Below are 82,458 nucleotides of genomic sequence, written 5' to 3'. Positions count from 1 at the left end.
AGCGCACGCGGCCTCCGGGTTTAACCCCTACACCCGTGAAACCCCCCCCCCTCGGGGGTTCCCCCCGCCCCCCTAACCCACGGGCGCGCCAACGGCCCGCACGCCGTGGCCGCTCCCGTCGACTGAACCCGACCCACCCTCCCTATCGTCAACTAAGGGTTGACGATCCACGCACCGTCAACCTAACGTTGACGCATGACGAAACCAGTCCAACCGACGAACCCAGTCCGCCTCGACGACCTCATCGAGGCCATCAAGAAGGTTCACTCCGACGCCCTCGACCAGCTCTCCGACGCAGTCATCGCCGCGGACCATCTCGGCGACGTGGCCGACCATCTGATCGGCCACTTCGTGGACCAGGCACGGCGCTCGGGCGCCTCCTGGACGGACATCGGCAGGAGCATGGGGGTCTCCAAACAGGCCGCCCAGAAGCGATTCGTCCCGAAGGACCCCGGGGCATCCGCGGACCTCGACCCCAGCCAGGGCTTCGGCCGGTTCACCGACCGGGCGCGGAACGTCGTGGTGACCTCGCAGAACGAGGCCCGGGCGGCGGGCAATGACGAGATCCGTCCCGAGCACGTGGTGCTGGGTCTCCTGTGTGAACCGGACGCACTCGCCGCGAAGGCGATCGTCGCGCAGGGCGTGACGCTGGAAGCCGTACGGGAGGCCGCCACGGCGACGCTGCCCGTGGCGGCGGAGCGGATGCCCGCCCTCGTCCCGTTCGACGCGAAGGTCCGCAAGGCCCTGGAGCTGACGTTCCGGGAAGCACTGCGCCTGGGCCACAACTACATCGGGACCGAGCACATCCTGCTCGCCCTGCTGGAACTTGAGGACGGCCAGGGCACACTCGCGGGGCTCGGGATCGACAAGGCGGCCACCGAAGCGCACATCGCCGCCGCGGTGACGGAAGCCTGACCCGACCTGCACAGCAAGGCCGCCCGGGTCGGCTGCGCTGCCGGGCTGGTCGCCTCGCCGGCGGCCAGCCCCTCCCTGCCACCTGAATTGGTATACAGGAATCCACTTCTGTACGGTGGCGATGTGCGCCTCACCAAGAGCACCGACATCGCCCTCCGTATCGCCATGCGCCTGGCCGTGCTGGACGACACGGGCGACGCCCCGACCACCCGAGAGGTGGCGAGCGCCGTCGACGTGCCGTACACCCACGCCGCCAAGGTGGTCAGCAAGCTGCAGCATCTCGGCGCCATCGAGGCACGGCGCGGGCGCGGCGGCGGACTGACGCTGACCACCGCGGGCCGTACGGGGTCGCTCGGCCGACTCGTGCGCGAACTGGAGGGCGTCGATGACGTCGTGGGGTGCGAGGACAGCCCACCGTGCCCACTGCGCGGCGGCTGCCGACTGCGCCATGCGTTGCGCTCCGCGCAGGAGGCGTTCTTCGCCTCGCTCGATCCGCTGTCCATCGAGGAACTCGTGGAAACCCCGACCGGACCGCTCCTGTTGAGCTTGACACCCCGCCCGACGGACTGATCCGCCCACCTCCGGGCCACCTCACCCCCACCCTTAAATACGCATCTCAAATGCCAGTTACACCGTTACATGCCGCCAATAGCCCTGGAGTCGCCGCCCATGCTGTCGCCGAAGTCCGCCGAGACCGTACGTGCCACCCTCCCCGCCATCGGGGCAGCCATCGGCGAGATCACACCGCAGGAGCGTCTGGCCCGGCGCCGCCGGGGCCGCCGGGGCCGCCCAGATCGTTAGCGCGATACGGCCACCCGGCCGCGTCACTCGGCGCAGTTCGCGGAGCGCCACCGCGGGCCGTCCCACATGATTGAGGACGAAGTTACCGATGACCGCGTCGAACTCCCCGTCGGGGAAGGGGAGATGGGGCAAGGCGGCGGTGTGGACGTCCGCGTCGGGGGCAGCCCGGGCGGCTCATCGGGTCATGCCGGGCTCGGCGTCAACGCCGGTCACCCGTGCGTCGCGGGCTCAGGCGGCCGCGGCGACCGAGCCGGTCCGTGTCCCGACGTCCAGCACTCGGGTACCCGCGCCGACCCGGGCGGCATCCAGCAGCCGTGGAATCGGGTACGCGCAGAGCCTGGCGAACCCGGCCGCGTACGCCCCCGCGCTCCCCGCCCACGTACGGCGCTCACTCTCTTGACGATCCTCCCCTCCCTTCGCTTCGTTCAGGAAGGGGATTCCCTTCGGCTACCCGTGGGTGGCCGGGAGGGCTTCACGCGTCCGCCTCCGACGTGCGGCCGGGACTCGCACCGTGGTGCTGCGCGTGCTGTTGGTGACCGAGCCACCCGTCCGGCGGGCTCGGGCCTCGATCTCGATCGAGGCGTTGTGGTCGGCGTCGTCCTCGTGCCCGCAGTGCACGCACAAGAACAGCCGTCCGCAGCCTTCACGACTGTCGGGGTCGACCTTGCCGCAGGCGGCGCAGGTCTGGGAAGTGTGGAACGCGGGCACCGCGACCAGCAGCGAGCCGTACATACGGCACTTGTAGGCGAGCTGGCGCCTGCGCTCCCCCGGAGCGTTGTCCAGGATGCCGCGGTTCAGGCCCGCTTTCTGTGCGACGTTCTTCCCGGGTGCGTCCATGGTGCCCTTGGCGGCCTTGGTCATGTTCTTCACGCGCAGATCCTCGATCCCGACGATGCCGTGGTTTTTGGCGAGGTCGGTGGTGAGCTTGTGCGTGAAGTCCTGGCGACGGTTGGCCTGCCGGGTCTTGAGCTTGGCGATCTGCGCGATGGTGTGGCGCAGACGGTTGCTGTACTTCCCGCCGGCGTGCTTCTTGGCGTAGGTGAGCTGGCGCGCCTTGCGCTGCTCCAGATGCCCCAGCCGCTTACGCTCGTTCGGCTTCAGCGTCTGAGGCATGCGGCGGGGCTCGGTCTCGGTGGAGACGAATGCGGACGCTGCGACCCCGAAATCCACCCCGCAGGCGAGCTTTCCGTTCGGCGCATCCGGCTTCCGGCCGGTGTGCACACCGAAGCTGATGTGCCAGCCGCTGCCGTCCCGGGAAACGACCGCGTTACGGATCGTGCCCCCAAGGGCGCGCGAGAGGCGGAACCGTACCCAGCCGAGCTTGGGCAGCTTGACCTTGGCCCAGTGCCGGTTGAGCTTGCGGACCACGAGTGTCTGCCCCTTGAACGGGATGCTCATGTGGCGCCCGCGCTTCTTCCTTGCGGGAAAGCCAGCCGGGTGGTCTGGGTTCCAGAAGTTGAGGAACGCCGCGTCCAGGTTCGCCACAACGCGCTGCCCGCACTCGGACGGCAGGTCGGCAATCCAGTCCAGATCAGCACGGGCCTGAGCGAGCTGCTTGCACTGCGCAGAGCCCATCAGGGTGATTCCGCGCTGCCGGTACAGGTACCGGCGCTGCTCCAGCGCCAGGTTCCACAGCGCCCGGCACGTGTGCCCCCACCCAGCCATCCGGTCGTGTTGTTCCGGCGTCGGGTACAGCCGGTACCTGCGGCCCATGTCAGCTTTGGACACGAGGGCACACCTCCCGTCTGAACTGCGGAAACGTGACGACCATTCTAACGCCCGAAGGTCGCCCAAGTGGTCTTTCCCCGACGGCAGTTGGGGGACTATCGAAGTGATCTCCGCCGCTTCGCGGCTCCGCCCCAAGGAGCCGATTCACCCCCGGCGTGAACGCCGGGGCACGCTCGGCAGATCAAAGGTCGAGCGGCGTATCCGCCACCGTTCCCCTCCCCTTCTCCCACCGAGTCACCTCACGCCTCGCCGCCCCACCCTCGCCCGCCCCTTACTCCATACCTCACGCCGCCCCGCACCCACATGAAGGGATGAATCAGCGGAGGAAGTGGTTCCGCCGCGCGCCGCCAATTCCCTTTGCAGCGACCGGACTCGGGCCCACGGGGAGGGAAACGCCTCGGCCACCCCCGTCGGCTTCATCTCGACCCCGCGACGTTACCCAGCCGTAACCTACCGACGGGTTACCACAGGTAAGTAGCGGACCTTACTCTCCAGTTAACTCGGGCCGCCGTACGCCCCTCCTGTCTTCGGACAGCGTCCGGCCGGCCCGCTTCGAGATCTGGAGCAGAAGATGACGCCCTCCCGCACGACCTTGCGCGCCGCGATCGGTACCGTCGCCGCGGCGGTGCTCGCCACCACGGTTCTCACCGGCGCACCGGCAAACGCCGAGGCCGCGACGGCAGCAGCCCCCTCATCAGCCCCCACATCGGCCGCCTCCGACGACTCCGTGTCCGTGAAGTTCGTCGATATCAAGGGGGATGGCGGAACCATCCTCAAGGCGAATGTCTTCACCCCGGCCGGCTCCGACGGGACCCGGCGGTACCCGGTCATCGTGCTGCCCACCAGCTGGGCCATGCCCCAGATCGAGTACATGGCGCAGGCCAAGAAGCTGGCCGACTCGGGCTATGTGGTCGTTGGATACAACTCGCGTGGTTTCTGGCAGTCCGGCGGCCAGATCGAGACGGCCGGCCCGAAGGACATCGCCGATGCGTCGAAGGTCATCGACTGGGCCCTGGCCAACACGCCGGCCGATCCGCAGAAGGTCGGCATGGGCGGGGTTTCCTACGGTGCCGGCATCAGCCTGCTGGCGTCGGCGTTCGACAAGCGGATCAAGGTGGTCGCGGCGCTCAGCGGCTGGGCCGACCTCATCGGCTCGATCTACAGCGGACGCACCCAGCACCTCCAGGCCGCCGCGATGCTCGGTGGCGCCGGGGCGCTGACCGGCCGCCCCAGCCCCGAACTCCAGAGCATTCTCAAGAACTTCCTCACTTCGAATCTGTCCAAGGAAGAGGAAATGCTCGCTTGGGGGAAGAAGCGCTCCCCCGCCACCTACCTCGACAAGATCAACGCCAACGGTACGGCGATCATGCTCGGCAACGCATGGGGCGATTCGCTGTTTCCGCCCAATCAATACGCCGACTTCTACGAGAAGCTGAAGGGCCCCAAGCGGCTGGAATTCCGCCCCGGTGACCATGCGACGGCCGAGGGGCTCGGACTCCTGGGGCTGCCCAATGACACCTGGACCAACACCAAGCGGTGGTTCGACCACTATCTCAAGGGCGCGGACAACGGCATCGACCGCGAATCGCCGGTGCTGCTCAAGTCCCGTTCCACCGGTGCGTACGAGGGCTACAAAAGCTGGCGGGACGTGCCGTCCGCGCACCGGAGGATCGAGCTCAACGGCACCCGGCAGATCCACACCAATCTCGACTCCGGCGCCAATGGCGGGCTGATTTTCCTCTCCAGCATGCTGGACCAGTTCCTGAGGCTTCCGCCGATGGCCTCGGTCCCGCTGCTGCCCCGTTCACTGGCCGCCGTCTGGCAGACCGAGCGCTACGAGAGCGGACAGCGCGTGCGTGGCACCACACGGCTGCACACCACCGTGACCAGCACCGCAGAGAGCGGAACCGGCATCGCCTACCTCTACGACGTCGGCCCGCTCGGCCTCGGCAGGCTGGTCTCGCACGCACCGTTCACTTTCCACGGCAAAACCCCGAACCAGCCGTTCGGGGTGGATCTGGAACTGTTCTCCACGGCGTACGACGTCCCGGCCGGGCACCGGCTCGCGGTGGTCGTGGACTCCGTCGATCCGCTGTATATCGAGCACAATCCGAATGGCGCCCGGCTGACGTTCTCGTCCCCGGCGAGCGACCCGTCGTACGTTTCGGTGCCGGTGCGCGAATAGGCGAATAGGCGAATAGGTTCTGCCGTGTAGGTGCTGTTGAGTAACTTCTGTCACGGCCTGGGCCATGAAGGTCCAGGCCGTGACGGCATGGGTTACCGACAAGGTGCCCGCCTCAGGAGAAGATCCGCCCGTTCGGCGGCCCGCCGCGCCGCGGAGACGCTCAAACGGTGGGCGGCTGATGACCGCCCGGCAGCAGCGGCCCCGGTTCCGGAGCGGCCACCTTGACCGCCTCGACCTTGGGGTTGCGCTTCTGGCGCTTGGAGACCCAGGTGGCGAACCAGGAGAGCAGCATGCACATCCCGATGTAGATCGGCGAGATCACCATGACGACGGGGATGAACGGCAGGCCGTAGTTGAGGTTGGAGGCGATCAGCTTGCCGGCGTGCAGGAATTCGTCATAGGTGATCAGAAAGCCCAGGGAGGTGTCCTTCAGCGCGACGACCAGCTGGCTGATGATCGCCGGGAGCATCGCGCGCACCCCCTGCGGCACCAGGACATACGTCATGACCTGCGTCTTGCGCATGCCCAGTGAGTATGCCGCCTCCCGCTGCCCACGTTCGACGGAGTTGACCCCGCTGCGGAAGACCTCGGCGAGCACCGAGCCGTTGTAGAGGGTCAGCCCGGCGACCAGCGCGGGCAGCGGCTCGACCTGCAGCGCCACATAGATGAAGAAGATCATGACGAGTACGGGCATCGCGCGGAAGAACTCCACCAGCAGGGTGCTCACCCAGCGGATGACCCGGTGCTCGGAGAGCCGACCGGTGGCGAGTACCGCGCCCAGTGCCAGCGACAGCACCGCCGCGTAGGCGAACGCCTTGAGCGTGTTGCCCAGGCCGCGCAGCAGCAGCTCCTGAATGCCCTTGTAGGTGAAGGGACTCCATTTCTCGGCGACGAACTGGCCGGTGTCGAAGAGGAGATAGATGATCCAGGCGATGAGGGCGAGGATCACGGCGGTGGCGCTGAGCCCGTAGAAGAGATGCCGCCGCTTGGTCCTCGGCCCCGGGACGTCGTAAAGGGCGGTGGTCATCGGGCGACTCCGAAGCGCTTCTCCAGCACGTTGAACACCGCACTGATGGTCAGGGTCACGATGAGATAGCCGACGGCGATCCAGATGAAGGTCCAGATGATGCTGTAGCCCATCTCGTTGAGCGGCTTGTACACGCCGAGCAGCTCGACGACGCTGAAGGAGCCGGCGATCGCGGAGTTCTTCGCGAGCGCGATCAGCGTGGAGCCGATGGGCGGGATGACGGACCGGAAGGCTTGCGGCAGGACCACATCGCCGAGGGTCTGCGGGAAGGTCATGCCCAGGCTGCGGGCCGCCTCGCCCTGTCCGACCGGCACCGTGTTGATGCCGGACCGCATCGCCTCGCAGATGAAGGCGGAGGTGTAGCAGCCCAGCGCGAGGATGGCGAACAGCTTGAAGGGCAGCACCACTCCGAAGCGCGGCAGGCCCAGCATCACCGCGAAGAACAGCAGCGTCAGCGGCGTATTGCGCAGCACCGTGACCCATGTCGTGCCGAAGGCCCGCAGGGACCGGACCGGCGCGACGCGGAACGCCGCCATGATGAAGCCGAGGGCCAGCGCCAGCAGCGAGGCGTAGACGGTGAGTTCGATGGTGCCGAGCAGGCCGTCCCCGTAGAGGGAGAGGTTGTCGAGGAGAACGTTCATCGGTCAGGTCCTAGATCCTCAGCTCGCCGGATAGCGGTCGATCGGCGGCGGCTTCGGTGCGGGCACTCCGGACAGGCCCAGCGTCGCGTCGTACGCCTTCTTCCAGTCGCCGTTCTTCTCGTCGGCGACGAGGGCGTCGTCCAGCGCGAACCGCAGCGCGTTGTCGTTGTGCGGGACCCCGATGCCGTACGGCTCCTCGGAGAACGGCTTGCCGACCACCTTCAGCTCGTCGGGCACCTTGGCGGCGTAGCCCAGCAGGATCGCGTCGTCGGTGGTGACCGCATCGACCTGGTAGGTCAGCAGGTTGTCGACGCACACCGAGTAGGTGTCGTAGGCGACCAGGTTCGCCTTGGGGTAGTCGGACTGGATGCGCTGGTACGGCGTCGAACCGGCCGCCGAGCAGACGCGTTTGCCGGCCAGGTCCTGGGGACCTTTGATGTCGTCCTCGTCGGCGCGGACCAGCAGCGACTGGCCGGCCATGTAGTACGGGCCGGCGAAGCCCACCAGCTTCTTGCGCTTGTCGTTGATGGTGTAGGTGCCGACGTAGAGATCGATCTGGCCGTTCTGCAGGGCGGTCTCGCGGTTGGCGGAGGCGATCGTCTTGAACTCGATCGCCTTCGGGGGGAAGCCGAGGGCCGCGGCCATCATCTTGGCGATCTCGATGTCGAAGCCCGTGTAGAGGCCGGACGCCGGGTCCTTCTCGCCGAGGTAGGGCTGGTCCTCCTTGGCGCCGATGATGAGGCGGCCGCGTTTCTTGGCCTTCGCCCACGTCGGCGAGTCGGGCAGCCGGAAATTCTTGGCGACCGTGTACTGGGGAAGTTCGCTGCCCTCGGGGCCCTTGACCGGCGGGCTGCCTTCCCTGCCGCAGCCGGCGGTGGCCAGCGCGAGTGCGGTGAGCGCGACCGCCACCAGGGCGCGGCGCAGCCGGGTGGAGTGAGGTGGGGAGTTACGTGGGGAGTGGAAATGCATCGCGGCGCCCCCGTTCAGTGCTTGAGGATCTTGGAGAGGAAGTCCTTCGCCCGGTCGCTCTCCGGAGCGGTGAAGAAGGCCTCGGGGGTGCGGTCCTCGACGATCCGGCCGTCGGCCATGAACACCACACGGTTGGCGGCGGAGCGGGCGAAACCCATCTCGTGGGTGACGACGACCATGGTCATCCCCTCCCGGGCGAGCTGCTGCATCACTTCCAGCACCTCGTTGATCATCTCCGGGTCGAGGGCCGAGGTCGGCTCGTCGAAGAGCAGCGCCTGCGGGTCCATGGCGAGTGCGCGGGCGATGGCGACGCGCTGCTGCTGGCCGCCGGATAGCTGCGCCGGATACTTGTCGGCCTGGGACGCGAGCCCGACCCGGTCCAGGAGTTCACGGGCCCGCCGGGCCGCTTCGTCCTTGTTCTTCTTACGGACCTTGATCGGCGCCAGCATCACATTGGCCAGCACGGTCTTGTGCGCGAAGAGGTTGAAGGACTGGAAGACCATGCCGACGTCGGCGCGCATCTGGGCCAGCGCGCGGCCTTCTTCGGGCAGTGGCTTGCCGGCGAGCGTGATGCTGCCCGACTCGATCGGTTCGAGGCGGTTGATGGCCCGGCACAAGGTGGACTTGCCGCCTCCGGAGGGCCCGATGATCACCACCACCTCCCCGCGGCCGACGGTGAGGTCGATGTCCTGGAGGACATGCAGTTGCCCGAAGTGCTTGTTGACCCCGCGCATTTCAATCAGCGCTTCACCGGCCATATGCAGACCTGCCCACTCTCATCCGTACAGCGGAGAGCCCGCAACTTACCGGCAGGAAAGGGACACTTCTCCACTGACACGCACATACGGATTATGTGAGGTGATAAGCCCAGGGCGGCCAGGGTGACGCATGCGGTCCCCGGGCAGCGGCGGGGCAGCGGTCCCTGCGGTCCGGCGCCCGTACCGCAGGGTCAGCTCTCCGAGGCCTCCGCGTAGAGCTGGGACAGCTCGGGCGCCCCGACATCGGCCCAGTCATGGCCCGCTTGCACCACATCGATCTCCCGTCCCGACTCCAGCCGGACCACCGGCTGCCCGTTCGGCCGCACCTGCCATACGGCGCCGCGCACCGTACGCACCAGGACGGTGCCGAGGTAGAGACCCGCGTCATTGCCGAGCCAGGGCACCACTTCGAGATCGTCCCGCCAGACCGGCTGCAGCTGGTCGAGCGCCTCCAACGACCGCACGGAATCGTCCAGTTCCACTCCCGCGGCGGCGGCCTGGGCCCGCAGCAGCTCACATTCGGACAGCAGCTCGATGACGCTGCCGGGGTCGGCGCGCACCGACTCCACGAGCGACACGGAATGGTCCGCGCGCGGACGCTTGCGCCACTTGTCCAGGAAAGACATGTTCATGGTGTGCAGGGTCCCACCCGCCCCGGGGGCGCGGCCACAGGCGCGCGGCGGGACGGTGACCCGATCGTCACCTTGACGTCCCCTTCCGGCCTCCCTACTTTCATGGCGCTCGGATCGGATCTGTGGGATCCGCAGGAGCTCCCCCAACCTCTCGCGGGAACGTCCGGATCGCAGCTCAACGCCTGCCTGTTGATGCCAGTTGATGCCATCGGGAGGAACGATTCATGCGCGTACGACGACGTATGTGGGGCGGCGCCCTGACGCTGCTGCTCGGCGCGGCGAGCTTGCCGGGCGGCACCGCTGTCGCGGCGACGGGGGCGACACCGCCGAGGGCTTCATCGATTCCGTCGGCTCCGTCGGCCCCGTCGGTCCCATCGGCCCCGTCGGCTCCGTCGGCTCAACACCCGCCCGGCTCGTTGCCCTTGGCGAGGCTCTTCGACAATACGGCGATCAGCGACGACTCCAGACCCGGCGCCGCCGACTTCGACGGTGCGGGCCACTCGCTGTCCGCACAGGACCTGACCGCGGCGGGCTGGTCGCGCGGGCGCGTCCTGGCGATCGACGGGGCGCGGCTCGGCTGGCCGCGCTCGGCGGCCGGGTCCCCGGACAATGTGGTGGCGGACGGGCAGGCGGTGACGGTGACCGGGCGGGGCGACGCGCTCACCTTCCTGGTCGCGGGCACGGGCGGGAGCGGCACGGACGGCGCGAGCAGCACGGACGGCGCGAGCGGCACGGACGGCGCGAGCGGCACGGCGGTCTCCGGTACGGGCACCGTGCGCTATCGCGACGGCTCCCGCAGCCACTACGAACTCAGCGCCCCCGACTGGCGGTCCGGGCCGCTGAGCACCAAGGCGGTGGCGCTGCCGCACATCAACGGCACGGGCGGGCAGACGGCGGAGACGGCGCGGCTGTACGCGGTGACCGTACCGCTGCGGGCCGGGCGCGAGGTGGCGTCGGTGGTGCTGCCCGCGGACCCGGGCACGGTGGGCGATCTGCATGTCTTCGCGGTGTCGGTACGCGACAGCGGGCAGGGCAGGACGGGGAGTTGGGCGGCGAGCACGGCCGGCTACCGGGCGGTCGGGCCGTGGCAGGACCGTACGCTGCGGCTCGTCGTACACGCCGGCGCGAGCGGGCCGAGGGCGCGGATACGGCTGGCGAACACCTTCGCGGCGGCGCCGGTGGACATAGGGGCGGCGAGCGTGGCGGTGCAGGGCTCTGGGGCGGCGGCGGAGGCCGCGCCGGTGCCGCTGACCTTCGGCCGGGGGCACGCCGGGACCCGCATCCCCGCGGGGGCCGAGGCGTTCAGCGATCCGGTGGACTTCACCGTCCCGGCCGATACCAACCTGCTGGTGAGCATCCATCTGCCGGGAACGGTGACGGCCGCGCCGGTGCATCAGGAGGCGACCCAGCTCTCGTACGTCAGCGCAGCGGGCAGCGGCGACCGCACCGGTGACAGCGGCGGCACGGCCTATCCGGAGACCATGACCATCTGGCCGTTCCTGACGGGTGTCGATGTCGAGGGAGGGCCCGGTTCGGTCGTGGCGTTGGGCGACTCGATCACCGATGGGGTGAAGTCGACGAGCGGCGCGAACCGGCGCTGGCCCGATGTGCTCGCCCGCCGCTTCCAGGCACAGAGCCTGGTCCCCCGGTACGGCGTGATCAACCATGGCATCTCGGCGAACCGCATTGTCACCGACCGCTATCAGGGCGACGGGGTCAGCACGGACGCCGGCGGGGTCAGTGCCCAGCACCGGCTGGAGCGGGACGTCCTGGCGCAGCCCGCAGCGCGGACCGTCGTCGTCTTCGAGGGCATCAACGATGTGCGCTGGGGTACGTCGGCGGACGAGGTCATCGGCGGCCTGCGGGCCATCGCCCGGCGCGCGCACGAACGCGGCCTGCGGGTCGTGGCGGCCACCGTCGCGCCTTGCGAGGGCTACCCCGACTGCACCCCAGCCGTCGAAGCCCGCCGCCAGGCCGTCAACGCGTTCATCCGCGACCACGGCGGTGTCTTCGACGCGGTGCTCGACTTCGACGCCGTGCTCCGCGATCCGCAGCGCCCTCAGCGGATGCTGGCCGCATACGACAGCGGCGACCATCTCCACCCCGGCGACACGGGCCTGAAGGCACTCGGCGACTCGGTGGACCTCCGGGCGCTGGTGCCCGGGCGCAGGGGCTGAGGGCAGCCAGGCGGGGCGACGAGGGGCGGAACGGTCACGCCCCTCGCCGGCCCCGCCCACAGGGGGCCCAGGGTCTGTCCTAGACCTCCAGATCCACCACCACCGGCGCATGGTCCGAGGCGCCCTTGCCCTTGCGCTCCTCGCGGTCGACATAGGCGTCCGAGACGGCCTTGGCGAACGGTTCGTTGCCGTAGACCAGGTCGATGCGCATGCCGTTGTTCTTGGGGAAGGCGAGCTGGCGGTAGTCCCAGTACGTGTACGGGCGGTCGTACTTGAGGGGGCGGGGTACGACATCCGTCAGGCCCGCCTCGCGGAGCGCGGACAGCGCGGCGCGCTCGGCGGGGGTGACATGGGTGGCGCCTTCGAAGACGGCGGGGTCCCAGACGTCGTCGTCGGTCGGCGCCACGTTGTAGTCGCCGAGGACCGCGAAGGGGCGGGCACCCGCGGCATCCTCGGCGACCGCTGCCTTCAGTGCCTCGAACCAGCCGAGCTTGTAGTCGTAGTGCGCGTGACCGACCTCGCGGCCGTTGGGGACGTACACCGACCAGACGCGGGCCGGGCCGCAGGTCGCCGCGATGGCACGCGGCTCCTCCACGCCTTCGTAGTCCGGACCGCCGGGCAGGCCGGCGACGACGTCCTCCAGGCCGACCTTGGACAGCAGGGCCACGCCGTTCCACCGGCCGTTGCAGTTGACGGCGGCTTCATAGCCCAGCTCGCGCAGCTCGTCGCGCGGGAACTGCTCGGCCGAGCACTTGGTCTCCTGGATGCACAGCACGTCCGTGCCGGTGCTCTCCAGCCAGGCCAGCAGCCTCGGGAGGCGGGCGGTGATCGAATTGACGTTCCAGGTCGCGATGCGCATGTCCGTAAACCTACAGGCAGGGTCTGACAGTCAGCCGAGTTCGATGGCGGTGCCGGGCGTGAGGCGGCCGTGATCCGTCCCGCCCAGTTTGTCGATCATGGAGTCGTAGACCGGCCGGGCGTGGTCCTGGAGCAGGCTGTCGTGGATATCGATGGCCCGGCGGGGCGCGACCTCGCGGACGTAGTCGATGATCTCGGCGACCTTGTTCCAGGGAGCGTGGACCGGCAGCAGCAGCGTGTCGACGCTGCGGCCCTCGGGGACGGTCAGCGCATCGCCCGGGTGGAAGACCGAGCCGTCGAGGAGAAAACCGACGTTGGTGACCCGGGGAATGTCGGGGTGAATGACGGCGTGCAGCTGTCCGTGCACCTCGACGTCGAAGCCGGCGGCGGTGAAGGTGTCGCCCTCGCCCACGGTGTGCACCCGCCCCGGGAAGGCGGCCGAGATCTGGTCGGCGACGCTGGCCAGGGTCCAGATCTCGGCGGCGGGGTTGGCCTCCATGGCGGCGCGCAGCCGTTCCTCGTTGAAGTGGTCCATGTGCTCATGGGTGACCAGGATCGCGTCCGCACCGACGGCCGCGTCCTCCTCGCTGAAGAGACCGGGGTCGATGACGAGCGTCTGCCCGTCCTTCCGGAGCCGGACACAGGCATGAGTCTTCTTCGTGAGTTCCATACGGCCATCTTGCCGCGCGCGATGTGCCGGCTCGCGCTGTGCCGCCACCGCCATCCGGCGCGGCTCCCTCACCCCTCGGGCTCACCCCTCGGGCGTCGTCTCCTCCCGTATCACCCGCTGGGCCACCGCGAACGCCGAGTTCACTGCCGGGACCCCGCAGTAGACCGCGGTGTGCAGCAGAACCTCCTTGATCTCCGTCGGAGTGAGGCCGTTGCGGAGTGCGGCGCGGGTGTGCAGCACCAGTTCCTCCTGGTGGCCGCCGGCGACCAGCGCGGTGAGGGTGATGATGCTTCGGGTGCGGCGGTCCAGGCCGGGTCTGGTCCAGACCTCGCCCCATGCGTACCGGGTGATGAAGTCGTGGAAGTCACCGGTGAAGTCGTCGGCCGCGGCCTCGACCCGGTCTACGTGCGCATCGCCGAGCACCTCGCGGCGGATCTTGATGCCCTGCTCGTACGTGCCGCCGCGGACCTGCTCCGGCTGGGTGCGGCCGGACTCTATGGCGGCGGGGGCCGTCTGCGGGGGCGGCGGGGGCGCGATCTGCGGCTTGGGGGCGGCGGCGCCGATCGCGGGCGGCGCGCCGGGGCCCGGCTTGTCGTGCCAGGCGGTGGTGAAGTGCCGGATGAGGAGCTCGGTGACGGCCGCGGGCTGCTCCACGGGCGCGAGGTGGGAGGTGCCGGGCACCAGCGCAAGGCTCGCGTCGGGAATGCCGGCGACCAGGGTGCGGGCGTCGGTGGTCGGGGTGACCTGGTCCTCGGAGCCGACGACGACGAGCGTGGGCACGCCGACCCGGCTGAGGGAGGACCGTACGTCATAGGAGGCGAGCGCCTCGCAGGCGGCGATGTAGCAGCCGGGGTCGGTGGTCCGCACCATCTGGACGGCCCACTCGACGATGGCGGGCTGGGCGCCCGCGAAGCCGGCTGTGAACCAGTGCTCGGGGGCGGTGCGGGCGATCGGGTCGAGCCCGTTCGTACGGATGACGACGCCGCGTTGACGCCAGGCGTCGGCGGTCCCGTAGCGCGGCGAGGAGGACACCAGCGCCAGGGAGGTGACCCGGTGCGGGCGGGTGAGGGCGAGCTGGGTGCCGATGGCGCCGCCGATGTTGCAGCCGGCGTAGCCGAAACGGTCCACGCCGAGGCCGTCGAGCGTGGTGACCAGGCGGTCCGCCAACTCGGCGATGGACGAAGCCGGGTGGGCGGGCGAACCGCCATGACCGGGCAGGTCGAAACGGATGACGCGCCAGTGGCGGGTCAGCTCGGGGATCTGCCGGTCCCACATGTGCCATGTGGTACCGAGCGACGCGCCCAGTACGAGTACGGGGGCGTCGTCGGGACCGTCAATCCGGTGCTGCAGGGTCTTCTCGCTCACCGGACCAAGCTACCGAACTCTCTGACGCGGTCCTGACACCCGGGTCAGGAAGGGCCGACACAAGGACGACCGAAAGCAGGGTAAGTGCAGGTCAGAGCCTTATGGTCGAGACGGTGCAGACGACCGGGTGACCCGGCTCGTCGTAGCTCACCATGATCCGCTGTACGGATGCGGTGCCTTGCTCGTGATCAGGACTGGGGCGTCTTCTGACCCATCAAGGCGGTGCTGGAGAGTGCGCGTCAGCATCTCACTCACACCCTGCACGCTCTCACGTCTCACCTGCACAGCCTGATCCAGGTCTGCCCGTGGCCCCGGCACGCCCCCGCGTACGCGCGGATGATCGGGGCGGAGCACGCCCGCCGTCTCCTGCGCGCCGCCAGCCAGCACCTCGCGCAGACTGCGCAGGACACCTCGCTCCCCCACCCCGTGCCCACCACGCTCACCGAAGCCGACTCCCTCGCCGCCGTCGTGGACGACATCGCCGCGAAGTTCCCGCCGCACTCCGGCTCCCTGCCCCGCACCCCCGCACCCCTGCCGGCCGCACCCCGCGATGGCGAGGAGGCGGTCGACGAGGAGCGGCTGCTGCTCGCGGCCGCGACCGCGCACCCTGGTGACGTCGAGCAGATGCGGTGGCTGGAGGTCGACGACTTCACGCGCCCCCTGCACGGCGGGCTGTGGCAGTGCCTGACCGCCCTGGCCCGGCGCCGTGCCCCCGTCGACCCCGTGACGGTCCTGTGGGAGGCACAGCAGCGCGGCCTCCTCGCATCCGGGACCGAGCCCACACAACTGCTCGACCTCCTTGACGCACCGGCCGACCCCCCGCAGTACTGGGGCGAGCGCATCCTCCAGCGCTCCCTCCTCGCGACCGCCCACCACGTCGGCCGTCGCATCGAGGCGGTCACCGACGACCCGGCCACCACGCCGTACCAGTTGGTCGTCGGCAGCCGCCGCGCGCTCGCTGACCTGTCCGCCGTGCGTACCCGCTGGCACCACGCCATCTCCCCCGTGCCGACGACCAGGCCCGCGCGCACCAGGGCCACGGCCCCGCCCCGGGCCGGCCCGCCACGGACCACGGCCCCGCCCGCCACGCGCGTCTCCCGCTGACCCCGAATCCGCCGGTGGCCGGACCTCCATGGTCCGGCCACCGGCAGAAAGAGAGCGCCCTTCGTGACGACACCCTCCATCAACGCGCATGTCCGCCTCGACACCCACCCCACGCACACCAGCGCCGTGACCGCCACCCTCACCGGCCCCCAAGCCCACGTCGCCTGCACTGCCCTGGAGGCTGACGGCTGGGAAGCCGTTACCCTCAACACCCTGGTCCTGGCCCGCATCGATCACGAGGAGCCCTACTGGGCGGAGAAAGCCGCACAGGCCCTGACCGCCGAGGGGATCACCACCGAGATCACTCCCCGGCTCCGCGAGGCGATCGATGAGGAATGGAAGTGGGCCAACTACACGATGCCCTGATGCACCCGCACCGAGGTCCGTGAGGTCTCCAACGAGGCCCAGAAGATTTACGACGACATCCGTCACGGCGCCTCCTCATCCACGCCCACGCCCACGCCCACGCCCAAGACAGCCACACCACCGTGGCAGTCGGCACCTACCTCGACAGCGGCAAGAGCGTCTATCTCCACGGCGAGAACCACCTGCGGCAGGTCGCCGAGACCTTCGACTCCCCCGCCCAGGCCCTGGTGTCCTTCGAACGGTTCCACGGCGACACCATGCGCCCCGGCCCCGCGCCGATGACCGACACCGAGCGCGCAGCCGCCAAAGCCCCCACCTCGCTCGGCACGCCGACCGCCGAGCCCGAACCGCCCGCCCCTGGACCGGAGATCGTGCCCGCCTACGCCGCCTACGCCGGCGACCACGACACCATCCTCGACGCACACGGCGACTGGGAGAAGTCAAGAACCTGGTCCCACGACACCACCCACGCCATCCACGAATCACAGACCCTGCGCATCGAGCAGGTCCACGAGGCCCACCCCCACGAGACCGCCTGGACCGTGGCCGCGTACGAGACACCCGTCTCCGACCGCATGTGGCACCTCACCGCGACAGGCGCCACCCCTGCCCCCGTGCTCCAAACCCTGCTGCACCACCTCGCCGAGGGCGACAGGTGGGACACCGCCGTCGGCGCTGCCGTGGACGAGAAGAGCGTCACCGCGGCCACGAAGCCCCTCACTGACGCCGGGTGGAAGCACACCGTGGACGGGCGCTGGATCCGCTCGACGAGCCCAGCCGAAGAGGCTGGCGTCCAGTTCGACGCCTTCACCGCCCAGAAACCGAATAGCACCCTCGCCACCTGGACCGTCTGGGCCGGCCCCAGCCTCAACCACCCCACCTGGACCCTCACGGCATCCCCTCACACCCCCAGCTCGTTGCTGGCCGACCTCGCCGAGAACGTCGCCCACGGAACCGGCACCGCCAGACCAACGCCGCTCCGCACGAGCACGGCTCGCGCCTCGGCACCACGCCACCAGCCACCCCTGCAGCAACGGCCAGGCATACGGTTGCCCGCGCCCGCTGACCGCCGGTAGAAGACTGGGGCCGAGACGCACGCGTATGCCCGCTCGCCGCTACGCAGTTTCGTTTGGATCATCGGGCAGACCACCCGATCTTTGGGCTTCCTCACCTCATGTCATGTGCGCCACCTACCCTTTGGGCTCAGCCATCTAGACACAATGGCCGCGGACCCGACCAGAAAGGCCCCACACCGTGGACCTGGACGAGATGTTCGGCGAAGGCTGGTGCGTAACCCTCGCCCCCCACCCACTCACCGAAACCCTCCACCTCATGGGCGTCGCCAACCCCGTCCCCTGCCCCGAGGGCGTGAGCCAAGCCGCAGACTTCCTTCAAGAGCACCAGGGCGAAGGCGGCTTCATCCTCGGCCGCGAAATGCCCGGCGGCTGGATCCTCACCATCGAAGGCGAAAGCTGGATCGGCTTCAATGACGAGGTCCTGCGCACCCTCGCCGCCGACGGCCGCACCGCGATCAGCGCCTACCGCGACCCCGACACGAGGACGGCCACCATCGCCCACGACGGCGCCATCCTCGGCCGCCTCGAACTGTCCGGCGGCTACTTCGACGGCCCCTCCGGCAGCGTGGACACCACCCACCCCGTCGTCGGCTCCCTCACCGCGGTCGGCTTCGACGCCTCCGACGACTGCGAACCCACCGGCGAAGCCGACACCGAAGAACCCGATGGCTGCCTCATCCTCGCCGTACGCGTCCTGACCGGCATCGCCCTCACCGCAGCCGACTTCGAGGGCCCTTGGACCGGCGGCGTCCTAACCCGGGCCTAAAACCATCTTGAAGGGCAAGCTAACGCGCGGGCAGGCTCGATGCGCTGTTAGCCGATCACCGGGGCCACGGGGGAAAAACCAGGCCCGACCGGAACCCCGGCAAACACGAGGGGGAAGAGCCAACGCATGCCGTTAATAGCTAAACCACGCACCAAAGTCCTGCTCGCGGCCATCGTCGCCGGAGCCTTCATCATCCCCACCACGGCCGCCGCATCTGAAAGCGAACCCGCGGCCAAGCCGGCACCGACCGAGCAGACCACCACCGGCATCAAGGACGCCCCCCACGGCATCCACATCAAGGTCGGCATCAACAAGAACAAGCTCGACGCCATCCGCACGGAAGCCAGGAAGGCCCGCGCCGAAGGACGCAAGCCCAACTTCGCCAATGAGCCGCTCAAGATGGGCAAGACCCTCAAGAACGGCAACAAGAAGAACGCCGCCCCGGACCTGTCCCTCCTCCAGGGAGCCAAGCTCTCCATGAAGGGAGCCGCCGCCAACGCAGCCGGTGATACCGCCCCGGCCGCGGCCGGGGCAACCACCAAGGGTGGACCATCCACCCAGGAATACGTGCCACCCCCAACCGGCGGACAAAACGACCAGGGCTGGGTTCCCATCGGCAGCCAGCCCGACACCGACCGCCTGGACGCCTGCTTCAACGGCCTCGGACTCAACCAGGCCCGCGTCTATAACCGTTACACAACCTGCTCCAAGTACCGCTTCACGGCCGAATACTGGTCGGTAGACAACAGCGGCGTTCCCGTCGAACACGAAGGCGACACCGTCGCCACCATCAAGGTCTTCGGACAGGGCGACGCAAAGGAACGCCGCACCCGGATCTTCTCCGAGATCGAGAAGGACTCCGTGGACTACCAGTGGGGCCCCATTGACGACTGGTGGACCGCCCCCGGCGTCCCCTTCTCGCTCATGGGCCAGTGCTCCCAGGACTACACCACCTGCGGTGCCGCACCCAGCTCCTACACCTACCCCTGGGCCACCTGGGACAACAACCCCACCTGGGCCCACTGGGACATCTCCAACAACCCCGACAAGGGCAAGGGCCGCGACAAGATCTCCTACAATCAGTGGTACGTGGAGATGTTCACCGACGGCGGCGGCTACAAGACCTTCGACAGCGGCGAGACCCCTGAACGCATCCAGCGCTGCGACTCCGCCGGCTACATGCGGGACTTGAACGGAACCTTCCCCAAAGCCTGCATCTTCTCCGAAGCCGTGCCGCACCTGACCTACAGCACGGGCACGAACAACCACCACGGCGTCAGCGACCACATCCGGGAAGCGTTCAACAACCCCAACAACACCTACCCCTCCCCCGTACCGCCGCAGACGAAGAAGATCCCCGGCCAATACACCGGAGACCCGAACTCGCCGGGCCTGCACCGCATCACCGAGAAGCTGCACAAGAAGACCTACGTCGACAACCGCGCCCACAAGAACGGCGCCTGCTACGGCAAGGGCAAGTACAAGAAGCTCTACGAGAAGACCGGCATCCCGGTCTCCGAGCGCCCCGACACCTCCTACCAGGACTGCGACGAGTACCCCTTCGCCTCCACCCTGGAGGGCGCGGCAAGCAAGAAGTGGGACTTCTCCGTCAAGGCCGTCAACAGGGAGCAGAACGAGGAAGGGGGGCGCATGCTGCGCCGCTACTACCTCAACGACCGCATCCTCGCCTGGGACGAGTCCCTGGGCGAGGGAGAGAACGACGAATACTACGTGCGCATCAGGTAACACTGCGCCCGAGCAAGATCGGGGCCCCCTTCACCGCCCGTGCAGTGAAGGGGGCCCCTTCGTCCGTACACGCCTAGAAGCAGCTGCACGCGCAGTTGGCTTTGTACGCGAGAACGGGTTCTGGCTCAACTTCTGTGGAGCGATCGCGGAGAGTTAGATGCTTGCGGCTTCACGCTGCCTTTGCCGATGGCGACAGCCCATGCTGTGCCTGCCGAATACGCAGGGCGAACATGCGGGTGACAGAGTTCAGGATCTTGGCATCGGCTGCGGCTGGACCATCCGTGTTGATGTTCACATAGGCGTAAACAGAGTCCACGCGGAGGTTGATCGAGGTGCTGCAGTATTTCTTGCCTAGGCAGTACGAGGCCGTGAACGCTGCGTCTACGTCCGGGATCTGCACAGGCCCAAATTGGGCGCCTGCCAACTGGGACTTCTTCTCCGTGTACCTACCGATGGCCTGAGCTCGGGTCTGGAAGGACTTGATACCGAATCCGACAACGCCTTCGAGGTCGGTCGCAGCGTAACCCTGGGAGGCCAAAATGCCGCCGTCTTTGGGGTTAGCCCCCAGGACACGGAGCGTGCCGGATTTTTCCCAGCCCGGAGGGACATCGTCCAAGTCCGGGAGCACGGCCCGTACTTGTTTCTCGCCCAGGACTCTGGCGGCTTCAGCCGAAGGCGTGTCGTTCGGGGTTGGGCTGTGCTCGTCAGCGTCCGTCCCGGATCCACACCCGAACAGGGGCATAACCGCCGCAATCAGGCAAAGATCCTGAACTGTCCTCTTGGTTCGCAACACCTGTTCCCCCTCCAGTGGCAAGCGATCAGCCCGACGATCTTATGGGTGCCTTCGAGTGTTACTCACTCACGGCAGTCGTAAGATCACCACTGTCCGTCACGACAACAGGACCCTTTTTCGAAGGAGTTGGAAGCCGGCCCTGCCGAACATCTGGCGCTTGAGCATCTTGATGCGGTTGACGTGTCCCTCGACGACTCCCGAGTTCCAGGGCAGGGTCAGTCCGGCGATGACGGCGTCGCGGTCGCGGTCAATCCCGGTGGCGAGAGTGTGGAGGCTGGGCAGGTCGTCCTGCCGGACGGCCTCGAGCCAGTCCGGCAGGTGCTGACCCTGGCGGACGGTGAGCATGGCCGCGAAGGACCGGATGTGGCGGGTGAGAGCGTCGAGTTCGGGGCAGTGCGTCCGAACGTCCTTGAGTTGGAGTTGCTCGGACTCGGTGAGGGTTTCCGGATGCCGGAGGATCCATCCGGCGACGACCCGGGGCGAGGGCGGCCGTGCAGTCACCGGCCGCGGTGACGTGCGTTTGTCGTGCAGGTAGGCGCGAACGCGCTGGTAGCTGCCCTCGTAGCCGAGCGGCACGATCTCCTCCCATAGCTTCCACGCGTTGGTGCAGCCCTCGCTCCAGCGGTTATCCAGGTAGGGCTTGTAGTCGTCGAGGACGGAGGGCCGGTTCTGCCACTGGCCGGTGAACAACTCCTCCGGCGTCGCGGCGTTGGCGAACTGCTTGACGGTGCGGTAGGTCATCCCGAGCTGCCGCTGAACCGAGCGCCGGCTGTGTCCTGCCTTCAGCAGGTCGTGGACGGCTGCGTGCCGGGCCCGGCTCCGGTCGGCGAATCGGTGTCCTCGCGGCCAAGGTGAAGCGGACGGGTCCGCGTCCGGGACAGCCTCGGGTTCGGGTTGAGGCGCCGCGGGCGCCAGGACGCGCAGGCAGCGGCGGTGCTGGGCGACGCTCCGCTCGGCGGCTTCGCTCAAGTTGTGCCAGAGATGCCACCGGTCCGCGACCTGGACCGCCTGCGGCGCTCCGGCCGCCGCGCCCTCGGCGAAGAACGGCGCGCGGTCCCGGCAGACGACCTCGACACCGGGCCGCTGTGCGAGCCAGGCCGCCAGGCTCGACGCCTCCCGGTCTGGGAGCAGATCGACCGGACGGCGGGTTTCGACGTCCACCAGGACAGTGCCGTAGTAGTGGCCCTTGCGAGTGGCGTACTCGTCGACGCCGACCACCCGCGGCGCCGGCACCTCCGGCTCGGGAAGCGCGTCGACCAGGCGCAAGACCGTGCTTCGGCTGACGGACACTCCGAGGACGGAGGCCAGGCGAGCACCTGCCCGGCCCGCCAGGGCGAGACCAACCGCGGCCAGGGTCGAGCGCAGCCGCTCGGTGCGCTGGCCGTACCTGCGGGTCAGGCCAGGTATCTGCTCCACGAAGGTCCGGCGCGGACACACGGTGTTCTGGCAAGTGAACCGGCGAACTCGTATCTGGAGTACGACGCTTCGTCCGGCACTTGGCACATCAGCGGGAAACCGCAGATAGGAGCCGTGAACATGGGGCGACCAGGCCCCGCATCCCGGGCAGGCCGCACCGGCCGCGGTGCCTTTCGCGTCAACACGTACTTTCTCGACATTCACGTCCACCGACAGCACCGCGACGTCCGCGATGGACGGGAACAACAGCTCTTTCAGCCGGAGCACGACTTCTTCCACGGCTCCGAACTGTCAGCCCATCCGCCTTGGCCACGCTCATTTTCAGGCGACTTCGGGTGCCACCCGTAGACGCTCAGCCGTCACTCAGAGTGGCCACACCACAGAAGTTGAGCCAGAACCCGAGAACGGTTCTGGCTCGCTTTCCGTGACGCAGTTGCTCTCCGTCACGTGAAGAGAACGCGCTTTCGGAGAAGTCGGAAGCCGGCACGACAGAAGACCATCGCCGAGGCCACCCGCCCCCTGGCCGACGCCGACTGGCCGCAAACAGTCGAAGGACGTTGGATCCAGTGGACTCCGGCGGACGACAACGACGCGGGCGTCCAGTTCGACGCCTTCGCCGCCCAGAAGCACAACAGCCCGCTGCCGACCTGGACCGTGTGGGGCGGCAACACCCTCCACCAGCCCACCTGGGCCCTGCGCTTCTGATGGCCTACACCCCCGGCGACGGCACGCTCAGGCCGCAGGCCACGCAGTTGGCCATGCGCAACATCGTGCGAGCATGGGGCATGCAGGAGGGTGGCTTCGCCGAGAACCCGAGGATCAAGGACGAACCTGTCATTGCATCGCTGAAAGGATCCACCGTTACCGTCACCGGCATTCCGGGCCTCACGCTGAGTCGGGCGACCAATGGCGAATGGGCGGACATCGCGCGGCGCCGTGGACAGATCTTCCTGTCGGTGGCCACACGAGTCTTAGCGGGCGGAATGGCTGCTCCGGAAGCCCGCATCATGGATTACGTCCAGGACTTGCGCACCATTCGCTCGGCCGCATCCATGCTCGTACCGGTGAGCTGACACTCCCGGCGCTCGCGCTGCCAGCTGAACCCGGCACCTGCCCCGCCGCAGTCAGGGCCGCCACCGCTTCCGGGGGCGGCCCTGATTCGGGCGCTGTTGGCGAATTCGTCCTGCTGGTCCATCCCGTGGGAAGGAGTACCGGCGGTGCCTCTGCGCTCAGTTCCCCAGGGCGCTCAGCACGGCGAAGCCGAGGAAGGCAGCCCCGACGAACAACAGGAACACCACCGGTCCCACCATGTGCCGAGGTGTGTACACCCGTGCCGACTGCGGGTCGCGCGGCAGATACACCACCGGCACGTTGCATCCGGTCGCCAGCCCCAGCCCGGACCCACGTATCCGAGGCGTGAACTTCACACGGTGGCCCTGCTGGTCTCGGAATGCGATGACCGGCACCCAAATCGACCCGTCGCTGTCGGACCGTACGTTGTCGACCACGACACCGCGCGTCCTGATCCCGTCCCGCCGGAGCCGCCGCACCACCAGCGCCTCGCGTAACCCGAGCCAAAGGGGCAGCAATCCGGCTGCCCCGCACGCCACAACAGATGTGAACCCGTTTGACATGCTGCCACTTCTTCCGTCTCGTCCTGCGTTTCGAGCCGTCGCATGCGGGAGGACGCGTCGCCCTCATCGGTGGTTACGGCCTTCGTCGGACCGGCTACGACATATCTGAATTACCAACGGGACGGATTCGCCAACAACGCCCGCTCGTGGAGGCCCGCGAGTTCCACAGTGCCAGTACTGCAACGGTGTTTGTGCTGATGGGAGGGCAGTTCTATGGGCTGTGTCCGATGGGCCCGGTGGCGGCCCGGTGCGTGGTTCGTTCATGGCGCCATGCGGCAGAGAAGCGGACTTGGCCCCGACGGCTGCCGGGGTCACGTCAGTTCCCATGCGGAGTGCGCGGCTTCACAACAGCGCACTCGGCGTACCTACCCTGGGCGAAGAGTTGACGCGCGATCTCCGCTGCCTGTTCTTCGTCTCGCCGGTGAACTTCCGCGACAATGAGTTGCTGAATCGTGTGGGGTCGGTGCTGCAGTTCGTGTAGCGCGTGTCCGTCCATGGTCGCGTGAGTTTCGTTGATCACAATATTCAACCGACATGCCCGTTCTTCGTTGCCGGCGGCCTGAGCCTGAGGTGCTACCGCTCCACCAACGGCAAGAGCCGCGATCATTCCGGCAACCACAGTGCCGATTTTCGCTCGCTTCTGCATGGCACTTCACGTTCCTGTCTTTGTGGTGCCGCGGCGCCCGGAGGGCTGTGCGGCTGACACGGGGATGCTTTCCGCCCCAACGCCCATCAGCTACCCGGAGTTTCATTGAGTGGACCGCTGCGAATGTTTCGGGACAGCGGCGTGACAGGCCCGTGACGCGCCTACGACAACCCGTGACGAGGTCACAACAATGGGCGTGACGGCGGTGCTCACGTCACGGTGGCGAGGCAGTTTCGTTGTCCGTGCAGATGCGACCACGTCTCGTCGTCCGAGGGACGAAGCGGGCGAAGGGACCATCGGACAGGCCCTCGGCTGGCCGGAACGACGCCAGCGCGGCTCGGTCACGCGATCTGTCGGACACGCCTTAGGGCAGGGGGTCGTGAGCGGCTTCGGTGGTCATTGCGCGGGTGATGGCACGTGCGACGGCGACCACGGCGGGGATGTGCGTGGCTGGTTGGTTCTGCTGGGAGGGGGTGATGACCGAGATCGCGGCGATGGTGGTTTGGTGTCGGTCGAGGATGGGTGCGGCGACGCCGGTCATCGGGGTGTCCCATTGGGGACGGGAGAACACCGCGTACCGGTCGCGGCGGATGGCCGCGAGCTTGGGCCGCAGCGCGTCGGCCGTTGCGGCCAGATCCAGGTTGTCGTCGTCGGCTGGGTGGTCGGCGGTGAGGAAGTCCTCTTGGAACTGGGTGGGGGCGAAGGACAGCAGGACGAGTCCGGGAGCGGTGGCGTGCAGGGGGAGTCGGCCGCCGACCCGGTACATCACGCGCGGGGCATCGTGCGCGGACAGCCGCTCGACGAGGACGCCTTCGAGGCCCTCGCGTACGACCAGTTGCACGTGCTGGCGTGTGGCGTGCCAGAGGTCTTGCAGGTAGGGAAGGGCGACGGTGCGCAGGCCGTGGCCGCGGGGTGCCACGGTGGCGATCTCAAGGAGTCGTAGGCCGATGGTGTAGTGGCCGGAGTCGGTGCGTTCCAGGGCGCCGTGCTCGGTGAGTTGGCGGGCGATGCGTAGCGCGGTGGCCTTGGGCAGGTCCGCCCGCGCGGCCAGGGCAGTCAGCGACAGCTCGGGTACGTCCGGCCCGAAGCAGGCGAGGATGCGAAAGGCCCGGTCCAGGAGGGGTTCACCGTGAGCCGGGCGCTGTCCCCGGGCGCGGGATGGTCCCTCGTTCGTGCCGTTGCCGTCGTGCGAGCTGTTCACACCGGGCCCCCGTGGATCGCGCCGGATGGGTCCACTCAATGAAACCAGGGGTAGCCGACCGTCGACCGACCGGCGAGCATCTTCCCAGCCGGCCCCCCTTGGCGGCGCTCGCTTCTCGACTAGACACTGGAGGAACTAGCAATGACCCGAATTCGTAAAAGCCTCGTCGCCGCTACCACAGCCCTGGCGATCGCGGGTATTGGCGCCGTCGCAGTTGTCGCCACACCCGGAACAGCGCAGGCAGCCCCCGCGAAAGGCATTGCCAACAAGGCCCCAATACACCTTGGCACAATGAAGTGGTGGAACGCGGCTAAGGGATTTGGGTTCATCGCCTACAACACCGCCCAGGGCGTAAAGGATATCTTCGTGAACTGGACCGATGTCGTCGGTCACCGTTGGTTGGAGCAAGGCGACATGGTCATGTTCGACATTGGTCAGGGGCCTAGGGGCGAAATTGCCGTCAACGTGGTGTACCTCGGCGGCTAATTCTGTACCCGGCGCCCCGACAGCGGGAAAGCGGCTGGGGCCCAGGCGCCCGGTAGCGCCCTGGCACCCAGTCGGCCTGATCAGGAAGCTCGATCCTCATCCACAAGTTCTATGCCACCAGCCATGGCGGCCCCTTCCCTGCGAGCCACCCAACCAGCCGACCAGCAAACGGGCATGGCCACCGGCTGGGCAGTTTCGACTTCGTGACGTCCGGGCGGGCGGAGTACCGGTCGAACCACTCCGGAGGAGTCTAGGCGGACAGCCATGTGGGAGCCGCTGCGGCCAGCACGTTCAGTGCCGCCCGCAGGGTCTCCACCGCGAACTCCAGACGGTTCAGCTCGCGCACTGCGGCCAATACGTGGGTGGCGTCACTGCGCTGCCGCCCGCCTGCTTTGAGCAGCCCGTTCGCTGCCGCCCGCTCCAGCACCGCATGCAGGATGCGGGCCTCGATGCCGCCGATCAGCCGGTCTCGGAACTCGCTGAGCACGGAGAAATCGAAGCCTGTATCGGTCAGCTCCAGCCCGAGCGCGTATTGCCAGTCGATGCGCGAGCGCACCGCGTGTGCGGCCTGCCGGTCGGACAGGCCCTCGGCGAACTGCAGGACCGAGACCAGCGCGAGCCTCGCGGGTGAGGCAGTCGGCCGGCTCCTGCTGGAGAAGAGACCAGCGAACTCCTCGTCGCTGAACAAAGGCCCGAGCGCATCGCGCACCCGAACCGCCAGACAACCACGCGGGACGCCTCACGGGCCACCCTCGCCGTCTCCTCCGGAACTTCCCCCGGCACCTCGGGTCGCAAGGACACCGTCACCCTCCCCAAGACACGCGTCGGTCTGCACCACCAACTCAGTGGTGCGGACCGACGTCACGCTGTACTCAGGGATTTACCAACGGTGTCTGATTCGCTGACGCCCTTTGTTGTCAGGCTCTGCACGGTTTATGCAGGCGCAGGCCAGCCGTCGAACGAGAGAATTGAACCGCCCGAGAGGTGACGCTGCACGGCGACCAGGGTGGTGCGGCTGAAGGGCTGCGGGAGATTGTCCGGAGACGCCCATTCGACTACATCGTGCTTTTCCGGTTCCGCATTGCGGGGCTGGCCACGCCACTGATCGGTATGGAAGACCAGGGCCATGTACATCCCTGGAGCCTCATCGCCCCATGACCCATGAATGACATGGACGAGACGAAGCGACTCCTCGTCGACCAGGAGCCCTGTCTCTTCCTTGAGTTCGCGGGCTGCCGTGGCGGTGACCGGCTCTTGAGGCTCACCCTTGCCACTCGGGACATCCCACTCTCCGGGGGCAAAGTCCAAATGGTCAGAGCGCCGGAGGACGAGAAGCCTGTTGCTGACGGGATCGGTGACAAGCACAGCCGCGACGAGGCGTGTTGTCATAGGTTCGGTCTTCCACTTGGCCTGCGGAGCACGCTCAGACAATGGCGTTCCCTCAAAACGATCCGGCGTCTGTGAACGCTTGGCCGTGAGACACAGCCAGTGTGGTGCAGGACCGAGGTGGCGCGCCTGTGAATTAATTGGCCGACCGCATCGCCGAGCCACCCAGGTGCCGTGGCGCTGCCCGCTCCCCACGGACGGAAGCCGGCCCGTCTGCCACAGCGTCGACCAGGACGCTCAGCTCTCAGAGTGCAGCGTCGACGGCCGGGGTGCCGATGGCTTCGGCGACACGGACTGCGGGATCGATTACATCGAGCAGGCGACCGGCGCGCATGTCGGCCGACAGGTCGCGGAGAGCGGCACGGAGGCTGTGGTGGTTCCACTGGGTACGGGCGATGCCCTCCGCGAGCAGCTGCTCTGCGGCGCTCGGCTGCCAGTCGCCGGCGCGAAGGTCTTCATGGAGGGTGACGGCGTCTCGGGCCAGGGACTCGGCGAGGGCGTCGGTCATACCGGGCTCAACGGCGAGACTGGTTGCAGGTCACGAGCTGGCGCATGAAGACCAGCAGGAGCATCGAAGCGCGCTATACCCAGTGCGGCTATGTACACGAGTAGCGGACGTCGTTTTGAGGCGAGACCGGCCCGAGCCCGTCGAGGGCGCCGTCGTGTTGGTACCCCTCCGAGGGCCGATGAGGACGCCCGCCCTGGCGATGACGGCCGCGTAGGTGACGACGTCGTGGACCGCTACGCCGAGCTGGACGGTGGCATTGAGGCGTTCGGGGCGGATGCCGCGCAGGTACAGCCAGAGCTGGCGGCGGCAGTGGTAGAGGTACTGGACCGTGGCCGCGTACGAGACACCCGTCTCCGACCGCATGTGGCACCTCACCGCGACAGCCGCCACCCCTGCCCCCGTGCTCCAAACCCTGCTGCACCACCTCGCCGAGGGCGACGGCTGGGACACCGCCGTCGGCGCTCCCGTGGACGAGAAGAGCGTCACCGCGGCCACGAAGCCCCTCACCGAAGCCGGTTGGAAGCACACCGTGAACGGGCGCTGGATCCGCTGGACGAGCCCCGCCCAAGAGGCAGGTGTCCAGTTCGACGCCTTCGCCGCCCAGAAACCGAACAGCACCCTCGCCACCTGGACCATCTGGGCCGGCCCCAGCCTCAACCACCCCACCTGGACCCTCACGGCATCCCCTCACACCCCCAGCTCGTTGCTGGCCGACCTCGCCGAGAACGTCGCCCACGGAACCGGCACCGCCAGACCAACGCCGCTCCGCACGAGCGCGGCTCGCGCCTCGGCACCACGCCGCCAGCCATCCCGGCAACGGCCAGGCATACAGCTAGGCCGTTTCGTTTGGATCAGCGTGCGGACCAGAGGAAGATGCCCGCGATGTGGAGTCCGGCCTGAGTTGCCCCAAACAGCCGCCCCCGCAACGCGCGGATGTCGGTCAGCCGGCCCAGCCGATTTCGCGGACCTCGATCGCCCCCGTCGTGTGACATGTACTGGATCCAGCTTCTCTGCACCGATGCCGTCGGCCGTCTCTCCAACATTGGCTCCTATCGAGCAGTAGCGGTTCTGGATCACTTTCCGTGAAGGGCTGACTGAACGTAATGTCGGTTGCTCACTACGCTGGCCCGTATGACCAGCAGGATGAGCCGCAGTGAGCCAGTACTACGACATGGGCGACCAGACCCTGTGGAACCCGTCCAATGGGGCCTCCCGGCTGTTCATGAGCCAGGTAAACGTCTATGAAGCCGAGGTGGGGCTGCCGTCCGGCATCGGGCCTATGAAGGCTGACGAGTGCCAGATCGACCCCACCGTATTCAAAGCGTTCGTCGACGCCCTGCTCGCGTGGCACCGCAGAACGAGCCACGCTGTCATGACAGTCCTGTCCGAGGGGTTCGTCACCACGGTGCTGGTCCTGGCGGAGAGAGCGTGCATCGAGGTGAACTGGCAGCCAGCCGGCCATGCTAAGGGCGGCGAGCACAAGGATGTTCAGGTCCCGACGGCCCCGGGTTCCTCTGAGGTGGTGTGGGCAGCCGACCTTCGGCAGAAGTCACGCGAGGTGGGCCGCTTCATGCCGACCTGAGCCAGGTCTGCCAGCACCTGCGGAGGACTCTGACGCCATCAGAAACGATGTCCTGCGAGTAGAGCAGGACACGCTTGCGGAAAAGGTCGAAGCTGGCTCGGCCGAACATCTGGCGTTTGAGCATTTTGATGCGGTTGACGTGTCCTTCGACGACGCCGGAGTTCCAGGGCAGTGTGAGGCCGTCCGTGTCGGCGGCCTCTCGATGCGAGAGATCGAGCGTAAGTGCGGCGCCACGTGACGTACGGTGCGAAAGCGCTGGATCATCCTGGGTAGCCGCGAAAGAAGCCGCCTCCCCGAGGGGAGGCGGCTGGATTCTTTCAAGCCGTAATCGATGAGGTCCTCCGCGGATCCGGGTGCCCGGTGCAGGAGAGCGGCACACGGTCACCTGGATCTTCCACCGCATGGTCGAGAAGTACGGCGCACGATCCGGGCCTGGGCGGGCCCGGATCGACCACTCACCGATCGTGTTCAGGAATCGGTCGACAGACGAACGTCGGTCTGGGGCGGCTGCGCAACGGGGACCAAGCGGTGGGCGATGCTGCGCAGTTTCTCGCAGGTCTCCTCGTGTTCGCGTTCGGGCCACGACTGGCTTACGACGCCGGCTCCGGCCTGGAGCCAGCAACGGCCGTTGTGCTGGAAGAGGCTGCGCAGGACGAGAGCGGCGTCGAGGGCGCCGGTTGCGTCGCAGGTGAGGACGGCGCCTGCGTACAGGCCGCGGGGCCTGCCTTCGAGTGAACGGATGAGGGGGTAGGCCGCGGCCTTGGGGATTCCGGTGGCGGTGACCGCAGGGAAGAGGGCGGCGAAGGCGTCCCAGGGGCCGTGCCCGGCACGGAGCCGGCCGGTGAGGGTGGAGGCCAGGTGCTGGACGGTGCCGCGCTGCTGGACCGTCATGTACTCGCTGACGACCGTGGCGTCGCACACGGCGGCGAGGTCTTCCAACGCGAGTTTGACGGAGATGGCGTGTTCGTGGATTTCCTTGGGGTCGCTGAGCAGGTCGGTGCGCAGGCGGGCGTCTTCGACGGCCGAACCGGTGCGAGCTCGGGTGCCGGCTAAGGGGCGGGTGGTGACCGTGCCGTCCGGGGCAACCTCGGCCACGGTCTCCGGGCTGAAGCCGGTTGCCTGGATCCTCCCGAGGTTGAGGAGGAAGGAGCGGGCCGGGGTGTTCGCTCGCCGGCCCGCGACGTAGGTGGCGGTCAGGTCCACTGCCGCCGGCACGGGCACCTGCCGGGAGAGGATCACCTTTTCCAGCGGGCCGTCCCCCTGGAGTTCGACGAGGGCCGCGGCGACCGCCGCCCGGTACTGTCCGGTGTCCTCCAGGGGGAGCGGGATTCGGTCGGCCGGCTCTGCCCCGGTGTCGCCGGGCGCCTGGACCAGCTGGATCAGCAGGTCCAACCGCGCCGGGTCCACCGACCGCACCAGCAGTCCGTTCGCGCTGGCTCGGATCTCGTCCTCCGGCACGATCAGGTGCAGCAGCGTATCCGGGCCGCCTGGGGTGGTGCCGGCAAGTACGGGCCCCAGCTCGAATGCCGCCCAGCCGTAGGCACGCCAGTCCGCCACCGGAGCCTGGGCGAGCCGCTCTCCGACCCGGCTCAGGTCCGCGGCTTCGTGTCCGGCCAGCCGGACGGACGTCAGGGCGCCGCCTGCCAGGGACCACTCGCTGCCGTTCTCGTACACCACGTACGGGGCGAACAGGCCGCTGCGGACCAGCCGGGCCATGAGATCCAGTGGTTCCTCAGCCAGGGGCAGGCGCGCTTCGTAGTAGGAGGTGCGGGTCAACGCAGGTCCTCCAGGAGCGGGCGGCGGCCACGGACGCTGAGCAGCGGATAGGAGTTCACGATGAATGCGGGGTCCTGGAGCAGGGCCCGGAACCGGTCCAGATCGCCGTTTGTGATCCCTGCCGCAGCTAGGCGGTCGGCCACTTGGTCGCTGTTGTGGCGGTGCAGGGCGATCCCCGCGCTCCCGCCCGGCCATGCCTCCGCATAGGTGGTCGCTGCGAGTCGGGTGAGGCCGGCCCGTGCCATCGCCCCGGTCATCCGGCGCGCGAAGAGCGGATCGCCCCCAGCCTCCTGGAGCAGTCCGATCAGTGCCGAGTGCACCCGGTCGAACAGGGCCGCCGCCGTCTCATCGGGGGCGGCCAGTACGGGCGTCCAGCCGCAGTCGAACTCTTCCAGCACCAGCCAGCCGCCCGGCCGAAGGACTTCCACGAGCCGCTCCAGCACGTGCAGCCGCTCGGGCAGGTGTTGTAGCACCAGTCGGGCATGCACCAGGTCATAGCCGTCCCCGGGTAGCGGGTCGCGGACGATGTCGTGCCGCACCAGCCGCACATGCGCCGGGCGCTCCCGCCCGGCTGCCCAGCGCGGCTCGATGTCGGTGACCGTGACCTGACCGCCTGGTCCCACCCGCTCCCCCAGCCAGTCGCCCAGCGAGCTGCTTCCGCCGCCGACCTCCAGGCATCTCCAGCCTGCGGCAAGCCCCGTCAGCTCCAACTGACCTTGCGATACGGGGTCATAGCATCTCTCCAGAACCGAGAAGCGGCCCCCGGTCTGGGCGGCAGCATTGTCGAACAGGTACTGGGGCACCCCTGGTCTCCTTGGCTCTAAGAGAGGAGCGATCTCCTCTCATGATCGCGGAGAGTACGGGATCCAGAGCAGGGTGCAATGTAGCGTTTTGAGCCACAGACCACTGGGGTGCGACGAGATCAAAGGAGGCGGCCGCGGGCCTGGGATACGGACCGGTGCCGGGCTCCGGCGTGGGTCTCCCGCTCGGCGGCCAGACGGACGGTGCCGACCTTCTCCAGCAGCGTGACCACACCGGACGGATCACCCTCGCCGAGCGCAGGTACGCATGGCCCGGGCGGAACAACAGCGACGGCGAGTCGTGCTCCATCGCGGGGCCAGCAGGAACTCGTCCAGCCCATCAGCTCCAGCGACTGCGCCGGCCGCCATCCCAGATACTTCGCCACCTGCCACAGAACGCGCCTGCTCCCGGGACACCCCGTAGCCGCGCAGAACCTCGACAGGCAGGCACCGGCTCCACAGCAACGCCAGGCCAGGAGCTGCTACTCCGCTGGATTCTCGGCGAGTACCGCCGGTACCGGTCTCGGTCACGCAGCGCCGTCATTTCTCATCAACATCTCCGAGCCGATGGATCGCCAGCTGCCTCCGAAACCCGTTGACAGACGCTGTCCTTAGACATCAGCGAAGCCACTCCAGCATGAACACCAGCGGCGTCCCGCAGCCAGAGTTACTGGCTGCGGGACGTGAAAGGCGGTCAGAGCCGGGTCTGTCAGCCTGCTGGTTTCTGCTCCTGCACAAGGCACTGCGAGGGCCCCACGGTGGCCTGGGGGAGTTCTTCAGCCGCCCGGGGCGGCGGGTACTGGCAGGTCGCGTACTGCTTGCCCGCATGGAAGGTCAGGCCGTTCTGCTGCGATGCCTGGGTGCCGTCCGCGCGCCAGGCGCGGAGCGGGTGGGTTTCGCTGTACAGGGCGGTGGTACAGCCGGCCGCAGCGGTGGCATGCGCGTAGACATCGCTGGTCTCTCGAGCTCGTCCGAACTGGGGTCCTGGAGGCAGCGCCACTTCGCTGCGCCCAGTGTGAAGGTCATGCGTCGTAGCGGCCTTCCTCGGAGGTCTCCATCCCCTCGACGGCTTCCTGTGCGGCCGCGACGACCGGCGCCATGATCACGGCCACGTTGTCCATACGGAATGCGTGGCGTGAGATGACGATGGTCATGCGTGCGCCTTACGTGGGGTGCGGTGTTACGCGTCGAACTCGCCGCGCCAGGAGAAGTCGAGGAGGGCCTCGGGGAGGTAGTCGGTCTCGACCTCGACCGGGATGCCGTTGGCCTTCGCGAGGCTGGCGATCGCCAGCGGAGCGAGGGCTACGACCCCCTGGATGTTCTGGGCGCGGTCCTCGTCGGCGGTCCAGTACTCCTTGTGCCAGCGGACGGCGTCGACCAGGGCCTCGTTGAAGCCGGCGGCGTCGTTGCGCAGGTAGCGGTAGAGCATCATGATCGGCGGGTACTTGAGCTTGGTCATCGTCTCCGCGTCGACGACGCGGGCGTGCTCGGGAGCACTCAGGTCCACGGCGCGCACCAGGTGCGTGCGCAGGTCGTCCCGGCGGAGCCAGAAGCTCTGGAGGGTCTCCACCCAGGCGTAGGTGTACTCGTCCAGGGCGCCGCCGAAGTCGCGCAGCAGGGACACCGGGATCCGGGCCAGCATGTCGAGGCGGGTTGCTTCACGGCAGATGACCGCGAGGTAGAAGGCGTTGAGCCAGGTGTTCGCGTTGAGGTAGGTCTGCGGTCCGGTGGCGGCGAGGTGGCGCTCCTCCTGGCGGATCTTGCAGGTGACCGTTTCCCGGTCGGGAGCGGCGGCGGCGAAGACGGCCGAATGTACCTGCATGGCCAGCAGCCAGGACTCCCAGGTCTCCAATATGCCGGCACCGGGGTCCCCGACACAGCGGACGAGGGCGACGTTCAGCGACCTCATGACTGCGCCCGACCTGGAGTTGTGCGAGGTCTCGATCTCCTCCAACGAATAGGACAGCGACCCCTCCATGACGGGAACCACCGCTGCCATCTGTTCCAGGTGTCTCACGTGGGGAACTCGCCGCACCAGTTGCGTTTGATGAGGACGGCGGGCAGGTACTCGGACTCGACCTCGATGGAGATGCCCGCGTCGTGGGCGATGCAGGCCATGGCGAGGGGGGCGAGGGCGACGAGGCCCGAGATCTGAAAGGCTCGCTCCTCGTCGCTCCAGTACTGCTTGTGCCACTGGAGGGCGTTGGCCAGTGCCTTGTTGAAGCCGTCCTGGTCCTTGCGGATGAAGCGGTGGAACATCTCCATTGGGGGGTACAGCAGCTTGTCCACCGTCTCAGGGTCGTCGACGGCTTCCGGGTCGGTGGCGTCGACCGCGGTCACCAGCTTCGGGACGAGGTCCTGGCCGCCGAGCCAATAGGTCTGGAGGGTGTCGATCCAGGCGTAGTCGTACTCCCCGAAGCGTGAGCCGTTCTCCCGTAGCAGGGACGGGGGTACACGGCACAGGGCTGTGATCCTGTCCTTCTCTCGGCACACCACAGCCAGGTAGAAGGCGCTGAGCCAGGTTCCCGGGTGTACGTACCACTGCGCGCCGGTGGCCCGGAGCGTGCGGTCCTTGTGCGCGATGCGGCACTGCACGTGCTCCTCGGTCGTGGTCGCGGCGGCGAACAGGGCGGAGCCGACCTGCATTGCGTTCACCCAGGCGTCCCACGTGGGGAAGATCGCGGCCCGCGGGTCCATCAGGCAGTGTGCCTCGGCCAGGGTGACCGTGGTGCCCAGGGCATCGCCCAGATTGGCGGTGCCCGCTTCCAGACCGTCGATCAGTTCCTGCGCGTTCTCCTGGAGCACAGCGAGGCCGTCTTCCGCGTTCCCTGTGGGAAAGGGATGGCGGGGAACGCTTGTGATCATCTGTACCTCAGGTCGGGAAATCGCCCCGTCAGGCGCGGTTGAGGAGCTCGCTGGGCAGGTAGTCGGACTCGACCAGGGTGCCAGGTGCCTCACGTGGGGAACTCGCCGAGCCAACCGTGCTGCAGGAGGTGCTTGGGCAGGTACTCCGACTCGTCCTCGATCGGGCTCCTCCCGTCATAGGCGAGGCAGGCAATGGCGAGCAGGCAAGAACGTGACGGTCACGGTGTGACCGAAGGGGAGCCAAGGATCTTCGCCGTCACCGATTCGATGAACGCGGCAGCCTCGATCTCTGTGATCTTGACATGGTCCACTTCGTTGTGACCGAGGTCGTACAGATTGAGGTACTCGGTCGGCTCCCAGCGGAGGTGCCGGGTGAAGGCTTCGTCATACGTCTGGCCTTCGTCGATTCGACGCCGGACGATTCCGCGCGGTTTGTGCCGGGGGTAGCCCTCGCTGACCTTCGCGTAGTAGGTGATCTGGCCTTCGGCATCGAGCGCGTCGAGTGTCGCTGGGGCGAGCGTGACGAAGGACGTGGCGGACGCGTTGCTCTCCACGTTGCCGAGCCGGATCATCACGCCGTTGAGGTCGAGATACTCCTCCAGGAAGTACCCACCGCCCCGTTCGTACATGAGGAGGAGCGGTTCATAGGGGTCCGGCAGATCGGCAGGCAGGTCGTCTCGGACGTCACGGAGCGCCGCCCACCGGATAGCGGCTCGGCAGGTCCGCTTCAGCGAAGTCGGGGCGAGCCTGGCCAGGACTTCTTCCACTTCGGCGGCGACATCGGGGGGTGTCTGGAACTCCGCATCGACGTGCTCCGCGACGTCGAAGAAAGGCCAGGACTGCTCTGCCCCACAAGCACGCGCCCACAGAGCGGCTCGTCGGAGGTATTCGCGCATGAGCAAAGCACGCGAATTGGCGTGATCGGATGCCGCGAAATCGTCGGCCCAGTCAATGGCACGCAGTCGCTCCAACACCCTGCGTGAAGAATTCTCGGTCACTTCAGGTCCACCCCCTTGGCTCGCAGTTCCTTAACAATATCCTTCACGAAGTCATCGATGTTGGACAAATCAGCGGCCAGATCCGTCTTGGGGTGCCTGAGGCCAAGCTTCTGCCACTGCCTCCCGAAACCACCCCGTGCAGGGTTGGGCGCCAGGTCGTGTGCACCTGCTGCAGACAGGCTCTTCGGCGACCTCCTGCCTTCGAATTCACCCTCGTCGCCCCACCTCCACAGGCCCGTCTCGTCGTACACGTACGGCAGACCCCCCTTCATCAGCCGGCTCTCCACGTACTCGTGCGTCATCAGGTGCCTGAATTCCACGATCTGGTCTGCGTCCAGGGTGCCCTTTCGGGCACCGTCCCACAGTTCAGCCAGGTCATCGCGAGGCGTGAAGAGACCACGCTTAGACTCCCCGGGCCGGATGACCACGTCGTGCTGTTCCTTGATCATATGGGTCTTCACCTGCCGGATGACGGCCTCATCGATACCGGTGTTACGGGCCATCACGGGGACGTCAACGTGATTGGGTGTGGCCCGGAGCGATTCGTACACACCAGCCGCATAATCCGAGGGCTTTTCGACCCAACCGGCTCCTCCCCAGCCGCCGTTGGGTCCGTGGGCGTACGGATTCTCCGCATTGCCCGCAGCGTCCAGCGCATCGTCACGCAGTCCACTGATGTCTGCCGCGTCTTTGCCCAAGCCCCCGACATCGTCGCCCACCGCCCCGAGGTCGTGAACCGTTGAGTCGAGGTCTTTGCCGAGTGCGGCTGCCACATCGTCCGCGCCGTGTGCACCGATCCTGATGGCACCCGCATCATGCGGTACCGGCACCTTGCCGAACAGTTCGGCCTGCTCGACCTTGATCGCGGCAATCTCGTCGCGGGAGACTCCGGGCAGGCGCTCCTTCTCGTACAGGACGTGGCCGTCCATCTTGGCCGCAAAGCTATCGGCTGTGTGGAATTGCAGCTCGAAGACCTGGCCACTGACCGGGTCGCGCCAGGTTGAGTTAATTCCCTTGTAGCCGACGGAGTCCCAGGTGTTCTTGAACGTGACGTTCTCGAACCCCCTGGCCTGCAGGCCGTTGATCGCCTGCTGCACTCCGTGGGTGTAACGGTTGCTCGGGACCTCCATCGTGTAGCGGATGGAGTCCTTGATATCGCCGAGCGCTCGGCCGTGGTCCATGCCGATGTCTTCAAGCATGTCAGTGGCGAGCTTGCGCTTGAGGGAGTCCTCCCCCTTGAGGCGGTACTCCAGGCCGATCAACTTCCCGTCGTCGGCCTTGCCAGCGATGTCCTGCATCGCCTCAGTGATGCGCGGCTCCGCCTCAGCGGACCTGCGCATGAAGTCGTCCGCGGCGGCGTTCGCTTCCTGGTCTAGATGTAGCCCGTTCTCGCCCGCCCATGATCCGTCGGCCCGATTGCCTGGCGGCCCGACAGGCGTTGTTTCACCAGGACCGCCGGCGTCGCCGACGCCGCCGGGCGCGTGGTCCCCACTGGATGACTTCGTCGGGTCGTGCCCGTGGTCACCGCTGGTCGGGGTGTCGGTGGTGTGGCCACTGCCACCGACTGTGTTGTCGTCCAGGCTATTCGTGGGCATGTGGTCGCCCACGTTTCCGCCGGGGGCGCCATGGCCGTCGGCGCGGCCCATGGGGGTGTTGTCGTGTGAGCCAGCGGCGCCGTGGCCAGCGTTGTCGCTGGCACGGGTCGGGTCGGAGATGTCCGAGCCGACGCGTGTGATGTCGTCGCCCCGTCCGCCGACGCCGGCCGGGATCCGCTGTTCCTGGCGGGCCGGGGTCTCGACTCGTGGGTTGTCCGCGCCAGTGGTGGATGGGGCGGACTTTTCCTTGCGGGCGTCCTCGGCGCGCTGGAAGAGGCTGCCGTCCTCGTTGTAGAGGTCGGTTCTGGGGTCCATGAACTTCCCGGTGAATGGGTCCTTTACCGTCCCCGGTGGGAAGGTGACCGTGCCCTCGGGCAGCTTGATTCTGCCGCCCGGGAGTTTGGTTGCCCCTTCCGGAACGGCGGCGCCTTCGGGCAGCTGGATCGTGCCGTCCGGCATCTTGGTGGCGCCTTCGGGCAGGCTGTAGGCGCCCTCGGAAATCTTCGGGACCTCGACGTGGCCGAGGCCCTTGAGGTGAGCCATCACGTCGCCGACCTTCGACAGGCCCGCGCCTGCGCCCTTGATGACGTAGGTCATCGGGTCGACGGCGCTGCCCACCTTGCTGACGACGGACAGGCCCTTGGCCATCGCGCCGGCCTTGCCCGCGCCCTGCACGGCGGCACCGCCACCGCGGGTGAAGACGGCGGTGACGACGTTGAAGGTGACCGCGCCGGCGGCCCGGGAGCCGTTTGATTCCCACTGGTCCCAGGCCACAAGAGCCTTGCCGGTATCCAGCACCGTGGTACGAGAGTCCCGCAGCCAGGAGGGGAGCATCTTCCCCGGCAGCATCCAGTAGGTCTGCCCCACAATCGGCAGGGCGGTGATCGTAATTGCGGTGGAGAGCTTAGCCAGACCCTTCCACGCCTCGCCGGCAGCATCCCCGCCGTGCCCGCCGAACAGGGTGTAGATGCCGTCGATGGTGCCCCCCACGCCGTCGACGATGAAGCCCTTGCCGAATTCGTAGGCGTGCTCCCACACCTGCCACGCGGGAATGGATTCCTCGACCGCCTCGCCCCAGGGCAGGCTCTTGGATGCCTTGAGGGCTTCGGCGTCATAGCCGTAGCCGTTTTTGTGGGAAGCGTCGATCGTGTGGAGCGCGTGGCCGTGTACGAGTGCGACGATCTTGGCGTGGCAGTCGCGTTCGGCTTCCTGGAACGCGGCCCAGACTTCGGCGATCTTGTTGCGGCGGCCCAGGTTCTCGTCGGTCAGGTCGCCGTCCTCGCTCCAGTCGTCTTCGGCGGCCTCGTTGTCGCGGAAGTCGGCGGCTTCCTGCTTGAGCTGCTTCAGTTGGTGGATCAGTGGCCTGATCTCACGGGCGTAGGTGCCCAGAGCCTTGGCGATGACGTGCATGTCGTCACTGAGGTCGTGTGCCGTGCGCTCCACCGGTTTGGTGACGCCGAACAGCTGCTCCGCCTCGGGTGCCTTGTAGAAGGCGGCCAGTCCGCCGAAGGACTTGTGGACGTCTGAGCCAGCGGTTTGGACCTTGGAGCCGCCGCGGGACAGTGCCTTCGCCTTGGCTTCGAGAACGTCCAGATTGCCGGTGTAGACCGGTACATCGGCCGGGTCGACCGGTCCGCCGCTCACTTCTTCTTCCCCCCGAAGTCCTTGAGAGCATCCAGCCGCACGTGACGGGCGGCGTTCTGGGCGTTCTTGGCCGCCTCCAGATCGCCTTGGACGTATTCATTGGTGGCTTTGGCAGCCCCCAGAACGGCGGCCTGGCAGCGCTCGGCCATCTTCTTCATGGCAGGCTTGCGCTTCGTCACGTACTCGGCCAGCGCCGCGGCGACCGGTCCCGTCCGTTTCTGTGGCAGCAGGTCGGGGGCCACCGGTCCCACCGGCTTGCCCTGCGGCAATGCGCTGAAGGACGCGGGCCCGCGCATCGGGGTGGTCATGGCCTGCGTGCCCGGCACGGCCGTACCCGCTGCCTGAGCCGCTTCCTGGATGTCAGAGAGCAGTGTGTTGAGGGCTTTCCCCAGATCTTCGGCATGTGTGCCGACGACCTTCAACTGGCCCTGCACTCCCTGTGGCTGGATGTCCCATGACGCCATGAACGCCCCCCTGCGTACACATTTCTGGCACTGCCGCCGTGAAGCGCGCGGTGCCGTCCCCCACGGCCGGCAACCCGTCGGCGCACTCCGAAGGATTGGCTCTTCTGTCTATATGTGCTGAGGCCGGCTCAGCCGATATTGTCGACCGCGGCCTTCGCGCGCGCGAGCGTCTGGTGGGCGGTGCCGTCGTTCTTCTCCAGCGTCGTCTTCAGCAACTGGATGATGCTCTTGACCTCCTGCGAGGCGCTGTTCCAGCGCAGTTCCTTGCCGTGGTACTCCTCCGCGACACCATCCGCCGCGAAGTCCGACATCGCTGCCTTCACCTGCGCATCACGCGCCGCCATCACCTGCTCCAGGCGCGCGATCACCGCCTGGATGTTGCCCTGCGCCTCCGCGGACGCACCCGAGTCGTACGAACGACGGTCCATGCCAGCAGCCATCACAATCACTCCCCGCTGAGATCTGAGTACTTCTGTCGTAACCGGTACTGTCAGCGGCCCGAGAAGCGGGCCGCGTCGAAGTTCGCCGCCGACATCTGCGACCGGGCGTTGTCGGCCTGCTCCTGGTCGCCTGAGCCGAATGCCGTCTCCATGCCCGACTGACCGCCCACAATCGCGGCCAGCGCACTGTTCAACGCCGACGTGATCTCGTCCGCGCGCGACTTGAACGAGTCGAATGCCGCCTTGCCCGACCCGTTGAACTTGCCCTCCAACGGCTGTGCTGCTTGCACGAGCTGGCGGATCAACGTCCCCAGTTCCGTGCTCGACCCCTGCGACTTCGACCTCAGGGTCGAGAGCGTCTGCGCCCCCATGTCGAACTTCATCGGGCTCCCCCCGCCAGACTTGACGATCATATGTACGGTCATGCCTATCAACTGCGAAGTCATTGGTGCAATCCGCAACCCCGATGCTATGACCAAGGTCTGACAATGGCTCAGAACAGTTAGGAGCCCACCCGCCTACCCATGCCTGCAACGTGATCGGTAGGGAGGTCCACGCGCAGGTGCGACCGGTCCAGGTGCTCTCACTCGCCCTTCAAATGCCGCACCAGGCGCTCGAAGTCCTGCCAGCCCGACAGGTCCAACGGGTCTCCAGGCAGCGGGTAGTACATCGCAGGGCGGGTCTTGGGGCCGAGGGGGACGGGCGGCTGGGACAGGGGCGTGTTCCGGGCGCGGTCGCCGGGCATCTGGCGGACCTCCTCTGCGCCGAGCACGAAGGCCAGCGGGACACCGGGGCCCTCGAAGCGGGGCGGCACCGCCAGGTCCCGGTGGGCTTTGCGGATCTGGACGAGCATCGACAGGAGGCGGTGTCGGGTGGCGAGCACCTCCGCGGCCCTGGGCAGGGCGTCCACCGGCGGCTCCTCGTCGGAGCCGTAGCCGAACATCAGCGTGACGTACTCCTCCACGCCCGCCTTCGTACGGCTGACACGCACCGTGGCCAGGCCCGGCCGCTCCGGGCTGCCGACCACCACGAACCAGGTCGGCTCCGGCGCCCTCTCATAGGCGAGGTCGGTCATCTGGCGCGGCGACCAGCGAAGGTTGGCGGGCTCCGCGGTGCCCCACCCGGCCGGAGGTTCACCGGTGAGTTCGCGCCATATCGACTCCAGCGCGCCGCCAAGGACCAAACGCTCGTCCGCGGGATGGACCGTGCGGAACGTGACGGCCAGCTGCTGCTCACCGGTGTCCGTGACTTCCTGGTAGGAGGCGGCCACCGGGGTGCGGGGATCGTCAGCGGTCGCGTCGACCCCCGCTACGGGGGCGAACATGCCTTCCTGCCAACGCAGGACGGCTCCGGACTGTCCGTCGTAGTAGCCGTCCCGCTCATCGCGCACGACCCAGCGGGAGGGCCAGTTGCTCAGGCTGGCGCGTACGGCCGGGGAGAGCGTGGTTCCTGCCGGGGTGACGACCTGGAGGCCCAGCTCGGCGTTGGCGGCGGTATGAAACGCGTCCTGGAGCCAGGCCGTCATGGCGACCACTGGGCGGTCCTGGATGACGACGGCGACCTTGTCGGTGAGGACGTCGACGGCGGGCTGCCCGGCGTCGGGCGTGGGCGCGACGCTCACGCCGTCGGTCTTCACCACGGCCAGGGACTGCGCAGCCTCCGGCGGCCAGGCCGAGCCGTCGGCCAAAGCGGCCAGCCGGGCCGCGAAGGTGCCCGCGAGCCGCTCGGCTTCTCCCACACCGGTGGTCGCGCGGGCCTCCGTCCACCAGTACGGAAGCGGCGGCGGAGTGGCCCCGAGCAGCCGCTCGGCCTCGCCCGCGACCTGCACGAGCAGCGGTGCCTCGACGGAGACGAGAGGGCGTCCCTCCTCGTCGCACAGTCGCACGACGGCGCCCTCGCCCGCCGTGTCCACCAGCTTGTCGGGGCCACCGGAGAGCAGGCCCGCGAGCATGGCCCACGGGTCGGGCATGCGCTGGGTCAGGGCAATGACGTCCTTGGTCATGTGGTCGTCCGGTCCTTCATCGTTCGGGGCATCGATGCCGTACGTGGCGTGGTCCGCGCGGGCGCGAGAGCTCTCCTGTATGTCACGCGGGGGAATACACGGTCTGGATCAGGCGGTTGGACTGGCCCCTGCGGATAAGGACACCGCGGCCCGGCGGCTGCCAGGAGGCATAGACGCCGGGGAACAACTGGCCTTCACCGCGGTCCCCTGCCATGAGGAGCGCCGAGGATCCCGACTCGCGCAGGCCCTGCACCAGGGGCTCGTAGATGCCGCGTGAGGCGCCTGCCACGCGGCGGGTCAGGACGAAGTGGAGGCCGATGTCCACCGCGGAGGGGATGTAGGGCAGGAACGGGGCCAGCGGTTCCTGGCCGGCGGTGGTGAGCACGTCGTAGTCGTCGACAAGGACCACAATCCGCGGACCGCCACCCCAGCTGCCGGGCTCCAGGTCCTCAAGGGGCGCGCCGTCGTCGGGCAGTCGCTTGTCCAAGACGGTGGCGATACCGGCGGCCAGGCCCGCGCACAGCTTGGCGTTGTAGGCGTAGCCGCCGTTGAACTCCTCGGGGATCGCGCCACGCAGACTGCGCCTGGGGTCCATGACGGCGAAGACCAACTCGTCCTCGCTATAGCGCTCGATGAGACCGTCGGCGATGGTCTTCAGCAGATTGGTCTTGCCGCACTCGCTGTCGCCCATGATCAGCAGGTGCTGGTCATGCTGGAACAGGTCGAGCAGAACGGGTTCGAGGGCCGCCTGGTCCAGGCCGATGGGCACCCGCTGGGGTTCGGCGACCGGACCCGGCAGGAGATGGGGCTCCAGGAGGTGCGGCAGCACCCGCACCGGCTGGGCCACCTCACCGCTCCAGGTAGCGCGGATCGTGCGGGCCGCACGCTCCAGGACCGCGCCCATGTCCGCGGTGTCGGCGAGTGAGTCCGTACGGGGAAGCGCGACCTGCGCGAAGAGCTTGCCGGCGGTCAGGACGCGGCCGGGCTCGTCGGGCGAAAGGGTCACTGCCAGTTTGCTGTCGATGCTCGACTCGCTGGGGTCGTTCAGCCGCAGCTCGACGCGGGTGCCGAAGTTCGACTGGACGGCGATGCGCACGTCATTCCAGCGCAGCATGCCCGCAACGACGTGGATGCCGTAACCGCCGCCGCGTTGAAGGATGTCGGCGACGGCGTCCTCCAGCTCCTCGAAGTCGTCGCGCAGCGCCCCGAAGCCGTCGATGACGAGCACGATCTCGGCGGACGCCAGCTGGGGCAGCCGACCCGCCGCGTGCAGGGTACGCAGCTGCTCGACGGAGTCGATGCCGTGCTCGCGGAAGAGGTCCTCCCGGGCCGCGAGCATGTGCCGTACCTCGTCGACGGTGCGCGCCACCCGTTCACGGTCGACGCGACCCGCGACACCCCCGACGTGCGGCAGGCCCGACAGGGCCGCCAGGCCGCCGCCGACCAGGTCGAGACCGTAGACGCCGACCTCCTGCGGGGTGTGGGTCAGCGCGAGCGAGAGGACGAGGGTGCGCAGGAGCGTGGTCTTGCCGGACTGCGGGCCGCCGATGACGGCAGCATGGCCGCCCGCCACCGTGAGGTCCAGGTACCACTGGCCCTGCCACTGCCTGGCCGGATCATCGAGCAGACCGAGCGGCACCTCCAGTGGGCCACGGCGCCCCGCAAGCTGCATACCGCGCGTGCCGACGTCCAACGGTCCAGCGACCGCATCCAGAGCGATCGCGTCGGGCACCGGGGGCAGCCAGATGCGACGCACCGTACCGGCGGCGTTCGCCAACTGCTCGACCACGACGCCCAGCTCGGTCGGCCCCATCTCGCGGCGCCGCACTGCCGGCTCCTGCACCTCCGAATCCCCCGCACCGGTTGCGGTGTTGAAGGTCTCGTAGGGAAAGGCGAGCGGCCCGGCGTCCTCTTCATCCTCGCGCCGCGCGGGGCCGCGGTAGGCACCCGAGACATAGCTCGCCTTGAGACGGTCGTAGTGGCTGGTGTCGACCTTGAGGTAGCCGAAGCCGGGCAGCGGCGGCAGGTGGAAGGCGTCCGTGGTGTCCAGGACCGTACGGGATTCGTCGGCGGAGAAGGTGCGCAGGCCCAGCCGGTAGGAGAGGTAGGTGTCCAGGCCCTTGAGGTTGCCGCCCTCGATGCGCTGGCTGGACAGCAGAAGGTGCACGCCGATGGAGCGGCCGATGCGGCCTATGGACAGGAACAGGTCGATGAAGTCCGGCTTGGCGGTGAGCAGTTCACCGAACTCGTCGATGACGACGAACAGGTGCGGCAGCGGCTCCAGGTCTGTTCGCTGGTTGGCGCGCAGCGCGGCGTAGTCACCGATGTCGGCGATGTTGCCCGCGTCCTTGAGGACCTGCTGGCGGCGCTTGACCTCGCCGGCGAGCGAGGCATGGACGCGCTCGACGAGGCCGGCCTGGTTCTCCAGGTTGGTGATGACACCGGCGACGTGCGGCAGGTTCGCGAACGGCGCGAAGGTCGCGCCGCCCTTGTAGTCGACCAGTACCAGGGCGAGGTCCTCGGGTGGGTGTGTGGCCACCAGGGCGAGGACAAGGGTGCGCAGGAGTTCCGACTTACCGGAGCCGGTGGCGCCGACGCACAGACCGTGCGGACCCATACCGAGCTCCGAGGACTCCTTCAGGTCCAACAGCACCGGCTCGTGGGAGTCGTTGATGCCAATCGGTACGCGCAGGAAGGCACGCTCGCCGCGCGGCGCCCACAGTCGGGACACGTCAAGCTGCGCCACGTCGTCGATGCCTAGCAGGTCGGCGAAGTCGACGGGCCCGGTCAGGGGAGCGTCGGCGAGCGACTCGGCGGACAGGCGCAGCGGCGCCAGCATCCGGGCCAGGCCCTCGGCGAACGGGATGCTGACCTCGTCCACCGTGCCGTGGGCGCTGACCGGCTCCTGCTCGCGCAGGTCCTCGATGAGCACCTGATCGCCGTCGATGGTGATCCGGACTCCGACATGACCCGGCTCCTGCACCCGCTGCTCAAGCAGGTGCAGGACGGTGACACCCATCTCCCGCAGACCGACTGCCTCGTCGGGTCGCGGCAGATCGACGGCATCCTCACCGTGGCAGTCGGCGACGACGAGCAGCCGGGACGTCATGGACAGCGCGTCGTTGCCGGACAGGCCGCGCCGCACCTCGGCCGCATAGGAGGCGCGACGGCGCAGTTCAGGGCCGAGCTGCCGGGCGAGCTGGGGTGCGGAGGGGGCGATACGGCGAGCGGCAACGGGGCCGTCAAACTGCTCCGTGTCGAGCAGATGCGGCATCCACTTGGCCCACTCCCATTCGGCGATCCGGTCTCCGGGCACCGCGAGCGCCATCGCCACGTCGTCGGGGGCGTGCATGGCGGCGGCTTGGACGAGCAGGGCGCGTGCGACGCGCAGGCAGTCCTCGCGGGGGCCGATGACGCTGATGTTGCCGACGCGGTCGAGCGGGACGGTGAGCGGGAGTTCGGTGCCGGTGCGGAAGCGGGCCATCAGCGCCGACGCCTCGTTGAGCATGAACCGGTCGGGCGGGGTGAGCACCGACGAGCCCTGCTGAGCGATCTGCAAGTCGCGCACGGGCATCTCGCCGGTGCCGACACGCACGCGCAGGAAGTCGCCATCGACGCGTCGGCGCTCCCACAGGCGAGCCGGGTCGCGCACGATGTCGTACAGGGCGGGCGGCGGCGGGTTGAGCACGTCGGCACGCTCGCGCCGCTGACGCTCTTCGGCAGCAAGCTCCTCGCGTAGGTCCTCCAGATAGGCCAGATACGCCTCGCGCTGGGTGCGCCGGGTGCGCTGGGCCTTGCCACGCTGCGAGAAGACGAGCGCGACGGAACCGATGACGGTGACGACGAGGATGATCGCCCCGAGCCCGGCGAACTGACTGTTACGTACGACCGTCATCATCACGACGGACGACATGACACCGGCGACAGGCAGCAGCGACATCGCGATGTTGCCCGCCTTCCCCTCAGGGAGGTTGGGCGGTGCCTCAATGATGCGCGCCTCGGAGGCGACCGGGGGCCGGGTGGTCCTGGCCGGGCGATGTATCAGTCGGGTACTCATCGTCGTCCGTCATTCATGATCGGGCTCGGCAATTTGGGTCAGTGACGCTGCTGGGAGAGGGAGAGCTGGAAGACGTCTGCGGCGAGGCGGGCGGCGGCTTCTCTGGTCGGGTGAGCGAGCATTTCGGTATGGACCGGGCCACCGGCTGCCAAGTGCCGGTCATACGGCAGCACCTGGACGTTCACCCCGGTGGACTGGAGCTTCTGGACGGCCTCGTCGAGTTCGGGTCCTGAGTGGGGCACCAATTCGGTGAGCACGACGACCGTGCCGGCGATCACATGCCGGGGCAGCCCCTGCATCCACTGGAGCACCGAATACGTACTGCTGATGCCTTCCGGCGTGGCGGGTGCGGTCAGAACCCGGCCATGAGCGGCGGCGAGCGCGACCCGGGCGACTTCGGCGGGCAGCGTCTCGCAGTCGATGACCATCACACCGAAATAGCGACGCAGCGCGACCACGGCGCGCTCGTACGCCTGGCTGTCCAGCATCACGCCGATCTGCCCCTGGCTCGCAGGCAGCAGCCAGGCGTTGTTGGGGAGTTGGACGAGATAGCCGGTGACGTCGAGCAGCGACATGTCCGGCTTGACGAGGTCCGCGATGTCGCTGGTGGTCCAGCGACACGACTTGGCACCGAGCCGCAGCGGCAGCGAGCCGAGTGCCGGATCGGCCTCCAGGAAGAGGACCGGGTCCTGCCGGTAGTGCGCGTACGTGGTGCCCAGCAGCGCGGCAACGGTCGACTTGCCGGAACCGCCCCGGATGGAGGTGACGGCGATCTGCCGGCCGGTCGTCACAGGCTGCTGGAGCATCTGGGCAGTGCGGGTGATCGCGGCGACCTCGCGCGCGGCTGACGAGGCCAGCGTGCGGCGCAGGGCGCGTGCAGCACGGGCGGCGAAGGACTCGCCGTGCTGCGGCTTGCGGCGTACGGCGCTGGCCAGGCCCTCGTCCACGACGGGCGGGGAGCCGGGGGCGTTGTGGGGTTGGGGGCTTGGGGTGTGCGCGGCCGGGGCCTGCTGCTTCTGTTCCTGGTGCTGGTAGCCGGTGTGCTGCGGCCGGCCGCCCTGATGGTCCGCCTGCTGCTCCTGCCCCGGGTAGGGGTAGCCGGCCTGCCGGGGCGCACCACCTTCATGGGCGACGTTCGGGACCTGGGCGCTCTGCGCGGGGCGGCCCGGTCCCGGAGCGGGAGCGCCGTACGTCTGCCCGGAGGGACCCGGGGCACCGCCTCTCAGGTCGCGCAGCACATCACCCTGCCAGCCGTCTCCGTTCGGCATGCCTGTCCTCCTCCCCCACCTTGCGGCCCCGCCCGGAGCACCTGCACATCGATTCAGAACTGGTTAAGCAGCTGCCCGTACACACCGAACACGCCGAAGGCGAGAGGGAAGAGCCCCACCATGCCAATGGACTCAACCAGATCGCCCATGCGCCGCAGTCGCACCTGCACATGCTCGGGCACCTGCACCGCCAAAACGACCAGCGGCAGCACCGCAGCCACACACAACACAGCCAGCGGCCCGCCGCCCCCCGCATGCTCCATCCACAACATCACCAGGCGCACGACGAGACAGGACGCGGCAGCGAAGAGCGCAACAACCTCGGCGACCAGCGGGAAAGCCCGCGCCCTCGACACCAGCACCACGCCGACGAGCGAGGCCAGCCCCACGGTCCACACGGACGGCTTCTCGGCCAGGGTGAGCAGCCAGCCGGCGGAGGCCGCCGAAACCGCAGTGACAGTCGTCGAGAGGGCAAGGCCGCGGTGCGTCGCAGCCAGCGCCGTACCCACCTGGTGACGACTGACAGAAACACCGCCCGAGCGACGGTCATCGAGCGCGGTGAGCCCCGACGCCATCAGCGCCAGCCGCGGCAGCAGACCGAGCAGCACCAGAGAGAAGACAGCCATGACAGCGCCGAGCCGGGCCGAATTACCCTGAACAGCGGCAACCGCCTCCCACACCACGGCAATCGTGGCGGTCGTCACGGCGCCAACGAGCCCGCCCTTGCCCAGCGGCGAGAAATAACCGAGAAACACAAGCGTCAGGACCAGCGCGCCCGCGACAGCGGCGAGCCGCGCGGTGCCCGGCCAGCCGTACGCATCAGCGGCCGTCCACGCAGTGAGAACGCCAAGCCCACCGGAGGCAACCAGAAGCGCGGTCGCCAGACCCCGGTTTCCCCGCCCGACCTTGGCAACGAGCGCACCAGCCGCCAGGAGCACGAGCGTGACGGCTGACAGAGCACCGACCAGGGCGCCGAGCGCCAACTCACGGCGGGCGAGCAGCGCGGCGATCACCGCGAAGACGACGGTCGCCACACCCGCGCTTGCCCGGCGTGCGGCAGGACGCCAGCGCCAAGCCCACAGGTCGAGGTCATCAGCCACCTGGTCGGTGACGTCGTGCACCACGGGAGCGGGCGGCGCAGAATGCGTCCTGACGAGACGGAGCACAGCGCCGTCAGCAACCCCAGCCGACGCCAGCGTGCTCTCATGCGGCAGGACGGAGCCATCGGACGTAATCAACTGCCGTGCCATCGGCCCCGATGCAGGCCGGTCGTCCAGCAACTGCAGGACATCCGGGATCAGCTGCCCTATAGGCGTGTCAGACAGCAGGACGATGTCCGCCCGGCGTCGCTCGCCAACCAAAGTCACTCGGCTCAGTTGCGCCCGGGAAGTCGTTGCTCTGCTCACCACTTACAGGAACCTATCATCGCCGCGTTGACGAACCCTCGGGCCAAACTGGACTTGCCTGTGCTACTGACTTCCACCCGGCCCCACGTCAGGCAACCCTTCTCCCATCACGGGGAGCTCTGCGCGTATTTCCCGGGAATGCAGCAAAGCCTGTCCGAATCTGATCTGTGGACTTCTACGATTTCGCCGACTTCATCGGCTGCCCGTACTGCTGCACCTGGCGCTGCTGCTTCTCCTGCTCGGCCCTCTGCTGCGCCAGCGTGTGCTGAAGGAAGGACCATCCCACACACCCCGCGCACAGGACGGCCGTGATAGCGATCCCCGCGAAGACCTTCCCGAGCCGCTCGTCCGCCGTGCGCCGCCCCCGCTGCGCACCGAACAACAAGGCATCGCGCATCCTGCGTCGGCGTACCGCCACCGACTCCAGCAGCTGACTGTCGTAATCCCGCGCCATTTCGCCGTCCGTCGCCTCAGTCGTCCGTCGCCTCAGCCACGGTCGATGAACCCCCCGTCATCGGCCTCGGCATAGGGGCGCCCCGCCTCGTCCCGCTGCGCGGCATGTGTGGCGCGCGCGACGGCCTCGACCTGGATCCAGGCCATCGACTGGACGACTGCTCTGCCAGCGGCATTCGAACTCCCCCCACACCGTGCCTCTGCAACCTAAACCATGGGTGAGTTGGCAGCGCACCCCAGGGTCATCAAGAGCTCAGGAGCAGATCAGCCCTTTTCGGATGCCGATTACCGCCGCAACGCAACACCGCCCCCTGCCCCCGGAGGGGCGATGAGGACCTGTCTGCGGGGCTTGATGTCCCCGAAGCAGGCGCAGTTGGTACCCCTCCCAGGGGCGATGAGGGCCCCGTCACATCTCCGCCCATATCCGGCCGAAGGTGTAGTTGGTACCCCTCCCAGGGCGATGAGGACTCCCGCTCCCGCTTGAACGCCACGACGCAGTAGATGTGTTAGTACCCCTCTCAGGGGCGATGAGGACCATGCGCATGCCGGGGCTCACCCTCCCCACACCTGAGTTGGTACCCCTGCCAGGGGCGTTGAGGACCCGTCGCTCCGGCTGACCGTCTGGAACTTGGCTATGAGTTGGTACCCCTCCGAGGGGCGATAAAGACCCTCCGACGTCGCGCTGAGCACAAGCACGAGCTGGCTGTTGGTACCCCTCCGAGGGGCGATGAGGACGATCGCCGAGGCCGCCGCCCGGCGCCTGCCGACCCTGTTGGTACCCCAACCAGGGGCGATGAGGACCGTGGAGTACCTGCACGTTGGCTCGCTCGTCCAGGAGTTGGTACCCCTCCCAAGGGCGATCTGGACCACCTGCGACGGCGTACCGCGGCACCGGCTCCTGGCGTTGGTACCCCTCCGAGGATCGATGAGGGCCCGCCCGCCGGGTCGCCGGCCGCAACGACGACGGCACATTGATACCCCTCCGAGGGCGACGAGGGACGGCCCCCCGAGGGGTCGGGAGCCCGGCGATACCGCGTTGGTATCCCTCCGAGGGGTGATGAGGAACACCGATCCGGAGCGGCCTAAGGTCTGCCGGCTGGCGTTGGTACCCCTCCAGGGCGGTGAGGACGACGTGCTCCCGGACGGCAACCTCTCGCACTCCGCGTTGGTCCCCCCAGGGGCGATGAGGGCCTTGTACTTCGGGTTCCACGCGAGGAGCTGCGCGAGGTTGGTACCCCTCCCAGGGGCAATGAGGGCAGCCGTCCTCCCCGAGCAGAACCTGCGTGTCTTCGCGTTGGAACCCCTCCGAAGGGCGATGAGGACCCTCTTCAGCGCCGGCCAAGTCCGGCTGACCTCGTTATTGGTACCCCTCCCAGGGGCGATAGGGACGCTGGACGCCTTCGCGAGGCGATCAAAGACCTCCCTGAGTTGGTACCCCTCCCAGGGCAATAAGGACTTGCAGGTGCATCGGCAGCGTGTGGTGCTCACAGAGGTTGGTACCCCTCTCAGGGGCGATGAGGACGCCGCGACCGCACAGGCCGGCCGTTCGTGTTCCTCGCGTTGATACCCCTCCGAGGGGCGATGAGGACCACGTTGTTGCTGGCTCTCGCCCACCGAGCTGTCATGTTGGTACCCCTTCGAGGGGCGATGAGGACCGCGCGACCCCGCCGTCATCGCCTACCAGCTCGCGGAGTTGGTATCCCCCCAGGGGCGATGAGGACGACCGCCGCGAGTTCGGTTCCCCCTCCACTCTCATGTTGGTACCCCTCCCAGGGGCGATGAGGACGCCGCGCAGCGCGTCGCCGCCGGACTCCCGGACATGTTGGTACCCCCTCCGAGGGGCAATGAGGACGTGCCAGCTACCCAAGGATCTGGCGCGAAAGCTGTGGTTGCTACCCCTCCCAAGGGCCATGAGGGCGCGGTGAGCGCTCGCAGATCAAGCGGCTGCACTACCTGTTGGTACCCCTCCGAGGGGCGATGAGGACCTGACCCGCGCGCAGGCGGGCAAGCAGCCCAGCGCAGCGTTGGCACCCACTACGAGGGGCGATGAGGACACGCCTTGACCTACCCACTGGCCCCGCGTACGAGATGTTGGTACCCCTCCGAGGGACAATGAGTACCAGCAGCCCGCCGCAACACCATCAACGCGCACTACGCGTTGGTATCCCTTCAAGGGTCAATGAGGACCCGGTGCCAGCAAGAGCTACGCGACCGGCGTCGTCGCGGCCCCTCCGAGGGGCGGTGAGGACCGGCGACGGGTCTGAGTCCGTAGGCGTACACGCGGTGTTGGTACCCCTCCGAGGGCGATGAGGACAGGCGCAGCGCCTCCCGCTTCACCCTTGACGCCATGGTGTCGGTACCCCTCCGAGGGGCGATGAGGACACGGCCGGCATGCCGCTGTGCGATGCGGCCGAACTTGTTGGTACCCCACCGACGGGCGATGAGGACGTGGGAGGCGAAGGCGAGCCTGGCTCTGCGACGCGGGTTGGTACCCCTCCGAGGGGCGATGTGGTCGCGGCCGCCGTGCCCGCCAGGGCGCCCCCCCGTCCTGTTAGTACTCCTCCGAGGAGCGATGAGGGCCACCGCGCTCGTACCGCCCATCCTGTACGCGGTGCTGTTGGTCCCCCCCCCAGAGGGGCGATGAGGACCATCCTCCAGGCCGCCGAGCTGCCCCCCATCCACACGTTGGTACCCCTCCGAGGGGTGATGAGGACCCGTCTACTTCACCGCTGCCGGCAGCCAGCTCTACTCGTTGGTACCCCTCCAAGGGGCAATGAGGACGGCCGACTTCGGCTACCGCGCCGCCGACTACCGCATGTTGGTACCCCTCCGAGGGTCGATGAGGACAAGCTGCCGACCGCGGACTCAACGTCCTCGCCGTGTTGGTACCCCTCCGAGGGGCGATGATGACTCGGCACCGTCGAGGCCGCCCAGTGGACCAACATTGAGTTGGTACCCCTCCGAGGGTCGATGAGGACGCCCGGTGGTCGCCGGCCTGAAGGACGGCTGCGAGCCGTTGGTACCCCTGCGAGGGGCGATGAGGACCCCCTGGGCGCTCGTGCCGATGGACGTGCTGGCCCCGTTGGTACCCCTCCGAGGGGCGATGAGGACCCGCCCGCGCCCTGGACACCATCCAGGCCCGCGCGATGTTGGTACCCCGCCAAGGGGCGATGAGGACCCGAGCCCGAGTGCCCGGACCGCGTGGGCTTCTTCGAGTTGGTACCCCTCCGAGGGGGGATGAGGACCAGCAGACCGGACCGCACTTCGGGGGACCATCCGGGTTGGTACCCCTCCGAGGGGCGATAAGGACCGCCAGGGCCTGGACGCCGCCGCAGTTCGCCGCGCACAGTTGGTACCCCTCCGAGGCGCGATGAGGACCCGAGGCAGGGGAGGCGAACTCCGGCTCAGGAAGCATGTTGGTACCCCTCCTCGGGGCGATGAGGACGGGGATCGTCAACTCACCGGTCGTCGGTCTCGTCGGGTTTGTGCCCCTCCGACGGGCGATGAGGACTCGGCAATCGCAAGTGCGCTGCCGACCTCACCGTCCAGTTGGCACCCCTCCGGGGGCGATGAGGACACCGACGCCGCCCTTGACGGATACCGCCAGGTCGCGTTGGTACCCCTCTGAGGGGCAATGAAGAGGCGATCGAGCGGACCCTGACGCCGGGCACGGCGTGTTGGCACCCCTCTCAGGGGCGACGAGGACACTCGCAGTCGGCGACCGGCCAAGTCGAGTACGGGATGTTGGTACCCCTCCGAGGATCGATGAGGACCAGCCTCCCGACGGATGGTGGCGACGGCCTGTTCGCGTTGGTACCCCTCCAAGCGGCGATAAGGACCCTCGCGTGCCCGGCGCCTGCTGCTGGCCTCCTCCTGGTTGTTACCCCTACGGAGGGGCGATGAGGACCCGGCGCGCCCTTCTCCAACAGCCTGTCGGCCTCGTGTTGGTACCCCTCCGAGGGACGATGAGGACTCGACCGGTGGAGTGCCGAGCCCGGCCGCACCGCCGCGTTGGCACCCCTCCCAGAGGCGATAGGGGCCGGTCCATCCAGCCGCGCGTGGGTCGACCTCGCAGTTGGCACCCCTTCCAGAGGCGATGAGGACCCGCCGGCCACCCAGAATGCGGCCCTGGCTTGGGCGTTGGTACCCCTCCGAGGAGACGTAAGGACGAGCTGTACGTCCAGGACCACCGCCGGTGGGCACCCTTCGGAGGGGCGATGAGGACCGCCGCATCGTCGCCCACACCACCGGAGTCGACGTGTTGGTACCCCTCCGAGGGGCGATGAGGACCGAGGCGGCCGGAAGCGGCCCTACCTGCGGAGATGCAGGTTGGTACCCCTCCGAGGGGCGACTAAGACTCGGGCCCTGGTGGCTTTGGGGTCTGAGCCGCTCTTGTTGGTACCCCTGCGCGGGGCGATGAGGACTCTCGCCCGCCGCACGGGTGTGGTGGGGCCGGCCACGTTGGTACCCCTCTGTGGGCAATGAGGACGGGGCGCATGGTGGCGATGCTCCTGCCGGCCATGCCGTTGGTACCTCTTCAAAGGTCGATGAGGACCTGGGACGAATCCCGATGCGCGCCGTATTCGGCTTGTTGGTACCCCTCCGAGGGGCAATGAGGACGCCCGCCCAGCGCCTACCGCCACGACGGCGGATGCATGTTGGTACCCCTCCGAGGGGCGATGAGGGCAGGTCGGGGCTGGCACGACGGGCGCCGTCCAGAGGGAGATGCCCGTGTTAGTGCCGCTCTCAGTGGCGATGAGGCCCCATCCCGCCAGTCGACGCCACCACGTCAGTAGCTTGCTGCCCCTGTACGGGGCGATGAATGGTGTGAGGTTTTCAAGTCGTCATGCGCTTCCGGACGTTTGCCCGACGCGGCTTCCGCAGACGCTATCCCACTCCACCGACAGCACCCCAACGCGCCCATTATGGATCGTTTTTGGTGCTCGACGATCGATTTTGATCGGCTGTCAGTGGCCGCTGGTAGACCTTCAACTCAGGCCGCACGTAAGGGATTTCAGTGTGATAGACATACCGCATCAAACCACGCATTTAGGTAAAACCGCACCGGCATTGCCAGCCTGCGCGGGCACACGTGTGCCCGCTGACCAGCAGAAAGGAGGGGAAGCATGCGACTTCGTGTCTACGTCGCCACCAGGGCCCGCGAGATCCCGTGGGACGACGTCATCGCGCCCGGCCGCGGGATTGTCTACGCCGCACTCCAGCGGCAGGCGCCCCAGCTCGGTGCCGTGATCCACGCCCAGGGGTGGGGCCCGCACAAGATGGCGCCCTTCGGCCATAGCGCTCCGGAATTCCCCAAGCCGCAGCGCGTCCGCGGCACTTACGTTGCCGGCGGGACCGGCATCTTGGAGTTCGGCAGCCCCCTACCCGAGCTCATCGACGCTCTTGAACGCGACCTGCAGATGATCCCCATCATGGACTGGGGCGGCGTCGCGCTGAACGTCGAGAAGGTCACCCGGATCACGCCGCCCGCCTTCGCATCTGGCCGCACGAAGCTGCGCACTATCAACCCGATCACCATCAAGGCCGAGGCGGCCCGCACCCCTACAGGAGAGCTGATCCGTGGCGGCTGGCTCCTTCCGGGAGAGCCGGGCTTCGACGTCGCGCTGGCCCATAGTCTTCGCCGCCGCTGCGAGACCTTCGGCCACGACGGCGCCCAGCTCCAAGGCATCACCTGGATCGGCCCGAAGCGCTCCTTCTCCGTCGTCGGCCACGGCTCCGACAGCCCCACAACCGTCAAGCGCGGCAAGAAGACCGGCGCGCCGATTGAGGTCGACGTGTCCGGCACTCCGGCCGCTCTTCAAGCCCTGTGGTCCGCCGGCATCGGCGGCGCCACGAGCGCGGGATTCGGATGGGTGATCGCGTGACCTGCTCATACCTCCAACAGGCGTCAAAGCGATGGGTGATGCCCTTATGACCACCACGGCCTTCCTGCAGGACACGCTGAAGCTCACCGCCCACCCCCTCCAGCGCGCCGGCGCCTACGCCATCGCCACCCTCGCCAAGGTCTCCCATCCCGAGACCATCACCGGCGACCAGTTCCGCGCGGTCGTCCAGCGCATGATCGGCGACCTCATTACCACCAGCACCATCGCCAAGGGCCAGCCCGGCTGGTACCTCCTCGGCGTCTCCTACGTCCTGTGGCCCAACTGCGCCCTCCACTACAAGAGCAAGCGCACACGCGAGGGCATCACCGCCTGGCGCACCTGCCCCCCGGCCGAAAAGTGGCCCGGTGTCCCCTGCACCCTTTGCGGACGGCCTGCCGCCGCCTGGTACGGCAAGGGAGACATCCCCCTCGGCGCCTCCATCGAGCACCGCAACACCACCGCGCCCGACCACGAAGGCACCCCTCTGTGCTTCCCGTGCGTCACCAGCTTCCACGCCCTGCCCTACGCCTGCACCGCCGGCGGTGGACTCCTCAACGGCATCCACACCTGGGACGAAAGGTTCATGGCCCGCATCACCCGAAGCGAGGTCCGCGACAACCTCCAGGGCATGATCACCCGCGGCGACCTCAAGGGTGGCGGCGGCACCTTTGCCATTGAGTTCGCGGCGCTCAAGGCCCTGCGGTGGTGGGATCACCGCGTCACCGCCGGCGTCCAGACCCTGCAGTTCTCCAACAACAACCAGGACCAGAAGTTCCAGTCCGAGGTCATAGAGCAGCCCCTCGCCGAGTGGCTTCGCTCCACCGTCCGCAGCACCGACCGGCGTACCGGGTTCCGCTACCTCGCCCAGGCCCAAGCCACCGCCAAAGTCTCGGGCTTGCGCATGCTCGCCTGGCGCGCCTTCAACCAACCCGAACAGATCCCGTCCCGGGCCATCGGCTGGATGCGCGACCAGATTCTCAACCCGCCCAAGCACGCCGCACCCGGCTCAATCCCGGCGTCCGTGCCCCACCTCGCCCCTCTCATCCGCTCCTACCTCACGGAGGTCCTGCACGTGCTCGAATCCGACGTCGCCCATGTCGTCGCCGTCGCACGCCGCGTCGCCGATGTCGTCGCGGACGACGACAAGCGCCTCAAGAAGTTCACCGTCGCCACCCGCCGTCCCAACGACCTCAAGGCATGGCTCAAAGCCGAAATCGCGGACTGGTCTCGCAAGCGCCCCGCCGACGCCGAGAACGACTCCTTCATCTCGGTGCGCCAATGGCGCGTCCTGTTCGACTCCGGCAACGCCTCCTGGTCCGCCCGCGAGCTGCTGTTCGTCGCCACCTTCGAGGAACTCGCGACCCGCGGAGCCAAGGTCGCCGCCGTCGAAGAAGGCACCTCCGACGAGGACTTCAAGACCCTCGACACCGACGACCAGGACTAACACCCCCACCACTACAGGTCCGTTCAACTTCCAGCGTAAGGAACCCGCATGTACCTCACCGGTAAGGCCGTCCTCGACATCCAGGCCGGCGCCCCCAACAACGGCCGCGGCACCGCCGACCAGGGCAACGTCACCCCCGTAAAGCAACACCGTACCGGCGGCAAGACCTACCCCTACGGCTCCGCTCAGTGGTGGCGGCGGATGGTCAGGGACTCCTTCCCCGACACCGAGACCCCCAGCCCGGTCATCGTCAACGGCAAGGATGCCAAGCAGCAGGCGTACACCTCCGGCCGCCCGGACAAGTACCTGGACGACGACTTCTTCGGCTACATGGCCGCCACCAAGGCCGCCACGTTCATGCGCGACACCGTCCTCAACACCGGCACCTTCGTCTCCATCGCCCCCGAGCGCCCCACCCGCGACTTCGGCACCATGAGCCGGGGGCTGCCGACCGGAGCCAATCCGATCCTGCACGAGCACGAGTTCTACACCGCCGCCCTCCAGGGCGACCTTCGCCTCGACTTGCAGCGCATCGGGTTCTTCGAGCAGCAGGGCAAGGTCCGCAAGGCATCCCTCTCCGACGAGGCCGTACAGGAAGCCATGCAGGCCGGCGCGACCGAGGTCACGCGCCGCGGCATCGCCGGCGTTCTCCTCCCGATCGAGGAACGCCGCCGCCGCACCGCTGTCCTCCTGCGCACCATCGCCGCCACACACGGCGGCGCGAGCAGCGCGGCCCACTTCGGTGACCGGACCCCGGCCCTGATCCTGCTGGCTCCCGTCCAGGGCGGCAACCAGCCCTTCACCCGCATCCTGAACGTGGTCGACAACGAGATCCGCTTCAACTCCGCAACTCTGCGAGAGGAGGTAGACGCCTGGTCCGATGTCATCGACGGCACCGTCCGCCTCGGGTGGGCTCCGTCGTTCCTGGGAGGGCAGCGCGAGATTGCACGCGAGGAACTGTCCGACCTCATCAAGGACCAGCGGCTGATCATCGACCATCCCCGAGTGGTCCTGTCCCAGCTCGCCGACGAGATCACGACCGGCCAGCACGAGAACTGGTTCCAGGACTAGGAAAACCGCAGCCTCTTTGAGGCCCGCCACAGCATCAGCTGCCCAGGCCGCACGCGAGGGAACAGCGCGAGGAATCGCACTCAACGCCCGACGTCCATACGCCGGGCGTCGGGTGCGGATTCTCGAAGACCTGCCGCCCAACCATCAAGGATCTCGCTGATGAGCAGTATCGAAGCCATCGAAGTAACCGTCACCGCCCCCATCGCCAGCTTCCGCAACCCCCTATATCAGGGAATCCAAGTCGGCCTGCCATGTCCTCCTCCGAGCACGGTCGGCGGCATGCTCGCCGCCACCGTCGGCAACTGGGACTCCATCCCGGAAAACACCTGCTTCGCCATGACCTTCACCGCCGAAGGCTCCGGCGTCGACTTGGAGACCTACCACCCAGCCGCCGCCAAGGCCGCCAGCAGGAACGCCACCATCAAGGACCGGCACTTCCTCACCAACATCACCCTCACCGCCTGGCTCCTCCACGACCTCGACATGTGGGAGAAGGCCATCCGCACCCCGGTGTGGCCCATGCGGCTCGGACGCTCCCAGGACCTTGCCACCGCCCGCACCCGCCGCGTCCACCTCGCCCCCGGCGGCACCGGCACACAGGGACACGCGCTCATCCCCCACGCCACCGCGCCGGACCCCGCGGTCCGCGACAACGGCGAACAGATGCAGCTCCCCACCGCCATCTCCATTGATCGAGCGCGTACGGCCTGGGGCACCTACCGCTACTCCCGCACCGGCTGCCCCGCCCAGATCACAGCTGACTACGTCACCACCGACGGCCAGACCCTCATCCTCCTCCCGCCGACCCACCCCAACACCGCCCTCGCCGCCGTATAAGGACCCCGATGTACGACGCCTCCCGCTGCCTCCGTGCCAAGAGCGCCTACGGCAACCAAACCCACGGCGAAACCCTCAAAGACCACTCGTTGACCACCATGCGCCGCGGTGAAACCGTCACCACCCGCATCGGCCGCGTCCCCGCACTCCCCGAAAGGTTCGCGATCTGGGTCCGCCTCGCCGGCCTGCTACACGACCCCGGCAAAGCCGCACATGGCTTCCAAATCCAGATCGGGAACACCAGCCAACCCGCCGAAGTCTGGGGGGAACGGCACGAAGTCCTCTCGCTCGGTTTCCTCCCCACTGTCCTCGCGGCTCTGCCGAAGGAAGAGATCCTCTGGATCGCCGCAGGTGTTGTCACCCACCACCGCTGCATCACCGGCGACGGCGGCCAGCGACCTTCCCTCCTGCCCCTCTACGGCCGTGACAGCATCGAGGACTTCGCCGCCAAGTTCGGCCCCATCGACGCAAACGCACTACAGGACCTCGCCGCCTGGATGCACACCACCGCCGTCAACGCCGGACTCATCCCGCCCGGCCCCACCCCCGCCCTCACCCCTGACACCCTCATCGAAGACGCCCACACTCTCTTCGGGGAACTCCTCGACCGATGGGAATGGGAACTCGAACCCGAGGAGGAAGCCGACGGCCTGGCCGCCGTCATGCTCCAAGGCGCCGTCACCATGGCCGACCGCATGGCCTCAGCCCACACCCCCATCCACACCCGCCACCCCCTCACCCCCGAGTACCGGCAGCACCTCGAAACCCGGCTCGCCGCCAAGGGCCACCAACTCCGCCCGCACCAGCTCAAAGCTGCCGACATCAGCGGCCACGTCATCATCCGAGCCTGGACCGGCAGCGGAAAAACCGAAGCCGTGCTCCTGTGGGCCCTGCGCAATCTGACCGAGATGACCGCCGCAGGCCAGGGAACCCCGCGAATTTTCTACCTGCTGCCCTACCTCGCCGCCATCAACGCCATGGTCCGACGCCTCGAAGAAGACCTCAAGGCAGCCGATCAGATCGGGGTCTCCCACTCACGCGCCGCCTCGTATTACCTCTCCCGCGCCCTCGCCGACGAGTGCGCCACCAACGCCGAAGCCCTCACCGCTGCCCGCAAGTCCCTCTCCCAGGAGAACGCCACCCGCCTCTTCCGCGAGCTGATCCGCGTCGGCACCCCCTACCAACCACTGCGCGGAACCCTCGCCGGCCCCGCCCACTCCGCCGTCCTCGCCGACACCGCCAACAGCCTCTTCATCCTCGACGAGCTCCATGCCTACGACCCCAAGCGCCTCGGCATGATCCTGGCGATGATGGCCTTCTGGGAACACCTCGGCGGCCGATTCGGCATCGTCTCCGCCACCCTCCCCGATGCCCTCCAGGACGCCATCTGCCAGACCCTCAACCAGTCCGCCCACCTGGTCCAGCCACCCGAAGGCACCGCATTCCCCAAACGCCACCGACTCTCGGTGCGCCCCCATGCCCTGCGGTCCGACGCCGCCATCGCCGAGATGGAAGCCCGGCTCGAAGCGGGTGAAGCCCTGCTCGTCGTCGCCAACAACCGTCCCACCGCTCGCGCCCTCTATCAGCACCTGGCCCCCACCGCCCGCCGCATCCACGGCAACCGCGACGCCGCGATCATGCTCCACTCCCGATACCGCCGCGACCATCGCGCCAACATCGAAAACCGCATCAGCGAGCGGTACAGAAATGGCCAGACCACCCGCACCGGCGGACTCCTCGTCGCCACACAGACCGTCGAAGTCTCCCTCGACGTCGACTTCGACACCATCCACACCGCCTGCGCCCCGATGGACGCCCTCTGCCAGCGCTTCGGCCGCGTCAACCGCTCCGGAACCCGACCACCGGCCGACGTCATCGTCCACGCCCCCCAATACATGCCCCGCAAGAGCGAACGCGGACTCTTCGCCGACGGCGTCTACCCCAAGGCCCCCGTATCACTGGCTTGGGACATCCTCCAACGCCATGACGGCAACGTAATCGACGAAGCAATGATCACGTCGTGGCTCAACGAGATCTACGACGACACAAGCGCATGGGGCAAAACCTGGCGAGCCGAACTCGACCAGGCCAAAGAGAAGTTCACCGAAGCATTCCTGACCTGGACAGAACCCTTCAAAGACCGATCCAAGCTCCGGAACGATTTCGACGCGATGTTCGACGGCCAGGAAGTCATCCTCGCCACCAACCGCGACGAATACGCCGAACGGCTCGCCACCGACAACGGCCGCCGCCCAGGCCGGCTCCTCGCCGAAGACCTCCTCATCCCCGTAACGGGAAACGTCACCGCCGAATGGGACGAACAGCTGAAAGTCGGCGTCATCAACGCCGACTACGATGAGGAAAACGGACTCGGCGAGATCCGACACTGACCATCCCGATATGGTGAACGCCCCACCAGGGCCCGACGCTTGAGAACCGAATACACCTCATCGACCCGCATAGGGGTCACAAACAACGTACGCGCCTTGCCTTGCGCTTTCATCGCCCCGTAAAGAGGCCACAAACGCAGCACTGCGCGTGGCTCGGTAGTGGCCGTGCTCATCGCCCCTGAGAGGGGTACCAACCCGTGGACCATGAGTGCGGCACCGCACTTGGTGGATCGTCCCCATCGCCCCTGGGGCACCAATTGCTGCATCGTGAAGAGCTTGCGCCGCACGGCAGCGCCCTCATTGCCCCTCGGGGGGTACCACCACGTCGCCGAGCTCGCGGTGGAGGCCGACCGGTGGTCCTGATCGGCCCTGGGAGGGGTACCAACGTGCGATCCGGCCGTGCGCCGCAGTCGTCGGGCCTTGGCCTTCATCGCCTCTGGTAGGGGTACCAACATCAGCGGCCCGTCGGCCAGCGCCGCCTGGATGCGTGCCCTCATAGCCCCTTGCAGGGGTATCAACAGGCCGGTCTCGGCCAGGTCTCGCAGGTGGTCCCCGGCCCTCATGGCCCCTGGGAGGGGTACCAACGGGTTGGAGGAGCCCTTGGGCTCGGCGTAGATGATGGGCGTCATCGGCCCCGGGGAGGGGTATCAACTCGGTTTGCGCGGCGCGCTTGTCGGCCCACACGGTGGCACTCATCGCCCCTGAGAGGGGTACCGACAGCGGCACGTAGACGCCGACACCGCGGCCGCCATCGAGTCCTCGTCGCCCCTGGGAGGGATACCAACGGAGTGGTGCGCTCGCGACAGTGACGCAGGCTCACAGGTCCTCATCGGCCCTTGGAAGGGGTACCAACCGGGTGGTCTGGTCGAGCCAGATCAGCAGCGGCTCCTCGCCCTCATCGCCCCTGGCGAGGGATACCAACACGAGTAGCGAGCGCCGGCCTCCCCCATGCGGCATTGTCCTCATCGCCCCTGGGAGGGGTATAAACTGGCGCACGCAACCGGCCGGGTAGTAGACCCGGAGGCGTCCTCATCTCCCCTGGGGGAGTATCAACAGGGCAACGGGGTCAGCCTGCGCCTGCCGCAGGGCCGTCCTCATCGCCCTGAGAGGGGTATCAACGCGAGGACAGTGGTGGTGGCCGCGTCCAGGCGGGCGGTCCTCATCGCCCTGGGAGGGGTACCAACCCGTCGTCGAGGTGCTGGTATGCGCGGGCGAGTTCGTCCTCATGACCCCTGGGAGGGACATCAACGCGCGCAGGGTGCCAGTGTCGACGGTGACTCGGAGGCGTCCTATCGCCCCTTGGAGGGGTATCAACTAGACGCCGATCACCAGCGGGTCGGCGATCGAGCCGGTCCTCATCGCCCCTATGAGGGGATTAAACGACGTGACTGTCAAGTGCCCAAAGACAGGTACGAGGGTCCTGATCGCCCCTGCGAGAGGTACCAACGCCGCAGCTTCCGGATCTGAATCGCCTTGGCTGACGTCCTCATCGCCCTTGGGCGGGGTACCAACTTGTGGATGCGGGCGGACGGCGTGCGCAGGCCCGCGTGTCCTTATCGCCCCGGGGAGGGGTATCAACTCGCGAAGACCGGTTCGGGTCAGCTTCACCGCGGCGGTCCTCATCGTCTCTGGGAGGGGTACCAACACTGTCATCCGCAGGAAAGCGATCTGCGGGCGCTGGGGGTCCTCATCGACTCCCGGAGGGGTACCAACGTCACGTGAACGCCCTTGATGATGGGGACGCCCTTGTCCTCATCGCCCTGGGGGCACCAACCAACCGAGCGTCCTGCTACGACCTGGCCCCGGGCGTAGGGTTCAGAACCTGCCGCATCACCTAGCCCGCCACATCTGGTTACCTCGGGCCCCGGCCCCACTTCGCCCCGGACCCGATAGCACCACGCTGCACAAACCGTCCGCTCCCACGGCCAACCCGGGAAAATAACAGCGGATTCCCTGTCACCGAAACCGGAGATCCGCCGCATCCTTAGAGGTCCACTGCCACTCCCTGACCGACACGTCGAGAGGCAGCGCCACGACGACAGCCCATAACTGCACATCCCGCCATGCGCGACCGTGCCGGCCGCTGGCCTGCTAGGCCGCGGCGTAGCTGAGGCGGAACAGGTCCTGGGCTCGCTCCAAGTCCCGCTCCGTACGCAGCTGCACCTCCAGTTCGCCGGTGCCGTGGTGGCCGAGCCCCGTCATGTCCCGAGTGAAGCCGGGAATGAGGTCGACCTCCTTCGGGTCGGCCTTGAGGTAGACGAGGAGCTTGGTCTGCTGCGGCGGGCAGACGCAGGCGAAGTTCCGCAGCCGCTGATAGGCCACGTACTGCTTGCGCTGGACCCGGGTGACGCCGTCCCCCAGGCCGAGCAGCACCTCGTCGACCGCCTCGGCCAGCTCCGCCATCGCCCCGCCCTGCCCTCGGGCCGACGGCAGTACAGCCGCGCGCCGGCGAGTCCGCCTCGTTACGGCCGACTTCCCGGTGGCCGAGGCCACGGTCTCAAGGCCGATGTGCTCGTTGCCGAAGTACCGGTAGCGGATCAGGTCGATGCTGCGGCGGTGCTCGCCTACGGCGTGCGCGTCGTAGCGGGTGAAGTCTCCGGCGACGCAGATCAGACGGGGTGCGCTCCACAGGATCTGGGACGCGGCCGGGGCCCCGAGCCGGTCGCGGACCACTCCGGAAGGCGTCCTTGTGGGCCATGAGCCACGACATGTAGTAGAGGCCCTGGTGGATCGCGCCTGCGTCGGTGCCGCGCTTGAATTCCACGATGACCGGTGCGTTGTTCTCGTCGATCCCCAGCGAGTCGATCCGCCCACCATCAACGCAGTCGATGACGTACTCGCTCGCCAGGAACCGCACCCCCAGCATCGTCTCCATGTGCGCCTCGATGAGGCCCTGCACATCCGCCTCGACCTCAGCAAGACGCGGCATGACCTCCGTCACGCCGCTTTTCGTGTTGAACAGCTTCAGGCCCGACACCTTCCCCTCCTCGACTCGAAGAGCAGGAACGTCGGGCGGGTTGTCCGTTATTCCTCGTTGCTACATACGGGCGCTATCGCTCTCGACTTTCGACATTCTGACCATCCGTCAGAGTGTGTCTCGGGTGTCAGGCTGCCTGGTCATCGTCGGCGGCGGCCCAGGCGCGCTGGACCTCCCGGATTCCCGCATCCGTGGGCCGACGTGGGGTGGTGGGCATAAATCGAGCCGCAATGATGGTGCTGCGGAGCTTGGCGGTCATGTCGGCGAACGCCGGGGTGGTTTTGGTGGTGCACCACGGGGCGCGCTCGCGGTGGTCGGCGGCGGAGCGAGAGCGTAGAGCACGGCGTTGGACGGCACCCGGGTGGTGAAGGTGACAGATACGGACAGGTCACGCAGCGCCTTGCCGTGGTAGGCGGCGTCAGCGACCACATCGATACGCCTGTCCCAGTGACAGGCGGCCAGAAACCGGATCATGGAAGCAGCCAGCTCGGCCTTGGTCTTCTCGCCCTTCGGGCGGTGCAGCCGGGCGGCCACCAGCAGGCACACCGGCCGGGCCATGAACGGCAGGTCCACGATCAGGCCGAGCACGACGAAGCAGGTGCCGTAGCCGATCCCATCGCGGCCGGCAGCGGAGCCGTCGTACTGCCAAGCGGTGCCGAAGACCTTCTTCCCGCGCCGTTTGAACAGCGTGTCGTCCACCGCCACCGTCAAGACGCCGCCGTCAGGCACCACAGAGCGCACCACGAGGTGGGACAGCGCCGCGCCAAGCGTCTGCGGGTCCCAGCGGGCACGGGCGAAGAAGGAGTGGGCCCGGTCGTGGGACCAGTGACGCGTCAAGTTCACGCCCAGCAGCATCCCGGTGACCGTGCCCCGGCCCGTGTTCGCGATCAGCCCGGTAACCAGCGCGGCGAACGTGGAGAAGCTCGGCGAGGTGAAACTGCCGCGCAAGGCACCCAGCACGGCGAGCAGAGATGCGGGTAGGTCGCATCCGGAAGCATCGGCGGGTCCCTCACAGCAGGCGACACAAGCACCGCCGATGCTTCCTTGCTGTCCGCCCCCAGGACGGACCAGAGATCATTTTCGGACGCGCCGCACACATCGAGCTCTTGACGGACTTTCACGCTCGGGAAATCGTGTGACGGCTGCGTCGGCGGACGGGGAGCGGCGCAGGTCGGGGGCTTTCCCGTGATTCCCGTGCGGCGTTCTCCAGGAGACGTATTTGTCCAGCATGTCCAGCGAACAGCAGCTGCTGAAGGTATACAGCGACCGGCCCTACGTCCACACCACCACCGTGCGTCACCAGGGCACCACGGTGGCCCTGGCCATGGACGACCAGCGGCGGCTGGTGTACTCGGTCCTCGACCTCACCCGCCATGACGACAGCAAGGGGGAACTCGACGCCGCGTACTGGTCGGAGAACCCACTGCCGCTCCACTTCCCCGCCGAGATCACCGACGTGGGCTTCGCGGCCGTCGGCGCCACCGCGCTGCCGACCGTCAAGCGCGGCGGCAGGGTCGAGGCATCGCCGGGCGAGCGGCTGGACGACGACGAGCTGGACCCGTTCCTCTCCACCACCGCCCGGCTCACCGCCCTCGCCCCCTTCCACGCGCTGTCCGACGGCACCCACATCGTCGTGCTGCGCCAGTCGGTCGCGGGCGACCACCCCGATACCGTCCACAAGATGACCGCTGGGGGCTCATCCGGCGACCCGGAGCGCACGGACTACGTCAAGGACCGTGACGGTGCGAAGGTCCCCCTGGTCGCGAACACCCTGTTATGCGACCGCTTCTTACTCGTCGGCGGCGAGCTCAAGCCCGTCCTGGAGGCCCGCTACCGTCGCAGCCGACACAAGAGCCGTCCGGATTCGGCCAAGGACAGCCTCGGCACGACCGACATGGAAGGCCGCCCCTTCCACGAGCCCACACAAGAGCTGTCGTTCGTCCGCAACCTCGCCGCAGGACGCTTCACCGCGCTGCTCGTACCCACCGCGGTGCACGGCCAGCAGCGCTGGCAGATCTTCGCTCACAACGACGCGACCGGCCGCATCGACTCCTTCAACATCGAGCAGAGCGGCGACGGCCTGCTCAACCTCCAGGGCACCCAGGCGTGGACCAGCCCCGACCCGGCCCACCGCGACGCCGTCTACGAACGCACCCCCGGCACCTGCCCGTTCACCGGACAGCCCCTGGTACCCGTGATCAGCGCCGAGGGCCACGCGGAGACGGCCCTGCGCTTCGGCGAGGGCGACGCACAGGTGCGCGTGGCCGACGCACCGTCGCTCGCGGGTGACTTCACCATCGAGTTCTGGGCCCGGCGCACCGCCACCGGCGACCACACGGAATTCCTCCTCGGCCACGGCGACGAGAAGGGCAGCGACCGCAACTCCCTGCACGTCGGCTTCCGTGCCGACAACCGCTTCACCTTCGCCTTCTACGCCGACGACCTCACCACAGAAATCGGCACCGACGACACCGACTGGCACCACTGGGCCTGCGTCTACCAGCGCGACGGCCGCCGCCAGACCGTCTACCGCGACGGCGCGGAGATCGGCAACCGCACGGCGGACGGCGACTACACTGGCACCGGCCCGCTGGTGCTGGGCAAGGCCCTGTGGCACCGCAGCGTCCGCGCCGAACTCGACGAGGTGCGCGTCTGGGACCGCGCCCGCACCACCGACGAGCTCAAGCGCGACAAGGGTATCCGCCTCATCGGCAACGACCCCGGCCTGACCGCCTACTACCGCTTCGACGAGGGCTCCGGAACCCGCCTGTACGACCAGACCGACCACGCCCGCCACGGCGAACTCCACGACGGGCCGCGCTGGGTGACCTCCGAGGCGCCCGTCGGCGACCACCCGGGCGTGCGCCGCGACAGCTTCACCGTCACAGGCCGCAGCCCTGTCTCCGGCCTGTCCGCCGTCCTCTACCACCAGCAGGAGGACAGCGCGGTCGGCTACGAGAAGGAGCCCAAGCCCGTCAAGCGCCAGGCCCGCGTGCTCCTCTCGTACGCCACCTCCGGCCCCGACCCGAAGACCGGTGCCGCCACCGACAACGCGTACCTCGCCACCGTCGACTTCGGCGTCGGCCGCGACGGCCGTCTCGCCCAGGTCTCCGACGAGCTTGCCCTGCCCGTGCTCAGCGCGCCCGAGGCCAGCGGTGACGTGGAGGCGATCAGCGAACTCGACGGGCGCGTTCAGCAGCTCACCCGCAACATCGCCGCCCAGGAGGCCGAGGCCGCCAGGCTCGCCCAGAGCAAGGGCGAGTACGAGGCCGTGGAGCGTGAACGGGACGCGCGGAAGGCGGAGTTGGAAGGGTCGTTCGACGGCTGGACCTACCGCATCCGCTTCAAGCTGCCGCGCGCCGGCGAACCGCAGTACCTCGCCCTCAAGGACAACGGCTCGGGTGAGTGGCCTCCCGTGATCCGCACCTCCGACAAGGACACCCCCACCGCGGTGTGGAAGCTGGAAGGCACGAGCGAGGGCACGTACTACGGCCGGGACTGCTGGTACGTCCGCAACTGCCACGCGCCCAAAGACCTGAACGTCTCCGGCGAGAACACCGCCGACGACGCCCCGCTCATCGGCTACCAGCACCTCGAACGCCGCTGGAACACCTACTTCGCATTCTTCGACCGGGGCGACGGCTACTTCTCACTGATCAACCGCCACAGCGAGCGCACGGTCAGTGCCCTCGACCGCAAGGGCGAAGCGGTCGTCCAGTACGACAACGACGCAGTGCTGCGCAGCGGCGAGGGGCTCATCACCCTGGAGAAGGTCGCGCTCGTGGACGATCCGCGCCTGGCCGGCCTGGAGACCCGCCTGGCCGAACTCGGCCCCGACCGTGACCGCCTCGCCCAGCTCCAGCGCGAAACCGCCGCGCTCCAGATCGAGTTGGCGCAGGCGCGCGAGGAGCTGGCCCGCCTCACCGGCGGTCTCCGGGGCGCCGACGACATCGCCCTCCCCATGCCCCTCCTCTCCCTCGACCGCACCGGGCTCAGCTGCTCGGGCGCCCTGCTGGAGTTCGCGCGCGGCGCCGACCGCCCGTACCTGCTCGACAGCGCCACCGGCAATGTCGTGCTCTACTTCCGGGGCGCCAACGGCCAGTTCTTCGCCGCCTACTACGACTCTCGGGTCTCCCGCCCGTCCCGCGCGTTCGCCGCCGGCGACGGCACCGCGTTCACCTTCACCGCCCGCGACGCGGGCACCGACCTCGGCGAGGTCGCCCTCCGCATCATGGACGTCGGCGATCCCGGCCGGTGCGAACTGACCATCACGCACGGGGACGAGAGCGAGATCTGGCGCCGGCTGCCGCGCCGCGCCGCCGACTTCGCCGCCATCGTCAACGGCGCTCCCGGCCAGGACTACGACTACACGCAGGCGGAGAGCAGCCGCCCCGGCGTCCCGCTCTCGGCCGGCTCCCGCCTGGTCTTCGCCGACCCCGGTACGGCCGCCGAGGTACCGCTCGGCGCGCCCGCCGACCTCGTGCCGGGCCACAGCGGCCGCTGGCGCGCCGACAAACCCGGGCGCGCGTACGCCTTCGACGGGCGGTCGAACATCGCGAGCACGACGACCGGCCTCGACCGGGTCGCCGTGCCGGGAGACCTGACCGTCGAGGCGTGGATCAACCCCGAGCGGGTGGCCGGAGCGTCCCGTGTCGTGCACGCCGGCGCCGGCGAGAGCCCCTTCACCCTCGGCCTGCTCGCCCCGCCCCGGCCGCCGGCCACCCCCGCGCTGTTCTTCGACGGCCGGGACGGCCTCGCCGTCACCGACTCGGGAGTACCGCTGACCGAGACGGACTTCACCATCGAGTTCTGGGCGCGGCGGCCGTCGGCGCCCGACGGGCGGCCGCAGTACATCGTCGGGCACGGCTACTCCCACGCGTCGGAGAGCGGTTCGCTGCACATCGGCTTCCGCGCGGACGGCGTCTTCACCTTCGCGTTCTACGGCGACGACCTCGATACCGAGGAGAAGTACACGGACACCGCCTGGCACCACTGGGCGTGCGTGTTCGCCCACGCCACCCGCGAGCAGATCATCTACCGCGACGGCACGGAGATCGCCCGGCGCACCGCCAAGCAGAAGTACTACGGTGCCGGCCCCTTCAGCTTCGGCAGTTCGCACGCCGGCTGGATCCCCGACTACGCGCGCATCGAAATGGACGAGGTCAGGCTCTGGGGCACCGCCCGCACCAGGACCGAGGTCGGCGAGCACCGGAGGAAGCGGCTCACCGGTGACGAGAGCGGCCTCCAGGGCTACTGGCCGTGCGCCGGACCGGCCACCGAGGCCGACGGCAAGCCGGTCGTCACCGACCGCTCGCCGCAGCACCGCGCCGTCACCCTGCGCGGTACGGTCACCACCGCCCCCGCCCCCGCCGAACTCGGCGAGAACGACGCGACCGGCTATCGCATCGTCGCCGGCGTCGGCAACCGCCTCGTGGCCAGCCGCGCCACCTTCCCACTGCGGGAGTGGAGCCATCTCGCCCTCGCCTACGAGCAGTCGTGGGCCGTCGAACTCACCGACGGGGCCTGTCTGGAGGTCCCCGACAACGACGCGCTCGACATCGCCGACGACCTCACCGTCGAGGTCTTCTGCCGGATGGACGCCCTCGGCACCACCCAGGGCCTGCTCTCCAAGGGCCGTGCCGCCGACGGCGCGGGCGGCAGCGTGCCCTACCGGCTGCTCGTGCTCCCCGACGGGCGGCTGGAGTTCGGCTTCGAGGAGCCGGACGGCACATCGGTCCACTTCGCCTCCACCGAGGCACTGACCGCGGGCGCTTTCCACCGCATCGCCGTGGTCCGCAAGAGCGGCCGCTCCATGGAGGAGCGCAAGGGCACCAAGGAAATCACCGCGGTCGGCGCCGACGGCAGGCCCGTCCGGCAGAACGTGGAGCTGGTCGAGTCCGTCGAAGCCCGGGAGTGGCAGGACATCCGCTTCGTCGTGGACGGCCGCGAGGCCGGCACGGCCCGCTACGACGGCCCCGGCGCCAAGGGCAACAACGGCGCCCTCGACATCGGCCGGGCCCGCGAGGGCATGGAGACGTACGCATTCACCGGTGTCGTCGCCGAAGTCCGCATCTGGGGCACGGCCCGCGACACCGCCCAGCTCGGTACGCCCGTCACGGCACGCGACCACGGCATCACCGCGCACTGGAAGTTCGAGGAGAACGCCGGCAACACGGCCGCCGACGCGACCGGTTCGCACCCGGCCCGGCTGCGCGGCGCCCGCTGGACCCGCAACCCCGACCCGCGTGGCAGCCTCTTCCGCCTCTACCGCAACGGCATGTCGGTGGCCTGCGACCCGCTGGAGACCACCGGGGCCACGGGATCCACGGGGTCCACCGGAGCCGCTCCGTCCACCGAGTTCACCGACTACGGCGACGGGGCCCTCTCGCTGGGCGCGATGCTCAAGGACGGCAGCCCGGTCCAGCCCTTCCAGGGCATCCTGGAGGAGGTCCGCATCTGGCGCACCGCCCGCACCCAGGAACAGCTTCTCGACAACCTCTTCACCCGCCTCAAGGGCGAGAAGCAGGACCTGATCGCGTACTGGACCTTCGACCGGGCCTCCACCGACGAGACCGCCTCTCTCCTGCGCGACGAGAGCCTGCGCGGCAACCACCTGGCGCTCCCCGCGGCAGGCCCGCAGCGCCCCGCCATGGTGCTGTCCACGGCACCCGTCTCCAGTGACACCGCCCAAGTACGGTCCGCGCTCGCGGCGATGCGTACGCCGTTCCACGAGACGATCGACGGCTCTCCCGCCGTCACCGAGTACGCCGATATGCAGTACACCGCCAGGGGCGAGGCGTTCGGTGTGCTCAAGCGCGCGTACGGGTATCTGCGCGACGGGCGCTGGCACCTGGTCACCGGCTACAAGGTCGGGGACGTCGTCAGCGAGTGGATCAGCCAGGTGCAGTTCGACCCGCAGCTGACCGGCTATGTGGAGGGCGCCCCGCCGGTCCCCTCCGAGAACCTCACCCCCAACACGATGGACCCCGAGCGCTCGACCTATGACGGTGTCGCCGCGGTCGAACTCACCCAGGCCGAGGAGGTCGTCCACTCCCTCTCCTCGGCCAGGGAGCGCAGCGTGGACGCCGCGTTCGGCTTCGCACTGTCCAACGAGGTCGATGTCGACATGTGGATGATCACCGCTCCGCTGGGCTTCGGTGTCGCCAAGTCCATGGCCAAGGCCAAGATCGCCGTGGGTGCCCGCGGCAGCCTCGAATTCTCCAACAGCTGGGCCGAGGACACCGCCGTCTCCCAGGGCGAGAACACCACCCGCGCCACGAAGGTCGAACTGGCCGGCAGCTGGGAGGATCCGCGCCGGCTCCTCAATGAGTCCGTCGGCCGTCGCTACGTACCCGCCAACATGGGCTTCGCCCTCGTGCAGTCGCAGACCGCCGACCTGTTCGCGCTGCGGCTCGCCCACAGCGGCGCCCTCGTGGCCTACCGGATCCAGCCCAACCCCGACGTGCCCAAGGACTGGAACGTCATCCCCTTCCCCCTCAACCCTCGCTACACCAAGCAAGGCACCCTCGACGGCACCATCGGCTTCGACGAGCGCGGAAAGGTCCAGGACCCCGACTACACTGACGCCCGCGACCGCGGCGAGTACAGCTACTACAAGCCGCGCGAGGCGTACGCCATCAAGCGCCGCGTCCAGCGCGACCGGCAGCGGCTGCGCAGCTACTACGAGACCGTCTCCACCGAGACCCACGCCCCCGACCCCACCGCCGAACGCGCCGGCCGCGTCCTCGGCGGCGCGATCGGCGGCGACACCTCGCCGGGCAAGCCCCGGGACACCTCGGGCAGCAGGACCGGCGACGGCTTCTCCCGCCGCGACATCGCCAACACCTACGTCTGGACGGCCGACGGCGGCTTCTTCGCCGAGACCACCGAGACCACCGACGCCGTCAGCGAGACGACCTCCGGCGCGTACTCACTCTCCGGCTCGGTCGGCACGTCAGTCGGCACCGCCTTCGAGATCATGGGCGTCGGCGTCAACGCCCAGTTGGACGCGTCCATCGGCGGCGGCATGACCGTCACCAGGGCCCGCGGCAAAGAGGCGAAGCGCTCCTTCGGCCTCAGCGTGAAGTGCGAGCCGTCCGGCAACCTCCAGCAGTACGACGCCCACCGAAAGCCGATCTTCGACGCCGAGGGCAACCCGGTCAACGCACCGGGCAAGGTGGACGCCTACCGGTTCCTCAGCTTCTACCTCGGTGAGGACAGCGAGCACTTCGACACCTTCTTCCGCAAGGTCGTCGATCCGTCGTGGTTGGAGAACGGCACCGACCCGAACGCGGCCGCGCTGCGCCAAGCCCGCCAGTCGGACCGCAAGCCGCCGTGCTGGCGCGTGATGCATCGCGTCACGTTCGTCAGCCGGGTCCTGCCGCCTGTCCCGCCCGCCGACGCCGCCCCGCTGGAGCAGGCGATGCGGCAGCTGGACGTGGAGAGCAACTACGAGCTCGTCCGCCGCCTCGACCCCTACGTCAAGGCCGCGGCCACGGGCCTGCCCGCACTCTCCGCCGCGGTGCGCACGGCCCTGGCCACCCACCTGCCGGAGCTGAGCCCACACGCGGACGACGTGGTGCAGTTCATGGCGCAGTACTACGGGGTGGAGGACTGAGGGTCCGCTCCACGGACGTGGGCGCACGTCCACGCACGGCCGGAGGCCGGGGCAACTGCCCCGGCCTCGGGGGTATGGCGCGGGTCACGGCACGCCGAGCGGGCCACGCACCTGCGAGGATGTCGGAGCCAGGTCGACGAGTAGCTGACGGAACTGCCGAACTCAGGGGCCGTGCCGTGTGGTGCCGCGTCCCATCGCCTGGATGTACACCACGTCGGCGGACGGTACGGACAATCTCGCAAACCCCCGCACACCTCGACTTTCGAGTTCTGACCATCGGTCAGGGTGTGTCTCGGGTGTCAGGCTGCCTGGTCATGGAAGCAGCCAGCTCGGCCTTGGTCTTCTCGCCCTTCGGGCGGTGCAGCCGGGCGGGCCACCGGCAGGCACACCGGCCGGGCCATGAACGGCAGGTCCACGATCAGGCCGAGCACGACGAAGCAGGTGCCGTAGCCGATCCCATCGCGGCCGGCAGCGGAGCCGTCGTGCTGCCAAGCGGCGCCGAAGACCTTCTTCCCGCGCCGTTTGAACAGCGTGTCGTCCACCGCCACCACCAACGGCTCCTCCGGGCCCCGGCAACAGACGGGAGATCAGATGCGAGCAGGAGATGCCCAGCAGGTCGGGGTCCCAGGCGACGCGGGAGTAGAACGAGTGCGCCCGGTCATGCGGCCACAGACGCGCCAGCCACACCCCGAGCAGCATTCCGGTGACCGTCCGGCGCCCGGTCTGCGCGATCAACCCGGTGACCAGCGCGGTGAACGTGGCGAAGCCCGGAGCGGTGAAACAACCCCGCAACTGACCCAGCACGGCGAGCAGTGAAGCGGGTACGGTCGGATCGAGAAGCATCGGTGGACCCCTCCTCCTGGAGGCGGTGAACAGACCACCGATGCTTCTCTCATCTCCCGGATCCCACAGCCGACTTCGCCAAACCCACCCCACCAGCAGTCCTCACCGAGGGCCCGCGAAAGCAGGGAAAGTCGAGATCGCTAGCTGCGCAATAAAAGAAAGCGGTGGTCAGTGTCGAGCCGGCCTGTGGGATTCGACCTTGCATCTTCCGTCTGAGCGGAGCTTGAGGGGGAGCGTAGCCGAGTCACGGCTGATGACTTCGTCCGACAAACAGCCCACCTTGCCCCGCCAAACCTGACGGCGGGGTGCCTTGCTTCGAAGTCAAGCAACATAGCGCGGGATCGCCGGTTGGCCAAACCGGCGATCCCGCGGATCATTAATAGTCCACCGCCACTACCTGCCCGTACGTCGAAAGGCATTGCCGAGACGGCCATCAATGCAACTTGTCCCACCCGCGTAGCCCTACGGAATGGGCTCCGTGCGCGCTCCCGATCCCACGAGGCGCGTATGCACCCCCGGGTCGACCGCGCCGTGGGGAGCAGAGTCCCATCACGTCCCGGCTGAACCCGGGAAAGCGGTCGATCTGCATTGGATTGACCTCGACCTCAGCGCGCGATGAGAGCCGCACCCTTTTGGCAGATTCAAACCGCATCGACTGCGCGTAAGTAGCGCCTTTTTAGCACCGGAGAATCCGAAATGCATGAACAGACTAACGAGGTGCAGAGCGCCCGGTATAGCCCTACGAGCATCCGCGCCACCTGGGACGGAACGGGGAGCATAGAGGACGCTTCCAAGGCGTTGGGGTTCTCGCGGGCAAAGGGCTACGACCTGGTTCGTCGCGGGGAGTTCCCGTGCCGTGTGCTGCGCATTGGCCGTAGCACACGTGCCGTCACCGCGTCCCTGCTCCGCGTGCTCGAAAGCGGAGAGCCGGAGTACAGCGGTGCCCACGCCGGACACTGCACGCCGTCGTGACCCTCCACGCACGAACCCCCGCCGGAGCAAGCGATGCTGTTGGCGAATTCGGGGGATCGCCACGCTGCTCTTCGGAAACGCAGCCCGCGCCACCCGAACTGTCTCCGTGGGAATCTTCCCGGACCCCTTCGGCTCCATCGACATCCGCACCCACCCCACGCGACAACGTTGGCCTTCAAGACCACAACCAGGTCTTGAAGGCCAACGTCACGCCGAACCCCGAACTCGCCAACAGCGTCCCTTCTGTGGCAGGCGCCTCGGCGCATTCGGTGGCCCATAGGTTCCGGGCCTCTGGGGGCCCACCTGTGCCCTCAAGGCGCCCGGCCGGTGGTGGGTGTGCAGGCCGGCCCTGGCCCGTGTGGGCGGAAACTGGCGGCACCTGGCATGCAGGAGGCGACGCCCCTGGTGGGTGTCGTCATCTTGGGAACCCCGGCCCGGCCGGTCGAACCCACTGGCGACTGGGCGGTGTAGAGGTGGCCCATACGCCTACGCCCAGGGGGCTGGCCCATCGGCTGCCCACCGGTCCAGCTGCCGGCCGTCGACCATGCCGAGTCGTGCCCGGCGGCAGTAGTCGGCGGCGGCCTGGGTGAAGCCGGAGGTGGTGACCACGAGGGCGACGTCTGCGTGGTGGATCGTCCAGGCGGTGCCACCGACCCTCTGCACATCAGGGCTGGACACCTTGCTGGTGGCATACCGCTTGCACTGGATCACCAGGCGCCGCCCGTCGGGGGTAGTGGCACGCACATCGGCCCCAAGGTCCCCCGCCCCGCCGATGACCAGCACGTCGGTGCAGCCATCCCGCCGGCACAGCGCGGCTATGGCGTGCTCGAACTCGACCGGGCTCATAGCGAGCCAGTCACGCTCGTTCTGCGGGCGTTGCAGGAGCTGCCGCACGGCCTCGGTGCGCACGTATCCCTGACCGCGCTTCGAGGAAGCGGTACGGGATGCGGGAAACGCAGTGCTGCCGACCACAGCGTCTCTCACGAAAATAACTCCAGTGATGGCCATCGCGGCGGGAACTATCAGGGCTGGCCAGGCTTCCGTCCAATTCCCGTCCACGGACTCCCAGTACCACTGGAGCACTTTCCAGGTTCCCCCGATGAGCAGAACTCCCACGAAGGCCGAACTGACACGTTCCTTCGTTCCGAGGGGTGTCTCGGAGGGGGAAGGCGGGGGCGAAGACGGCGGCACGTCCGGGAACTGGTCGTCGCTGGGGGCGGTCAAGGCATACTCCCTGGTGAGGTTGGGTTCCCTGGCGGGGCGTCTACATCTTGTTGAACGGACTGATTCTGGTCGAACCAGCCGCCTACCAACAGGCGTGAGGTGGCCCGTGGTTGGGCTGGTATGCAGGCAGACGTACGCCCCCGCCGACGGACGACACTGTTGGCGAATCCGGGGGCTGAACGTGACGTCGGCCTTCATGACCCGTTGTGGTCATGAAGGCCGACGTTGTGTTGGGGGGAGGGTCGGTGTCGCTGCACGCCAGGAAGACCGTCGCATCACCCTCCACCCCCGCACAGAACAGGAAGTGATCCAGCAAGCCCGGGCCCGGGAAGACACCATGGAGTGGAAGGAGGAGTATGCGTGCCGAGCCGGAGTCGAGGGCACTATCTCTCAAGGTGTCCGGGCCTTCGGCCTGCGACGATGCCGGTATTACGGTCTGGCCAAGGCCCAGCTGCAGCACCAGCTCACGGCCACCGCAATGAACCTCCACCTTCTCAACGCCTGGTGGACCGACATCCATGAGCCCGTACTCGAACATCACACCTGGCAGCACTCTGGCCCGCCGAGTAGAACTCGACGGTCCGGATTCGCCAACAGCGTCGAGCAAGCCGGCGGGGGTTCGTCGTCTTGCACGCTCTCACACTGCCCCTATGACTCTGCGGGCCTGACCAGGTGGAACACCTCCCGGGCGGCGTAGCGTTCGAGGCATCGGACGATCTCGCGTCGGGTTTTGCCCTCCTTGGTGCGGCGTTCGTAGTAGTCCTGAGTGCGCGAGTCGAAGCGCGGGCGGGTCTGCACGATCCGGTGAAGGGTGGCGTTGGCCTGCCGGTCGCCGCCGCGGTTGAGGCGACGGTACTGCCGGGTGCCCGAGGAGCGTTCTGCGGGGCCGAACCGCACAGCGCGGCGAAGGGCGCCTCACTGTCCAGGCGTTCCGGGTTGCCCCCCATCGTGATCAGCAGAGTGACGGCCGTGTCCGGGCCGATGCCCACCATCAGCACATGGCGAGCTGCTCGTGCTCGGGCAGGTCGAAGTGGGTGATCCGGCCTTCGTGCCCGGCCTCTTGCAGTTCCTGGGCTTCCTGGGCGCTGCGGACCAGGGCGTGTTCGAGGTTCAGTTGGGGTGAGACCGGGACCAGGCCGGGGCACGGCCGCACGATCCCGTACAGGGAGCGGCGCTTGCCTTGGGTGTAGAGCGGTACGCCGTAGGCGTACTGCCGTGACATCCGTGGAGTCTCGGGGATCTCCACCCAGAGCTTGTCCTGTCGCCGGGCCCGCTCGGCGACCGCGGTGAACAGTTCCTCGGACTGTTGCTGCGACAGCCGGCGCCACCACATGTTCGCGGTCTCCAGGGCCTGTCGTTCCTTCTCCTCGTGCTCGGCCTTCTCCCGGGCGAGGCGCTCTTCCTCCTCGGCCTGTTGCCGGGCACGGCACGCGTAGGCTTCGGCCCACCTGCCTTGCGTCTCCTTCCAGGCGATTTCGGCCCTTTCTTCCCGCTGCTTGCGGAGGCGTTCTTCCTCCTCGGCCCGCCGGACCCGCTCCTGCTCCTGCAGTTCCTGCTGCCGTTGCTTCTCTGCCTCCTGGAGCTCCTTCTCGCGGGCCTCGCGTTCCTCCTTCGCCGCCTCCTGGCGCTGGCGCATCAGCTCGTGCTTCGTCTGTGCGGCGACCGACTGGAGGGACGTCCACCATCGGCTCCGCCGAAACCGGAGCTGCTTGTCGTTGACGACGCGGTAGACCCGCCGGTAGCGCGGATAGCTTTCGACGGAGACGAGCTGCCCGTGGAGGGCCCACCGCACGAACCGCTCCAGCTGCTCTTCGCGGAAGTTCCAGCCGCCGGCGGCGTAGTCGAAACCCGCGAGGCCGTCATCGACAACCCAGCCCTGCCCCCTGTCCTGCGGCACGCGCACCCGGACCGCAGGCACCGCGCTGATCCACTGCGGCGGTTTCTCGTGCGGGGAGACCCAGCACACCCGAATCGCCTCAGCTTCGTAGCGCTCGGTGCGGGCGCGGATGTCGTCCAAGGTGATCGGGGACAGCTGCGCCTCCCAGGCCATGCGCTGGGAGCCGTCTGTGGAGGTGGCCATGACGTCCGCGCGCCATGAGCCGTCCTGGGCTGGCACCTCCAGCTCGGCGAACCATCCGGCCTCCCGGATCGCGGCTGCCATCTCCAGCTTGAGCATGTGATGTTCCCACGACTCGTTCGTCAGGCTGCACGACGGCGGTCGTCCGGGATCGTGGCAGAAGAACCGCACGCCATAGGGCGAGACCTTGGCGTGCAGGGCCCATTCACATTCGGGGCAGGTGAGCGGTATGCGGGGGCGGGCCTTGTGGACCTGGGACCAGTCCAGGTTGTGCCCGAGGTCAGGGAGGGTGGCGTTGAGGCGGCCGAGGTCAGCGTGCAGCGCGGTGAAGGGCATGAATCGCGCCTCCTGGCGATCCGGCGTATTCGACAGGACATCAGATAGCAGGCGGCACTGACAGTCGTGTTCCGGACGACCCTCTCCCCAGGCCCCTATACGAACCGCGCAGCCCGCCACTTCCCCGGAGAGCCCGGGAAGGTCCCTGTGCGCCCCCAGCGCGCCGATCGTCCTCAATCCCGCGAGCGGCCGTCAGGCGGCTAGCCCGGCCTTGCGGAGCACACCGTCTACCTGTACCCGACGCCCAACTGCGCGGCACCAAGGTCACGGCGTCGGCGTGGTCATCGGCGCCCTCGTCCGCCTCGCGGAAGTCGGCCAGCAGCCCGTACGCCGTCGCCGTCACCTGCTGGTAGCGGTCCCGCAGCGCCGCACTGTCCAATACGTCCGCCTCGCCGTCCTCGACACGCTGGATCTCCTGGTCGATCTCATGCCGATGCCGTGTGAGTTCGGCCAGCCGCGCCTATCCAGGACGGCTCCGACGCCGTGATCACACCTGACATCGCAAGAATTTTCCGGGGTGTACCGGGTTGCCGGACGACTCCTCAGCAGATGGAGTCCTTCCAGAAGGCGACGGTAGCTGCGGGTTCCAGGGGCGTCCTCGTCGACCTCTCGGAACTCGTGATCGATGTAGTCGGCCAAGTCGTGGCCGTAGCAGATGATGTCGCTGCCCCACATCGAACCCGGCCAGATCAACCGTCTTTTCGGCGGTCACGGCGCGTACTTCGACGGCCCGGATGGCCACATCATGGAGATCACGACTCGACCCTACGTCCGCCCATAGCAGCCGCCGCGCGGTGGTGCGATGGGTGTGAATGGTCCATGGCTAACTCAAATGATGGGGAACGGTCCGCGCCAGGTGAAGGGTGACTGGGAGTCACGGAAGAGGTGGGCCAGCCGTGGGCCGATGCGGGCGACGACTTCCAGGTTCCCTGGGTCTCCGAAGTTGCTCTGGATCATGGTGACTGCATCGACTGTGCCCAGTCCGGTGCCGACCGGGAAGGGGCCGTCCCAGGGCATTGCGGGGTTGTCGTTGTCGCGGACGAAATGGCGCAGGCCACCGCCGGCCACGGGGGTCACGAGTTCGAAGTTCCCCTTGTCACCGAACTTGCTTTGGATGAGGACGGGGTTACCGCTGACCCCTCCCGGGACGAGGGGGAACGGGAAGAACGGTCCGCGCCAGGTGAAGGGTGACTGGGAGTCACGGAAGAGGTGGGCCAGCCGTGGGCCGATGCGGGCGACGACTTCCAGGTTCCCTGGGTCTCCGAAGTTGCTCTGGATCATGGTGACTGCATCGACTGTGCCCAGTCCGGTGCCGACCGGGAAGGGGCCGTCCCAGGGCATTGCGGGGTTGTCGTTGTCGCGGACGAAATGGCGCAGGCCACCGCCGGCCACGGGGGTCACGAGTTCGAAGTTCCCCTTGTCACCGAACTTGCTTTGGATGAGGACGGGGTTACCGCTGACCCCTCCCGGGACGAGGGGGAACGGGAAGAACGGTCCGCGCCAGGTGAAGGGTGGCTGGGAGTCACGGAAGAGGTGGGCCAGCCGTGGGCCGTCGCGGGTGACGACGCGAGCGACGACCTCCAGGTTCCCCGGGTCTTCTCCGAAGCTGCTCTGGATCATGGTGACTGCATCGACTCTGCCCAGCTCGGCGCCGAAACGGAAGGGGCCGTCCCAAGGCATTGCGGGGTTGTCGTTGTCGCGGACGAAATGAACCAGTCCTCCCTCAGCTCTGGGTGTTACGCGTTCGAAATTCCCCTCGTCGCCGAACGCACCCTGAATGAGGACCGGATTTCCACTGTAGCCGACAGCCATGTGAACGAAGACGCCTTCCGAGGGAACAGCCTGGCCGTCAGCCTCGGCCACGATGAACAAGAGGTACGAGCCGGGGGGAGCGATATTGCCGTGGGGAGGAGAATTGGCCTCGATCCGGTCACCGACACGAGTGAAACGCAGACGGACGTAACGCTGGTCGGAGTTGAAGGCGTGTGTCACCGAGCCTGCGCGGATTAGCGCCACCGTGTGGATTCGGCCGGCGTCCGGCGTGTCGATCAGGAAGTCTTTGTCATACCCGATGATCGAGGGAGCGGAAGATATCTTGGGGCGATCGCTGCTCTTGATATACGGCGGTTCGTAGATCTCGATCCGAGTCTCCCGATTATCCACTGCAACGCCTTCGTCTTTTGGCAGATCCCCTGGATGATCGGCCTGGTTGTGATAGCTCCAGTTACCCCCGTCATTGCTGCCGGCTGTGAACACCCTGCCGTCGGGCATCAGGAGTGCGACCGAGTGGTATCCCCGCGGTACTTTGGCTGTGCCGGTATCCGGCAACGTCATCCACGGCCCCCGCCTCCCCTTGGGCACGTCAGGCTTCTCGTCAGGCTTCCTTTCAAAAGCTGGGTCGTAGAGCTCGGTTTCCACCATCGCGCGAGGGGCTCGAAGGGGTCGTGGATCATCCTCCGAGTCGAAGCCGCCGCACACCATGATCTCTCCTGTGGGAAGGATGACGGCGTTGCCGTCTTCGCGCCGACGGGAGCGGCTGCCTGCGATGGGTTGACGCTCCGATGTCAGCTCCCACTTGACCGGTTTGGCATGCGGTCTGATGATGAACGGCTGTTCGCCACCGCATACGAGAATCTGCGGCTCGTAGTCCGGCGGATGCAGTGGAAGCAGGACGGAAGTCGTTTTTATGCCGCCATAGAGCGCCTCGGGGGGTTCCGAAGTGATATCCCTCCATCCCGTCGTTCGACTCCAGATGTGGCATCTATCTCCGATGGGTGTCGCGCAGAAGACCTCGCCGTTATTAAGGACATGGAGCCGCGGATAGGAAATCTCAGCCGCCAGGTCGGGGATCAAGCCCAGTACGTTCCAGCTTCCAGAGAAAATCTCGACATCGCGATTAACGTGAACGTTCCCCACAGTGACCGTGCTGGGGTGTCCACACAGCGCCAGGCAGTCGCCATCTCCCAAGGTCACCAGGGTTGGATACCACCGGCCGTCCCGCATGTCGGCAGCCCTTTTCCACGGGCTCGCACCGAGCGGCGCCTCCGGGTCGAAGATCCACGTGTAACGCAAGCCCGTGAAGTGCCCCTTCGAGTGGTGCTCTCCGGGGTCGGGGTCCTCTTTGTGGCCCTTCGACCACGATTCGGTTCCGCCGGCGACCAGCAGGCGACCATCCGGCAAGAACGCATGGCCGCAGCAGAACAAGTCCGGTGCAGGGGCGCCAGGTGGTACCTCGGGAGACGCCAGGATCCGGACAGCGCCGCTGCGGCAATCGTAGATCCGCGTGCTATCGATGTGTTTGCGGTCCGTCCGGCCGAGGAAATGGCGGCCGGGGTCGTGCTCATCGCCGCTGAAGAACACGATCTGATTTGTGTGGAGCAGCGCGGCGTGCACCGCGAGCTTTCCGGATTCGTCTGTGCGCGGGTTCCAACTCATGAGGTGTGAGAGTCGGAACGGACCGCGAGCTTCGATGCCGTCCACCGTGAGGCTGCCGCCTGAGGTGAATTCGAAGACAACGTGGCTGACGTTCGTGAAGTCCTGCCCCCCTGGCCCAGCGAAGTCGACGAATCGGAACTCGCTCAGTCCCGCACTGGCTCGCGCGCTGGCGGACGAGGCGCCAGCCGCAGTGACAACGGTGACCTTGACGTCTACGCCACCGTCACCCGCGTGGGAGATCGTGGTCCTGAGCCGGTCAGCACCACCGTCATGCAGGTTCACACCGAGAGGGGCCGGAGTGCCATCGGCCCTGAGCCCGTAACTGACCTGGAGGTGGGCCCGTTGGTCGACACCGAGCGCCAGCCGGAGACGGTCCGCGCCGCCCACCTCCAGGAGTGCTGGCGCTCCCTGGGGGGACGCAAGGTTGGTCACGCTCGTTGCCCGCTCGCCGCCGAGCATCGTCCCGGTTTGGCTGCGGGTGGTGGTGGCTGACAAGGGCACGGAAAAGTTGTCCCCGCCGGTGGTGAAGTCGTCGAGCAACCTGTTGTGGAGCAGGTTGCGCTGGGCTGTGAGTCCACTGGGGGTGACCGATATCTTGCCGTCGAGGTCCAAGGTGAGTGTGAAAGAGGTGCCTGTTCCGTCAGTGGGCAGGAACTTGTGAATCTGGGCCGGGATAAGGGTCAGTTCATGTGTCGAGGTACGTGAGAGGACGTCCGCGTTTCCGAGCAGGAACGGGGTGAGGTCGTGGGAGAGGGCGCGTCCGTCGATCGTGATCCGGTAGCCATGGATGGTCAGGGTCCGCCCGGAGGCTTCAGCGAAGCCGGCGAAGCGGGGCTCGACCGACACCTGACCATCCGTGCTGAGGACAAACGTGAAGTCAGCGAACACTCCCGCCAGGGCGACCCCGAATGCCGCGGGCATCAGGGTCAGCTCGTGTGTCGAAGTGCGCGACAGAACGTCCCCATTTCCGAGCAAGAACGGGGTGAGGTCGTGGGAAAGGGCACGTCCGTCGATCGTGATCCGGTAACCATGGACGGTCAGGGTCCGCCCAGAGGCTTCAGCGAAGCCGGCGAAGCGGGGCTCGACCGACACCTGACCATCCGTGCTGAGGACAAACGTGAAGTCAGCGAACACTCCCGCCAGGGC

At 67.9% G+C, this 82,458-nt stretch carries 62 protein-coding genes and 5 pseudogenes; 23 read left to right on the top strand and 44 right to left on the bottom strand.

Annotation, left to right across the window (positions count from 1 at the left end; genetic code table 11):
- The first annotated feature begins 195 nt into the window (after positions 1–195).
- The 3 genes from AB0I10_RS22275 to AB0I10_RS22265 all read left to right on the top strand — a co-directional run bounded on the left by AB0I10_RS22275 (position 196) and on the right by AB0I10_RS22265 (position 1,716).
- Positions 196–915: a Clp protease N-terminal domain-containing protein gene (locus tag AB0I10_RS22275; RefSeq protein ID WP_363154286.1), complete on the top strand. Its 720-nt coding sequence runs from the start codon at positions 196–198 to the stop codon at positions 913–915.
- Between the two features lie 123 nt (positions 916–1,038).
- Positions 1,039–1,485 (top strand): Rrf2 family transcriptional regulator, encoded by a 447-nt coding sequence (locus AB0I10_RS22270; protein ID WP_363154285.1) that lies wholly within the window; start codon positions 1,039–1,041, stop codon positions 1,483–1,485.
- A 69-nt stretch (positions 1,486–1,554) separates the two neighbouring features.
- The gene (locus AB0I10_RS22265; protein WP_363154293.1) at positions 1,555–1,716 is read left to right on the top strand and encodes a hypothetical protein; all 162 of its coding nucleotides are present in this window, start codon (positions 1,555–1,557) and stop codon (positions 1,714–1,716) included.
- Here the strand turns inward: AB0I10_RS22265 and AB0I10_RS22260 are convergent.
- Positions 1,663–2,145, bottom strand: a pseudogene (locus AB0I10_RS22260) (class I SAM-dependent methyltransferase); the annotation flags it as partial. The gene AB0I10_RS22265 and the pseudogene AB0I10_RS22260 overlap by 54 nt on opposite strands.
- Positions 2,146–2,163: 18 nt before the next feature.
- Complete coding sequence (locus tag AB0I10_RS22255; RefSeq protein ID WP_363154284.1) at positions 2,164–3,444, bottom strand: transposase; 1,281 nt, start codon at positions 3,442–3,444, stop codon at positions 2,164–2,166.
- 571 nt (positions 3,445–4,015) lie between these two features.
- On the opposite strand from AB0I10_RS22255, the gene AB0I10_RS22250 reads away from it, so the two are divergent.
- On the top strand, positions 4,016–5,629 hold the full coding sequence (locus AB0I10_RS22250; RefSeq protein ID WP_363154283.1) for an alpha/beta fold hydrolase: 1,614 nt from the start codon (positions 4,016–4,018) through the stop codon (positions 5,627–5,629).
- A gap of 160 nt (positions 5,630–5,789) precedes the next feature.
- Here AB0I10_RS22250 and AB0I10_RS22245 read toward each other — a convergent pair whose 3' ends face one another.
- The 5 genes from AB0I10_RS22245 to AB0I10_RS22225 form a co-directional block, all read right to left on the bottom strand.
- Positions 5,790–6,656, bottom strand: a complete 867-nt coding sequence (locus AB0I10_RS22245; protein ID WP_363154282.1) for an amino acid ABC transporter permease — start codon at positions 6,654–6,656, stop codon at positions 5,790–5,792.
- Positions 6,653–7,297, bottom strand: a complete 645-nt coding sequence (locus tag AB0I10_RS22240) for an amino acid ABC transporter permease (RefSeq protein ID WP_363154281.1) — start codon at positions 7,295–7,297, stop codon at positions 6,653–6,655. Before AB0I10_RS22240 ends, AB0I10_RS22245 begins: the two co-directional genes overlap by 4 nt.
- An 18-nt stretch (positions 7,298–7,315) precedes the next feature.
- Positions 7,316–8,266 (bottom strand): glutamate ABC transporter substrate-binding protein, encoded by a 951-nt coding sequence (locus tag AB0I10_RS22235; protein ID WP_363154279.1) that lies wholly within the window; start codon positions 8,264–8,266, stop codon positions 7,316–7,318.
- Between the two features lie 14 nt (positions 8,267–8,280).
- On the bottom strand, positions 8,281–9,024 hold the full coding sequence (locus AB0I10_RS22230; RefSeq protein ID WP_363154278.1) for an amino acid ABC transporter ATP-binding protein: 744 nt from the start codon (positions 9,022–9,024) through the stop codon (positions 8,281–8,283).
- A gap of 191 nt (positions 9,025–9,215) precedes the next feature.
- Positions 9,216–9,656 (bottom strand): DUF6278 family protein, encoded by a 441-nt coding sequence (locus AB0I10_RS22225; RefSeq protein WP_363154277.1) that lies wholly within the window; start codon positions 9,654–9,656, stop codon positions 9,216–9,218.
- A gap of 224 nt (positions 9,657–9,880) precedes the next feature.
- Between AB0I10_RS22225 and AB0I10_RS22220 the strand changes: the two genes are divergently transcribed.
- Positions 9,881–11,833 carry a GDSL-type esterase/lipase family protein gene (locus AB0I10_RS22220; protein WP_363154276.1) on the top strand — a complete coding sequence of 651 codons (1,953 nt, stop codon included), beginning with the start codon at positions 9,881–9,883 and terminating at the stop codon, positions 11,831–11,833.
- Between the two features lie 79 nt (positions 11,834–11,912).
- Here the strand turns inward: AB0I10_RS22220 and AB0I10_RS22215 are convergent, their stop codons facing one another.
- The 3 genes from AB0I10_RS22215 to pcaC all read right to left on the bottom strand — a co-directional run bounded on the left by AB0I10_RS22215 (position 11,913) and on the right by pcaC (position 14,726).
- A complete protein-coding gene (locus tag AB0I10_RS22215) occupies positions 11,913–12,692 on the bottom strand; it encodes an exodeoxyribonuclease III (RefSeq protein WP_363154275.1) in 780 nt (259 codons plus the stop codon).
- Between the two features lie 30 nt (positions 12,693–12,722).
- Positions 12,723–13,361: an MBL fold metallo-hydrolase gene (locus AB0I10_RS22210; protein WP_363154274.1), complete on the bottom strand. Its 639-nt coding sequence runs from the start codon at positions 13,359–13,361 to the stop codon at positions 12,723–12,725.
- An 81-nt stretch (positions 13,362–13,442) separates the two neighbouring features.
- Entirely contained in the window at positions 13,443–14,726 is a 1,284-nt protein-coding gene (pcaC, locus tag AB0I10_RS22205; protein WP_363154273.1) for a 4-carboxymuconolactone decarboxylase, read from the bottom strand.
- Between the two features lie 222 nt (positions 14,727–14,948).
- On the opposite strand from pcaC, the gene AB0I10_RS22200 reads away from it, so the two are divergent.
- From AB0I10_RS22200 to AB0I10_RS22180, 5 genes are all read left to right on the top strand, one after another.
- Entirely contained in the window at positions 14,949–15,830 is an 882-nt protein-coding gene (locus tag AB0I10_RS22200) for a DnaB-like helicase N-terminal domain-containing protein (RefSeq protein ID WP_363154272.1), read from the top strand.
- Between the two features lie 63 nt (positions 15,831–15,893).
- Complete coding sequence (locus AB0I10_RS22195; RefSeq protein WP_363154271.1) at positions 15,894–16,196, top strand: hypothetical protein; 303 nt, start codon at positions 15,894–15,896, stop codon at positions 16,194–16,196.
- A 122-nt stretch (positions 16,197–16,318) separates the two neighbouring features.
- Positions 16,319–17,272, top strand: a complete 954-nt coding sequence (locus AB0I10_RS22190) for a DUF317 domain-containing protein (RefSeq protein ID WP_363154270.1) — start codon at positions 16,319–16,321, stop codon at positions 17,270–17,272.
- A gap of 178 nt (positions 17,273–17,450) precedes the next feature.
- On the top strand, positions 17,451–18,038 hold the full coding sequence (locus AB0I10_RS22185; protein WP_363154269.1) for a DUF6461 domain-containing protein: 588 nt from the start codon (positions 17,451–17,453) through the stop codon (positions 18,036–18,038).
- 126 nt (positions 18,039–18,164) lie between these two features.
- The gene (locus tag AB0I10_RS22180; RefSeq protein ID WP_363154268.1) at positions 18,165–19,784 is read left to right on the top strand and encodes a hypothetical protein; all 1,620 of its coding nucleotides are present in this window, start codon (positions 18,165–18,167) and stop codon (positions 19,782–19,784) included.
- Positions 19,785–19,953: 169 nt separating this feature from the next.
- Here the strand turns inward: AB0I10_RS22180 and AB0I10_RS22175 are convergent, their stop codons facing one another.
- Positions 19,954–20,577: a hypothetical protein gene (locus AB0I10_RS22175; protein WP_363154267.1), complete on the bottom strand. Its 624-nt coding sequence runs from the start codon at positions 20,575–20,577 to the stop codon at positions 19,954–19,956.
- A 96-nt stretch (positions 20,578–20,673) separates the two neighbouring features.
- The gene (locus AB0I10_RS22170) at positions 20,674–22,212 is read right to left on the bottom strand and encodes an ISL3 family transposase (RefSeq protein WP_363154291.1); all 1,539 of its coding nucleotides are present in this window, start codon (positions 22,210–22,212) and stop codon (positions 20,674–20,676) included.
- A 228-nt stretch (positions 22,213–22,440) separates the two neighbouring features.
- Here AB0I10_RS22170 and AB0I10_RS22165 point away from each other — a divergent pair, with 228 nt between their 5' ends.
- Both AB0I10_RS22165 and AB0I10_RS22160 read left to right on the top strand, forming a co-directional pair.
- A complete protein-coding gene (locus AB0I10_RS22165; protein WP_363154266.1) occupies positions 22,441–22,698 on the top strand; it encodes a hypothetical protein in 258 nt (85 codons plus the stop codon).
- The gene (locus AB0I10_RS22160) at positions 22,698–23,066 is read left to right on the top strand and encodes a DUF5949 family protein (RefSeq protein ID WP_363154265.1); all 369 of its coding nucleotides are present in this window, start codon (positions 22,698–22,700) and stop codon (positions 23,064–23,066) included. Before AB0I10_RS22165 ends, AB0I10_RS22160 begins: the two co-directional genes overlap by 1 nt.
- 156 nt (positions 23,067–23,222) lie before the next feature.
- On the opposite strand, the gene AB0I10_RS22155 is transcribed toward AB0I10_RS22160, so the two are convergent.
- From AB0I10_RS22155 to AB0I10_RS22145, 3 genes are all read right to left on the bottom strand, one after another.
- A complete protein-coding gene (locus tag AB0I10_RS22155) occupies positions 23,223–23,627 on the bottom strand; it encodes a DUF3592 domain-containing protein (RefSeq protein ID WP_363154264.1) in 405 nt (134 codons plus the stop codon).
- 316 nt (positions 23,628–23,943) lie between these two features.
- A complete protein-coding gene (locus tag AB0I10_RS22150; RefSeq protein WP_363154263.1) occupies positions 23,944–24,273 on the bottom strand; it encodes a hypothetical protein in 330 nt (109 codons plus the stop codon).
- Between the two features lie 364 nt (positions 24,274–24,637).
- Positions 24,638–25,474 carry an IclR family transcriptional regulator gene (locus AB0I10_RS22145; protein WP_363154262.1) on the bottom strand — a complete coding sequence of 279 codons (837 nt, stop codon included), beginning with the start codon at positions 25,472–25,474 and terminating at the stop codon, positions 24,638–24,640.
- 276 nt (positions 25,475–25,750) lie between these two features.
- On the opposite strand from AB0I10_RS22145, the gene AB0I10_RS22140 reads away from it, so the two are divergent.
- Complete coding sequence (locus AB0I10_RS22140) at positions 25,751–25,960, top strand: cold shock domain-containing protein (RefSeq protein ID WP_363154290.1); 210 nt, start codon at positions 25,751–25,753, stop codon at positions 25,958–25,960.
- A gap of 253 nt (positions 25,961–26,213) precedes the next feature.
- On the opposite strand, the pseudogene AB0I10_RS22135 reads toward AB0I10_RS22140, so the two are convergent.
- From AB0I10_RS22135 to AB0I10_RS22120, 4 genes and pseudogenes are all read right to left on the bottom strand, one after another.
- A pseudogene (locus tag AB0I10_RS22135) lies at positions 26,214–26,761 on the bottom strand (transposase); the annotation flags it as partial.
- A gap of 132 nt (positions 26,762–26,893) precedes the next feature.
- A complete protein-coding gene (locus AB0I10_RS22130; protein WP_363154261.1) occupies positions 26,894–27,349 on the bottom strand; it encodes an NUDIX domain-containing protein in 456 nt (151 codons plus the stop codon).
- A 241-nt stretch (positions 27,350–27,590) separates the two neighbouring features.
- Positions 27,591–27,854 (bottom strand): hypothetical protein, encoded by a 264-nt coding sequence (locus AB0I10_RS22125; protein WP_363154260.1) that lies wholly within the window; start codon positions 27,852–27,854, stop codon positions 27,591–27,593.
- Between the two features lie 30 nt (positions 27,855–27,884).
- Positions 27,885–28,217, bottom strand: coding sequence for a Dna2/Cas4 domain-containing protein (locus tag AB0I10_RS22120; protein ID WP_363154259.1), 333 nt, complete (start codon positions 28,215–28,217; stop codon positions 27,885–27,887).
- Between AB0I10_RS22120 and AB0I10_RS22115 the strand changes: the two genes are divergently transcribed.
- Positions 28,183–28,917: a DUF317 domain-containing protein gene (locus AB0I10_RS22115; protein WP_363154258.1), complete on the top strand. Its 735-nt coding sequence runs from the start codon at positions 28,183–28,185 to the stop codon at positions 28,915–28,917. The genes AB0I10_RS22120 and AB0I10_RS22115 overlap by 35 nt on opposite strands.
- 90 nt (positions 28,918–29,007) lie before the next feature.
- Positions 29,008–29,436, top strand: coding sequence for a DUF6086 family protein (locus AB0I10_RS22110; RefSeq protein ID WP_363154257.1), 429 nt, complete (start codon positions 29,008–29,010; stop codon positions 29,434–29,436).
- A gap of 468 nt (positions 29,437–29,904) precedes the next feature.
- Here the strand turns inward: AB0I10_RS22110 and AB0I10_RS22105 are convergent, their stop codons facing one another.
- The 17 genes from AB0I10_RS22105 to AB0I10_RS22025 form a co-directional block, all read right to left on the bottom strand.
- Positions 29,905–31,212, bottom strand: coding sequence for a salicylate synthase (locus tag AB0I10_RS22105; RefSeq protein WP_363154256.1), 1,308 nt, complete (start codon positions 31,210–31,212; stop codon positions 29,905–29,907).
- Complete coding sequence (locus AB0I10_RS22100) at positions 31,209–32,015, bottom strand: methyltransferase (RefSeq protein ID WP_363154255.1); 807 nt, start codon at positions 32,013–32,015, stop codon at positions 31,209–31,211. The genes AB0I10_RS22105 and AB0I10_RS22100 overlap by 4 nt, the downstream gene beginning before the upstream one ends.
- Before the next feature lie 119 nt (positions 32,016–32,134).
- A complete protein-coding gene (locus AB0I10_RS22095) occupies positions 32,135–32,398 on the bottom strand; it encodes a hypothetical protein (protein WP_363154254.1) in 264 nt (87 codons plus the stop codon).
- A gap of 323 nt (positions 32,399–32,721) precedes the next feature.
- Entirely contained in the window at positions 32,722–33,012 is a 291-nt protein-coding gene (locus AB0I10_RS22090) for a hypothetical protein (RefSeq protein WP_363154253.1), read from the bottom strand.
- Positions 33,013–33,034: 22 nt separating this feature from the next.
- Complete coding sequence (locus AB0I10_RS22085) at positions 33,035–33,166, bottom strand: hypothetical protein (protein WP_363154252.1); 132 nt, start codon at positions 33,164–33,166, stop codon at positions 33,035–33,037.
- A gap of 26 nt (positions 33,167–33,192) precedes the next feature.
- Positions 33,193–34,029, bottom strand: coding sequence for an immunity 49 family protein (locus AB0I10_RS22080; RefSeq protein ID WP_363154251.1), 837 nt, complete (start codon positions 34,027–34,029; stop codon positions 33,193–33,195).
- Positions 34,026–34,817, bottom strand: coding sequence for an immunity 49 family protein (locus AB0I10_RS22075; protein WP_363154249.1), 792 nt, complete (start codon positions 34,815–34,817; stop codon positions 34,026–34,028). Before AB0I10_RS22075 ends, AB0I10_RS22080 begins: the two co-directional genes overlap by 4 nt.
- Before the next feature lie 278 nt (positions 34,818–35,095).
- A complete protein-coding gene (locus tag AB0I10_RS22070; protein WP_363154248.1) occupies positions 35,096–35,773 on the bottom strand; it encodes a hypothetical protein in 678 nt (225 codons plus the stop codon).
- 98 nt (positions 35,774–35,871) lie between these two features.
- Entirely contained in the window at positions 35,872–38,880 is a 3,009-nt protein-coding gene (locus tag AB0I10_RS22065) for a hypothetical protein (protein WP_363154247.1), read from the bottom strand.
- A 230-nt stretch (positions 38,881–39,110) separates the two neighbouring features.
- A complete protein-coding gene (locus AB0I10_RS22060; RefSeq protein WP_363154246.1) occupies positions 39,111–39,578 on the bottom strand; it encodes a DUF6507 family protein in 468 nt (155 codons plus the stop codon).
- A 128-nt stretch (positions 39,579–39,706) separates the two neighbouring features.
- Positions 39,707–40,018 (bottom strand): pore-forming ESAT-6 family protein, encoded by a 312-nt coding sequence (locus AB0I10_RS22055; protein WP_363154245.1) that lies wholly within the window; start codon positions 40,016–40,018, stop codon positions 39,707–39,709.
- A 50-nt stretch (positions 40,019–40,068) separates the two neighbouring features.
- Positions 40,069–40,401, bottom strand: a complete 333-nt coding sequence (locus AB0I10_RS22050) for a hypothetical protein (protein WP_263270055.1) — start codon at positions 40,399–40,401, stop codon at positions 40,069–40,071.
- A 200-nt stretch (positions 40,402–40,601) separates the two neighbouring features.
- Positions 40,602–42,020 carry a DUF6177 family protein gene (locus AB0I10_RS22045; protein ID WP_363154244.1) on the bottom strand — a complete coding sequence of 473 codons (1,419 nt, stop codon included), beginning with the start codon at positions 42,018–42,020 and terminating at the stop codon, positions 40,602–40,604.
- Between the two features lie 82 nt (positions 42,021–42,102).
- Positions 42,103–46,077, bottom strand: a complete 3,975-nt coding sequence (gene eccCa / locus AB0I10_RS22040; RefSeq protein WP_363154242.1) for a type VII secretion protein EccCa — start codon at positions 46,075–46,077, stop codon at positions 42,103–42,105.
- 38 nt (positions 46,078–46,115) lie between these two features.
- Complete coding sequence (locus AB0I10_RS22035) at positions 46,116–47,345, bottom strand: MinD/ParA family protein (RefSeq protein ID WP_363154241.1); 1,230 nt, start codon at positions 47,343–47,345, stop codon at positions 46,116–46,118.
- Between the two features lie 53 nt (positions 47,346–47,398).
- Positions 47,399–48,754, bottom strand: coding sequence for a type VII secretion integral membrane protein EccD (gene eccD, locus AB0I10_RS22030; RefSeq protein WP_363154240.1), 1,356 nt, complete (start codon positions 48,752–48,754; stop codon positions 47,399–47,401).
- Between the two features lie 172 nt (positions 48,755–48,926).
- Positions 48,927–49,205: a hypothetical protein gene (locus AB0I10_RS22025; RefSeq protein ID WP_363154239.1), complete on the bottom strand. Its 279-nt coding sequence runs from the start codon at positions 49,203–49,205 to the stop codon at positions 48,927–48,929.
- A 5,125-nt stretch (positions 49,206–54,330) separates the two neighbouring features.
- On the opposite strand from AB0I10_RS22025, the gene AB0I10_RS22020 reads away from it, so the two are divergent.
- The 5 genes from AB0I10_RS22020 (at position 54,331) to cas3 (ending at position 60,831) form a co-directional block, all read left to right on the top strand.
- Complete coding sequence (locus AB0I10_RS22020; RefSeq protein WP_363154238.1) at positions 54,331–55,089, top strand: CRISPR-associated endoribonuclease Cas6; 759 nt, start codon at positions 54,331–54,333, stop codon at positions 55,087–55,089.
- 31 nt (positions 55,090–55,120) lie between these two features.
- Complete coding sequence (locus AB0I10_RS22015) at positions 55,121–56,533, top strand: hypothetical protein (protein WP_363154237.1); 1,413 nt, start codon at positions 55,121–55,123, stop codon at positions 56,531–56,533.
- Between the two features lie 48 nt (positions 56,534–56,581).
- On the top strand, positions 56,582–57,604 hold the full coding sequence (gene cas7i / locus AB0I10_RS22010; RefSeq protein WP_363154236.1) for a type I-B CRISPR-associated protein Cas7/Cst2/DevR: 1,023 nt from the start codon (positions 56,582–56,584) through the stop codon (positions 57,602–57,604).
- Positions 57,605–57,763: 159 nt separating this feature from the next.
- The gene (gene cas5, locus AB0I10_RS22005) at positions 57,764–58,441 is read left to right on the top strand and encodes a CRISPR-associated protein Cas5 (RefSeq protein ID WP_363154235.1); all 678 of its coding nucleotides are present in this window, start codon (positions 57,764–57,766) and stop codon (positions 58,439–58,441) included.
- A gap of 8 nt (positions 58,442–58,449) precedes the next feature.
- Positions 58,450–60,831, top strand: a complete 2,382-nt coding sequence (gene cas3 / locus AB0I10_RS22000; RefSeq protein ID WP_363154234.1) for a CRISPR-associated helicase Cas3' — start codon at positions 58,450–58,452, stop codon at positions 60,829–60,831.
- A 2,091-nt stretch (positions 60,832–62,922) separates the two neighbouring features.
- Here the strand turns inward: cas3 and AB0I10_RS21995 are convergent.
- Both AB0I10_RS21995 and AB0I10_RS21990 read right to left on the bottom strand, forming a co-directional pair.
- Positions 62,923–63,808: pseudogene (locus AB0I10_RS21995) on the bottom strand (endonuclease NucS domain-containing protein).
- Positions 63,809–64,063: 255 nt separating this feature from the next.
- Positions 64,064–64,768 (bottom strand): transposase, encoded by a 705-nt coding sequence (locus AB0I10_RS21990; RefSeq protein ID WP_363154232.1) that lies wholly within the window; start codon positions 64,766–64,768, stop codon positions 64,064–64,066.
- Between the two features lie 268 nt (positions 64,769–65,036).
- On the opposite strand from AB0I10_RS21990, the gene AB0I10_RS21985 reads away from it, so the two are divergent.
- Complete coding sequence (locus AB0I10_RS21985) at positions 65,037–72,425, top strand: LamG-like jellyroll fold domain-containing protein (protein WP_363154289.1); 7,389 nt, start codon at positions 65,037–65,039, stop codon at positions 72,423–72,425.
- 299 nt (positions 72,426–72,724) lie between these two features.
- On the opposite strand, the gene AB0I10_RS21980 is transcribed toward AB0I10_RS21985, so the two are convergent.
- Both AB0I10_RS21980 and AB0I10_RS21975 read right to left on the bottom strand, forming a co-directional pair.
- On the bottom strand, positions 72,725–72,973 hold the full coding sequence (locus tag AB0I10_RS21980) for a hypothetical protein (protein WP_363154231.1): 249 nt from the start codon (positions 72,971–72,973) through the stop codon (positions 72,725–72,727).
- 1,753 nt (positions 72,974–74,726) lie between these two features.
- A pseudogene (locus tag AB0I10_RS21975) lies at positions 74,727–75,089 on the bottom strand (restriction endonuclease); the annotation flags it as partial.
- Between the two features lie 151 nt (positions 75,090–75,240).
- On the opposite strand from AB0I10_RS21975, the gene AB0I10_RS21970 reads away from it, so the two are divergent.
- Entirely contained in the window at positions 75,241–76,161 is a 921-nt protein-coding gene (locus tag AB0I10_RS21970) for a transposase (protein ID WP_363154288.1), read from the top strand.
- Here the strand turns inward: AB0I10_RS21970 and AB0I10_RS21965 are convergent.
- The 3 genes from AB0I10_RS21965 to AB0I10_RS21955 all read right to left on the bottom strand — a co-directional run bounded on the left by AB0I10_RS21965 (position 76,113) and on the right by AB0I10_RS21955 (position 78,289).
- Positions 76,113–76,361, bottom strand: coding sequence for a transposase (locus tag AB0I10_RS21965; protein WP_363154230.1), 249 nt, complete (start codon positions 76,359–76,361; stop codon positions 76,113–76,115). The two genes, AB0I10_RS21970 and AB0I10_RS21965, sit on opposite strands and share 49 nt — an antisense overlap.
- Positions 76,362–76,455: 94 nt before the next feature.
- On the bottom strand, positions 76,456–77,877 hold the full coding sequence (locus AB0I10_RS21960; protein WP_363154229.1) for a competence protein CoiA family protein: 1,422 nt from the start codon (positions 77,875–77,877) through the stop codon (positions 76,456–76,458).
- 40 nt (positions 77,878–77,917) lie between these two features.
- Positions 77,918–78,289, bottom strand: a complete 372-nt coding sequence (locus tag AB0I10_RS21955; protein WP_363154287.1) for a DUF3375 family protein — start codon at positions 78,287–78,289, stop codon at positions 77,918–77,920.
- A 258-nt stretch (positions 78,290–78,547) separates the two neighbouring features.
- Here AB0I10_RS21955 and AB0I10_RS21950 point away from each other — a divergent pair.
- A pseudogene (locus tag AB0I10_RS21950) lies at positions 78,548–78,658 on the top strand (VOC family protein); the annotation flags it as partial.
- A gap of 47 nt (positions 78,659–78,705) precedes the next feature.
- Here the strand turns inward: AB0I10_RS21950 and AB0I10_RS21945 are convergent.
- On the bottom strand, positions 78,706–82,446 hold the full coding sequence (locus tag AB0I10_RS21945) for a galactose oxidase early set domain-containing protein (protein ID WP_363154228.1): 3,741 nt from the start codon (positions 82,444–82,446) through the stop codon (positions 78,706–78,708).
- Between the last annotated feature and the right edge of the window lie 12 nt (positions 82,447–82,458).

This window comes from Streptomyces sp. NPDC050636 (genome assembly GCF_040654775.1).
Lineage (GTDB): Bacteria > Actinomycetota > Actinomycetes > Streptomycetales > Streptomycetaceae > Streptomyces.
The sequence above is the reverse complement of the archived record's forward strand: the minus strand, read 5'-3'. Positions and strand labels throughout refer to the sequence as shown.

What these genes read in the sequence shown, in the direction of transcription:
- AB0I10_RS22265 (WP_363154293.1), top strand. Translation starts at nt 1,555, where the DNA reads ATGCCGCCAATAGCCCTGGAGTCGCCGCCCATGCTGTCGCCGAAGTCC.
- AB0I10_RS21985 (WP_363154289.1), top strand. Translation starts at nt 65,037, where the DNA reads ATGTCCAGCGAACAGCAGCTGCTGAAGGTATACAGCGACCGGCCCTAC.
- AB0I10_RS22180 (WP_363154268.1), top strand. Translation starts at nt 18,165, where the DNA reads ATGCCGTTAATAGCTAAACCACGCACCAAAGTCCTGCTCGCGGCCATC.
- cas5 (WP_363154235.1), top strand. Translation starts at nt 57,764, where the DNA reads ATGAGCAGTATCGAAGCCATCGAAGTAACCGTCACCGCCCCCATCGCC.
- AB0I10_RS22055 (WP_363154245.1), bottom strand. Translation starts at nt 40,018, where the DNA reads ATGGCTGCTGGCATGGACCGTCGTTCGTACGACTCGGGTGCGTCCGCG.
- AB0I10_RS22065 (WP_363154247.1), bottom strand. Translation starts at nt 38,880, where the DNA reads ATGCACGTCATCGCCAAGGCTCTGGGCACCTACGCCCGTGAGATCAGG.
- cas3 (WP_363154234.1), top strand. Translation starts at nt 58,450, where the DNA reads ATGTACGACGCCTCCCGCTGCCTCCGTGCCAAGAGCGCCTACGGCAAC.
- AB0I10_RS22060 (WP_363154246.1), bottom strand. Translation starts at nt 39,578, where the DNA reads ATGGCGTCATGGGACATCCAGCCACAGGGAGTGCAGGGCCAGTTGAAG.
- AB0I10_RS22050 (WP_263270055.1), bottom strand. Translation starts at nt 40,401, where the DNA reads ATGAAGTTCGACATGGGGGCGCAGACGCTCTCGACCCTGAGGTCGAAG.
- AB0I10_RS22220 (WP_363154276.1), top strand. Translation starts at nt 9,881, where the DNA reads ATGCGCGTACGACGACGTATGTGGGGCGGCGCCCTGACGCTGCTGCTC.
- AB0I10_RS22085 (WP_363154252.1), bottom strand. Translation starts at nt 33,166, where the DNA reads ATGACCATCGTCATCTCACGCCACGCATTCCGTATGGACAACGTGGCC.
- AB0I10_RS22225 (WP_363154277.1), bottom strand. Translation starts at nt 9,656, where the DNA reads ATGAACATGTCTTTCCTGGACAAGTGGCGCAAGCGTCCGCGCGCGGAC.
- cas7i (WP_363154236.1), top strand. Translation starts at nt 56,582, where the DNA reads ATGTACCTCACCGGTAAGGCCGTCCTCGACATCCAGGCCGGCGCCCCC.
- AB0I10_RS21970 (WP_363154288.1), top strand. Translation starts at nt 75,241, where the DNA reads ATGGCCATCGCGGCGGGAACTATCAGGGCTGGCCAGGCTTCCGTCCAA.
- AB0I10_RS22235 (WP_363154279.1), bottom strand. Translation starts at nt 8,266, where the DNA reads ATGCATTTCCACTCCCCACGTAACTCCCCACCTCACTCCACCCGGCTG.
- AB0I10_RS22045 (WP_363154244.1), bottom strand. Translation starts at nt 42,020, where the DNA reads ATGACCAAGGACGTCATTGCCCTGACCCAGCGCATGCCCGACCCGTGG.
- AB0I10_RS22155 (WP_363154264.1), bottom strand. Translation starts at nt 23,627, where the DNA reads ATGTCAAACGGGTTCACATCTGTTGTGGCGTGCGGGGCAGCCGGATTG.
- AB0I10_RS22025 (WP_363154239.1), bottom strand. Translation starts at nt 49,205, where the DNA reads ATGGCGCGGGATTACGACAGTCAGCTGCTGGAGTCGGTGGCGGTACGC.
- AB0I10_RS22240 (WP_363154281.1), bottom strand. Translation starts at nt 7,297, where the DNA reads ATGAACGTTCTCCTCGACAACCTCTCCCTCTACGGGGACGGCCTGCTC.
- AB0I10_RS22275 (WP_363154286.1), top strand. Translation starts at nt 196, where the DNA reads ATGACGAAACCAGTCCAACCGACGAACCCAGTCCGCCTCGACGACCTC.
- eccCa (WP_363154242.1), bottom strand. Translation starts at nt 46,077, where the DNA reads ATGAGTACCCGACTGATACATCGCCCGGCCAGGACCACCCGGCCCCCG.
- AB0I10_RS22070 (WP_363154248.1), bottom strand. Translation starts at nt 35,773, where the DNA reads ATGCGCGAATACCTCCGACGAGCCGCTCTGTGGGCGCGTGCTTGTGGG.
- AB0I10_RS22215 (WP_363154275.1), bottom strand. Translation starts at nt 12,692, where the DNA reads ATGCGCATCGCGACCTGGAACGTCAATTCGATCACCGCCCGCCTCCCG.
- AB0I10_RS22150 (WP_363154263.1), bottom strand. Translation starts at nt 24,273, where the DNA reads ATGCAGAAGCGAGCGAAAATCGGCACTGTGGTTGCCGGAATGATCGCG.
- AB0I10_RS22210 (WP_363154274.1), bottom strand. Translation starts at nt 13,361, where the DNA reads ATGGAACTCACGAAGAAGACTCATGCCTGTGTCCGGCTCCGGAAGGAC.
- AB0I10_RS22125 (WP_363154260.1), bottom strand. Translation starts at nt 27,854, where the DNA reads ATGACCGACGCCCTCGCCGAGTCCCTGGCCCGAGACGCCGTCACCCTC.
- AB0I10_RS22020 (WP_363154238.1), top strand. Translation starts at nt 54,331, where the DNA reads ATGCGACTTCGTGTCTACGTCGCCACCAGGGCCCGCGAGATCCCGTGG.
- AB0I10_RS21960 (WP_363154229.1), bottom strand. Translation starts at nt 77,877, where the DNA reads ATGCCCTTCACCGCGCTGCACGCTGACCTCGGCCGCCTCAACGCCACC.
- AB0I10_RS22230 (WP_363154278.1), bottom strand. Translation starts at nt 9,024, where the DNA reads ATGGCCGGTGAAGCGCTGATTGAAATGCGCGGGGTCAACAAGCACTTC.
- AB0I10_RS22245 (WP_363154282.1), bottom strand. Translation starts at nt 6,656, where the DNA reads ATGACCACCGCCCTTTACGACGTCCCGGGGCCGAGGACCAAGCGGCGG.
- AB0I10_RS22130 (WP_363154261.1), bottom strand. Translation starts at nt 27,349, where the DNA reads ATGACAACACGCCTCGTCGCGGCTGTGCTTGTCACCGATCCCGTCAGC.
- AB0I10_RS22160 (WP_363154265.1), top strand. Translation starts at nt 22,698, where the DNA reads ATGGCCTACACCCCCGGCGACGGCACGCTCAGGCCGCAGGCCACGCAG.
- AB0I10_RS22250 (WP_363154283.1), top strand. Translation starts at nt 4,016, where the DNA reads ATGACGCCCTCCCGCACGACCTTGCGCGCCGCGATCGGTACCGTCGCC.
- AB0I10_RS22015 (WP_363154237.1), top strand. Translation starts at nt 55,121, where the DNA reads ATGGGTGATGCCCTTATGACCACCACGGCCTTCCTGCAGGACACGCTG.
- AB0I10_RS22035 (WP_363154241.1), bottom strand. Translation starts at nt 47,345, where the DNA reads ATGCCGAACGGAGACGGCTGGCAGGGTGATGTGCTGCGCGACCTGAGA.
- AB0I10_RS22120 (WP_363154259.1), bottom strand. Translation starts at nt 28,217, where the DNA reads ATGCGGTCGGAGACGGGTGTCTCGTACGCGGCCACGGTCCAGTACCTC.